This window comes from Streptomyces sedi (genome assembly GCF_006335015.1).
Classification (GTDB): domain Bacteria; phylum Actinomycetota; class Actinomycetes; order Streptomycetales; family Streptomycetaceae; genus Streptomyces; species Streptomyces sedi.
Window position 1 is genome coordinate 1 of record NZ_VDGT01000018.1, and the last position, 115,343, is coordinate 115,343.

The window sequence follows — 115,343 nt, forward strand, 5'->3', positions numbered from 1 at the left end:
AGATGCTCGAACATCCTCGCAAATAACTCAAAAATCTGGCATTGACTTTTGGCACGCTGTTGAGTTCTCAAGGAACGGACGCTTCCTTCAAACCCCTCTCAGGGCCCTCCGGGCGTTCCCTTCGCTGCTCACCGCGCCGGGCCCGGTCCGAGCAGCTGGGCTGCTCCCGGTTCCCCTTGCGGCGATGACGTAAACGTACTGGAGTGGAGCGCCCAGATGCAAATCCGGGCGCTCCACCGGGAGATGGGAGCTAGACCTCCATGACCACGGGCATGATCATCGGCCTGCGCCGGTAGGTGTCGGAGACCCACTTGCCCACCGTGCGCCGCACCAACTGCTGGATCTGGTGGGCCTCGACGACGCCGTCCTGGGCCGAACGGGCCAGGACCTCGTTGATCTTCGGGATGACCGTGGCGAAGTCCGAGTCCTCGATGCCGGAGCCGCGGGAGTGGATGCTCGGCCCGCTGACGATCTTTCCGGTAGTGGTGTCGACCACCAGGAGCACCGAGATGAAGCCCTCGTCTCCCAGGATGCGACGGTCCTTCAGGCTGGACTCCGTGACATCGCCGACGGAGAGGCCGTCCACGTAGACATAGCCGGCCTGGACCTTGCCCGCGATCCTCGCCTTGCCGTCGACCAGGTCGACCGCCACGCCGTCCTCGGCGATGACGATGCGCTCGGCGGGGACGCCCGTCATGGCACCCAACTCCGCGTTGGCACGCAGGTGTCGCCACTCGCCGTGGACCGGCATCAGGTTCCTGGGCTGGCAGATGTTGTAGAAGTACAGCAGCTCGCCGGCCGAGGCGTGTCCCGAGACGTGGACCTTCGCGTTGCCCTTGTGGACCACGTTGGCGCCCCAGCGGGTGAGGCCGTTGATCACGCGGTAGACCGCGTTCTCGTTCCCCGGGATCAGGGAGGACGCCAGGATCACCGTGTCGCCCTCGACGATGCGGATCTGGTGGTCGCGGTTGGCCATCCGGGACAGGGCGGCCATCGGCTCACCCTGCGAGCCGGTGCAGACCAACACCACCTCGTGCTCCGGCAGATCGTCCAACGCCTTGACGTCGACGACGAGGCCCGCCGGCACCCTGAGGTAGCCGAGGTCGCGGGCGATGCCCATGTTGCGGACCATCGAACGGCCGACGAAGGCGATCCGTCTGCCGTGCTCGTGCGCGGCGTCCACGATCTGCTGGATGCGGTGGACGTGGCTGGCGAAGCTGGCCACGATGATCCGCTTCTCGGCGCGCGCGAAGACCTGGCGCAGTACCCCGGAGATCTCGCGCTCGGGGGCGACGAAGCCGGGGACCTCCGCGTTGGTGGAGTCGGAGAGCAGCAGATCGATGCCCTCCTCCCCCAGCCGGGCGAACGCGCGCAGGTCGGTGAGGCGACCGTCGAGCGGCAGTTGGTCCATCTTGAAGTCGCCCGTGTGGACGACCATGCCGGCCGGGGTGCGGACGGCGACGGCCAGGGCGTCGGGGATGGAGTGGTTGACGGAGACGAACTCGCAGTCGAAGGGGCCGATGCGCTCCCGATGCCCCTCCTTCACCTGGAGGGTGTAGGGGCGGATGCGGTGTTCCTGGAGCTTGGCCTCCAGGAGGGCGAGCGTCAGCTTCGAACCGATCAGTGGGATGTCCGGCTTCTCCCGCAGGAGATAGGGGACGCCACCGATGTGGTCCTCGTGCCCGTGGGTGAGCACGATGCCTTCGATGTCGTCCAGCCGGTCCCGGATGGAGCTGAAGTCCGGCAGGATCAGATCGATGCCGGGCTGTTCCTCTTCGGGAAAGAGCACTCCGCAGTCGACGATGAGCAGTCGGCCGCCGTACTCAAGAACGGTCATGTTGCGGCCGATCTCGCCCAGGCCGCCGAGCGGGGTAACGCGGAGGCCACCCTCAGGGAGCTTCGGCGGTGGGCCGAGTTCTGGATGGGGATGACTCAAGAGACTCTCCTGACCACGCGCGCCACTGCCCGGTGACGGGGGCACGTGGCGCGCGTGACTGTGTGCATGGGTCGGTATTCAGTTATCACCAATGTGCGCGACAGTGCGCGAACGTGTGCGTCGCGTGCGTGGCACGCGGACTAGATCTGTACCCCACCGGCGGCCAGATCCCTCTTCAGCTGCTCCGTCTCGGCCTCCGTGAGACCCACGAGCGGCAGCCGCAGCGGGCCGCCGGGGAGGCCGAGGAGGGCGAGCGCGCCCTTGGAGGTGATCACTCCCTGGGTGCGGAACATGCCGGTGAAGACCGGGAGCAGGCGCTGGTGGATCTCGGTGGCCTTGGCGACGTCGCCGCCGGTGTGGGCCTCGACGAGGGCGCGCAGCTCGGCCGTGACCACATGGCCGACGACGGAGACCAGGCCGACCGCGCCGACGGACAGCAGCGGCAGGTTGAGCATGTCGTCGCCCGAGTACCAGGCGAGGCCCGTGGTGGCGATCGCCCAGCTGGCGCGGCCGAGGTCGCCCTTGGCGTCCTTGTTGGCCACGATCCTGGGGTGCTCGGCGAGCCGGACCATCGTCTCCGTGTTGATCGGGACGCCGCTGCGGCCGGGGATGTCGTAGAGCATCACCGGCAGTTCGGTGGCGTCCGCGACGGCGGTGAAGTGCTGGTACAGGCCCTCCTGCGGGGGCTTGTTGTAGTAGGGGGTCACGGTCAGCAGACCGTGGGCTCCGGCTCGTTCCGCGAAGCGGGCCAGCTCGCAGCTGTGCCGGGTGTCGTTGGTACCGACGCCGGCGACCACGTGGGCGCGGTCGCCCACGGCCTCCACCACGGCCCGCACCAGCTCGGTTTTCTCACCGTCGGTGGTGGTGGGGGACTCGCCGGTGGTCCCGTTGACGATCAGCCCGTCGTTGCCGGAGTCCACCAGGTAGGTGGCCAGCCGCTGGGCGCCCTCAAGGTCGAGCGATCCATCCCCCGAGAAGGGCGTGACCATGGCGGTCAGAATCCGCCCGAAGGGGATGTCAGGAGTGGAGGTCGGAGCCATGGTGTCCACGCTACTCGTAGCTCGGGCCGCCGTGGCCCATCGGGGCTGGCAACGTGTGGAACCCGGCGCTGCTTGCTCGGGGGTTCAAACAGCGCCGGGCCCGTTCAATCACCCTAGATGAACTTCGCGAAATGTCGCAATACGGACACCTCCAGTGGTGATCCGGCTCAGGGGGCGACCCGTCCGTTGGCGTTGAACGCGGCGTGGGTCAGCGGCATCAGGCGGGCCCACTCGGCCTCCATCAGCTCGGCGACCATCTCGATCTCCCGCTGCGGGAAGGACGGCACCCTCGCCCGCTCGTCCTTGGTCCGCAGACCCAGGAAGTGCATCAGGGAACGGGCGTTGCACGTCGCGTACATCGTCGAGTAGAGCGCGACGGGCAGCGCGGCCCTGGCGACCTCGCGGGCGACGCCGGCCTCCAGCAGCTCCTGGTACGCGGCGTAGGACTGGCGGTAGGAGTCCTCCAGGACCTTGCCGACCAGGGCGTGCTGCTCGGCCGATCCGGCGACGAACTCGTACTTGCCCGGGCGGCCCCGCTGCACCAGCGGACGGCGCTCGTCCGGCACGTAGAAGACCGGGGCCAGCTCCCGGTACCGGCCGGACTCCTCGTTGTACGACCAGCCGACGCGGTGGCGGTGGAACTCGCGGAAGACGAAGATCGGCGCGCTGACCAGGAAGGTCATCGAGTTGTGCTCGAACGGGCTGCCGTGCCGGTCGCGGAGCAGGTAGTTGATCAGCCCCTTCGAACGCTCGGGGTCCCTGCCGACTTCCTCCAGCGAACGCTCCCCCGCGGTGGAGACCCGGGCGGCGAAGAGCACGTCGGTGTCCGAGGCAGTGTGCTTGACCAGCTCCACCGTCATGTCGCTACGGAATCGGGGGGTGTCGGTCATCGGCGGTCCTTCCGGCGGGGCGGTGCGAGCGGCACCCACCCTAAGGGGGACCACTGACAGTCCCCTGAATCCGGTCTCAAAAGGGACTCATCGTTCGAGGTGTGGACTCTTCCCTTGATATTTTCAGATGCAACACCAATGGAGGAAGGGAGCGTTCCGATGGTGGACTTCCATCACTCCGAGTTCACGTGGCGGGGCGACCAGGGATGGCAGGACGGCCAGGGAACGCCCACGGCGCCGCGTCGGCGCCCCTCGGCGGCTCGGATACTGGGCGGGGCGCTGGTCGCGATGGTGCTCATATCCGGACTGGTCGGGGCGTTGCTTCTGGCCATGCCCGCGCTGGAACCGGAGGACCGGACGGCTCCCGACGCACCTGAGGCGGCCGAGAGTCGCTGAGCGCGGTAGCCTCACCGTTCGCAGGAGTTCATCCCGTCATGTGATGTGCTTGTGAGACGAACGAGGACGAGCCGTGCCCCTGACTTTTCTCTCCGCCGAGCACGACGCGCAGAGCAGCCCGACTGACGCGCCGTTGCCCCACGGGCAGCCGGACAGCTGGCGGCGGCCCTACCGCCCCGGTCCGTGGCGGGTGGGTGGGGCGGCGATCACATTGCTGCTCGCCGCCTATCTGCTGATCTCGGCCGTGATCATCGCCGCCGCCGGTCCCCCGACCGGCGCGACCGTCACCGCGCTCTGCGCGGTCGCCTCCGTGACCTTCGCGCTCCGCCTGCTGCGGATGGGCCTGTGGGTGAGCCCGCGCGGCCTGCGCCGGGTCGGGCTCTTCTGGACCCGGACGCTGCGCTGGCGCGACATCGGCGAGGTCCGCACCGTGCAGCAGCCGGTGAAGTGGCTCGGGCTGCCCAGGAGCGTGCAGGGGCAGGCCGTCGTGATAGAGCCGAGGCAGGGCGAGCCCCTCCGGCCGCTGGTGACCGACCACAGCGCCGACTTCCTCAACCGGCCCGAGCCGTTCGAACGGGCCGCCGACGTGCTGGAGGCGTGGGCCGCGGAGCATCGCGTTGAGGGGGGCGGGCGGGGGCGGTAGTGGCTTGCCGCCGGTTGGCGGGGGCGACCACGGAAGTGGTGGGTCGGGCGCCGTGGTCGTCTACCGGTGGTCGCTGGTTCTCGCGCAGTTCCCCGCGCCCCTGGGTCCGGGGGCTGGGGCCGGCAGGAAACTTTGCGTGACTGGGCGGGCGGCATCGCGGCGCCGCAGTCCGGGCAGTCCGGCCGTCTACCGGCCATCAGTGGTTCTCGCGCAGTTCCCCGCGCCCCTGGGTCCGGGGGCTGGGGCCGGCAGGAAACTTTGCATGGCTGGGCGGGCGGCATCGCGGCGCCGCAGTCCGGGCAGTCCGGCCGTCTACCGGCCATCAGTGGTTCTCGCGCAGTTCCCCGCGCCCCTGGGTCCGGGGGCTGGGGCCGGCAGGAAACTTTGCGTGACTGGGCGGGCGGCATCGCGGCGCCGCAGTCCGGGCAGTCCGGCCGTCTACCGGCCGTCAGTGGTTCTCGCGCAGTTCCCCGCGCCCCTGGGTCCGGGGGCTGGGGCCGGCAGGAAACTTTGCATGGCTGGGCGGGCGGCGTCGCGGCGCCGCAGTCCGGGCAGTCCGGCCGTCTACCGGCCGTCAGTGGTTCTCGCGCAGTTCCCCGCGCCCCTGGGTCCGGGGGCTGGGGCCGGCAGGAAACTTTGCGTGACTGGGCGGGCGGCATCGCGGCGCGGCAGTCCGGGCGGTCCGGCCGTCTACCGGTCGGCGCCAGTTCTCGCGCAGTTCCCCGCGCCCCTGGGTCCGGCGTCAGGCGGGGTCGCGTCGTTCTTCGTGTTTCCGGGTGGGGCGGTCGGCGTGGAGGGCGATGGCGTGTTCCATCGTGCGACGGGCCCTGGGGGTGTCCCTGGCGTCGTGGTAGGCGACGGCCAGGCGGTACCAGCAGCGCCAGTCCTCGGGGCGTTCCTCCACCTCGGTACGGCGCCTGGCGAACGCCTCGTCCGCCGCGTCCCTGTCGATCCGGCCGCTGGGCGTGCGCGGCAGGTCGTCCACCGCGAGGCCGCCCTCGGCGTCCAGCTCCCGGCCGAGCCGGTTGGCGTGCAGCACGAAGCGGAGGCTGCGCCACAGGAACCAGCCGCCGATCAACGGCAGGGCCATCACCGCCACGCCGAGCGTGACCGTGACCCAGGTGCCCTCGCGGATCAGTAGCACCGCCCGGTGCGCGGCCAGCGCGAGATAGCCCACCAGCAGCACGCTCACCACGGCGTAGCCGACCTTGGCGACCACGGTCAGCCGTCCAGATCCAGAAAGTGTTCGAGCCCGAAGGTCAGCCCCGGCGTGCCGACGACCCGGCGCACGCCGAGCAGCACGCCCGGCATGAACGAGGAGCGGTTCATCGAGTCGTGGGCGATGGTCAGGACCTCGCCCTCGTCGCCGAAGCGCACCTCCTGGTGGGCGACCAGGCCGCGCAGCCGCACCGCGTGGACCGGGACACCGTCCACCGACGCGCCGCGCGCGCCGTCGAGGGCGGTGGTGGTGGCGTCCGGCTGGTCGCCGAGGCCGGCCGCGCGGCGGGCTTCCGCGACCAGTTGGGCCGTCCGCACGGCGGTGCCGCTGGGCGCGTCTGCCTTCCCCGGATGGTGGGACTCGACGATCTCGACGGACTCGAAGAAACGCGCCGCCTGCCGCGCGAACCGCATGGTGAGCACCGCGCCGATGCCGAAGTTCGGAGCGATCAGCACCCCGATCCCCGGCGCCTCGGCCAGTTGCCCGCGCAGCGTGGCCAGCCGTTCGTCGGTCCAGCCGGTGGTGCCCACGACGCCGTGGACGCCGTGGGCGACGCAGAACGCCAGGTTCTCCATGACGGCGTCCGGATGGGTCAGCTCGACGGCCACCTCCGCGCCCGCCTCGGTCAGGGTCTCCAGCCGGTCGCCACGGCCGAGCGCCGCGACCAGCTCCAGGTCGTCGGCTGCCTCGACCGCGCGCACGGCCTCGGCGCCCATGCGTCCCTGGGCGCCGATCACGGCCACCCGCTGCTTGCCCATGGTCCGGTCCGTTCTCTCGTGTTCTTGTGGTTTCCCGCGCCGCCGCTCAGCCCGTGACGGCGGCGGAGAGCCGGCCCGCCTGGCGGTCGTTGAGACGGCCGATGACGGAGAGGGAGGGGCGCTGGCCGAGCACGTCGGCGGCGACCTCGCGCACCTCTTCCGGGGTGACGCTGGTGATGCGTTCCAACAGCCCGTCGACGGAGAGCTGTTCGCCCCAGCAGATCTCGCTCTTGCCCAGCCGGTGCATCACCGAGCCGGTGTCCTCCAGGCCCAGCACGGTGGAGCCGGCGAGCTGGCCGATCGCCCTGCGGGTCTCGTCCTCGTCGATGCCGTGCTGGGCGACCTCGGCGAGCTGTTCGCGGCAGATCTTGAGCACGTCGTCCACCTGCCCGGGGCGGCAGCCGGCGTAGATGCCGAAGAGGCCGCAGTCCGCGTAGCCGGAGGTGTGGCTGTAGACGCTGTAGGCGAGGCCGCGCTTCTCCCTGACCTCCTGGAAGAGCCGCGAGCTCATGCCGCCGCCCAGCGCGGTGGAGAGCACCGACAGCGCCCAGCGGCGGTCGTCGTGGCGGGAGACTCCCGGCATCCCGAGCACGAGGTGGACCTGCTCGGTCGCACGGTCGAGCAGGTCGACGCGGCCGGCCGACTCCAGGACGTGCCGGCCGCCGCGCGGCGACGCGGGGCGGGCGTCGGGGGCGCCGGGAAGCACCCCGGAGCGCTCGAACGCGGCCCGCACCCGTGCGACGACCTCGTCGTGGTCGACCCGGCCGGCCGCGGTGACCACCAGGCGGGTCGGGTCGTAGTGGGTCCGGTAGAACTCCGCGATCCGGTCCCGGTCCAGGGCGTTGACCGTCTCCTCCGTGCCGAGCACGGGACGGCCGAGCGGGGTGTCGCCGAGCAGGGTGTGGGCGAAGAGGTCGTGCACGCCGTCGCCCGGGTCGTCGTCGGTCATCGCGATCTCCTCCAGGATGACCCCGCGCTCCGCCTCCACCTCCTCGGGCGCGATCAGGGAGTCGGTGAGCATGTCGCACACCACGTCGATCGCCAGCGGCAGGTCGGCGTCGAGCACCCTGGCGTAGTAGCAGGTGAACTCCTTGGTGGTGAACGCGTTCATCTCGCCGCCCACCGCCTCGACCACCGAGGAGATCTCCAGCGCGTCGCGCCGCTGGGTGCCCTTGAAGAGCAGGTGCTCCAGGTAGTGGGTGGCGCCGTTGAGCTCGGCCGACTCGTCGCGTGAACCGACCTGCGCCCAGATCCCGAACGTGGCCGAACGGACCGCGGGCACGGACTCGGTGACCACCCGCAGTCCGCCGGGCAGGACCGTCCTGCGGACGGTGCCGGCGCCGCCGCCGGCCGCGGGCCGGGGGGTGCCGGCATGGCGCTGACGGGGCACGGCCCGCCCCACCGCGAGGGTGGGGCGGGCCGTCGTGCCACGAGGGGAACGGGTCACTTCTCGGCTGCGTCCTTCTCGTTCTTCGACTCGCCCTCGGCGTCCTCGGCCTCGTCGAGGACCGGGATCAGGGAGAGCTTGCCGCGCTGGTCGATCTCGGCGATCTCGACCTGGACCTTCTGGCCGACGCCGAGCACGTCGTCGACGTTCTCCACGCGCTTGCCGCCGGCGAGCTTGCGGATCTGCGAGATGTGCAGCAGCCCGTCCTTGCCGGGGAGGAGCGAGACGAACGCGCCGAACGTGGTCGTCTTCACCACGGTGCCCAGGTACCGCTCGCCGACCTCGGGCATCGTCGGGTTGGCGATGCCGTTGATCGTGGCGCGGGCGGCCTCGGCGGCCGGGCCGTCGGCGGCGCCGATGTAGATGGTGCCGTCGTCCTCGATGGTGATGTCGGCGCCGGTGTCCTCCTGGATCTGGTTGATCATCTTGCCCTTGGGGCCGATGACCTCGCCGATCTTGTCCACCGGGATCTTCACGGTGATGATCCGGGGGGCGTTCGGGGACATCTCGTCCGGGACGTCGATGGCCTCGCTCATCACGTCCAGGATGTGCAGCCGCGCGTCCCTGGCCTGCTTGAGCGCGGCGGCCAGCACGGAGGCGGGGATGCCGTCCAGCTTGGTGTCGAGCTGGAGGGCGGTGACGAACTGCCGGGTGCCGGCGACCTTGAAGTCCATGTCGCCGAAGGCGTCCTCGGCACCGAGGATGTCGGTCAGCGTCACGTAGTGGGTCTCGCCCTCGACCTCCTGGGAGATCAGGCCCATGGCGATGCCGGCGACGGGGGCCTTGAGCGGCACACCGGCGTTCAGCATGGACATGGTGGAGGCGCAGACCGAGCCCATCGAGGTCGAGCCGTTGGAGCCCAGCGCCTCGGAGACCTGACGGATGGCGTAGGGGAACTCCTCGCGGGTGGGCAGCACCGGCGACAGCGCCCGCTCGGCGAGCGCGCCGTGGCCGATCTCGCGGCGCTTGGGCGAGCCCACGCGGCCGGTCTCACCCGTGGAGTAGGGCGGGAAGTTGTAGTTGTGCATGTAGCGCTTGCGGGTCACCGGCGAGAGGGTGTCCAGCTGCTGCTCCATGCGCAGCATGTTGAGCGTGGTGACGCCCAGGATCTGGGTCTCGCCGCGCTCGAAGAGCGCCGAGCCGTGCACCCGCGGGATGGCCTCGACCTCGGCGGCCAGGGTGCGGATGTCGGTGACGCCGCGGCCGTCGATGCGGACCTTGTCGCGGATCACGCGCTCGCGCACGACCTGCTTGGTCAGCGAGCGGTAGGCGGCGGAGATCTCCTTCTCGCGCCCCTCGAACTGGGAGAGCAGCTTCTCGGCGGCGACCGCCTTGAGGCGGTCCAGCTCGGCCTCGCGCTCCTGCTTGCCCGCGATCGTCAGCGCGCGGGAGAGGTCCTCGCGGACCGCGCTGCTCAGCGCCTCGAAGACGTCGTCCTGGTAGTCCAGGAAGATCGGGAACTCGCCGACCGGCTTGGCGGCCTTGGCGGCGAGGTCGGACTGGGCGCGGCAGAGGACCTTGATGAACGGCTTGGCGGCCTCCAGGCCGGCGGCGACCAGCTCCTCGGTCGGCGCCTGGGCGCCGCCCTTGACCAGCTCGATCGTCTTCTCGGTCGCCTCGGCCTCGACCATCATGATGGCGACGTCGCCGTCGGCCAGGGTCCGGCCGGCGACGACCATGTCGAAAACGGCCTCCTCCAGCTCCGAGTGGGTGGGGAAGGCGACCCACTGGCCGCGGATCAGCGCCACCCGGGTGCCGCCGATGGGGCCGGAGAACGGCAGCCCGGCGAGCTGGGTGGAACAGGAGGCGGCGTTGATCGCGACCACGTCGTAGAGGTGGTCGGGGTTGAGCGCCATGATCGTCTCGACGATCTGGATCTCGTTGCGCAGGCCCTTCTTGAAGGAGGGGCGCAGCGGGCGGTCGATCAGCCGGCAGGTGAGGATCGCGTCCTCGGAGGGACGGCCCTCGCGCCGGAAGAAGGAGCCGGGGATCTTGCCGGCCGCGTACATCCGCTCTTCGACGTCGACGGTGAGCGGGAAGAAGTCCAGCTGGTCCTTCGGGTTCTTCGAAGCCGTGGTCGCCGAGAGGACCATGGTGTCGTCGTCGAGGTAGGCGACGGCGGAGCCGGCGGCCTGCTTGGCGAGCCGGCCGGTCTCGAAGCGGATGGTGCGGGTGCCGAAGGCGCCGTTGTCGATCACGGCTTCGGCGTAGTGTGTCTCGTTCTCCACCTTGGTGTTTCTCCTCTTCTCCGCGCTCGCCACGGGGGCGGCGCGTGTGGGTGGAGCACCTCCCGACGGGCCGGCCATCGATCGAAGCCTCCGGGACGCCGCCCGGAAGCCACTACCGAAGACCGGCGGCGGTGTGAAGGCGCTCCGCCTGTGTCCTAGTGGGTGTGCTGGTCACCAGCCTACAAAGGGGACGGTGACCCAGCCCGTTCTCCACCGCCCGGGGGCGATCCCCGGATACGGCGAAGGGAGCGGCCCCGCGTGGGTGACCGCTCCCTGTCGGGCGTACTACCTGGCGCCCGCCGCGCCGCGGCGGATGCCGAGCCGCTCGACCAGCGCACGGAAGCGCTGGATGTCCTTGCTGGCCAGGTACTGCAGCAGACGGCGGCGCTGGCCGACCAGCAGCAGCAGACCACGACGGGAGTGGTGGTCGTGCTTGTGCTTCTTCAGGTGCTCGGTGAGGTCGGAGATGCGGCGGCTGAGCAGCGCGACCTGGACCTCGGGGGAGCCGGTGTCGCCCTCCTTGGTGGCGAACTCGGCGATGATCTTCTGCTTCGTGGCGGCGTCGAGAGACGACACACGTACTCCTCGTGGTGGTTTGATCGTCAGCCACCGAGTGCCCCTGGTCTGAACCACAGGAGGGCTTCCGGAACTCGGGAGGCGGAGTCCGTTGAGCGCTTCCTCCGGAGACTTCCGGGGGCGCGTACGCAAACGGCCGTTACGCAGGCTACAACAGGTTGGCTCGCCGGGGCACATCGGGTCGGTCGGACCCACGCCGGGGCGGAACGATCATACCCTCGCCGGTCGACCCGTGGCGCCCCGGTCACGGACGGTCGCGTTCCGGCGTGCGCGCGCCCCGGGCGGCTCCGGCGCGCGGGGGAAGGGGTGCGCAACTTCTGCCCGGAGCCGGGAATTTGGCGGAACGGTGCCCCTTCCCGAGCCATTCGGTGCCGCATGTCGACGGCTTATGCTGCTGGGGTGACTTCGACACAGCAGGGCGCACGGCAGGGGCTCACGCCACGGCAGGCCCGCCGGTTGCGGATGGGGATCGCGGCGGGAGCCATGGTCGCGATGGCGGTGGTGCTGGTCGTGCGGCTGGGGGACGGCTCCTCGCTCCAGTCCATAGGGCTCTACGGCGCCGCCTTCGTGCTCTCCGGCGCCGTGATCGAGATGAGCCGCAGGGGCAGGACCCGGCTCGGGATGGCCGTGCTGGTGGCGGGCTTCGCCCTCGTCCTCGGCCTCGACTGGTACCTCTAGGACCGGTCGGGCCCGGGCGCCCGCGCGCGGCGCCGTGACAGTGTGCCGCGTTACGATCACCTAGGGGGTTCGGCGGAGGGCCGTTCGCCCGTTACGTCTTCGGCAAGGTCACCAGAGGAAGCAGGGGTGTTGGGCTGTGGCCACGACTGAGACTCCGGAAGAGATCGCCGCGCGCAAGGAGCGCGAGAAGAACGAGCTGTACGCGCTGGACATCTCGGGTGTCGAGTGGCTGAGCGCCCCGGGGGGGCCGGAGGACGAGAAGGTGGAGATCGCCTACCTCCCCGGCGGCGGCGTCGGCATGAGGAACTCGAAGGAGCCGGAGACCGTGCTGCGGTTCACCGCCGCCGAGTGGGAGGCGTTCGTGCTGGGCGCCAGGGACGGCGAGTTCGACATCGACTGACGCCCGGGCCGCGGCGGCCGGGGTCAGCGGCGGACGCAGGTGTAGGTGCCGAAGAGGCGCCCGTCGTAGTGCGTGTGCGTGATGTCGAAGCCCGCGGCGTCGAGCATCGGCTCCAGCAGCCAGCGGTAGGTGCTGTGTTCGGTACGGATGTGCTCGGCGTAGTCCTCGGCGGTGTAGCCGGCCCGGGGATCGACGCCGGCGCCGGCGAGCCAGGCGGTGAAGACGTCCTCGGCCTCCTCGGGGGCGAAGTCGTAGACCAGGTCGCGCATCCTGAGCACCCCTCCGGGGCGGAGCAGCGCGGCGACGCGGGCCAGCGCCTGGGTCTTCCAGAAGTCGGGCAGCTGGTGCAGCGCGTGCCGGGTGTGGACGGCGTCCACGGGCGGCCCCTCGTGCCGGTAGCCGAGGAAGCCCGCGCGGACCGTCTCCACGTTGCCGAGGCCGCCCTCGGCGACGCGGCGGGTGAGGACCTCCACCATCGCGGGCGAGACGTCCACCGCGACGACGCGGGCGAAGTGCCCGGCCGCGGCCAGCGCGAAGCGGCCGGTGCCGGCTCCGAGGTCGACGACGGTCGCCTCGTCGCCCACGCCGTTGTCGCGGAGCGCGGCGATGTCGTCCGCGGGGTCGGGGTAGCCCTGCTTGCGGTCGAAGTGGGCGACGAACACCTCGTCGAGGTGTTCGGGTCCCGCGTGGGCCAGTTCGTCGATCATCCACGGGTGCGTCATGCGCGGGACCCTGCCACACGCGGAAGGCGGAACGCCGCCCGTTTTCGCGATGGCGCGGCGCCCGTGCGGGTACAGGGGAGGACTAGGGGAGTTGGACCGGGACGATTAGGGTGAGGGTGGGCGCGGCACGAGACGCGTGGAACGTGGAACACCGCCCCGCACCGGTGCCCCGGGGAGGCGCCTGGGACATCCGGCCCGTCCGCGCGCGCAGCGGCCCCGAGAGGTGCGGAGCAGACGAGCAACACCAGCAGCGGGAGGCGTCGTGACCAGCGATCGGGACCAGGTTCGCACCACCGGGGAGGCAGACTCCGGTGCCGAACAGCCCGATGACGAGCTCCTTGAGGAGGAGTCGGAGCACACCGGGCAGTTCACCATCGACTACACCCCGCCCGCCTGGTACGCGGGGGGCGGCGCCGGTGGCCAGGCCGAGAGCCGGGAGAAGGCGGACGCCTCGGGGCCCGCCGCGCCGGCCGCTCCGACGGGCCCCGGCGGCGCACCGCCCTTCCCCGGCCCGCCTCCCACCGCACGGCCCGAGCCCGCCGAGCCCCGGCCCGCCGCCTCCGGACCCGCCGCCTCCGGACCCGCCGCTTCCGGGGCCGCCGCCTCCGGGGCCGCCGGTGAGGGCGAGGAGGAGACCACGTCCGACGACGGCGACCTCGTCAGCGGCGCCACGATGCAGATCTCCGCGGCGGCCGTCCGCAAGGCCCTGGGCGAGCAGCGGTCGGACGACCCGCGGGAGAGCGGGTCGAAGGACGGCGGGTCGAAGGACGGCGAGCCCGCCGGGGGCGTCGTGCCGCCACCGCTGCCCGAACCGCCCACCCCGCCGGCCGCCCGGTCGGCAGCTCCCCCACCGCCCGCTTCCGGGCTGCCCGGCGGACTGCCGCCGCTGCCGCCCGACTTCCAGCTGAAGCCGCCGACCCCCAGCTCGCCCCCGCCGCCCTCCCCCGTGGCGGGCGAGGCGCCCGGCGGAGCTCCCGAGCCGCCCGGGATCGAGGTGGAGTTCGCCAAGCCGCCCGAGGAGCCGCAGTTGAACGCCGGGAAGCCGCCCGAGGACTCGGGCCCCCACTCACCGCCGCCGGGGATGCCGCTGCCTCCCCCGCCGCCGGCCCGCACCTCCGAGGACCAGGGCGAAGACGCCGGGGATGAGGGGCCGGCCCGACCGGCCCCGTTCGCCGGCCCCACCGGGTTCCCCAACAACGCGGCGCCGTGGGCCGCTCCGCCGAAGCCCGCAGGCGACAGCGCCCCCGGGCGGGACGCCGACGCGCGCCCCGGCCCGGCCGACGGCTGGCCCTCCCCGCCCGACCCGACCTCAGGCGGGCTGGTGGCCCAGCCGCCCACGGCGGTCGGCAGCTGGCCCGCGCTGACGCAGGACGGCCCGCCGCCCCGCGAGGAGCAGGGCTCCGAGCCGCCGCAGCCGCCGGCCGGCCAGCCGGCGCCCTGGGGCGCACCGCCCGCCGCCGTCCAGCCGCCCGCCAACCAGCCGGCGCCGCCCGGGCCGTGGGGCGCGCAGCCCGAGGAGCGCGCGCCGGAGCCCCCGCCCGGGCCCACGCCCTGGGGCGCGCCCCCCGCGCCCCCGGCGCCCGGCGCTCCCGGCCAGCCGCACCCGTCGGCGCCCCAGCAGCAGCCCCCCGGGGCGGCCCCGGGCGCCGGGTTCCCCGGGGCCGGCCCGTACTCCGGGCCGCCCGCGCTGCCGGGGCAGCCGAGCCCGCCGAGCCAGCCGGGCCCGTCTCCGCACGAACACCGCCCCTACCCGTCCCAGTTCAGCCTCGGGCAGGACCAGTCCGCGCAGCGGCCGGGCGGCCCCGGCGGCTTCCCCGGGCAGGCGCCGCCGGAGCCGCAGCCCCAGGGCTACGGCTACCCGCAGCCGCCGGCCCAGCCCGGCCCGCCGTTCCCGCCGCAGCCGGGGCAGTCCGGCCAGCCGGGCCAACCGGGCCAACCGGGCCAACCGGGCCAACCGGGGCAGCCGTTCCCGCAGGCCCAGCCGGGGCAGCCGGAGCAGGGCCAGGCGGCGCTGCCACCGCCGCAGCAGTACCCGGCCGCTCCCGGCGGCGAGGGCCCGTACTCGAACCAGGTGCAGCCCGGTGCGCTCGGCTACACGGCTTCCGTCGAGCTCTCCTCCGACCGGCTCATCCAGAGCAAGCGCGCCAACAAGCAGCGTTCGCAGCCGGCCAGCAAGCCCGGGTCGCGCTTCCGGATCGGCGGAAAGGCCGCCGAGGAGGAGCGGCTGCGCAAGCTGAACATCATCCGCACCCCCGTGCTCTCCTGCTACCGGATCGCGGTGATCAGCCTCAAGGGCGGCGTCGGCAAGACGACGACGACCACCGCCCTCGGCGCGACCCTGGCCAGCGAGCGGCAGGACAAGGTCATCGCGATCGACGCCAACCCGGACGCCGGCACCCTCGGCCGCCGGGTGCGCCGCGAGACCGGCGCCACCATCAGGGACCTGGTGGGCGCCATCCCGCACCTGAACAACTACATGGACATCCGGCGGTTCACCTCGCAGGCCCCCTCCGGTCTGGAGATCCTCGCCAACGACGTGGACCCGGCCGTCTCCACCACGTTCAACGACGAGGACTACCGCCGCGTCATCGACGTGCTGGGCCAGCAGTACCCGGTGATCCTCACCGACTCCGGCACCGGGCTGCTCTACAGCGCGATGCGCGGGGTGCTCGACCTGGCGCACCAGCTGATCATCGTCTCCACGCCCTCGGTCGACGGCGCCAGCAGCGCCAGCACCACGCTGGACTGGCTGGCGGCCCACGGCTACGGCGACCTGGTGCGGCGCAGCATCACGGTGATCTCCGGGGTGCGGGAGACCGGCCGGATGGTCAAGGTCGAGGACATCGTGGCGCACTTCCAGACCCGCTGCCGGGGCGTGGTGGTGGCCCCGTTCGACGAACACCTGTCGGCCGGCGCCGAGTTGGACCTGGACCTGATGCGGCCCAAGACCCGGCAGGCGTACTTCGAGCTGGCCGCGCTGGTCGCGGAGGACTTCTCCCGGATGCAGCAGGAGCAGGGGCTGTGGACGCCGGACGGGGGGATGCCGCCGCAGGTGGCGCCGCCGCTGCCGGGGCATCCGACGCCGCAGGGCTACGGCTACCCGCAGCAGGCGCCCCCGCCCCCCGGCTACGGCTACCCGGGGCCGACGCCCCAGGGCTACGGCTATCCGCAGCCTCCGCAGCAGCCGGACGGCCCCGGCGGCTACCCCGGCGCGCCGCAGCAGCCGGGCGCCTGGCGCCCGCCGAGCCCCCCACAGAGCTGAGCGCGCCCGCGCCGGCGGGCCCCGGGAGGGGTCAGCCGGCGCGGGTCAGCTCGCGGACGCGCGCGATGTCGCGGTGGATCTGGTCGAGGAACGCCTGGAGCGAGTCGAAGGTCTCCTGGCCGCGCACGAACGCGCCGAACTCGACGGCCACCCAGTCCCCGTACAGCTCCAGGTCGGTGCGGTCCAGCGCGTACGCCTCGACCGTGCGGTCGGTCCCCTGGAACTGCGGGTTGGTGCCGACCGAGACGGCGGCCGGCATCCGTTCGCCCCCGGCCAGCAGCCAACCGGCGTAGACCCCGTCGGCCGGCACCGCCGAGTGCGGCACCAGGTCCAGGTTGGCGGTGGGGATGCCCAGGTCACGGCCGCGCCGCGCGCCGTGCACCACGGTGCCCTCGACACGGTGCGGGCGGCCGAGCACCTCGGCGGCGCCGGTCATGTCGCCCTCGGCGATCAGCCGCCTGGCCAGCGAGGAGGAGAACGGCTCGCCGCCGCCCGCCGCACCGCGCGCGTAGAGGTCGACGACCCGCACCTCGAAGCCGTAGGTCTCGCCCAGCTCGGTGAGGGTGTCGACGGTGCCGGCGGCGCGGTGGCCGAAGCGGAAGTTGGGCCCCTCCACGACCACCGCCGCGCGCAGCCGTTCCACCAGTACCTTCGCCGCGAACTCGGCGGGCGAGAGCCGGGAGAACTCCTTGGTGAACGGCAGCACCAGCAGCGCGTCGACGCCGAGCTCCGCCATCAGCTCGGCCCGACGGTGGTGGGGGGCGAGCAGCGGCGGGTGGGAGCCGGGGCGGGTGACCTCCTTGGGGTGCGGGTCGAAGGTGATCGCCACGGTCCGCAGCCCCAACGCGCGCGCCGCCTCGACCGCCTGCCCGATGATCAGCTGGTGCCCGCGGTGCACACCGTCGTAGGAACCGATGGTGACGACGCTGCGCCCCCAGTCCCCTGGGACATCCGCCATGTCACGCCAGCGCTGCACCGTAGTCGCTCCTCGCCACCTCGTGCTTGGGTCCTGCCGGTCCAAAAATACCCGTCGCCACCCGTACGGGGGACGTCCGCCTCGCCCCGTCCCGGCCGGCGGGGGGAACGCGCCGTCAGACGAAGACGGCCAGGCTGCGGCTACGTGCGCCGTCGGCCTCCACGAGGGCGACCAGCCGCTCGTCCGGGTCGAAGACCGCGACCGGCCCCTTCGGCAGCTCGGGCGTGGTGATCCGCGCCCCGTTGCCCAGCGCGGTGGCCTGCCCGGCGTCCACGTCCCAGCGGGGGAACGCGGCAGCCGCCGCTTCGGCCAGCGTCAACGGCGCCAGCTCGGCGCGGAGTTGGTCGAGGGTGCGGGCCTCGGTCAGGTCGTGGGGGCCGACGCGGGTGCGGCGCAGCGCGGTGAGATGGCCGCCGACGCCCAGCGCGGCGCCCAGGTCGCGGGCGAGCGCGCGGACATAGGTGCCCGAGGAGCAGACGACGCGCGCCGACAGGTCGGTGACCCGGGTGCCGTCGGGCGCCGTGGTCTCGGTCGGCTCGCCCGTCTCGAAGGTGTGCACGGTGACCGGACGGGCGGGCAGTTCGACGTCCTCGCCCTCGCGGACCCGCTGGTAGGAGCGCTTGCCGTCGATCTTGACGGCGCTGACCCTGGAGGGGATCTGCATCAGCGCGCCGGTCAGCCGGCCGACCTCGGCCGCGACGGCCTCCGGGGCGAGCCCGGCGGCGCCGGGCGCCTCGGTGACCTCGCCCTCGGCGTCGTCGGTGACGGTGGACTGGCCGAGCCTGACGGTGGCCGTGTACTCCTTCTCCGTCAGCGCGAGATGGCCGAGCAGCCGGGTGGCCTTGCCGAGTCCCAGCAGCAGCACCCCGGTGGCCATCGGGTCCAGGGTGCCGGCGTGGCCGACCCGCCGGGTGCGGGCGATGCCGCGCACCACGGCGACCACGTCGTGGGAGGTGTGACCGGCGGGCTTGTCGACGACCAGCAGGCCGTCGGGTCCGTCCGCCGTCCTGCGACGCCCCATGGTTCGGCTCAGTCCTCCCGGTCGGAACGGTCGGAGTCGCCGGAGCCGTCGGAACGGTCGCCGGCCACCTCGGGGGCGTCGTCCTCGTCGCGGCCGTTCTCCCGGTAGGGGTCGGCGCCGCCCGCGTAGTCGGCGCCCGCGGCCTCCTGGCGCAGCCGCTCGTCGCGCTCGCGCGCGGCGTCGAAGAGGCTGTCGAGGTTGCGCGCGGTCTCCGGCAGCGCGTCGGGGACGAACGTCAGGCTCGGGGTGTGCTTGACCCCGGCCGCCGCGCCCACGGCCGAACGCAGCACGCCCTTGGCGCTGCTCAGCCCGGCGGCGACCTCCTCCCGGTCGGCGTCGTCGCCGTAGACCGTGTAGAAGACGGTCGCCTCCCGCAGGTCACCCGTGACCCGGGTGTCCGTGATGGTGACCCGGGTGCCCAGGCGCGGGTCCTTGATGTCCCGGTGCAGCTTCTCGGCCACCACCTCCCGGATGAGGTCGGCCAGTCGCTTCGCCCGTGCCTTGTCCGCCACGGTCCCTCTCCTCGCTCTTTCATGTCACGGCCGCACCGGCCGTCACTCGTCGTCCTCGCCGTGGAACCGCCGCCGCACGGACAGCAACTCCACCTCGGGGCGGGCGGCGACCAGCCGCTCGCACTCGTCCAACAGGCCGGCCAGGTGCCCGGCGTCGCCGGAGACCGCGGCCAGACCGACGGTCGCCCGGCGGTGCAGGTCCTGGTCGCCGACCTCGGCGACGCTCACCCGGAACTTCTTCTGCAGTTCGGCCACGATCGGCCGTATCACCGCACGTTTCTGCTTGAGCGAGTGCACGTCGCCCAGCAACAGGTCAAAGGACAGCGTCCCGGTATACATGCGGATGATCGTAACGGGCAGAGCCGGGACGGCCCGCCAGGTTTTTCACTCCCGGCGGGCCACCCCGGCCCCGGCTGTCAGGCGCGCGGCTTCTCGCGCATCTCGTAGGTGGCGATGACGTCGTCGATCTTGATGTCGTTGAAGTTCCCGAGGTTGATACCGCCCTCGAAGCCTTCCCTGATCTCGGTCACGTCGTCCTTGAAGCGGCGCAGGCCCTCGATGGAGAGGTTCTCCGCGATGACCTTGCCGTCGCGCACCAGCCGCGCCTTGGTGTTCCGCCGGACCTCGCCGGAGCGGATGAGCACACCCGCGATGTTGCCCAGCTTGGACGAGCGGAAGACCTCGCGGATCTCGGCCGTGCCCAGCTCGACTTCCTCGTACTCCGGCTTGAGGAGACCCTTCAGGGCCGCCTCGATCTCCTCGATCGCCTGGTAGATGACCGAGTAGTACCGGACGTCCACGCCCTCGCGCTCGGCGGCCTGGGTGGCACGCCCCTCGGCGCGGACGTTGAAGCCGATCACGATCGCGTCGGAGCCGGCCGCCAGGTCGATGTCGGTCTCGGTGACCGCGCCGACGCCCCGGTGGAGCACCCGCAGGTCGACACCCTCGCCGACGTCGAGCTGGAGCAGCGAGGCCTCCAGGGCCTCGACCGAACCGGACGCGTCGCCCTTGATGATGAGGTTGAGCTGCTGGACCTCGCCGGCCGCCAGCACCTTGTCCAGGTCCTCCAGGGAGACCCTGCGGGTGCGCTTGGCGAACGCCGCGTTCCGCTCGCGGGCGGCGCGCTTCTCGGCGATCTGCCGCGCGGTGCGGTCCTCGCCGACCACCAGGAAGTTGTCCCCGGCGCCCGGCACGTTGGTCAGACCCTGCACCAGCACCGGCGTGGCGGGGCCCGCCTCCTGGACGTTGCGCCCGGCGTCGTCGAGCATCGCCCGGACGCGGCCGTGCGCGTCGCCGGCGACCATCGTGTCGCCGACCCGCAGCGTGCCGCGCTGCACCAGCACCGTGGCGACGGCGCCGCGGCCCCGGTCGAGGTGGGCCTCGATCGCGATGCCCTGGGCGGCCTGGCGGGGGTTGGCCCGCAGGTCGAGGGCGGCGTCGGCGGTGAGGACCACCGCTTCCAGCAGACCCTCGATGTTCTCGCCCTGCTTGGCGGAGATGTCGACGAACATCGTGTCGCCGCCGTACTCCTCGGCCACCAGGCCGAACTCGGTCAGCTGACCGCGCACCTTCGCCGGGTCGGCGCCCTCGACGTCGATCTTGTTGACCGCGACGACGATCGGGACCTCGGCGGCCTTGGCGTGGTTCAACGCCTCGATCGTCTGCGGCATCACGCCGTCGTTGGCCGCGACCACCAGGATCGCGATGTCGGTGGACTTGGCACCGCGGGCACGCATGGCGGTGAACGCCTCGTGGCCCGGGGTGTCGATGAAGGTGATCCGCCGCTCGTCGCCGTTGACCTCGGTGGAGACCTGGTAGGCACCGATGTGCTGGGTGATGCCGCCGGCCTCGCCCTCGATGACGTTCGTCTTGCGGATCGCGTCCAGCAGACGGGTCTTACCGTGGTCGACGTGGCCCATGACGGTGACCACCGGGGGCCTGGCGACGAGGGCCTCCTCGCCGCCCTCGTCCTCGCCGAACTCGATGTCGAAGGACTCCAGCAGCTCGCGGTCCTCCTCCTCCGGGCTGACGATCTGAACCGTGTAGTTCATCTCCTCGCCCAGCAGCTGGAGGGTCGCGTCGGAGACCGACTGCGTCGCCGTGACCATCTCGCCCAGGTTGAAGAGCACCTGGACCAGCGAGGCCGGGTTCGCGTTGATCTTCTCGGCGAAGTCCGTCAGCGACGCGCCACGGGAGAGGCGGATGGCCTCGCCCTTGCCGCGCGGCAGCATCACGCCGCCGATCGACGGGGCCTGCATGGCCTCGTACTCCTGGCGACGCTGCCGCTTCGACTTGCGCCCGCGCCGCGCCGGGCCGCCGGGGCGGCCGAAGGCGCCCTGCGTGCCGCCGCGGCCACCGGGGCCGCCGGGACGGCCGCCGAAGCCGCCGGGACGGCCGGCGAAGCCGCCGCCACCGCCCGGACGGGTGCCGGTGCCGCCGCCGGGACGGCCGGCGAAGCCGCCGCCGCCACCCGGACGGCCACCGCCGCCACCGCGGCCGGCGAAGCCGCCGCCACCGGGACGACCGCCGCCGCCACCGGGGCGGCCACCGCCGCCACCGGGGCCGCCGGGACGGCCGCCGGCCGACGGGCGCTGCGGCATCATGCCCGGGTTCGGGCGGTTACCGCCGGGACCGGGACGCGGGGCGCCGCCCTGCGGGCGAGGCATGTTGCCCGGGGTGGCGCGACCGCCGCCCGGGGCCTGGGGGCGCGGACCGCCCTGGGACGGGGCGCCGCCGCCGGGACGCGGCGCGCCGCCGCCGCCCTGCGCCGGACCCGGGCGCGGCCCGGGACGCGGTGCCTGCTGCGGGCGCGCCATGCCGGTGGAACCACCGGTGGAGAACGGGTTGTTGCCCGGCCGGGGACCGGCGGGGCGGCCACCCGGCTTGGGGCCGGCCGGCTTGCCGCCGCCCGGCTTCTGCTGGCCACCGGGCTTGGGGGCCGGACGGGCGCCGGGCTTGGGGGCCTGGCGCTCGGCGGCCGAACGCTCGGGGCGCGGCGCCGGACGGGCGGCCTCGCCCTGCGGGGCCGTGAACTCGGGGTTGGCCGGCGTGCTCGGGGCCGCCGGCGTACTCGGGGCGGCCGGCGTGCTCGGGGCGGCCGGCTGCTGCTGCGGGGCCGGCGCGGCCGGACCCGGCTTGGGGCCGGGACGGGGACCGCCCGGCTTCGGTGCGGCGCCACCCGGCTTGGGCGCGCCCGGCCTGGGGGCCGAGGCGCCCGGCTTCGGGGCGCCGGGCCTGGGGGCACCCGGCTTGGGGGCGCCCGGCTTGGCGGGCTTACGGCCGGAGCCGTTACCCGTGTTCAGCGCATCAGTCAGTTTGCGTACGACCGGCGCCTCGATCGTCGAGGACGCCGAACGGACGAACTCACCCAGCTCCTGGAGTTTGGCCATGACGACCTTGCTCTCAACTCCAAGCTCCTTGGCGAGCTCGTATACCCGGACCTTAGCCACTTCGCTCCTTATACGGTCCGGGGGTCGGTCGTCCGCCGGACCTTCGCTACTTCACGGGCGTACTCATCGCGTACTCATCGAGTGCTCATCGCAATCTCGACCTACTTCCAACTCGCGAGGTACCTACCGTGCGGACCATCCGCACGACGCTTCTTACGGTGCCGCCTGGCCGACGGCCGTGCGCAGCCGCCCTACGTCGAGCGGTCCCTGGACCCGGAAGGCCCGTGGGAACGCCCGGCGGCGAACCGCCTGCTCAAGACAGGTCGGCGTGGGGTGAAGATACGCTCCCCGACCGGGCAGCGTACCGCGAAGATCAGGGACACAGCGACCCTCGATCACCACCACACGCAGCAGCCCGTCCCGGGGATGACGCTGCCGGCACCCGACACAGGTGCGCTCAGGGCAGGCTGGTGCATGGCTCCGGCCAGACACGTTGATTCTACCTCCCCTCGCACCCGCCCCACGAACGGGCCGGGTACCAGGATCATGCGACGCCGCCGGCCCCTCGGAGCTTCCCGAGTGGCCGGCGGAACGGCTTCGCCGAGACGGCGGGTCAGTCGTCCGAGGCGCCCGGTTCGGTGTCCGGGCGGATGTCGATCCGCCAGCCGGTCAGCCGGGCGGCGAGCCGGGCGTTCTGCCCCTCCTTGCCGATGGCGAGGGAGAGTTGGTAGTCCGGCACGGTGACCCGCGCGGACCTCGCCGCCTCGTCCACCACGTCGACCTTGCTGACCCTGGCCGGGGACAGCGCGTTCGCCACCAGCTGGGCCGGGTCGTCCGACCAGTCGACGATGTCGATCTTCTCGCCGTGCAGCTCGGCCATCACCGCGCGGACCCGGCCGCCCATCGGGCCGATGCAGGCGCCCTTGGCGTTGAGCCCGGGGCGCAGCGAGCGCACCGCGATCTTGGTGCGGTGGCCCGCCTCCCTGGCGATGGCGGCGATCTCGACGGAGCCGTCGGCGATCTCCGGGACCTCCAGCTCGAAGAGCTTGCGGACCAGGTTCGGGTGGGTGCGGGAGAGCGTGACCGAGGGGCCGCGCGCGCCCTTGACGACCCGGACCACGTAGCAGCGCACCCGTGCGCCGTGCGCGTAGGTCTCCCCCGGCACCTGCTCCTGTGGCGGGAGGATCGCCTCCAGCCGGCCGATGTCCACCAGCACGCTCTTGGGGTCCCTGCCCTGCTGGACGACGCCGGCGACCACGTCGCCCTCACGCCCCGCGTACTCCCCGAAGGTCACGTCCTCCTCGGCGTCCCGCAGCCGCTGGAGGATGACCTGCTTGGCGGTGGTCGCGGCGATCCGGCCGAAGCCCTGCGGGGTGTCGTCGAACTCCTTGGGCTCCCTCGGCTCGCCGTCCGGGTCGTCCGGCCCGGTCAGGTCCTCGGGGTCCTCCCTGGCCCAGACCGTGACGTGGCCCGAGGCGCGGTCCAGCACGACACGTGCGGAACGGCGGCTGCCCTCGCTGCGGTGGTAGGCGATCAGCAGCGCCGACTCGATCGCCTCGACCAGCAGGTCGAAGGAGATCTCCTTCTCGCGGACCAGCCCTCTGAGGGCACTCATGTCGATGTCCACGGTCTACGCCTCCTTCAGGCTCTCGTCGCCGGACGTGGCCGGCTGCCGCCCCGCCGGGCGGTTGAACTCCAACTCGACGCGCGCCTTGGCGATCTCGGAGAAGGCGAACCGGCGGGGCGTGGCCTTGCGGCCCTTCTCCCCCGGCACCTCGACGTCGACGCCCTCCTCGTCGACCGCGACCAGCCGCGCGACGACGTCCGCGCCCTGGTGCGGGCGCAGCCACAGCAGCCGGCCGACGGAACGGCGGTAGTGCCGGGGCTCGGTGAGCGGGCGTTCGGCGCCGGGGGAGGTGACCTCCAGGACGTAGGTGTCGCCGCCCATCAGGTCGTCGGCGTCCAGCGCCTCGGAGATCTGGCGGCTCAGCTCGGCGCAGGCGTCCAGGCCCACGCCCTCGTCCGTGTCCACCACGACCTGGAGGACCCGGCGCCGCCCGGCCGTGGTGATCTTCACTTCCTCAAGGTCCATCGCGTGCTCGGTGGCCAGCGGCTGGACCAACTCCCGCAGCCTGTCGATCTGGGTGCTCATCCGGGTGACTCCTCGGCCGCGTCTGCTGTTGTGGGACGGCGCTCGCTCGCTGCCCCGTGCGGGAAGCCTATCGTCTGCCGCGTGGAACGCCGACCGCGCTGGCCTGGGCGCTGGCACGCCGGGAGACGGGGCGGCACCGGGTTGGGCCCGGGGCACGGGTACGCTCACGGGGCGGTGATCTTCCCGGCTCCCCGGGGGGCGCCGGTCCGCCCCAACGACGCGCTCCGACACGGAAACTGCGGGGAAGAATCATGCCTCTCGGCCTGTCAAGACGTACCCTCCTGTCCGCCGGTGTCGCCCTCCCGCTGGCCGGCCTGTCGACCAGTTGTTCGAGCGACGCGGGGTCCAGGCCGGGCGGCAGCCCGGTCTCGGCGGTGAGCGTGCAGGGTCTGCGGCGCAGGACCGCCAGGGACAGCACGACGCTGGTCGCCAGGTACGAGGCGACCGAGCGGGCGCATCCGGCGCTGGTCGAGCCGCTGGCGCCGTTCCGCGCGGTGGCGCTCGCGCATCTGCGGGCGCTGCGCGACGGCGGTCCGTCCGGCCCCTCGGGACAGGCGCCCGAGGTGCCGCCGGCGCCCGCGGACGCGGTGGGCGCGCTGATCGAGGCGGAGCGGCGGATCGCGGAGGAACGGCTGGCCGCCGTGACCGAGGCGCCGCCCGAACTGGCCAGGCTGCTGGCCTCGTTGGCGGCGGCGGGGGCGGCCCAGGCGCAGCTGCTTGAGGGGGTGCGGGCATGAGGCGCGGCCAGGACGAGCCGGCGTCGCTTGAGGCGACGCAGGCGGCGTTGGCCGCCGAGCACGCGGCGGTCTACGGCTACGGCGTGGTCGGCGCGCGGCTGGACGGGGACGAGCGCGCCACCTGGGCGCGGGAGGCGTATGACGCGCACCGCGCGCGGCGGGAGGTGCTCCAGGGCGAGGTGCGGGAGCTGGGCGCCACCCCGGTGGCCTCGGCCGCGGGGTACGCGCTGCCGTTTCGCGTGGACGACGCGGAGGGCGCCGCGCGGCTGGCCGCCGAGCTGGAGAGCGGGCTGACCGGCGCCTACGCGGATCTGGTGCGGGCCGCCGAGGGGGGCGCCAGGGCGGAGGCGGCGCGTGCGCTGCGCGACGCGGCGCTGCGGGCGGCGCGCTGGCGGGGGCGGGTGGATGCCTTCCCCGGCCTGTCGGAGTACGGGGCCGAGGCCGAAGAGGAGACCGAAGGGGGCGGCTGAGTTCATGGAGGCGGCACGGGGACTGGCGCCGGAGCGGTTGCGGGCGGCGCAGCCGCCGACGGCGGCCGGCTGGCTCGAAGGACTGCCGGGGTTGGCCGAGCGGCTGGTGGGACGTTTCGGGCTGACGGTGGAGCGGCTGGTCGAGCCGGGGGGCAGGGCCAGCGTGACGCTGCTGGTGCGGCGCGCGGACGGCTCCCGGGCGGCGCTCAAGCTGCTCGCGCCCGGGGAGGCAGGTCAACCACCGCCCGCCGCGCTGGAGTTGGCCGCGCTGCGCCGCTGGGACGGTCTGGGGGCCGTGCGGGTGCTGGACGCCGCGCCCGAGGAGGGCGCGCTGCTGCTGGAGCGGCTGCGGGGGGAGACCTCGCTGCGTTCGCTGCCGGACGCCAAGGCCACGTTGGAGGCGGTCTCCACGGTGCGCCGGCTGTGGGTCGCGCCGGGCGAGGGGCATCCGTTCCCCTCGGTGGCGGAGCGGACGGGGGCCGCCCTCGGCGCGTTGCGCGCCGCGGCGGACGGGGAGGCGGGGCCGCTGGTGGAACGGGCGCTTGAGGTCCGCGACGAGCTGCTGGCCGCGCCGCAGGACGAGGTGCTGCTGCACGGCGACTTCCGGCAGGGCGCGGTGCTGGCGTTCGACGGGGAACGGGCGCCCTGGCTGGCCGTCGGTCCTGAACCGGCCGTGGGTGAGCGGGCGTTCGACCTGGCCAGGCTGGTGCGGGACCGGCTGCACGACCTGATGGCCTCGCCCGGGGCCGCCGCTGTCGTGCGGCGGCGGGTGGGCAAGCTCGCCGGCGCCGTGGAGGCCGACCCGGACCGGGTGCGGGACTGGGCGCTCTTCCGCGGGGTGGCCTCGGGGGTGCGGCAGCTTTCGGTGGGGCGCAGGGCGGACGGCGAGGCGCTGCTGGAGTTCGCCAGCTGGCTGTGACGGGCGCGCTCAGGGCCGCGGCAGCGGCAGCGGGGCGCCCATCACGGCGTAGGGGCGGGGCGCGGCGGGGAAGACGACCCGGCGGGCCAGGTCGCGGTAGCCGAGGCGGCGGTAGAGGGCCCTGGCCGGGGACTCGGTGTCGATGGCGGAGAGGATCGACCGCGGCTGCTCGGCCCCGTCGGTCAGTTGGGTGATCAACCGCCGCCCCGTTCCCCGCTGTTGGCACTCGGGCAGCACGTGCAGCTCGGTGATGGTGAACGAGCCCTCCAGCCAGGACTCGTTGCCCTCGGCCCGCAGATACGGCTCGACCACGGTGGACCACCACTGCGCGGTGTCGTTGGGCATCCCGTAGACGAAGCCGACCAGCCGTCCGGTGGAACGCACGGTGGCGCCGAGCGCGCGGGCGCCCGGGGTGGCCAGATGGCGCAGCACGATGTGACGGCGGACGTTCACCTCGTCCTGGCCGAGCCCGAAGGCCTCCGCCTGCACGGCCAGCGCCTCGTCCACCCGGGCCGCGAGATCCAGGGGACCGATGACCACGTCCTGGGCCGCGGGGGCCGCTTCGCCGGGAGAAGGTGTCATGCGGGGAGGCTAACGCGCCGCGTCCGCGGCGTCGCGCCCGGCTCCGGGTCCGGCCGTCGGGCGGGAGGTCAGAAGAGCACGCTCATCAGCGCGCCGCTCTCGGTGAAGCCGAGGCGGCGGTAGACGGCGAGCGCCGGGGCGTTGAAGTCGTTGGCGTAGAGGCTGACCAGCGGCGCGGTCTCGTCGAGCGCGTGGCGCAGCACGGTGGCCAGCCCCCGGGTGGCCAGGCCCTCGCCCCTGCGGTCGGGCGCGGTCCACACGCCCTGGAGCTGGCAGGTCTGCGGGGTGACGGCGCCGATCTCGGCCTTGAAGACGACCCGGCCCTCCTCCACCCGGGCGAAGCAGCGGCCGGCGCCGACGATCTCGGCGACCCTGGCCTGGTAGGTGAGGCCCCCGTCGTCCGCGTCCAGCGGGGAGATGCCGACCTCCTCGGTGAACATGTCGACGGCCGCCGGCAGCACCAGCGGCATCTCGTCCCTGCGCATCCGGCGCACCAGGGGGTCGGGGGGCACCTCGGCGGGCACCGAGCGGGTGACCAGCAGCGGCTGGCGGGCGCGGACCTCCCTGGCCGGCCCCCAGTGCGGCTCCAGCAGGGCCCACAGGCGGGCGGTGGCGTCCACGGGGCCGACGATGGAGGAGCAGCGGCGGCCCTGCCGGCGGGCGCGGGCGGCGAACGCGGCGACGGAGTCGTCCTCGGCCTGGACGGGCACGAGGTTGGCTCCGGAGTAGCAGAGGGCGGCGAGCCGCTCCTCGCGGTAGTGGCCCCACATCTCGCCGCCGAGGTACGGCGGTTCGAGGTGTGAGTCGAGCACCCTGGCGGTGACGAAGGCGTTGGCCACCGGGTCCTCGTTGAGCAGGGCGAGGACCGCGCCGAGCGCCTCGGGTCCGAGGACCCGCACGGAAGGGGTGGTCAGCACGGTGACGGCCTCGGGGTCACGGACGACGTGGGGTGCCCGCACTGTACCCCGGGCGCCCGCCGTGCGGGGCCCGGGGCGGCGGCTTCAGCTGACGCTGACCTGGGGCTCACCTGAGGGCTCGCCCTCCAGCTCCATCTGCTCGGCGATCTTCATCGCCTCCTCGATGAGGGTCTCCACGATCTTCGACTCGGGGACGGTCTTGATGACCTCGCCCTTCACGAAGATCTGGCCCTTGCCGTTGCCGGAGGCGACGCCGAGGTCGGCCTCGCGCGCCTCGCCCGGGCCGTTGACGACGCAGCCCATGACGGCGACCCGCAGCGGGACCTCCATGCCGGTGAGGCCGGCGGTGACCTCCTCGGCCAGCTTGTAGACGTCGACCTGGGCCCGGCCGCAGGACGGGCAGGAGACGATCTCCAGGCCGCGCTGGCGGAGGTTGAGCGACTCCAGGATCTGGTTGCCGACCTTGACCTCCTCGACCGGCGGCGCGGAGAGCGAGACCCGGATGGTGTCGCCGATGCCCTCGCTGAGCAGGGCGCCGAAGGCGACGGCCGACTTGATGGTGCCCTGGAACGCGGGGCCGGCCTCGGTGACGCCCAGGTGCAGCGGGTAGTCGCACTGGGCGGCGAGCTGGCGGTAGGCGTTGACCATCACGACCGGGTCGTTGTGCTTGACCGAGATCTTGATGTCGCGGAAGCCGTGCTCCTCGAAGAGCGAGCACTCCCACAGCGCGGACTCGACGAGCGCCTCGGGCGTCGCCTTGCCGTGCTTGGCCAGCAGCCGCTTGTCCAACGAGCCCGCGTTGACCCCGATCCTGATGGGGGTGCCGGTCTCGCTCGCCGCCTTGGCGATCTCCCTGACCTTGTCGTCGAACTGCTTGATGTTCCCCGGGTTGACCCGGACCGCGGCGCAGCCGGCGTCGAGCGCGGCGAAGACGTACTTGGGCTGGAAGTGGATGTCGGCGATGACCGGGATCTGCGACTTGCGCGCGATCACCGAGAGCGCCTCGGCGTCGTCCTGTGTCGGCACGGCGACCCGCACGATCTGGCAGCCGGAGGCCGTCAGTTCGGCGATCTGCTGAAGGGTCGCCCCGATGTCGGAGGTGCGGGTGGTGGTCATCGACTGGACCGAGACGGGGGCGTCACCGCCGACCGGCACGGAACCGACGTGGATCTGCCGGCTGGCCCGGCGTTCGGCGAGCCGGGTCGGTACCGACGGAATTCCCAGCGAGATGGCTGTCATGGAACGTGCAACCCCAGTGGTCTCGGGTCCGGAATGTGGGCGTCCTCCGCCGCGAAAAGCCTACGGCACATCACCCGGCCAGCCGTACCGGACTGACGATATCGGCCGCCAGTACCAGAAGGGTGAAGCAGATGAAGACGCCCGCCACCACGTAGGCCAGCGGCATCAGCCTGGCGACGTCGAACGGCCCGGGGTCGGGCCTTCGGGTGAGCCTCGCGGCGTTTCTCCGCAGGGACTCCCACAGGGCGCCGGCGATGTGGCCGCCGTCGAGGGGGAGCAGCGGCAGCATGTTGAAAAGGAAGAGCGAGAGGTTGAACCCGGCGACCAGGAAGAGCGCCGTGGCGAGCTGCTGACTGGCCGGAATGTCCAGGGTGAAGATCTCGCCGCCGACCCTCGCCGCGCCCACCACGCCCATCGGGCCGTTCTGGTCGCGTTCCTCCTCGCCGGTGATGGAGTGCCAGAGGTTGGGGATCTTGGACGGCAGGTTGAGCATGGCGTCCAGGCCGGTGCTCATGATCTCGCCCATGCGGTCGACGGCCTGCGGGAAGTCCTGCTTCACGATGCCGCTGGCGGGCGAGAACCCGAGGAAGCCCGCGGTGACGAACTCGCCCCTGACCACGTTGCCGTTGCCGTCGGTCTTGCCCACCTGGTTCTCGATCAGGTCGGCCGTCAGCTCCAGGCGCTCGCCGTCGCGGACGACGGTGACGGTGGCGACGCCGACCGTGTCCCTGATGCGCTGCTGGAGGTCGCCCCACTCCTCGACGGGCTCGCCGTCGAAGGCGACGATCTCGTCGCCGGCGCGCAGCCCCGCCTCGGCCGCCGGCGCCGGGGTGTCGTCGGCGCGGCAGTCCCGCTGCTCCTCGCTCTGGGCGATGACGCACTGGGAGACGGTGGCGACGGTGGTGGTCTGGGTGTTGATCCCGAAGCCCATCAGCACGCCGAGGAAGATCACCACGGCGAGGATGAGGTTCATCGCCGGGCCGGCGAACATCACGATCACGCGCTTCCACGGCTTGCGCGTGTAGAACAGCCGCTTCTCGTCCCCGGGCTGCAACTCCTCGAAGGCCGCCGCCCGCGCGTCCTCGATCATGCCGCGGAACGGGGAGGTGGAGCGCTTGCGGATGTTCCCGTCCTCGCCGGGCGGGAACATGCCGATCATGCGGATGTAGCCGCCCAGCGGCACCGCCTTGACGCCGTACTCCGTCTCGCCGCGCCGCCTGGAGAAGATCGTCGGGCCGAAGCCCACCATGAACTGCGGCACCCGCACGCCGAACATCCGGGCGGTCGAGAAGTGGCCCAGCTCGTGCCAGGCGATGGAGAAGAGCAACCCGAAGACGAACACGAGTATGCCGAGGACGAACATCAGTGCCGTCATGGCGTCATCTCCTGCCTCGTGGCCCCGGCCGGGTGGCCGCCGACCAGCTCGCGCGCGCGTCGCCGCGCCACGCGTTCCGCTTCCAGGACGTCCGGGAGGGTCAGTGAGGTTCCCGCACCGCCCCGCGCCAGCTCGTCCACCACCCGCTCCACGGTGTCCACGATGCCGAGGAACGGCAGCCGGCCGGCGAGGAACGCGTCCACGCACTCCTCGTTGGCCGCGTTGAACACCGCGGGCGCGGTACCGCCGAGGCTACCGACCCGCCGGGCGAGGGGCACCGAGGGGAAGGCATCGGTGTCCAGCGGCAGGAACTCCCAGGTGTGCGCGGTGGTCCAGTCGCAGGACGGGGCGGCGCCCGCCACCCGGTCGGGCCAGCCGAGCGCCAGCGCGATGGGCAGCCGCATGTCGGGCGGGCTGGCCTGGAGCAGCGCCGAGCCGTCCACGAACTCCACCATGGAGTGAACGTAGGACTGAGGGTGGACGACGACCTCGATCCGGTCGAACGGGATGCCGTAGAGGAGGTGTGCCTCGATCACCTCCAGCCCCTTGTTGACCAGGGTCGCCGAGTTGACGGTGATGACCGGACCCATCTGCCAGGTGGGGTGGGCCAGCGCGTCCTCGGGGGTGACGTCGGCCAGCTGGGCGCGGCTCCGGCCGCGGAACGGGCCGCCGCTGGCCGTGACGACCAGCCGGTCGACCTCGGCGCGCGAGCCGCCGAGCAGCGCCTGGAAGAGCGCGGAGTGCTCGGAGTCGACCGGGATGATCTGTCCCGGCTTGGCCAGCTCGGTGACCAGCGGGCCGCCGACGATCAGGGACTCCTTGTTGGCCAGCGCCAGCAGATGTCCCGCGGCGATGGCGGCCAGCGTCGGGGCCAGGCCGATGGAACCGGTGATGCCGTTGAGCACGGTGTGGCAGGGGCGGGAGGCCAGTTGGGCGGCGGCGTCGGGACCGGCGAGCACCTCGGGGAGCGCGGCACCCACGCCGTACTGGGCGCGCAGCGCCTGGCGCAGGGCGTCGGCGGCCTCGGGTCTGGCGACGGCGACGGCCGAGACCCGCAGCCGGTGGGCCTGGCCGGCCAGCAGCTCCAGGCGGTCACCGCCGGCGGAGAGCCCGGTGACGCGGAAGAGACGGGGGTTGCGCAGCACCACGTCGATGGCCTGGGTGCCGATCGAGCCGGTCGAGCCGAGGATCACCACCTCGCGTGGCCCCTCGGGCGGCGGCTGGGCCGGGTACCTCAGATGCGGATCGGCGAGACAGGCGGGACTCTCGGTCATCTCCCCATTGTCCCCACGCCACCGGGTCGCCCGCTGGCGGGTCGGTGAATCCACCGCCCCTCCGGGGCGGACCGCACGGCGCGTGCGGGGTTCAGGGAGCCGGGGGAACGGGGCGGTGGAGATCGGGGTGGGGCGAGGGCCCCGGGGTGTGCGCGGCGATCCACGGTCCGGGCGTGGAGACGTCCGGCACGCCGGCCTCCAGCCAGCGGTGGCTGCCCTCGGCGACGGCGGCGGCCAGTCGGCCGTCGGCGCCGTCGGTGTTGTGCCAGAGGCGGGGGAACGTCTCCTCGATCCGCAGGTGCGCCTGGCGGCAGAACGCGTCCGCCAGCCGGTACGCCTCCAGCCCGTTCTCCCCGCCGGCGCGGATGCGTTCGGCGTGCACGCAGGCGGCGGTGACCGCGAACAGTTCGGCGCCGATGTCGACGATCCGGCCGAGGAAGCCCTGGCGGCGCTCCAGTCCGGCCTGCCAGCGGGTCATCCCGTAGAAGACGGCGCGGGCCAGCCGGCGGGCCGCGCGCTCGGCGTACCGCAGGTGGTGGGAGAGGTCGGGGTGGCCGGAGACGCGGAAGTCGCCGTAGGCGAGGGGGAGTTGGCCGCGGCCGGTGGCGAGGCTGGGGAGCCAGCGGACGTAGAAGCCGCCGGCGGCGACGGCCGCCCTGCGCTTGCGGGTGTGGTTGGCGTCCGGGTCGACGAGGGCGCCGGCGACCCTCAGATGGGCGTCCACGGCCTCCCTGGCGATCAGCAGCCGCATGATCTCGCTCGATCCCTCGAAGATCCGGTTGATCCGCAGGTCCCGCAGGAGCTGCTCGGCCGGCACGCCGCGCTCTCCCCTGGCGGCGAGCGAGGCGGCGGTCTCGTAGCCGCGGCCTCCCCTGATCTGGACCAGCTCGTCGGCGATCCGCCAGGCCATCTCGCTGCCCCAGAGCTTGGCGACGGCGGCCTCGACGCGGATGTCGTCGCGCTCCTCGTCGGCCAGCTCGCCGGAGAGCTCGACCATCGCCTCCAGCGCGAAGGTGGTGGCGGCGACGAAGGCGAGCTTGGAGGCGACCGCCTCGTGCTCGGCGAGCGGCCGGCCCCACTGGACGCGTTCGGTCGCCCACCGACGGGCCACGGACAGGCTCCACTTGGCGGCGCCCACGCACATCGCGGGCAGCGCGAGCCTGCCGGTGTTCAGCGTGGTCAGGGCGATCCGCAGCCCCTGGCCCTCCTCGCCGATCCGCCGCGCCGCCGGGACCCGGACGCGGTGCAGACGGGTGACGCCGTTCTCGATGCCGCGCAGGCCCATGAACGCGTTGCGGGCCTCGACCGTGATGCCCGGCGAGTCGGCCTCGACGACGAAGGCGGTGATCCCGCCCTGGTGGCCCGGCACGTCGGGCACCCTGGCCATCACGACCAGGAGTTCGGCGACGGGGCCGTTGGTCGTCCAGAGCTTGGTGCCCTCCAGCAGGTAGTCGTCGCCGTCGGGGGTGGCGGTGGTGGCGAGCCGCGCCGGGTCGGAGCCCACGTCGGGCTCGGTGAGCAGGAACGCCGAGAGGGCGCCGGCGGCGCAGCGCGGCAGATAGGCGCGGCGCTGCTCCTCGGTGCCGAAGAGCGCCAGCGGCTGCGGGACGCCGATCGACTGGTGGGCGGAGAGCATCGCGCCGACCGCGGGGCTCGCGGTGCCGACGACGGCGAGGGCGCGGCCGTAGGCGAGGTGGCTCAGGCCGAGCCCGCCGTACTCGGGCGCGATCCGCATCCCGAAGGCGCCCAGCTCCCGCAGGCCGTTGACCACCTCGTCCGGGACCCTGGCGTCCCGTTCGACGGCGGCGGCGTCGAGATGCTCCTCGGTGAACGCGGCGAGCCGCGCGAGGAAACGTTCCTCGTCGGCGGTGCACGCGTCGTCGGGCACGGGGCGCGGGTGGACCAGGTCCAGCCGCAGCCGTCCCAGGAACAGCTCCCCGGCGAAGCTGGGCCGGGCCCGCCCGCCGTCGCGGGCCGCCTCGGCGGTCCGTCTGGACTCGTCTTCGCTGGTCATCCTCGATCACCTCACCGAACGGGCCGGACGGCGCACGGAAGCCACGGAGGTCGTCCGGGTGGGGGCACGGGTGGGGACTACTGACTGCCTATGTACCCGTCGCACGGCGTGATCGCACCTCGGGTGTGACGCGGACGACCGCCCACCGTCTCGGTCGCGCTCCACCGTCGCCCGCGCCCGCCACCGATGCACCGCGCGGGTGGGTGACCGCCGGGACGGAGAGAGGTGAAGCGCTTCGACGTAGGCGTCTGGACACCCCCAGCGACCGGGTCTATGGTCAACGGCACCGCCTGCGGCGGGTCGCCGCCACCGTTGTCGAAGCGCTTCAGTCCCGGCCCCGGCACGCCGCCCACCGTGTACCGGGAGAGAACGGGAGAGCTTCATGGTCACCCTCGCCGAGGTCGCCCGGCACGCCGGCGTCTCCGCCAGCACGGTGAGCTATGTCCTCAGCGGCAAGCGGACCATCTCCACCCCGACCAGGGAGCGGGTCGAGCGCAGCATCAGGGAGTTGGGCTACCACCCGAACGCGGGCGCGCGGGCGTTGGCCAGCAGCAGGTCGCACATCATCGCGCTGATGATGCCACTGCGCACCGAGATGTATCTCCCGGTGATGATGGAGATCGCCATCGCGGTGGCGACCACCGCCAGGGAGCACGCGCACGACGTGCTGCTGCTGACCGGGCAGGAGGGGCCGGAGGCGGCCCGGCGGGTGGTGGGCAGCGGGCTGGCCGACGCGATGATCCTGATGGACGTGGAGCTGGAGGACCAGCGGCTGCCGCTGGTGCGGGAGACCTCGCGGCCCTCTGTGCTGATCGGGCTGCCCTCGGACACCAGCGGACTGACCTGCGTCGATCTGGACTTCGCGGCGACCGGGCGGCTGTGCGTCGATCATCTGGCACGGCTGGGGCACCGGGATCTCGCGGTGGTGGGTGAGGCCGCGGCGGTCTACGAGCGGCGGACCGGCTTCGCCGAGCGCACGGTGCGCGGGGTGCGGGAGCGCGCCGACGAGTTGGGGATGCGGGTGCTGCACCGGCCGTGCGACGGCTCGTACGAGTCGGTGGCCGGCACGTTGGCCAGGATCTTCGAGGAGCGCCCCGGCACCACGGGGCTCGTGGTGCAGAACGAGGCGGCGATCGAGCCGCTGCTGGGCCTGCTGCGGCAGCAGGGGCGCGCCGTGCCCGAGGACGTGTCGGTGGTGGCGATCTGCCCCGAGCAGGTGGCGGCCGGCACCTCGGTGGCGTTGACCTCGGTGGCGATACCGGCGCAGCGGATGGGCCGGCTGGCCGTCGAGTCGGTGATGGCGTTGGCCAGGGCCTCGGCCGCCGGCGGGGGCGCGGAACCGGTCGCGCCGCGCGTCGAGTTGCTGCCGCCCGCGCTCACGGTGCGGGCGAGCACCGGTCCCGCGCCGGGCGGGCGTCGCGCCGGGTGACGGCCCCGCCGGGGCGGCGGGGCCGCTGTCCCGGCGTCAGCCGCCGCTGACGGAGAACTCGTGGGTGGTGAAGTCGAGTCCGCCGGCGGACGAGGTGATCTCGTAGCCGAACTGCACGTCGCCGATGACCTCGCTCTGGTCCATCCAGCCCTGCTCCGTGATCCAGTCCAGGATCGGCACGATGTCGACCTCGCCGGAGGAGGTGCTGCCCTGGCGGAGGAACGAGTAGACGTTGTTGTTCCCGTTGCTGCCGTTGTAGACGTCCCAGGTGTGGCCGCCGAGTGTGGCCTCGCCGACCGGTTCGCCCAGCGGTCCCACGGGGCCGTACCAGTTCATCCAGAGCATGATCTCGTGGTCGTGGTTCTCGTCCCAGACGTCGTAGGCCGTGTTGTAGGCGCCGGCGCTGGGGACGGTCACGTCGAAGGTGGAGCTGAGCGAGCCGATGTCCTGGATCGGCTCGCCGACGATGTACTTGGCGTTGGGGTAGGACTTGATGCCGCCGGTGTCCGGGTGGTCGGCGTCGACGCTCCAGCTGGAGCCGGAGTCGGCGGCTATGCACTGCGAGCCGGCGCCGGAGCCCCAGATGTTGTTGTAGACGATGTAGCCGTCGGGGTCGGTCCAGTTGCCCCACTGCTCGCAGGACTCGAACGCGGCGGCGGCGTTGGCGGTGCCGGCGGAGACGCCGACCACGGTGGTCAGCGCGACGGCGGGGGCGAGCACCAGGGTGCGGGCCTTCGGGATGCGTCGTTTCACGGGTGGGGCTCCTTCTTCTCGTGGGGGGTCGTGCCGGTGGGGGTGAGAACGGCCGCGCCGCGCCGGGCGAGGGTGATCCCGTCCGGGTGGGCGCGGCCGTTGAGCAGGTCGGTGCGGGGGGACGGGAGGGGGACGGTGACCGGCTCGGTGGTGTGGTTCAGCAGGAAGAGCGCGGGGCCGCGGCGGATCGCCTCGACGCCGTCGGGCAGCCCGGGCAGCGTCGGCGCGACGCCGGCGGCCTCGGCGGCGCGGGCCAGCAGGGCGGCCAGCGCCTCGGGTCGGGGCAGGGTGGTGAGGTACCAGGCCGAGCCGTCGCCGCGCCGGGCGCGGGTGACGGCGGGGCCGCCGGCCAGCTCGCCTTCGGCGTAGCGGGCGAGCACCTCGGCGTCGGCGACGTCCACGTCCTCGCTCCACAGCCCGGCGCGGGTGCCGTCGTCGAGGGCGAGCGTGGCGCCGTCGGGCAGCGGCCACCACTCGTGGACCGTTTCGAGGCCGAGCAGCGCCCGGAGCGCCGGCGCGAGGCCGCCGGGCCGCACCCGGTCGTCCTCGTCGGTGACGCCGGTGAAGAAGCCGCAGACCAGGGTGCCGCCGCCGTGCACGAAGTCGACGAGGCGGGCGAGCGCCGCGTCGGACAGCAGCGGCAGGTGGGGCGCGACCACCATCCGGTAGCGGCCGAGGTCGGCCTCGGGGTGGGCGAGGTCGGTGGCGAGGTTGCGGCGCCACAGGGCGTGGTGCCAGCCGGACAGCAGCTCCCGGTAGTCGACCGGGGCCGAGGGGCGGCCGGGCTGCTGGCTCACCCACCAGGCGGGCCAGTCGTGGAGCACCGCGATGCCGGCGGGGGCGACCGGGGTTCCGACCAGGCCGGCCAGCCGTTCCAGGTCGGCGCCCAGTTCCCGGACGCGGGTGAAGCCCCGGGAGGCGGGGCCGGCGTGCGGCAGCATCGCCGAGTGGTACTTCTCGGCGCCCTGGCGGGAGGCGCGCCACTGGAAGAAGCAGACGCCGTCGGCTCCCCTGGCGACGGCCTGGAGCGACCACTGGCGCAGCACGCCGGGCGGCTTGGGCACGTTGACGGGACGGAAGTTGACGGCGGAGGCGGCCTGTTCCATCAGCAGCCAGCGGCCACCGGCCTGGGACCTGGTGAGGTCGGCGACCAGCGCGCCGTGGGCCGGCCCCGCCGGGTCGCGCCAGTCGGCGGCGGGGTCGGGGTAGACGTCGACGGAGACCACGTCCTGCTCCGCCGCCCAGCGCCAGCCGTCGAGGCCGGCGAAGAGCGGCATCTGGTTGGAGGTCACCGGGACGCCGGGGCTGTGCGCGGCGACGATGTCGCGTTCGGCCAGATAGCATTCCAGCAGCGCGTCGCTGGTGAAGCGGCGGAAGTCCAGCGCCCGCGTGGGGTTGCCGAGGTACTGGGCGCGGCGTGGGGGGATGACCTCGTCCCAGGAGTCGTGGCGCTGGCTCCAGAACGCGGTGCCCCAGGCGGCGTCGAGCGCCGCGAGGTCGCCGTACCTGGCGCGCAGCCAGCGGCGGAAGTGGGCGGCCGTCGTCTCGCACCAGCAGGGGGTGCCGTACTCGTTGTTGACGTGCCACAGCCGCAGCGCCGGGTGGTCGCCGTAGCGGCGGGCGAGGTCGGTGGTGATCCGGGCGGCGTGCTCGCGGTAGGCGGGCGAGGAGGCGCAGAAGTGGTTGCGCGAGCCGTACCAGACCACCCCGCCGTGCTCGTCGCGCGGCAGGGTGTCGGGGTGGCGGGCGCCGAGCCAGGGCGGCGGGGAGGCGGTGGGGGTGGCGAGGCAGACCCCGACGCCGGCACCGTGGAGCGCGTCCAGCACGCGGTCGAGCCAGCCGAACTCCCGTGCGCCGGGCCGGGGTTCGATGGTCGCCCAGGAGAAGACGCCGACGGTGACGAGGTTGACGCCGGCCTCCCGCATCAGCCGGATGTCCTCGTCGAGCATCGACTCGGGCCACTGCTCGGGGTTGTAGTCGCCGCCGAAGAGCAGGCGGCCTCGGAGGGCGTCGTCGAGTTCCGGCACGTCGCGTGTACCTCCCGCTGTTGTCGCACGCTGGTCAGCCCTTGACGGCGCCGATCAACATGCCCTTCTTGAAGTGGCGTTGGACGAACGGGGAGAGCACGGCGACCGGCAGCAGCGCCAGCACCATCACGGCGGTCTGCACCGCGAGGCTGGGGATCTGCCCGGTGCCGATCACCTGGGCCATGCCGGCGGGGCGTTCGCCCTCGATGACGATCTGCTGGAGCACGTTCTGGAGCGGCAGCTTCTCCTGGTCCTGGATGTAGAGGAAGCCGTTGAACCAGTTGCTCCAGTAGCCGACGGCGTAGAAGAGGGAGATCACGGCGAGCACCGCGCGGGAGAGCGGCAGCACGATGGTCCACAGGATGCGCCACTCCCCCGCCCCGTCGATGCGGGCGCTGTCCACGATCTCCTGGCCGACGTTCATGAAGAACGCGCGCAGCACCAGGATGTTGAAGACGTTGACCACCATCGGCAGGATCAGCGCGGCGTAGCTGTTCATCAGGCCGAGCGTCTGGATCAGCAGATAGGTGGGGATCAGGCCGGCGCCGCCGAAGAACATGGTGGCCAGCAGGGTCATCAGCAGCGGCCGGTGCCAGAGCGAGCCGAGCCGGGAGAGCCCGTACGCGGCGAGCACGGAGACGGCCATGCTGAAGAGGGTGCCGACCAGGGTGATGCCGACGGCGATCACCATGGACCTGGCGACCTGGCCGCCGCCGAGCAGCTCGCGGTAGGCGGCGAGGCTGAGGCTCTCGGGCCAGACGACCAGCCCGCCGGCGCGGGAGATGGCCTCGGCGTCGGAGAGGCTGGTGACGACCACGATCCACAGCGGGAAGAGCACGGCCAGCAGCGCGATCGCCAGGATGACGCCCTTGGCGGCGAGCCCGACCCGGGTGGGCGGCTCCTCCCAGGACGGCCTGCGGCGCCGCCCGGTCTCCTCGTCGTCCTCGACCAGGACGCTGGTCTCGCTCATGTCCGCCGGTACACCCCCTGCTCGCCCATCGCGTGGGCGACTCGGTTGGCGGCGAGCACCAGGGCGAGGCTGAAGACGCCCTTGACGATGCCGATGGCCGCCGCGTAGCTGAACTGGCCGTTCTCGATGCCGGTGTTCCAGACGTAGGTGTCCAGCACCTCGGCCGCCCCCGGCCCGACGGCGGTGCGTTGGATCATGAACTGCTCCATGCCGACGGTCAGCATGTTGCCGACCTGGAGCACCAGCAGCAGCGCGATCACCGGGCGCAACGCGGGCAGGGTCACGTGCCAGACCCGGCGCCATCTGCCGGCGCCGTCGACGGCGGCCGACTCGTAGAGCTCCTGGTTGACGGTGGAGAGCGCGGCGAGGAAGACGATGATGCCCCAGCCGGCGTCCTTCCAGATGACCTGGAAGGTGATGAGGAACTTGAAGAACCCGGGGTCGGTCATGAGGTCGAAGCCGTCGTCCCAACCGTTCTCCCGGAGCGTCTGGGCGACCATCCCGGCGCCGCCGAGGACCTGTTGGAAGACGGTGATCACCAGCACCCAGGAGAAGAAGTGCGGCAGGTAGAGCACGGCCTGCGCCCACGCCCTGACCTTGCTGTGCAGGATGCTGTTGATCAGGATCGCCAGAGCGATCGGAATGGGAAAGAAGAAGATCAGTTGGAGCGCGGAGAAGACCAGCGTGTTCTGGAGCGCGTCCCAGAAGTAGCTGTCGTTGACCATCCGTTCGAACTGCTCAAGGCCGGCCCAGGCGCTGTTGGCCATCGACTCGAAGAAGCCGTCGCCGGCGTAGGGGCTGAAGTACTGGAAGGCGATGACGTTGCCGGCGATCGGGAGGTAGGCGAAGACCAGCAGCAGCGCCACGCAGGGCAGCGTCATCAGGACCAGCGCGCGGTCCCGGCGCAGCCGGTGACGCAGGCGCACGCCGCCCTCGGGCAGGCGCCGGTCCGCGCGGGGGGCGCGCGGGCCGCGTCGGGCGCGGGCAGTGAGCCGGCGCGAACGGTCGGGGCCGTCGGGGTGTGGCCGCCCGGTCGCGGGGCGGGGGGCCGTGCTGCGTGCCACGGGGACTCCTCGGTGGTCTCGTCTCCCGGGCTCAGGACTGTTCGTCGCGCAGCCGCTGGTACCAGTCGCGCAGGTCGTCGCCGCCGTTGCGCCGCCACTCGGCGACCGCGCCCCGCATGTCGCCGAGCGAGCGGCGCCCGCGCACCACGTCGTCCTCCAGGTCCTCGAACTGGTCGTTGAGGTTGGTGAACCGGTCCGGCTCCTGGATCTGCCGGCCGAAGAAGATCGACTCCCGCACCAGCGGCATCTGCCGCCGCATCCAGCCGGTCCAGTCCTCGACCAGCTGGGGCACGTCGGAGGCGGCGACCACGTGCCCGGGGGAGGCGAGGAAGACGTAGGTGTCGGGGACCACCTCGGTCTCGCCCTGAGGGGTGCGGACGCGCTGCTCGCCCTCGACGGTGTGGTGGACGCCCTCCACGCCGTAGGTGCGCAGCAGGTTCTCGCGGGTGCCGTAGGGCGCGGCGCAGTAGTTGGCGATCTCCAGCGCCTCGCGGACCCGGTCCTCCGGGAGGTTCTTGTTGAGGAACGTCCACAGGCTGGAGCCGTTGCCCGCGTAGAGCACGGGGTCCTCGCCGCCGGCGCCGAAGAAGTCGAACGCGTTCATCCGGAAGTCCGGGTTGGAGGTGCGCTGTTCGGTGAGGGTGCTGTGCCAGACGCCCTGCCCCTGGTTGAACATCAGCGACTCGCCCGAGGTGAAGCGGACCAGCGCGTCGCCCTGGTTGGCGACGCCGTCGGGGTGGACCACGCCGGCGTCGAAGAGCTTCCGGGTCCAGTCCAGCGCCTCCAGATAGGCGTCCGTCTCGAAGCGGTTGACCAGCCGGCCGTCGACCTCCTCCCAGTACTGCGGCTTGTCGGGGAGCACGCCGTGGATGATGAACGCCGACCACTTCATGTCCTCGCAGGCCCAGACGCGGTTGCGGGCCGAGGTGACGTCCCGGCAGAAGGAGAGGAACTCCTCGGCGTCGGTGGGGACCTCCCAGCCGTTCTCCTCGAAGAGGTCCTGCCGGTAGAACGGGATCACGCCGCCGATCGGCGGGGCCGGCATCGGCAGGCCGCGCAGCGCGCCGCCGAAGATCGCCGGCTCCCAGGCGGCGGTGGGGATGGCGGCCAGGTTGGGGTAGTCGAGGACCTTGTCGCCGGAGAGATAGGGGCCGAGGTCGGCGAAGCGGCTGTCGATGGCCCTCGGTATCTGGCCCTGGAGCTCCCAGCCGGGCACGCACACCAGGTCGGGTATGTCGCTGCCGGCGAGCACGGCGCCCAGCTTCTCGCCGTAGGTGTTGCCGTCCTGGGTCTGCCAGTTGATCCGGACGCCGATGGCCTCGTCCATCGCGGTCCAGTAGGCGTTGCCCGCCTCGGGCGGGGTGCCCCACAGCGGGCTCATCACGCGGAACTCGCCGCCGGAGCCGCGTGGTTCGGGGACGGTCACGCCCAGCTCGTCGGTGGGGATGAACGAGGTGTAGCCGGGGCTGGCGCCGTTCTCCCCCGCGATGTCGGGCTCGACGGCGACGTCGGAGGCGCGGTAGGTCGGCAGGATGCTCCGCAGGTCGGCCTCGGCGACCGTGCCTCCCTCCCCGCCGCCACCGCCGCCGTCGGAACCGCAGGCGGTGAGCAGGGGGATGCCGCCGGCGGTGACCGCCGCTGCCGCGGCCGTCGAGGCGAGGAAACGTCTCCTACTGGGTGCAGAGGGGGAGTTCGACATGCGGAAAACCCTCCAGAGGCTCGGCGCCACGCTGACATGCACGGGTCGAAGCGCTTCGATGTTGCGAGGAGGTTAAGACCCGTCAGCGGGGCGCACAACCCCCGCTTCCGAGAAACTTGTGGGACCGCTCCCGCGGCTTCAGCACTGAGGAAAGTCACCTTCCAACCGCCGTGCGCGGCACGGGTCTTGACACGGAGTGGGCGGCAAACCGAGCATCGAAGCGCTTCGAATTCCCCGCCCGCGCCCTGCCGTCGCCACGCCGTCGCCCCGCCCCCGGCCCGCTTCCCGCCACCCGGCGGCGGGCCGTTCCCGGCGGAGCGCGCCCGTCGTCGGCCACCCCCGCCGCACCTGCCGAAGGACCAACCCTGTGACTGCCCAGCGACCGCCGTTCCGGGACCCCGCGCTCTCCGTCGAGCGGCGCGTCGCCGACCTGCTGGGCCGCCTCACGCTGCCCGAGCGGACAGCGATGCTGCACCAGTACGCGCCGGCCGTCGAACGGCTCGGGCTCGCCGCGTTCCGCACCGGGCAGGAGGCGCTGCACGGCGTCGCCTGGAGGGGCGAGGCCACGGTCTTCCCGCAGGCCGTCGGCCTCGGCGCGAGCTGGAACGCGGAGCTGGTCCGCCGGGTCGGGGAGGCCGTCGGCCGCGAGGTCAGGGCGATGCGCGCGGCCGACCCCCGGGTGGGGCTCAACGTCTGGTCCCCCACCGTCAACCTGCTGCGCCACCCGCTGTGGGGCCGCAACGAGGAGGGCTACGCCGAGGACACGCTGCTCACCGCCGAACTGGCCACCGCCTACACCCGCGGCCTGGCCGGCGACCACCCCACCTATCTGCGCACCGCCCCCGTGCTCAAGCACTGGATCGCCCACAACCACGAGGTGGACCGGGACACCGCCAGCACCTCCGTGCGGGCACGGGTGCTGCGCGAGTACGAGCTGCCCGCGTTCGCCGGGCCGCTGCGCGCGGGCGGCGCGGTGGGCCTGATGCCCGCGTACAACCTGGTCAACGGCCGCCCCAACCATCTCTCCCCGCTGCTGGACGAGGCGCGCGGCTGGAGCGCGGCGCCGGTGCTGGTCTGCTCCGACGCCGGGGCGCCCTCCCTCATCGCCGGCGCCCAGGGGTATCTCCCCGACCACGCCGCCGGGTTGGCCGCCGCGCTGCGCGCCGGCGTCGACAGCTTCACCGACCACGGCGAGGACCCGGGGCCGACCGTCGCGCGGCTGACCGAGGCACTGGAACGCGGGCTGATCGACGAGGCGGACATCGACCGCGCGGCCGGCCGGCTGCTGGCGACGCGGTTCCGGCTGGGCGAGTTCGACCCGGACCTCGACCCGTTCCCCGCCGAGGCCGCCCACGACACCGCCGAGCACCGTGAGTTGGCGCTGCGGGCCGCCGAGCAGTCCGTGGTCCTGCTGCGCAACGACGGGCTGCTGCCGCTGGCACCCGGCAGCTCGGTGGCGGTGCTCGGGCCGCTGGCCGACGAGGTGAAGCTCGACTGGTACAGCGGCGAACCGCCGCACCGGGTCAGCCCGTTGAACGGACTGCGCGACCACCCGGCGATCGGCCGGGTGACCTGGGAGGACGGCGCCTACCTGGTGCTGCTGCGCGCCGGGGACTCCTGGGTGCGCGTGCCCCGGGCGCGCACGCCGGCGCGTGCCGCCTCGGGGCCCGCCGGCGCGTTCGACCCGGCGCTGCTCCCCGGGCGCACCGATCTGCCGCCGCTCACCGTCGGGCCGCGGGAGCAGGCCACCGAGCTGCGGCTCGTCGACTGGGGCGGCGGGGCGGTGACGCTGGCCGCGCCGGACGGCCGCTATCTGTCGGTCGCCGAGGACGGCCTGCTGCGGGCCTCCGCCGAGCAGCCGGGCGGCTGGATCGTGCGCGAGGTGTTCACCTGGGTGCCCCACGGCGAGGGTCACCTCCTGGTCCATCGAGCGAGCGGCCTCCCGGTGGTGGTCGCCGCCGAGGGGCTGAAGGTTGCCGCCGCGCCCGACACCCCCGGCACGGAGTTCCGGGTGGAGACACTCTCCGACGGCGTCCGCGCGGTCGCCGAGGCCGCGGCCGGCTCCGACGTGGCGGTGCTGGTGCTGGGCAACGACCCGCACATCAACGGGCGGGAGACCGAGGACCGGACCACCCTGACCCTGCCGCCCGCGCAGGAGGCGCTGTGGCGCGCCGCGCACGCCGCCAACCCGCGCACGGTCCTCGTGCTGGTCTCCTCCTACCCGTACGCCGTCCCCGAGGCCGACGCCGCGCTGCCGGCGCTGCTGTGGACCGCGCACGGCGGGCAGGCCGCGGGCACCGCGCTCGCGCGGGTGCTGACCGGCGACGTCTCACCGGCCGGGCGGCTGCCGCAGACCTGGTACGCGCACGACGGCGACCTCCCCGAGATCCGCGACCACGACCTGATCACCGCGCGCTCCACCTATCTGTACTTCGACGGCGAGCCGCTGTACCCGTTCGGGCACGGCCTGTCCTACACCCGCTTCGAGCAGACCGGGCTGACCGTGGCCGAGGAGGACCCCGGGGCGTTCGTCGCGCGGCTTACGGTGACCAACGTGGGCGAGCGCGCCGGCGAGGAGGTGGTCCAGCTGTACGCGTCCGCCGTCAACCCCCGACTCCCGCGCCCGCACCGCTGGTTGGTGGCGTTCGCCCGGGTGGCGCTGGGGCCCGGCGAACGGCGGACCGTCACCCTGCGCGCCCCGCTGGCCCAGGCGCTCGGGCACTGGGACGTGGCGCACGCGCGGTGGACGACGGCGCCCGGCGACTACCGGTTCGAGGCCGGCGCCTCCAGCCGGGACATCCGCTGCGTGACCCGGTGGCGCGTCGCCGGCGAGCCGGCCGGGCCGCGCCCGGTCCGCCGACGCGGGCTGCGCGCCGCCGACTTCGACGAGGTGGCGGGCGCCGAGCTGGTCGACCTCACGCCGCGCGAGGGGGACGCGGTCGCACCCCGCGGCGGCGGTGGCACGGCCGAGCTCCACTACCTCGACTGCGACCTGGGCGACGGCGTCGCCGAGTTGACGGTGCACGCGGCGGCCACGGGATCGGGCGGCGCGGTGACCGTGGCGCTGGGCGGCACCGAGGCCACGGCCGAGGTGCCCGCCGGCAACGACCGCTACGCCTACCGGCCGCTGCCGCTGAGGCTGCCGCGGCCGGTGGCGGGGGTGACCGGGCTGCGCCTCACGCTGGCCGGTCCGGTGCGGGTGGGCAGGCTGGAGTTCGGCTGACCGCGCGGGGGCGGATAGAGTGCCCGGCGATGGACGCCACGCACGAGTACGCTTTTCTCCTCCTCCCCTCGCACAACCGGGTCTACGCCCAGGACTCCGGGCGGCTGACCCGCGCCGAGCTGCTGGTCCTCGACGAGGCGGTGCTCGGCGGGCGGATCGAGGAGGTCGAGGAGCGCACGCTGGGCGGCGTGCGCTACCTGACTTTCCGCGCGCCCCGCCTGGAGGGCGAGGCGCTCGCCCAACTCGCCAATCTCTCCGGGCTCTACGCCCTCTTCGAGCGGAACGGCGAGACGCTGACCCCGGTGACCGTGGAACGGCTCGACCGGTTCCCCGACGATCTGATCACCATCCAGAAGTATGTGGGCAAGACCAACGAGGACTTCACGAAGCTGCTGCTCAACGTGACCGCGTTCTCCTGCGCCCGCCCCGAACGGCTGCTCACCGGCGGGCTGCGGGTCCTCGACCCGCTCTGCGGCCGGGGCACCACGCTCAACCAGGCGCTGATGTACGGGCTGGACGCGGCCGGGGTCGAACGGGACGCGAAGAGCTTCGACGCCTACCAGAACTTCTTCCGGCAGTGGCTGAAGAACAGCCGGATCAAGCACCGCGCGGACGTGGGGCCGGTCCGGCGCCACCACCGCACGGTGGGCCGGCGGATGGCCGTCACCCTTGGCGTCGACAAGGAGCGCTACCGCGCCGGCGAGACCATCGACGTCACCGCCGTCCAGGCGGACACCACGGCGGCCGGCGACTTCTTCTCAGCGGGCTCGTTCGACCTGATCGTGACGGACGCCCCCTACGGGGTGCAGCACGGCAGCCGGGGCCGGGACGCGGGCGGGCCGGCGCTGAGCCGCAGCCCGCTGCCGCTGCTGGCCGACGCGCTGCCGGGGTGGGCGCGGCTGCTGCGGCCGGGCGGGGCGATCGGGATCTCCTGGAACACGCACGTCGCGAAACGGTCCGAACTGACGGCGCTGCTCGCCGAGTCGGGCTTCCGGGTCCTGGACTCGGAGCCGTATCTGGGCTTCGCCCACCGCGTCGACCAGGCCATCACGCGGGATCTCGTGGTGGCGGTGAAGTAGCCCCCGACGGGTTTCCCTCCTTCCCGGACGACCACCCACCCGGCCGGTGCGGCACGGTGGTCGCCCTCCCCCGCCACCCGCCCAGGGACGCGGGGAACTGCGCGAGCAACCCACCACCGGGCCGCGGACGACACCCCACACAAGCCACGCACGTGAGCAGTCGTCCTCCCCCCGCCACACAGCATTCGCGCAGTTCCCCGCGCCCCCAAGCCGCCCACCGGCGTCAAAGGGGCGCGGGGAACTGCGCGACCAGCCGACCACCGGGGCGAGGACGACACCCCGCCCAGGCCGGCAAGGCCCCCGCGGCAGCTAGAGATCGAGGCCGGTCAGGACCATCACCCGTTCGTAGGTGTAGTCCTCCATCGCGAACCGCACCCCCTCCCGCCCGACGCCCGACTGCTTGACGCCGCCGTACGGCATCTGGTCCGCGCGGTAGGACGGCACGTCGCCGACGACCACGCCACCGACCTCCAGCGCCCGGTGGGCGCGGAACGCGGCCTGGAGGTCGTGGGTGAAGACGCCGGCCTGGAGGCCGAAGGTCGAGTCGTTGGCGGCGGCGAACGCGGCGGCCTCGTCGGGGACGCTGGTCACCGACAGGACCGGCCCGAACACCTCGTCGCAGGCGATCCTCGCGTCCGCCGGCACGTCGGCCAGCACCGTCGGCGCGTAGCTCGCGCCGTCCCTGGTACCGCCCGTCAGCACCCGCGCGCCGCCGGCGACGGCCTCCCGGACCCAGTCCTCCACGCGCCGCGCCGCGTCCTCGCTGACCAGCGGGCCGACGTCGGTCGCCGGGTCCGAGGGGTCCCCGGTGACCAGCGCCTCGACGGCGGCGACCAGCCGTTCCACCAGCCGGTCGTGGACGGTGGAGTCCGCGATCACCCGCTGGACCGCGATGCAGGACTGCCCCGCCTGGTAGTTGGCGAAGGTCGCGATGCGCCCGGCCGCCCAGTCGAGGTCGGCGTCCGAGCCGTAGTCGCCGAGCACCACGGCGGCTCCGTTGCCGCCCAGTTCCAGCGTGACCCGCTTGCGCGGCACGGAGTCCCTGATGGACCAGCCGACCGGCACCGAGCCGGTGAACGAGATGATCGGCAGCCGCTCGTCCTGGACCAGCGCCGGCATCGCGTCGTTGGGCACCGGCAGCACGCTGAACGCGCCGGCCGGCAGCTCCGTCTCGGCCAGCACCTCGCCGAGCAGCAGCGCCGACAGGGGCGTGGCGGGCGCCGGCTTGAGCAGGATGGGGGCGCCGGCGGCCAGCGCGGGCGCGACCTTGTGGGCGCAGAGGTTGAGCGGGAAGTTGAACGGCGCGATGCCCAGCACCGGACCGTAGGGCACCCGGCGGGTCAGCGCCAGCCTGCCGGTGCCGCCCGCGTCGGCGTCCAGCCGCTGCGCGGTGCCGCCGTTGAACCGCCGCGCCTCGTCGGCGGCCCAGCGGAAGACGGACAGGCAGCGCGCCACCTCGACCGTGGCCCACTTCATCGGCTTGCCGTTCTCCGCCGAGATCAGCTCGGCCAACTCCTCGGCGCGCGCGGCCAGCCGCTCCCGCGCGTGGTCCAGCGCGCCGGCCCGCACATGGGCCGGGCTCGCGGCGAACTCCGGCGCGACCCGCGCCGCCGCCGCCACCGCCTCCTCGGTCTGCTCGGCGGTGGGCACCGACACCACGCCCACCGTCCGACCGTCCCAGGGGGAGGTGACCTCCAGGGTGTGCTCGCCGCGCGCCGCGCGGCCCGCCAGCCAGAACGCCTGTGGGGATGTGGCTTTCGTCATCGCGGTCCGTCCTTCCCAGCTCCGGGGACTTCCAGGCGGACGAGGGCCACGGCGGGCCACCCGCCCGCACCCACCGTAGGGGTTCGGCGCCGCGCGGAGCCTTGTCCGCTTCGTAGCGGCGCGGCGGGCGGGCACGCCATTTGGTAGCGGTGCGCGGCCCACCGCCTGGCGCCAACGGGGAGCGCCGCGCGCCCCGTTACGCGCCGGGGCGGTCGCGGGGTCCCGGCGGGGCGGCGAGGCCGCTGGCCTTGAGGGCGAGCCACAGCTCCATCCTCAGGTCGGGGTCGTCCAGCGAGCGGTCCAGGATCTCCTCCACCCGCCGCATCCGGTACCGCAGCGTGTGCCGGTGCACGCCGAGTTCGGCGGCGGCGGCGTCCCACTGGCCGTGCCGGGAGAGCCAGGCCCGCAGCGAGGCCAGCAGGTCGCCGCGCCCTGACCTGTCGTGGTCGCGCAGGGCGCGCAGCATCCCGTCCGCGAACGCCCGCACCGCCTCGTCACCCAGCAGCGGCAGCAGCGAACCGGTCGCCACGTCGTCGTGCTCCACCAGCGCCCTGCCGCGTCTTCTGGCCACCAGGAGCGCCTCCCTGGCCTGCTGGTAGGCAGCCGCCGCCTGGGCGAGCCCGGTGGGGGCCGAGAGCCCGAGCACCAGTCCCTCCGTCGCCTCGGCGTGCTCGACGCAGGCGTCCTGCGTGCCGCCGCCGTCGGCGAGCAGCAGCACGAACCCCTCGCCGTCCGGCGCTGCCAGCACCGCCTCGCCCGCCCGCGCGGCCGACGCCTCCAGCCGCTGTCCGAACGCGACCAGCCGTTCCAGCTCGTCCGCCTCGGCGACCAGCACCCGCAGGGGCGCGTCCAGCAGCCCGCCGTAGAGCTGCCCGGCGACGGCCCTGGCGTGGTCCGGCTCGCCGCTGAGCAGCATCCGCAACACCGCGCCGCCCAGCCGGGACTCGGCCTGCTGGTAGGCGCCCGAGCGCTCGGTCACCAGCGTCAGCAGCGCGACGGCGGCCTGCACCGCGTAGCGGCCCGAGTCGCCCAGCGGCGCCTCCGTGCCGATGGCCAGCACGGCGCGCCCGCGTTGGCCGGTGCCGACCAGTTGCAGCTCCACCCGGTCGCCGCCGTCCCGTTCCCCCTCGGGCGCGGCGCAGACCGTGCTGGCCGGCGCCGGCCGGTCGCCGAGCCGGCGGACCTCGTCGGCCAGCAGCCCGGCTCTTCTGGCCGCCCAGCCGGGGGCGACCGCGGTCACGGCTCCGGCCCGGTCGTAGAGCGCCGTCCACCCGTTGACCTGCGTGGACAGCCGGGTCAGCAGCGTCTCGGGCCCGTCGGGTGCCAGCGCGGCCCTGGTCAGCTCGCGCTGCGCGGCGAAGCCAGCGGTGACCGTGCGGTACTGCTCCGCGGCGATGGCGGCGGAGACCGCCTTGGAGATCGCGATGAACGGCGTCGGCCGGGGCACCTCGATCAGCGGCAGCCCGACCTTCCGCACGGCGTCCAGCAACGCGGGCGTCACCGCCGGGTGGTTGACGCCGATCCCGAAGCCCAGGCCGACCACTCCGGCCCGGGCCAGCCGTTCCACGTAGCGGCGCATCTCCCCCGCGTCGTCCACGGACAGCTTGAGGCCGATCGTCAGCAGCAGCTCGCCGCCGTCCAGATAGGGCGTCGGGTCGGGCAGCTCGCTGGTGTGCGCCCAACGCACCTCGGTGTCGAGCCGTTCCTCGCCGGCCAGCACGCGCAGGCGGAGCGCGGAGTGGTGAACAAGGGCGGCGAGAGTCGGTCGCATGTATCACCTTGGGGCAGCCGGGTGCGCGTCACTGGAACCGTATCGTGGCCGGTCAGGGCCGTTCGCGGGCGAGAGCGGCCGGGCACGTCAGCCGAGCCGCACGAGCACGGGAGGGCCGGGCTCGCCCGCGGCGGAGGTGGTGGAGAGCACCGCGTGCCGGGGCGGCACCCGGTGGGCCAGCTCGGAGGCCGACCAGCGCTGCCGCTCGACCCTGCGGACCGTCACGGAGTCGGTGGTGGTGTCCTGGCCGGTGAAGAGCCTGCGCACGCCGCGCACCGTCTTGCGCACGATGCCGCCGGTGCGGTCCGGCGTCTTGGTGACGTCCTGGTCCTCGGTCCACGCGGTGCCCCAGACGTGCGCGAAGTGCTCGGCGTCCCAGGTGGTGACGCCGGCGAACACCATCCGGCAGCCGACCGCGCCCAGCAGCCCCGCCCGCAGTTCGGAGGGCACGTCGTCCAGCGTCCGCAGCGCCAGGACCGCGCCCGCGTTGGCGGCACGCAGCTGCGCCAGCCCCCGCACGGTGCCGGCGGTGACGGCGGCGGTCGCGTCGTCGAGCACCAGCGTGGCGAAGAGGGAACGGTCCGGGCGGTTGACCACGGCCGAGGTGAACTGCGCCAGCAGCAGTCGGGTGATGATCCTCCCGGCCTCCGCGTGGCCGGTGGCCGGCAGGTCGACCCGCACCCGCAGCGGGTGCGTCAGCGTCGCCATGGAGAACGTCCGCCCGCCCGAGCCCGCCGAGAAGCCGGCCCGGTCCAGCACGGCCAGCCGGTCGGCGAGCGGCTTGCCCGGGTCGTCGAGGCGGGTCGCCGCCCGTTCCCTGGCGTCGAGTTCGCGCTGCTGGTCGTGGGCGCCGGCCAGCGCCAGGTCCTCCCGCAGCGTCGCCAGCAGCGCCGGGGCGCCGTCCAGCATGGCGCGCAGCTCGGGCACGCCGGGCAGCCGGCCGTAGGCGGCGTGGTAGGGGCCGATCAGCTGGACCAGCGCGGCTGACGCGTCCCTGGTCTCGGCAGGGGTGCCGCCCAGCAGCGCCTCGGCCAGCAGCGTCGCCGCCTCGTCGGTGTCGGTCGCCGCGCCGTAGAGCGCCAGCTGGTGGGTGCCCGCCGGGTCGCCGACCCGCACCACGATGTCGAACGCCGCGTCCGGGCCGAGGCCGCTGGCCGCGCTGCCGACGGCGACCACGGCGGCCTGGCCGGTGAGCGCCTGGAGGCAGAGCGACTCCACCACGGGCCGCACCACCCGGCCGGTCTTGCCGGAGCCGGGGGGTCCGACGGCCAGCAGCGAGGTGCCCAGCAGGGCGGGGTCGAGGGCGACGTCGACGCCCCGGTATTCGTAGGCGTTGCGCTCCTCGTCGACGGCGGTGCCGATCCGCACCTGGCGGGTGAGCAGGTCGTGCCGGGCGGCCCGCACCGGCAGGTCGCGGTCGCCCGACGGGTGGACGAAAGCGCCGGCGCCGTCCTCGGCCACCGCGTCGTTGAACGCGGGCAGCTCCGTCGGCCTGGCCACCACGGCGCGCCAGGCCCGCTGGATGCGGGCGTAGTCCAGGTCGCTCATCGTGCCGGCCGCCACCTCGGCGCGCAGCAGCTCGGCGGAGCGCTCCGCGCCGCCGGCGCGCAGCTCGGTGAACTCCGTCAGCCGCGCGACCTCGGCGCGCTCCCGCTCGCTGCCCGCCACGTCGGCTCCGGTGAACCGCGCCGGCGGGAAGCGCCGCAGCACGGCGCGCCAGCCGCCGAGCACGCCGCACAGCGCCAGCAGGACGAGGGCGTAGAGCAGGTAGTAGACGTTGTAGGCGACGGTGTAGGCGGTGCTGTCCTCCGGCTGCCACCAGCTGTCGGGCACCATCCCGTAGAACGGGTCCAGCCAGAACAGCCAGACGCCCGCGTAGCTCAGCTCCCAGACGACCCAGGCCACGGCGAGGGCCGCGACGGCGCGCAGCGTGACCTTGGGGTCCTGGCGCTCGATGTCGGGCCGGCCCGACCAGAAGCGCAGCACGGCCGGACGCCAACGGCGCCACAGCCGGGGCGCGTTGCCCATCCGGCCGAAGACGTAGAGCAGCCCGCAGAAGAGCAGCTGCTCGTAGAGGTAGGGCCCGAGGAACGTGCCGCGCGCGCCCAGCCAGTCGAGCGGCGCGAAGACCCAGGAGAACAGGCTGGTGTTGACGTAGAGCGACCACACCAGCCACGCCGTCAGCGCCGCCAGCAGCGCGCCGCCGTGCAGCTCCCGGTCGGTGAGGCGGTCCGGGTCCTCGGGCTGCCTCGGCACGTGCCCCGTGCGCCACACCCCGGGGCGGGCGGCGGGGCGCGGGAGGCGCAACCACCTTTGGAGCGGGGCGAGTTCGGCCTCGTCCGGGGAGTGTCGTGGCGCGGGTGGCGCGCCCGGCGGTGGCGGAACCACCGGCGCGGCGCCCGGCGCCTGTCCGGGCGTGGGCCGTGGTTCCCGTGTGCCGTCGCTGTTCACAGTCCCCCATGATGCCAAGCGCCGCGCCGCGCGCGTGGGTTGACGTCGTGACGGAGTGGCCGCCGCGCCAGGACGGCCGCCGCACGACCCTGCTCCGCGACCAATCTAGTGCAGCGGCCCGGCGCCCCGACCGGAAGCGGGCTCGGGTCGGCGAATATGCGGGGCGGTAACTTGCGCGAAACCGTTCCGCTGCGGCATCCGGTGCGCTACGTTCCTCCCCCACATCGAACACACGGACATCAACGGGCGGAACGGCATGACGCGCGCCATCTCCCTGCGAGACGTGACCAAGGTCTACCCGCGGGACGTCGTGGCCGTGAACCGGCTGTCGCTCGACATCGCGCCCGGCGAGTTCCTGGTCCTGCTCGGCCCCTCGGGCTGCGGCAAGTCGACGGTGCTGCGGATGATCGCCGGTCTTGAGGAGATCAGCTCCGGGGAACTGCTGCTCGACGGCGAGCAGGCCAACGCCCTGCCGCCCGGCGATCGCCGGCTGGCGATGGTCTTCCAGCACTACGCGCTCTACCCGAACATGACGGGCGCGCAGAACATCGGCTTCCCGCTGAAGATCGAGTCACCGAGGCGCGACGCCACCCACCAGGTGCAGGAGGCGGCCCGACTGCTGGGCATCGAGGACCTGTTGGACCGCTACCCCGGCCAGCTCTCCGGCGGGGAGAGGCAGCGCGTCGCCATGGGCCGCGCGATCGTGCGGCGCCCGTCGGCGTTCCTGCTGGACGAGCCGCTCTCCAACCTCGACGCGAAGCTCCGCACCCGGCTGCGGGCCGAGATCGCCACCCTGACCCGTCATCTCGGCGTCACCACCGTCTATGTGACGCACGACCAGTCGGAGGCGATGTCGCTCGGCGACCGCGTCGCGGTGATGCGGGACGGGGTGCTCCAGCAGGTCGGCGACGCGCGGGAGGTCTACCAGCATCCGGAGAACGTGTTCGTCGCCGCGTTCGTCGGCACCCCCCGGATCAACCTGCTGCGGGCCGCCGTGCACGCGCCGTTGGACGGGCGGCTCAACATCGACTTCGGCACCCAGCGCATCCAGCTGCCGCAGCCGCTCTCCCCCGACCACCAGATGCTGCGGGTGCAGATGGGGAAGGAGATCACGGTGGGGCTGCGCTCGGAGGCGGCGCGGATCGCCAGCCCCCAGGAGATGTCCCCGACGGAGGCGCTGCTCAACGGGGTGGTGCAGCACGTGGAGTTCCAGGGCCACGAGTCGCTGGTACACGTCTCCACGGGGGCGCACCCGGCGCGCGTCGACGGTCTTGAGGCGCCGCGCCCGCCGGCCAGGCGCGGCACGCGCCCCCGCCGCGGCTCGCCGCTGCGGCGGCTCGTCGGCCGCTATCTCACCCGGGGCGCGGACGCCGCGCGGACGCCCGGCCACGACGAGCCGCCGGCCGCCGAGACGCCGCCGCCCACGGCCGCCGGCCGGGTCAACGACGGGCTGGTGGTGCGCTGCGACGCCGACCTCAGACCCCGGCTGGGCGAACGCGTTCCGCTGCTGATCGACCTCGACCGGATGTATGTCTTCGACTCCGAGGGCCGGCGGATCTGCCCCGCGCGCCCGCGGGGCCCCGCCGGGCAGCAGCGGGGCTGAGGGCGTCACCGCCGCACGACGAAGTGGCCAAAACCGCGACGCGTTGACTCCGTGGTGGTGCGTGCCCACGGCGCCGGGGAGAACCTAGCCTGCCGGGGAGTGCCCGATGTAGCCCCTTCGCGACGAGGAGTCCCATCATGAGCGACCCGACCGAACTGACCGGAGGACCCGCACTCCCCCAGAAGCGCCGGCTGGTCACCGAGATCCCGGGACCGCGCTCCAGGCAGCTGATGGAGCGGAAGCGGGCGACCGTGGCCGACGGCATCGGCACCGTGATGCCGGTCTTCGTCCAGCGCGCCGGCGGCGGGATCGTCGAGGACGTCGACGGCAACGCGCTGATCGACTTCGGGTCCGGCATCGCCGTCACCTCGGTGGGCAACAGCGCGGAGGCCGTGGTGCGCCGCGCGACCGAGCAGCTGACGCGGTTCACCCACACCTGCGCGATGGTCGCCCCCTACGAGGGGTACGTGGAGGTCTGCGAGGAGCTGGCCCGGCTGACGCCCGGCGACCACGCCAAGAAGTCGGTGCTGCTCAACTCGGGCGCCGAGGCGGTGGAGAACGCGGTCAAGATCGCGCGCTACCACACCGGGCGGCAGGCGGTGGTGGTCTTCGACCACGGCTACCACGGCCGCACCAACCTCACGATGGCGCTCACCTCCAAGGACATGCCCTACAAGCACGGCTTCGGGCCGTTCGCCCCCGAGATCTACCGGGTGCCGATGGCCTACCCGTACCGCTGGCTGACGGGCCCCGAACGGTGCGCCGAGGAGGCGGCGGCGCAGGTGATCGAGCAGATCACCAAGCAGGTCGGCCCGGACAACACCGCCGCGATCGTGGTCGAGCCGATCCTCGGCGAGGGCGGCTTCATCGTGCCGGCGCGCGGATTCCTGCCGAGGATCGCGGAGTTCGCCAGGGAGCACGGGATCGTGCTGGTGGCGGACGAGATCCAGTCGGGCTTCTGTCGCACCGGCCAGTGGTTCGCCTCCGAGGACGAGGGCCTGGTGCCCGACCTGGTCACCACGGCCAAGGGCATCGCCGGCGGGCTGCCGCTTGCGGCGGTGACCGGCCGCGCCGAGATCATGGACGCGGCGCACGTCGGCGGTCTCGGCGGCACCTACGGCGGCAACCCGGTCGCCTGCGCGGCGGCGCTCGGCTCGATCGAGACGATGCGGGAGCTGGACCTGCCGGCCAGGGCGCGGCGGATCGAGGAGATCATGCTGCCGAGGCTGCGCGCGATGGCAGAGCGCTTCCCGGCCATCGGCGACGTGCGCGGCCGGGGCGCGATGCTCGCCGTCGAGCTGGTCAAGCCCGGCGGCAAGGACCCCGACCCCGCCGCCACCGCCGCCCTCGCCGCCCGCTGCCACCAGGCCGGCCTGCTGCTGCTGACCACCGGCACCTACGGCAACGTCGCCCGTTTCCTGCCCCCGCTGGTGATCGAGGAGCAGCTGCTGACCGAGGGCCTGGACATCCTGGAGGACGCCTTCGCCGCGCTGTGACCCGAACCGGCGAGCCGCTCCGGAACGCCGCGTCCCGCCCCCGGCGGGAGGACGCGGCGTTCGTCGCCGGTCCCTAGACTGGCCACGCCCGGTCTCGTCAGCTGACGGATGACGAACCGTCGTGAGGGCCCGGAAGCGGGCCGCCGTTCGGAGCCGGGCACGGAGCGAGAACGAGAGAGGTGCCCGTGGAGACTCCCCGGCTGGAGGAGGTGCGCCTGACCTCCTTCAAGAGCTTCACCGACCAGTGCCTGCCGCTGAACGACCTCACCGTGCTCGTCGGACGCAACGGCAGCGGCAAGTCCAACGCGCTGGACGGGCTGCTGGTCCTCTCCCGCCTGGCCCTCGGCGACCCGGTGCGCGACGCGCTGGACGGGCCGCGGAGCGAGGGCGACGAGCCGGTGCGGGGCGGCGCGGAGGGGTGCGCCCCGTGGGGCAGCGACGCGTTCCGGCTGGGCTGCCGGGTGCGTTCCGGCGACGAGATCTTCGACCTCGACGTGGAGATCGCCGTGCGGCCCGAGGTGCGGGTCCTCAGCGAGCGGCTGACGGCCGTCGAGGGCGTGCGCTACGGCGGTCGCCGCCTGACCGCCGGTCGTACGCTGCTCGCCAGCGCCCCGCCGGATCGCGGCAGCGGCGATCTCCAGGGGCGCTACTTCAACGGGCAGCGCGGGGCCGACCCGGGCGTCGCCTTCCCCGCCGATCGGCTGCTCACCGGCCAGGTGCCCGTGCGGCTCCCGGCGACCACGGAGGCGACCCGGCTGGTGCACCGCGCCGCGCAGCTCGTTCTCGACGTACTCCGCTCGGTCTTCCCGCTCGACCCGGTGCCCCATCTGATGAGGCGCTATGTCAACGCGCGCGACGCGGCGCTCCGCCGCAGCGCCGACAACCTGAGCGCGGCCGTCGACGCACTGCGCACCGACGATCCGGCCGCGTTCGACCGGCTCACCGCCCTGGTGGCGGGGATGCCCGAGTACCCCGTGCGCGGGATCAGCCGCGTGGGCACCTCGCTGGGCGACGTGCAGCTGGTGCTGCGCGAGGCCGGGTACCACGGCCGGGAACACGAGGTGCCGGCGCGGCTTCTCAGCGACGGGATGCTGCGCTTCCTGGCCTTCGGCACGGCGCTGCTCACCGCGCCCGTCTCCGACGCCGGCCAGGCCGGGGCCTCCCCCCAACGCCACCTGGTGATCGAGGAGATCGAGAACGGCCTCTACCCGACGCAGGCGGCGCGCGTGCTGGGCCTCATGAAGGAGGAGTCCGATCGGCGCGACGTCGACGTGCTCCTCACCACCCACAGTCCCGCGCTGCTCAACTCCCTGGACGCACAGGACCACGCCGGGGTCGTCGTCTGCGCCCGGGCCCCGGACTCCGGGGAGAGCGTGTTGCGGCGCCTGACCGAACTCCCCCGCTATGTGGAGCTGTTGGCGGCGGGCGACCTGGGCGACGCGATGTCCAGGGGACGCCTGTCCGAGGCGGTCAGCCCGCGTGACGCCGGCGTCACCAGCGTCGAGGACTTCCTGAGGAGTCTGTGACCGTGAGCAGACAGCGCCAGCCCGCACTCCCCCTTCCGGTGGTCGAGTTCCTCGACACCTCGGTGCTCGTCGAGTTCCTGGACGTGCCCCACAGGAACGCGCGGCGCGCCGAGGTCCTCGCGGAGATGGACGCCCGGTTGAAGGCCGGCGTGCGGTTCGTTCTGCCGACGGCCACGATCGTCGAGACGGGGAACCACGTCTTCCAGATCAAGGACGGCGCGGCCCGCAGGGACCGCGCCCTCCACCTCAGGTCGCTGCTGCTCAAGACCGCCCGGGGCGAGGCGCCGTGGGTACTGCACGAACGCACCTGGGACGGTGCCTTTCTCACCTCCCTGTGCCACGGCGGGACCACGGGCATGGATCTGGCGGAACACGCCGTCCGCCAGCAGCTCGGCACCGGGGATCTGAGCATCGTCGCGGAGCGGGACCTGTACGCGTCACGGGCACGGGCCGACGTCCGCATCTGGACGTTGGAGGCGACCATGGGGACGTGGGCCAGGCTGACCTGAGCGGTTCCCCGCGCGGCGCGGCTCAGTGGGCGGGGCCGCGGGTGCCGGGCGGGGGATGCTCGGGGGCGCGGTCGTGGGTCGGGTCGGGGTCGCCGGGGGCGGGGGTCGCGACGAGGGCGGCGGCCTCGTGCATGGCCAGTTCCAGGACGGCGGGGTCGTTGAGCATCCCGGAGCCGTCCGGGCGGACCAGCCAGTGGGCGGCGGGGACGGAGCGTTCCGGGTGCGGCACCACGATCCAGCTGCCGGAGCCCGCCGCCCGCACCCCGGTGCCGAGCCAGCGGGCGGCGGTGCCGGGCGGCACGAAGAAGCCGACGCGGCGCCGTTCCTGGTCGGCGAGGACCGGCCCCGGTCGGCCGGTGACGTGGACCAGCACGTCCAACGTGGTCATCCCCAGCCCGCCCGGCAGGATCAGCACGTCCCACCGCCGCCCGGCGGGGAGCAGCGCCACGCCCTGTTGGCTGTGCTCCCACTCCCACCGGCAGATCGCCGGCCTCGGTGCCGCCAGTGCCAGCCACTCCAGTGCCGACCGTGCCTCGCCGCTCATCCCGCGTCCCTTCTGCCGCCGGCCCCGGCGTCCGTCGGGGCCCTCTCGTTCCTTGGCGGTGAGAGGGGGAAACGGCGCGATCCTTACGCGACTTCGGCGAACTCGGGCGGGCGTCGGGCGTAACCTCCGTCACTTCGCGGGCGGACGGGGCGGCGGGAAGCGGTCAGACGTCCAGGCTCTCGCCCGGCGGCCCGTCCTCGGTGTCGGGACCGGTGTCGGGATCGGTCGGCTCGCGGTCGAACCCGCCGCTCCGGTCGATGTGCCAGAAGGCCCAGTCGTAGTCGTCGTCGGGCCGGTAGTCGACGGCGATTCCGCCCGTTTCCGTCCCGAGCGTCACGAGGTAGACCACCTCAACCGACTGGCCGGAGCGCACCGAGTCCGGCCCGTCGCCGGCGCGGTGGACGTCGCCCAGCCGCATGCCCTCCCCGGTGAACGCCCGCAGCGCGTCGCCGGTGAGGGATATGTCGCCGTCGGACTCGTTGATCAGCGTGACGGTCACCTGCCCCCGGAGCCCGTCGCCACCGAGCGGCGCGAGGCGGACGACCAGCCCGTCGGCGTAGACCACCTCGTCGCCCGGCACGGCGAGATAGTCCGAGCCGACGCGGCTCTCCACCTCGACGTAGCGGGACAGTTCGATCACCAGCAGCACGGAGAGCACGGCAGCCACCACCGCGGCTCCCGAGCCGATCCACATGCCGCCGAGCGCCACCCGCCGGTTGGTGGCCGCGCCGCGCTTGGCGCGGCCGGAGCCGACCAGCCCGCAGCCGACCGCGAGCAGCCCGAGCAGCAGACCGAGGGGGCTGAGGTAGAAGGTCCAGCACAGCGCGGCGGCGCCCACGCCGAGCGCCAGCGCGAAGGCGCCCGTGGCGTTCCGCGGCCCGCGGGGCGGAGCCGGGGGCCAGGGCGCGAAACCCTGCTGGGGAAAGCCCGGTTGGGCGAAGCCGGGCGGGGCGAAGCCGGGCTGGGTGTAGCCGGGCGGGCCCGGCGGCTGCTGGGGGAACGCTCCGGTGACCGGCGGTCCGGGGAACGGGGGCCCGGCGAACGGCGCGGCGGGAACGGGCGGCGGCGGGCCCTGCGGGGGCGGAGGCGGCAGCGAGCCCGGCGGCGGGGTGCCCCGGCCGCCGGCCGGCAGCGACGGCGGCGGCGGGGTCCTGGGCGCCTCATCGGCCTTCGGCCGGCTCGGATCGGGCTGCTGGTCAGCGGTCACGGCACCTCCACGTTCGCCTGCGCCCAGCCTACGGCCAGCCGGGGGCCATCGTCCCCGCCCCGCCCCCGGACCGGTCCCGGCCTACGATGTGATCACGTCCGTCTCCCAGGAGGGTGTTGTGTCACAAGCACCGGAAGCCCCCGCCGTCGGCGGTGATCTGGCCCGCTTCGTCGCCGGGTTGCCCAAGGCCGAACTGCACGTGCACCACGTGGGCTCCGCCTCGCCCAGGATCGTCGCCGAGCTGGCCGCCCGACACCCCGACTCGCCCGTGCCCAAGGACCCCGAGCTGCTGGTCGACTACTTCACCTTCCGGGACTTCGCGCACTTCATCCAGGTCTATGTCTCGGTCGTCAAGCTGATCCAGACCCAGGACGACATCCGGATGCTGACCTACGAGGTCGCCAGGGACATGGCCAGGCAGTCCATCCGCTACGCCGAACTCACCGTCACGCCCTACTCGTTCGGCCTGCGCGACATCCCGGACGAGGCGATCGTCGAGGCGATCGAGGACGCCAGGGTGAGCGCGGAGCGCGAGCTGGGCGTGGTGCTGCGCTGGTGCTTCGACATCCCGGGAGAGCTGGGGATCCCGGCGGCGGACGGAACGTTGCGGCTGGCGCTGGACCAACAGCCCGCGGGGCTGGTCTCGTTCGGGCTCGGCGGCCCCGAGCGGGGCTGGCCGCGCGCGCTGTTCAAGCCGCACTTCGACCAGGCGATCGCCGCGGGGCTGCACAGCGTGCCGCACGCCGGGGAGACGACAGGGCCGGAGACCGTCTGGGACGCGCTCGGCTCGCTGCGCGCGGAGCGGATCGGCCACGGCACCAGCGCGGCCCAGGACCCGGAGCTGCTGGCCCATCTGGCGCGCACCGGCGTGCCGTTGGAGCTCTGCCCGACCTCGAACGTGGCGACCGGCGCCGTCCCCTCGCTGGCCGCGCACCCGCTGCCGGCGATGGTGGAGGCCGGGGTGCGGGTGACGATCAACACCGACGATCCGCCGATGTTCGGCACCGACCTGAACAGCGAGTACCTGGTCGCCGCCCGGCTGTTGGGCCTGGACGCCGCCGGGGTCGCCGACCTGGCGCGGAACGCGGTCACCGCGTCGTTCCTCGACCCGGCCGGCCAGGCCACGCTGCTCGCCGAGATCGACGCCCACCTCGCCGCATGGGTGGCGTGATCGCGGTCGCCCACAGGGGCGACCCCTACCGCGTCCGGGAGAACACCCTGCCCTCGTTCACCTCGGCGGCCGAGGCCGGGGCGCGGGCCGTGGAGTTCGACGTGCGGCTGACCTCGGACGAGGTGCCGGTGGTGGTCCACGACGCCACGCTGGAGCGGCTGTGGGGCCATCCGGTGCGGGTGGCGGCGGTGAGCGCGGCGCGGGTGCGGGAGCTGACCGGCGGCGGGGTGCCGACGCTTGAGGCCGCGTTGGCGCACTGCGCCGAGCTGGGCGTGCGGGCGGTGCTCGACCTGCCGGAACGGTCCGCCGTCCACGCGCGGCTCGTCGCCGAGGCGGTGCGGGCGGCCGGGCACGGCTCGCGTGTCTGGTACTGCGGCGACCCGGGGGCGCTGCGCGCGGTGCGCGGGGTCGACCAGGACGTGGAGATCGCGCTGACCTGGAAGCGCACCGGGCCGCCCAGGCCGTCGCTGCTGGCCGAGGTCCGGCCGCGCTGGCTCAACTACCGTCTGGGGCTGGTCGATCGGGAGACGGTGGAACGCGCGGCGGACGCCGGCTACCAGGTGGCGGCGTGGACCGCCGACAGCCGGCGCGTGATGCGAAGGCTGCGCGACCTGGGCGTCACGATGGTCATGAGCAACCGGATCGGCACGCTGCGCGCCGTCCTGGACGAGGAACGGCGCGAGGACTGATCCCGCGCCACGGGCGCGCTGAGGGGGCGCGGGGCGGATCACCCCGCGCCCCCTCAGCCGGCTCCGGACGGCCGGCTCAGAGCGCGGTCATCACGTGCTTGACGCGCGTGTAGTCCTCCAGCCCGTAGGCGGAGAGGTCCTTGCCGTAGCCGGACTTCTTGAAGCCGCCGTGCGGCATCTCGCCGACCAGCGGGATGTGGGTGTTGATCCAGACGCAGCCGAAGTCCAGCGTCCTGGACATCCGCATGGCCCGCGCGTGGTCGCGGGTCCAGACGGAGGAGGCCAGGCCGTACTCCACGCCGTTGGCCAGGGCGACCGCCTCCTCCTCGTCGCCGAAGCGCTGCACGGAGATCACCGGGCCGAAGACCTCGCGCTGGACGATCTCGTCGTCCTGCTCGCAGTCCACCACCACGGTCGGCGCGTAGAAGTAGCCCTGCTCGCCGACCCGGTGGCCGCCGGTGGCGACCTTGGCGTGGGCGGGCAGCCGCTCCACGAAGCCGCTGACCTTGGCGAGGTGGTCGGCGTTGTTGAGCGGGCCGTAGAAGCAGTCGGGGTCGGCGACGTCCCCGGTGCTGACCTCGGCGGTGGCCTGGGTCAGGGCGGCGACGAACTCGTCGTAGCGCGAGGTGTGCACCAGCACGCGGCTGGCGGCGGTGCAGTCCTGGCCGGCGTTGAAGAAGCCGGCGTCCCTGATGCCCTCGACGGCCGCCGCGAGGTCCGCGTCCTCGAAGACCACACAGGGCGCCTTGCCGCCCAACTCCAGGTGCACGCGCTTGAGTTCGGCAGCCGCGCTGGTGGCGACCTCGGTGCCGGCACGGACCGATCCGGTGATGGAGACCATCGCCGGCGTCGGGTGCTCCACCATCAGCCTGCCGGTCTCGCGGTCGCCGCTGAGCACGTTGAAGACGCCCTTGGGCAGGATCTCCGAGATCAGCTCGGCGGCGTAGGAGAGGGAGGCGGGGGTGGTGTCGGACGACTTGATCACCACCGTGTTGCCGGCGGCCAGCGCCGGGGCGAACTTCCAGACCGCCATCATCAGCGGGTAGTTCCACGGCACGACCTGGGCGCAGACCCCGACGGGCTCGCGGCGCACGAAGGAGGTCAGCCCCTCCATGTACTCGCCGGCGGCCTTGCCCTCCAGCATCCGGGCGGCGCCGGCGAAGAAGCGGATCTGCTCCAGCATGGGCGGCAGCTCCTCCGCCCGGGTCAGCTCCAGCGGCTTGCCGGTGTCCCGGCACTCGACGGCCAGCAGCTCGTCGGCGTTCCGCTCGAAGGCGTCGGCGATCCGCAGCAGCGCCAGCTGCCGGGTGGCCGGGGTGGCGTCCCGCCAGGCCGGGAAGGCGGCCTCGGCCGCCGCCATCGCGGCGTCCACGTCGGCCGCGCCGGAGAGCGGCGCCGTGGTGTACGGGGCGCCCGTCGTCGGGTCGATCACCTCGCTGGTCCGCCCGTCGGCGGCCTCCCGGAACTCCCCGTCGATGTGGTTCCTGACCCGACGCGTCTCGGTGGTCACACCGGCCCTCCTGACTTCCGACTCCGTTGCCGTGGAACGTTCACCCTAGCCCCAGGTCCCCGCCGCGCGACAGCGCGCGAGCGAGAGATCCGACGCCGAACGGGCCCCGCGGCCGGAAGAACCATGCGTCCGACCCCCTTGGCGAGAAACTTCTTCCGCCCGAAGGCCGGGCCCTCCCCGCTGTCGACCGCCGGGCCCCGGGCGCGTTGTCCACCGTCCGGTGGATTACTCGCATCATCCGACGCGTCGGATGATGTTCGGAGGCGGCGCTGTGTCAGCGTGCAGGGTGTCGGACACGGCCGGCGTGCCCTCGTTCCGGCGAACGGGGCGGGCGGCGGTCGGCGAACCCAGCGGAAGGTGCCCCGAACATGGCCCCACCCGACAACGAAGAAGTCCTCTGGGCGCGCGATCTGGAGCACGCCCACCGCGGCTCCCCCGCGCTGCTCGGCGTCTCCCTCGGGGTGCGGCAGGGCGAGATCCTGGCCGTCACCGGGCCGCGCGGCGCCGGCAAGTCCACGCTGCTGGGCTGCCTCTCCGGGCAGCTGCGGCCCGACGCCGGCGAGGTGTGGTTCAACGGCGTCCCCGTCCACCAGCTCGCCCCCGCGACGGTGGACCGGCTGCGCCGGGAGCGCTTCGGCTGGGTCGGCGAGACCCCCCAGCTGGTGCCCGAGCTGACCGCCTGGGAGAACGCGGCGCTGCCGCTGCTGCTCTCCGGCGTCGGCGGGCGCGAGGCGCGCCGGACCGTCTCCGAGTGGCTGGAGCGGCTGGACATCGCCGACTGCGCCCGGCTGCGGCCCGGCGCGCTGCGCCAGGCGCAGCGCCAACGGGTCGCGATCGCACGGGCGTTGGCGCACAAGCCGGACGTGCTCTTCGCCGACGAGCCGACGGCGCCGCTGCACCGCGCCGACCGGGCGCAGGTGCTGCGCACCCTGACCACGGCGGGCCGCACCCACGCGATCACGGTGGTGCTGGCCAGCCACGACCCCGAGGTGGCGACGCTCGCCGACCGGTGCGTCGCGCTGGAGGACGGGCGGGCGACCGCCGCCGAGACCGTGGAGGAGGACGGGGTGCCATGCTCGCTCTCCGGCTAGCCCGAGGCTCAGAACCCGCGACGTTGGCCCGCCGGCTGCTGCTGGCGGGCGCGACGGCGGGCGTCGGCTTTCTGCTGCTGGGCGCCCTGGCGGGCGCCGCGGCCCATCCCGGCGACGGCCGGCTGGGCGCGCTGCGGCTGCTGTGGTGCGCGGTGCCGCTGGCCTTCACCGCCCAGCTCGCGGTGGCCGTCGCGCGGGCCGACCCGGCGGGGCTGCCCCGTTCCGGGCTGCACGCGGCCGGGCTCGGCCGCACCAGGCTGCCGCTGCTGGCGGCGCTCTCCACGGCGGTGGCGGGGCTGGTCGGCAGCGTGCTGGCGCTGCTGGTCTTCCTCCAGCTGCGGGGCGATCTGTCGCGGCTGCCGTTCGACGGGGCGGCCGTCGGGCCGTTGAACGGCGGCGGTTCGCTGCCGCTGGGCGCCGCGATGACGCTGCTGGCGGTGGCGCCGGCGACGGCGGCCGGCGCCTCGGCGCTCGCGGTGCGCGGCGCGGGGGCGCCGATGCCGGCGCCGGCCGGGCTGCCGTGGGGGACGGCGATGATCGCCGGCGGTCTCGCGCTCGGCACGCTGGCGGGCGAGCCGGCGGCGGAGCCGGGGCGCGGCTGGCTGCCGCTGCCGGAGCCGCTGGACACGGTGCCGTTCGGCGTGGTGGGCGGCTGGCTGCTGATCGGGGTCGGGGTGGTGCTGGCCGCGCCGGCGCTGAGCTATCTGTGCGGGCGGGCGCTGGCCTTCGGCCAGCCGTCGGCGCTGCGGCTGCTGGCCGGACGGGGCCTGGCCGACGAGGCGCGGCGGCTGGGCCGCCCCGTGGGCGCGCTGACGGTGGCGGTCGCCGCGGTGCTGGCGGCCGAACGGCTGGGCGCGCTCGGCGAGTTCGGGTTCTTCGGCGCGCTGGGCACGGCGGTGGTGCTGGTGGCGGCGGCGGGCAGCGTCGTGACCGTGACGGAGCAGCTGCGGGGCGAGCGGAGCGAGGCGCTGGCCGCGCTGGCGCGGGTGGGCACCCCGCGCCGCACGCTGCGCGCGGCGGCGGCGCTGCGGGGCGCCGCGCTCGCGGCTGTCTTCGCGCCGCTGAGCTGGTGCGTCGCCGAGCTGCTGCTGTTGGCGGCCGGCGCCTGAGACGCACGGACGGCGGCCCCCGAGCGTGCTCGGGGGCCGCCGCCGTGCGCGGGAGCGGTCAGGGGAGGGTGACGTCAGCTCCCGGGGCGGGTGGGCAGCGCCAGATACGGCGGGAACTCCACCTCGGCGATCCCGCCCGCGCGGACCCTGGCCGGCAGCACCGGGACGCCGACCGTGCCCTCGGGCGGGTCGACGCGCACCAGGTAGTGGCCTGGCGGCACATGGGCGAAGCCGAACCAGCCGGAGCCGTCGGCGACCGCCGAGCGTCGCTCCCCGGCGCCCAGCGGCACCAGGGTGACCTCGGCGCCGTCCAGCGGGGCGCCGTCGCGCAGCGCGAGCGCGCCGGTCAGATGGCCCTCGGCGGGCGCGTCCTTCCACTCCATCTCCGGCACCCGGGCGTCCCCGGCGAACGGCGCCTCGGGTCCCGTCGTCAACGCCTCGGCGAGCGCGGCCCGTTCCTCGGCTGCCGAGGTGTCGGGCACGTCCATCGAGGGGCTGGCGTAGGCGTATCCGCTCCAGCCGGCGACGGTGTTGCCGGCGGCCGTGGGGGCGAGGGCGAGACGGGCCTGCGCGAGGCTGTCGGCGACGGAGTTGAGATAGAGCGCGGGCCCGTTGACGGCCTGCCGGTCGCCCTGGACGTCGGCGAGGAACTCGGACCACTCGGCGAACATCGCCCGCTGGTCCGGCTGCCAGTCGCGCTTGTAGTTCATGGCCACGACCGTGTCCATGATCCCCTCGTCGAGCCAGCCGGCCCAGTCCTGGAGCACCTCGCGGTAGGTGCGGGTCTCCTCGAAGCCGCCGACGGCGCTCGGCCCGTTGCCGTAGGTGATGGCGTCCATCGACAGCCGCGCCCGGGGGTTCTCCTCCCAGACGCCCAGATAGATCCGGCGCACCAGGTTGGTCACCTGGTCCCGGCGCCAGTCGCTCCAGGCCGCGTCGTCGGGGGCCGGCACGTCGTCGCGGCCGGTGGCGGCCCGGAACCTGGCGAGTGACACCTCGTTGTAGCCCCAGTCGCTGTGGGTGGTCTCCGCGCTGCCGTCGGGGTAGCGGACGTAGTCCAGGTTGACGCCGTCCACGTCGTACTCGCGCACGATGCTGCGGATCGCGGACTCGACGTAGTCGACGGCGTCCGGGTGGCCGGGGTCGATGTAGGTGTTGGCGCCGACGAGTTCGGTGCCGTCGGCCTGCCGGTTCAGCCAGCGGTCGGCGCCCTCGGCGCTCGGGCCGTGCTGGTGGTAGACGTGGTCGGGCGAGGTGGGCGGGGTCGCCGAGTTCCACAGGGTGTTGACGTTCACCCAGGCGTGGACCTCCAGGTCGGCGGCGTGCGCCTGGCGGATCACCTCGTCCAGCGGGTCGTAGGGCGCGGGGTCGATCGCCGCGTCGGTGCGCGGGTAGAGCGCGCGGTTGCAGAAGCAGTCGTAGCGGCGCGCGGTCTGCACGATCAGCGCGTTGGCGTTGATCGCCTCGGCGTCCTCGATCAGCGTGCTGACCTGCTCGGGGGTGTAGATGCCCTCGTTGAAGGCGTCGACCCAGTAGCCGCGCCACTGCTCCGGCGCCGGCTCCTCGGCCCGGGGCTCGCCGGCCCGGGGCTCGTCGGCCGCCGCGGGGCCGGCCGCGGCGAGGCCGCCCAGCAGGACGCCGACGCAGGCGAGGGGGGTCAGCAGGGTCCGTCTCATGCGGGTTTCTCCAGGGGGAGTTGACGACTGCGCCGACAATTTACTTCGCCAGGAGCAGCCCGCATAGACGAAAACTTTCACCTTTTTATGGAAGTTGATCGGGCAGCGCCACGATCTCCTCCGGGTCGAAGCGCACCCCGACCCGTTCTCCCACCTCGGGCGCCGCGCGCAGCGGGCAGGACGCCTCCAACGGCGGTGCGCCGCCCCCGGGTTCGAGCAGCAGCAGCACATGGTCGCCCCGGAAGGTGCGGGCCGTCACCTCGCCCGTCAACGGCGCTCCCTCCGGCGGCGTCAGCCGCACCCCGGAGGGCCGCACCAGCACGGTCCGCGCCCCCGGCGCGGTGCCTGCCGGCACCGGCAGCGCGCCCCAGGGAGTGCGCGCCCCCTCCGCGTCGACGTGCGCCGGCGTCACGTTGCGGAAGCCGAGGAAACGCGCCACGAACGCGTCGGCTGGCCGCCGCCACACCTCGACCGGGGCCCCGACCTGCACCACCCGCCCGTCGCGCATCACCACCACCCGGTCGGCCAGCGCGAACGCCTCCCCTTGGTCGTGGGTGACGGCCAGCACCGTGCTGCCGAGCCGGGCGAAGAGCTGCCGCAGCTCCACCACCAGCCGCTCGCGCAGGTCCCGGTCGAGCTGCCCCAGCGGCTCGTCGAGCATCAGCAGCCTCGGATCGGGCGCCAACGCGCGTGCCAGCGCCACCCGTTGCTGCTCCCCGCCGGAGAGCGAGGCCACGGCGCGCCGCCCGGCGCCCGGCAGCCCCACGAGGTCGAGCAGCTCGGCCACCCGACCCGCCGCCTCCTCACGTGACCGCCGCCGCATCCGCAGCCCGAAGGCGATGTTGCCGGCCACGTCGCGCTGCGGAAACAGCTGGTGGTCCTGGAACATCAGCCCAAGACCCCGCCGGTGCGCGGGCACCCCGCGCTGGTCGCGACCGGCCAGCCGCACCGCGCCCTCGTCCACCGGCGTCAGCCCGGCGACCGCCCGCAGCAGCGTCGACTTGCCGCTGCCGCTCGGCCCCAGCACGCAGACCACCTCGCCCTCGGCCACCGACAGCCGCACGCCGTCCAGCGCGGCGCGCGCGCCGTAGCGCACGCGCACCCCGTCCAGTTCCAGCAGGCTCATCCCGTTCTCCGTTTCCCGCCGCGTCAGAGGGTTCCGACGCTCAGAAGGTTCCGGCGGAACGGCTCGGCGCCAACCGTTCCAGCGACAGCAGGGTCACCGCGCACACCAGCATCAGCACCACGCTCAGCGCCATCGCCTGCCCGTAGTTCTCCGCCCCCGCCCGCCCCAGCAGCCGGGCGACCGCGACCGGCAGCGTCGGCTCGTCGGGCCGCGCGAGAAAGACCGTGGCGCCGAACTCGCCCAGCGAGACGGCGAACGCGAAGCCCGCGGCCACCAGCGCCGAACGCCACACCAGCGGCAGGTCCACCGCACGCCAGGCCCGCCACGGCGAGGCGCCGAGCACCGCCGCCGCCTCCCGCAGCCGTTCGTCCACCGCCCCCAGCACCGGCACCAGCACCCGCACCACGAACGGCACGCCCACCAGCGCCTGCGCCAACGGCACCAGCACCCACGACGACCGCAGATCCAGCGGCGGCTCGTCCAGCGCGATCAGGAAGCCGAAGCCGACGGTCACCGCGGAGGTGCCGAGCGGCAGCATCAGCAGCGCGTCGAACCCCCTGGTCAGCCGCCCGGCCCGGCGGGTCAGCGCGACGGCCGCGCAGCCGCCGACCAGCAGCGCGATCGCCGTCGCCGCGGCGGCGAACCGCAGCGAGTTCCCCACCGCCTCCGCCGGCGCCACCAGAAACGTCCCGTCGGCGTGCGCCAACGCCCGGTAGTGGTGCAGCCCGTAGCCGTCCGGGCCGGCCAACGACCGTTCCACCAGCACGCCCAGCGGCAGCGCCAGCAGCAGCGCCACCGTCGCCAGCACCCCGCCCAGCGCCGTCCACTGCACCCAACCGCGCGGCGGACGCGCCGTGCCCGCGGGATCGACCAGCCGCAGCGCGCCAACCCGCCGCCGGGTCACCAGCCGGTGCGTCACCAACAGCGCGACGACCGCGGCCAGTTGGACCAACGTGAGCACGGCGGCCGTGTCCAGCCGCAGCAGCTGCGCCGTCTGCCGGTAGATCTCCACCTCCAGCGTCGCCCGGCCAGGCGAGCCCAGGATCTGGATCACCCCGAACGAGGTGAAGGTGAAGAGGAAGACCATCAGCGCCGCCGCCGCGACCGAAGGCGTCAGCGCCGGCAGCGTCACCCGCCGCCACGCGGCCAGGCGCCCGGCGCCCAGCACCCGCGCCGCCTCCTCCTGCCGCGGGTCCAGCTGCGCCCACAGCCCGCCGACGGTGCGCACCACCACCGCGTAGTTGAAGAAGACGTGCGCCAGCAGGATCGCCCACACCCCGTCGTCCAGCCGGACGCCGAACGCGTCGTCCAGCACCCCGCCCCGCCCCACCAGGGCCAGGAACGCCGCGCCCGTCACCACCGTCGGCAGCACGAACGGCACGGTCACGGCCGCGTGCAGCACCCGCCGGCCCGGGAACCGCAGCCGCGCGAAGACATAGGCGCCCGGCAGCGCGAGCGCCAGCGTCAACGCGGTGGAGGCCGCCGCCTGCCAGCAGGTGAACCACAGGACCCGGAGCGTTCCCGGGTCCCCCAGCACCTCCGTCAGCCGGCCGAACCGCCAGACGCCGTCCTCCCGCAGCCCGCGCCCGACGATCGCGGTCACCGGGTAGCCGAAGAAGACGACGAAGAACAGCAGGGGCGCCACCAGCAGCGCGCCCCTGACCAGGGCGGAACGCGTCACCTGACGACCAGGTCGGTCCACTCGTCGATCCACTCGTCGCGGTGCGCCGCGATGTCCTCGGGCGCCACCTCGTGGACCTCGTCGACGGGCTCGACGTACCGGGCGAACTCCTCGGGCAGCGCCGCGTCCTCGCGCGCCGGCAGCACGAACATGCTCAGCGGCATGTCCTCCTGGAACGGCAGCCCCAGCAGGAAGTCCAGCAGCGCCCGGCCGCCCTCCTCGTTGGCCGCGCCGTCCAGCAGCCCGGCGAACTCGACCTGCCGGAAGCAGGTCTCCGCCGCCACCCCGGTGGGCGCCCGCTCGGGCCGCTCGTCGCCGCCGTAGACCACGCCGGCCGGCGGGCTGCTGGCGTAGGAGACCACCAGCGGCCGGTCGCCACCCTGCCCGGCGCCGGAGAACCGCTCGTTGTACGCCTGTTCCCAGCCCTCGACCACCTCGACGCCGTTCTCCCGCAGCGACTCCCAGTACTCCCCCCAGCCGTCCTCGCCGAAGGCGGCGACGGTGGCCAGCAGAAAGCCGAGGCCGGGTGAGGAGGTGGCCGCGTTCTGCACCACCAGCAGGTCGGCGTAGGCGGGGTCGGCCAGGTCCTGGAGGGTGCGCGGCGGCGCGAGGTCGCGCTCGTCGAACCAGGCGCGGTCGTAGTTGACGCAGATGTCGCCGGTGTCGACCGGGGTGACCCGGTGCTCCTCGTCGTCCAACCGCAGCTCGTCCGGCACGTGTTCCAGCCCCGCCGCCTCGTGCGGGGTGAAGATCCCGGCGTCCAGGGCCCGGGAGAGCAGGGTGTTGTCCACGCCGAAGAGCACGTCGCCCTGCGGGTTGCCGGCGGAGAGCACCGCCTGGTTGACGACCACGCCCGCGTCGCCGGCGCGCAGCAGCTTCACCCGGTAGCCGGTCTCCTCGGTGAACTCCTCCAGCACGGCGTCGGAGACCAGGAACGACTCGTGGGTGACCAGCACCACCTCGTCCCCGCCCGAGCCCCCGCCCTCGTCACCGCCGCCGTCCGAGCCGCAGGCGGTGAGCGCCCCGAGTCCGAGGACGAGCAGGGCCGCCGTGGCCCGTTGGATGCTGCTGCGCTGCATGACGTCGCTTTCTACGCGCGGGCGGACGCGGGCAGCACGAGAGGAGGTCCGAACTTCCTACCCAGCATGACCTGGGCGAGGTTCGAGGGTCTGCGGCCGGTGCCGCACTCTCAGCGCTGCGAGCGCTCCCCTGTCGGATGTCCGCGCGCCGAGGCGCACGGATGATACGCAAATGTTCGAATGCCAACGATAACAGCACGGCCCGCACGCCCGATCCGGCGGACCGGCGTGCGGGCCGAGGCCCGGGGCGTTCAGCCCTCGGCGGCGAGCTGGCCGCAGGCGGCGGCGATCTCCTGGCCGCGGGTGTCGCGCACCGTGCAGGCCACGCCCCCCGCGTTGACCAGCCGCACGAACTCCCGCTCCACCGGCTTCGGCGAGGCGTCCCACTGCGAGCCGGGCGTCGGGTTCAACGGGATCACGTTGACGTGGACCAGCTGCCCCAGGTGCTTCCGCAGCCGCTTCGCCAGCAGCTCGGCCCGCCACGGCTGGTCGTTCACGTCCCTGATCAGCGCGTACTCGATCGACACCCGCCGCCCCGAGGTGTCCGCGTAGTACCGCGCCGCGTCCAGCACCTCGGACACCGACCACCGGTTGTTGACCGGCACCAGGGTGTCCCGCAGCTCGTCGTCCGGGGTGTGCAGCGAGACGGCCAGCCGCACCTGCATCCGCTCGTCCGCCAGCTTCCGGATCGCCGGCGCGAGCCCCACCGTGGAGACCGTCACCGACCGCTGCGAGATGCCGAGCCCCGCCGGCGCCGGGTCCGTGATCCGCCGCACGGCGCGTATCACCCTGGCCAGGTTCGCCAGCGGCTCGCCCATCCCCATGAAGACGATGTTGGACAGCCGCCCGGGGCTCGGCTCGCCCGCCTCGTCGACCATCAGCCCGTCCCGCATCACGGCGGCGGCCGAGCGCACCTGGTCGACGATCTCGGCCGTCGAGAGGTTGCGGTCGAGGCCCGCCTGGCCCGTCGCGCAGAACGGGCAGGCCATCCCGCAGCCCGCCTGGCTGGAGATGCACAGCGTGGCCCGGTCCGGGTAGCGCATCAGCACGCTCTCCAGCAGCGTGCCGTCGTGCGCGCGCCACAGCGTCTTGCGCGTCGCGCCGTCGTCGCACGCCAGCGCGCGGACCTCGGTGAGCAGCGGCGGCATCAGCGCGTCCACCAGCCGCTTCCGGGAGGCGGCCGGGATGTCGGTCATCTCCTCCGGATCGACGGTCAGTCGGGAGAAGTAGTGGTGCGACAGCTGCTTGGCCCGGAACGGCTTCTCCCCCAGCTCGGCGACGGCCGCGGCGCGCTCGTCCGAGGACAGGTCCGCCAGGTGGCGCGGCGGGAGGCCGCGCTTGGGGGCATCGAAGACAAGGGGAAGGGTAGACACAACACTCGATTGTGGCACGGTGCCGGACCTCCGTGCGCCACGCCCGGGAGGGGGTGCGGCACGGGCGGTGCCGCACCCCCTCGGCTACAGCTCGCAGCGCGCGCCGTCCGGCGGGGTCTCCAGTGCGACCAGGTAGTCGACGACGATCTCGTCGATGCACGCGTGGGGCTTGGTCAGCGCCGCGCCGTGCTGCGCGCCGTCGACGGTCAGCAGGCTCCCGCCCAGGGCCTCGGCCAGGTTGATCCCGCCCTGGTGCGGGGTGGCCGGGTCCCCGGTGACCGAGACGGTCAGCGTCGGCGGCAGGTCGACCTCGCCCGAGGCATAGGGGCCCGACCGCGTCGGCGGCGCCGGCCACGCCTCGCACACGTGGTGGTCCTCCCCCACCGGTCGGCCGTCGTCCAGTATCGGGGCGACCTCACGCATCCGGCGCCCCCGTTCGGCCAGCTCCTCCGGCGTGCTCCGCGGCCAGTCCATGCAGCGCACGGCCGTGAAGGCGTCCATCAGCCCGCGGTAACGCCCGTCCGGGCCCCGGTCGTTGATGAGGTCGCTCAGCGCGAGCAGCCCGTCACCCCGTCCCTCGGCCAGCTCGCCGAGCGCCTCCACGAGTTGACCCCGCAGCGACTCGCTCCGCAGCCCGGCCAGCGTGCCGGTGATCGCCAGGTCGTACCCCAGCCCCCGCCCGTCGGCGGTGGGCGCCGGCTCGTCGCGCAGCGGACGCGTCAGCGCCTGGAACTCCTCGGTGCTCCGGGCCGGGTCGCCGCCCAGCGGGCAGTCCGCCTCGGCCGCGCACTCCTCGGCCAGCCGGTCGAAGCCCTCCTGGCCCGCCGCCGCCTGGGCGACCATCAGCTCGTCCGCGCTCCGCTTCGGGTCGACCGCGCCGTCCAGCACCATCGCCCGCACCCGGTCGGGGAACGCCTCCGCGTAGGCCCCGCCCAGCTCCGTTCCGTAGCTGTAGCCGAGATAGGTCAGCTTCTCGTCGCCCAGCACCGCGCGCAGCACGTCCATGTCCCGCGCGATGTCCCGGGTGCTGACGCCGGCCAACGCCTCGTCGCCGCCCACGCTCTCCGCGCACCGCCGCGCCACCTCGGCCGCCGCCTCGGCGTCCGGAACGACATCGGTCTCCAGCGCGGCGTGGAAGCCCTCCTCGCGGTCCTCCTCCTCGTCGGTGAAGCAGTCCACCCGCGGCAGCGAGGCCCCCGCGCCTCTCGGGTCGAAGCCGACCACGTCGAACCGCTGGCCGATCGCCCCCTCCGTCCACATCGGGTTGGACGCGGCCATCGCGGCCACGAAGTTCATCCCCGAACCCCCCGGGCCGCCCGGGTTGACCAGCAGCGAACCGATCTTCTCCCCGTCCCTCTCCCCGCCGGCCCGTATCCGCAGCAGGGCCACCTCGCCGCTCGCGCCCTCCGGATCCGCGTAGTCCAACGGGACCCGCACCCGGGCGCACTCCAGGCGCTCGTCGGCGAACAGCTCCTCGTCGACGGCCGTCGTGGCGTAGGGCGCGCACGGCTCGAACGCGACCGTCTGCTCGTGGAACGCCGACAGGTCGGGCGGCGACTCGTCGGGCGGGGCGTCCTCGGTCGTGCTCGTGCAGGCGGACGCCAGAAGCAGCGTGACGGCCGCGATGACGAGCCGTCGCGCAGGCGAACGGAACACGGGTTCTCCTCGGTGATGGGTGGCTCGGGTCGTGGTGCGCGACCGACGCTAGGACCGCGCCGTGCCGGTCCGGATCGCCCGAAGGGCTCGGGTGCTCGACCGAAGTCGGAGGCGGGGCTCCGACTTCGGGGGGAGGTGGCGGCGCGCCTCCCCGGCCTAGGGTCGCGGTCGTGGACCGAGGGGAAGAGAGCACGCGCGGGGCGGCCCGCGACCGGCTGGTCGACGGCGGGCTGTTCGCCCTGGCCGTCGCGGTCGCGGTCGCGACGATGGCGCTGCGGCGGGACCTCGCCCCGACGGTGCCCCGCTGGGTGATGGACCTGGACGTCGTCGTCGGGGCGCTCGGCTGCCTCGCGCTGTGGTGGCGGCGGCGTCACCCGCTGGTCATCTGCGTCGTCCTGGTCGCGTCGACCACCGTCTTCGAGGGCGCCTCGGCCGCGGCGCTGGCCATGCTCTTCACCGTGGCGGTCCACCGCACGGCGCGGGAGGCCGTGCCGCTGGCCGCTTGCAGCGTCCTCGCGCACACCGTCTTCCAGGTGGTGCGGCCCGAACCCCTGCTGCCCGCCTGGATGTTCCTGGTCTGGATCGTCACCGTGCATGTCGCCGTCGTCGCGTGGGGCCTGCTGGTGCGCAGCCACCGCCAGCTCGTCGCCTCGCTGCGTGAGCGGGCCCGCGCCGCCGAGACCGAGGCCCGGCTGCGCACCGCACACGCCCGCCACGAGGCCCGCGAGGAGCTGGCCCGGGAGATGCACGACGTCCTCGGCCACCGGCTGTCGCTGCTCACCGTCAACGCGGGCGCGCTCGCCTACCACCGCGAGGCCACCGCCGAGGAGACCCAGCGCGCCGCCGAACTGATCCGGGAGAACGCCCACCGCGCGCTGCGTGACCTGCGCGAGGTCATCGCCGTGCTGCGCGCCCCGGACGGCGACGTGCCGCTGCCGGAGGCCGTCGACATCGCCGAACTCGTCGAGGAGGCCAACCGCGCCGGCGCCGTCGTCCGGCTGCGCGACGAGTCCGGAGTCTCCACCGGCGCCCACCCGGTGCCCACGGCGGTGGGCCGCGCCCTCTACCGCTTCGTCCAGGAGGGGTTGACCAACGCCCGCAAGCACGCGCCCACCGCGACCGTCGCCGTGACCATCACGGCGGAGCCCGGCGCCGGCCTGAGCGCGGAAGTCGTCAACGAGCCGCCGCCCGGGCGGTTCGCCGCGGCACCGACCGGCTCGGGGGCGGGGCTGCTGGGGCTGGGCGAACGGGTCGCGCTCGTCGGCGGCGACCTGCGGCACGGCCCGACGGGCGGCGGCGGATGGCGGTTGGGCGTCCGGCTACCGTGGACGGCGTGACCAGCCGGGCACCGGGCGCCGACCCGGCGGACGACGCGACCGTCGACGTGCTCATCGCCGACGACGACCCCGTCGTGCGCTTCGGACTGACGGTGATGCTGCGGGGCGCCGCCGATCTGCGGGTGGTCGCCGAGGCCGACGACGGCACCCGGGCCGTCGAGTTGGCCGTGCGGCACCGGCCGGACGTGGTCCTGATGGACATCCGGATGCCGGGCGTGGACGGCATCTCCGCCACCGAGGCCCTGCACGCCCGCGTCCCGGCGACGCGGGTCGTGGTGCTGACCACCTTCGACTCCGAGGGGCACGTGCTGCGGGCGCTGCGCGCGGGCGCCGCCGGCTTCCTGCTGAAGGACACGCCGCCGGACGAGCTGGTCGTCGCCATCCGGCAGGCCGCCGGCGGCCGGCCGGTGCTCTCCCCCGAGGTCACCCGCCGGCTCATCGACCGCGCCGTGTGCGCGCCGCCGCCGCGCGACGCCCGCGCGGACGCGGCACTCCGACGGCTCGACTCGCTCGCGCCGCGCGAACGCACCGTGGCCCTGGACGTCGGCGCCGGACGCTCCAACGCCGAGATCGCCGCCCGCCACCACGTCGGTCTGGCCACGGTCAAGACCCATGTCTCGGCGATCCTCACCAAACTCGACCTGAGGAACCGCGTGCAGATCGCCCTGCTCGTCCACGACGCCGGACTCACCCCGCAGCGGTGAACGCCCGCGGGCACGGGGCGTTGCTCGACGACGGGCGTTACTCGACGCCGACGAAGACCGCGAGCAGCAGCCAGACCACCGGGGCCGTGGGCAGCAACGAGTCCAGCCGGTCCATGATCCCGCCGTGTCCCGGCAGCAGCGACCCCATGTCCTTGATGCCCAGGTCCCGCTTGATCATCGACTCGCCGAGGTCGCCCAGCGTCGCGCTGATCGCCACCCCGAGGCCCAGCAGCACGCCCTGCCACCAGGTGCCGTCGTCGATCAGCCACATCATCGAGAGGGCGCCGGCGACCGCGGCGAAGAAGACCGCTCCGGCCAGCCCCTCCCTGGTCTTGCCCGGACTGATCCGGGGCGCGAGCTTGGAACGGCCGAACCGCCAACCGACGGCGTAGGCACCGGTGTCGCTGACCACGGTGAGCAGTATGAAGACCGCCACCCGCCACTGCCCGTCGTCGGCGGCCAGCATCAGCGCCACGAAGCTGGCGAGGAACGGCACGTAGAACGCGGCGAAGACGCCGGCGGTCACGTCCCTGAGGTAGTTCTCCGGGGAGGAGAACATCCGCCACAGACAGGTGGCGAGCACCGTGAGCGCCATCGCCGACCAGGCGCCCTCGGTGCCCCCGAGGTACCCGGCCACGACGGTGGCCACGCCGCCCAGCGCCAGCGGCACCAACGGCACCCGGACGTCCTTGCGTTCGACGAGCCGGGTGGACAGCTCCCACAGGCCGACGACGACGGCCGCCGCTATCACGACGAGGAAGGCGGGCCGGTAGACGAAGAGCGCGGCGAGGACCACGGCGCCGAGCCCGACCCCGACCCCGACGGCGGCCCGCAGGTCACGCCCGGCGCGCTTCTTCCGCGGAGGGGCCGGGGGTTCGGCCGGTGCCCGCCCGGTGGCCGGGGTCGGCCCCCAGGTTGATTCGTTCACGGATGACAGAGTCTCTCTCGGTCCTGGTGTTTCGCGGTCCGGATCGGTCACATCGCCACGCGGTGCGCGACCGCTCAGACCTCAAGCAGCTCGGACTCCTTGTGCTTGAGCAACTCGTCGACCTGCGCCACGTACTTGGAGGTGGTGTCGTCCAGCTCCTTCTCGCCGCGCCGGCCCTCGTCCTCGCCGACGTCGCCGTCCTTGATCGCCTTGTCGATCGTCTCCTTGGCCTTCCGCCGGACCCCGCGGATGGAGATCTTGGCGTCCTCGCCCTTGGTCTTGGCGACCTTGATGAACTCCTTGCGGCGCTCCTCGGTCAGATCGGGGAAGACCACGCGGATGATGTGACCGTCGTTGGTCGGGTTGACGCCGAGGTCGGAGTCCCGGATCGCCTGCTCGATGTTGCGCAGCGAGGACTTGTCGAACGGGGTCACCACCGCCATCCGCGCCTCCGGCACGGAGAACGAGGCGAGCTGGTTGATCGGGGTCAACGTCCCGTAGTACTCGGCCACGATCTTGTTGAACATCGCCGGGTGGGCACGGCCGGTGCGGATCGCGGCCAGGTCCTCCTTGGCGACCACGACCGCCTTCTCCATCTTCTCCTCGGCTTCGAGAAGGGCTTCTTCGATCACCACGTGCTCCTGGGTTCGATGTGTGCGCTGACAGGCCGTCAGGCCCGCCGGCCCTGGCTGTTGACGAGTGTGCCGATCTTCTCACCCTTTACCGCACGGGCGATATTGCCCTCCGCGAGCAGCTCGAAGACCAGGATGGGCAACTGGTTGTCCCGGCACAGGGTGATCGCGGTGGAGTCGGCGACCTTCAGGTCCCTGGTGATCACCTCGGAGTAGTCCAGGGCGTCGTACTTCACGGCGTCCGCGTTCCGCGCCGGGTCGGAGTCGTAGACCCCGTCCACGCCGTTCTTCCCCATGAGCAACGCCTCGGCGTGGATCTCCAACGCCCGCTGCGCCGCGGTGGTGTCGGTCGAGAAGTAGGGCATCCCCATGCCGGCGCCGAAGATGACCACGCGGCCCTTCTCCAGGTGGCGCACGGCGCGCAACGGGATGTACGGCTCGGCGACCTGACCCATGGTGATGGCGGTCTGCACCCGGGAGTCGATGCCCTCCTTCTCCAGGAAGTCCTGGAGCGCGAGGCAGTTCATCACCGTGCCCAACATGCCCATGTAGTCGGAGCGGGCGCGGTCCATGCCGCGCTGCTGGAGCTCGGCGCCGCGGAAGAAGTTGCCGCCGCCGATCACCACCGCGATCTGCGCGCCGTCCCGCACCACGGCCGCGATCTCCCGGGCCATCTTGTGCACGACATCGGGATCGACACCGAGCCCGCCGCCGCCCGCGAATGCCTCACCCGACAGCTTCAGCAGGAAACGGCGGGGTTTGTCGTCCTGGATCATGCCACTCTCCTCGTGCACACGCCAAGGAGGCCACTGCCGGTGGACCTTGCGGTTCCCCTGTACGGCAATGGCCTCCTCGTCACAACTGCGGTCGCCCGGCCGCCGCGACTGCTCGCACGGCCCGACGGCCTTCCGCCCGACAATAGCCGGGACTCGACCGCCCTGTGGCCGGCGGCGCGTCAGGAGACCGCCGCCGGCCGGACGGGATCAGGCGCCGACGCGGAAGCGGGCGAAGCCCTGGATCGAGGTGCCGGCCTCGGTGAGGACCTTCTGGACGGACTTCTTGTTGTCCTTGGCGAAGGGCTGGTCGACCAGGACCTTCTCCTTGAAGAAGCCGTTGACCCGGCCCTCGACGATCTTCGGGAGCGCGCCCTCGGGCTTGCCCTCCTCGCGGGCGGTGGCCTCGGCGATGCGGCGCTCGTTCTCCACGTCCTCGGCCGGGACCTCGTCGCGGTTCAGGTAGGCGGGCGAGAAGGCGGCGATGTGCTGCGCCACGTCCTTGGCGACCTCGGCGTTGGCGTCGGCGAGCTGCACCAGGACGCCCACCTGCGGCGGCAGGTCCGGGCTGGTGCGGTGCAGGTAGCTGCCCACGTAGCCGCCGGTGAGGCGGGCGAAGCGGTCCAGCACGATCTTCTCGCCGAGGCTGGCGTTGGCCTCGTCGACGAAGGCCTTGACGCTCTGGCCCGGCTCGATCTCGGAGGTGAGCAGGGACTCCAGGTCGGCGGGCGCGGTGGCGAAGACGTGGTCGGCCACCCGCTGGGCCACGGCCTGGAACTTGTCGCCCTTGGCCACGAAGTCGGTCTCGCACTTCAGCTCGACCAGCACGCCGGTGGCGTGGTCGTCGGCGATGACGGCGACGACGGCGCCGTTCTCCGCGGTGCGGCTCTCGCGCTTGGCCACGCCCTTCTGGCCCTTGACGCGCAGGATCTCCACGGCCTTGGTGACGTCGCCTTCGGCCTCGTCCAGCGCCTTCTTGCAGTCCATCATGCCGGCGCCGGACAGCTCACGGAGCTTCTTGACGTCGGCGGCGGTGAAGTTCGCCATGGTTACGTGATTCTCTTCCCGGGTCTCGTCGTTGGGGTCGCTGCGCTCGCTCGGGGCGTGGGCCGCACCGACCGGAGAACGGCGGTGCGGGAGCCGCTTCCGGCCTTCCCGCACCGCCCGTGCTCTCTCAGCTGTCTGCCGACGGGCCCGCCAGGCGGGCCCGGTCGTCGTTCGTCAGGCGCTCTCGCCGGCCGGCTGCGCCTCGGCGGCGGCGGGCTCGGCCGCCGGCTCCGGGGTGACGGCCTCGTCGGCCGGCTTCTCCTCGGCCGGCGTCTCCTCGGCCTTGGCCTCGGCGGCCTTCTCCTCGGCGCCGGTCAGCAGCTCGCGCTCCCACTCGGGCAGCGGCTCGCCGGCCGGCTTCTCGCCGTCCTTCGCCTGCGAGGCGCCGGAGCGGGCGATCAGGCCCTCGGCCACGCCGTCGGCGATCACGCGGGTCAGCAGGGTGACGGAGCGGATCGCGTCGTCGTTGCCCGGGATCTTGTAGTCGACCTCGTCCGGGTCGCAGTTGGTGTCGAGGATCGCGACCACCGGGATGTTCAGCTTGCGGGCCTCGCCGACGGCGATGTGCTCCTTCTTGGTGTCCACGATCCAGACGGCGCTGGGCACCTTCTGCATCTCGCGGATACCGCCGAGGGTCTTCTCCAGCTTGGCCTTCTCGCGGGAGAGGACCAGCAGCTCCTTCTTGGTGAGGCCGGAGGCCGCCACGTCGTCGAAGTCGATCTGCTCCAGCTCCTTGAGGCGCTGGAGCCTCTTGTGCACGGTGGAGAAGTTGGTCAGCATGCCGCCCAGCCAGCGCTGGTTGACGTAGGGCATGCCCACGCGGGTCGCCTGCTCGGCGATGGCCTGCTGGGCCTGCTTCTTCGTGCCGACGAACATGACGGTCCCGCCGTGCGCGACGGTCTCCTTGACGAACTCGTAGGCGCGGTCGATGTACGACAGCGACTGGAGCAGGTCGATGATGTAGATGCCGTTGCGCTCGGTGAAGATGAAACGCTTCATCTTCGGGTTCCAGCGGCGGGTCTGGTGCCCGAAGTGGACGCCGCTCTCCAGCAGCTCCCGCATCGTGACGACGGCCATGGCCGTTCTCCTTGTGCTTACTCGGTTGTCAGCGCCAGCCGGAAGGCCGGCGCTCCTGACGCCCCTGTCGCGCGGTGCCGGGAGGGCCGGAAAGTCACGACCGCCACGGACCGAGACACGCGGCCGTCGACACACACCGGATGGCCGGTGCGCCCCGACGGCGGGGCGTGCGAGGTCGACCCGGGTGCCGGGTCGCCACCAGAAGTGTACGGGAACCGGACGGGCCCGGGCGACAGCCACCTAAGCCCCCAACCCGCCACCGCACCCCGCACATCACGCGCGTCCCCGCCCGTACGGAGCCCGGGCGGCGCCGACGGCCCGAACGGAGCCGAGGAGACCGTCCCACACCCACGGATATTACCCACGGTGACGAATCGTCGTCGAGCGCTTCACTCGAACGAGTGGCGAGGTTATCCACAACCAGCGGGTTATCCACCAAGATCCACTCCATTCGGCTCGTTCCGTCACAGTGAGTCACGGAGGTGATGTGGCCATGAACGAGCGAGGTGCGCTGGGCCGCTACGGCGAGGAGATCGCCGCGCGGAGGCTGCGACGGTCGGGGATGACCGTCCTGGAGAGGAACTGGCGCTGTCGTGCCGGGGAGATCGACATCGTGGCGGCGGACCGGGCCGGGTCCGCGCTGGTCGTCTGCGAGGTGAAGACCCGCAGGGCGGGCGGGTTCCAGCATCCGCTGGCGGGGCTCTCGCCGGCGCAGGCGGAGCGGCTGCGGCGGTTGGCCGAGCGGTGGCTGGGCGAGCGGTGGCTCACGGTCCATCCGGAGCCGCCGCCGGGCGGCGTGCGCATCGACCTGGTCGGGGTGGTGCTGCCCCGCCGCGGTGCCGCCCGCGTCGAGCATGTGCGGGGGGTGGCGTGATGACGTTCGCGCGTACCTGCGCCGTGGCCCTGGTCGGGGTCGAGGGCGTGCCCGTGGAGGTCCAGGCGGGGCTTGAGCCGGGGGTGGCGGCGTTCTCCCTGGTCGGGCTCGCGGACAAGTCGCTCACCGAGAGCCGCGACCGGGTGCGGGCCGCGGTGGTCAACTCGGGCGCCGCCTGGCCGCAGAAGAAGCTCACGGTGGGGCTGAGCCCCGCCTCGGTGCCGAAGTTCGGCAGCGGCTTCGATCTCGCCGTGGCCTGCGCGGTGCTGGCCGCGGCCGAGCGGATCGACCCCCGCTCGATCGCGGACGTGATGATGATCGGCGAGCTGTCGTTGGACGGGCGGGTGCGGCCGGTGCGCGGTGTGCTGCCCGCGGTGCTCACGGCCGCGGAGGCCGGGTACCGCCAGGTGGTGGTGCCCGAGGGCGCGGTCGCGGAGGCGGCGCTCGTGCCGGACGTGGCGGTGCTCGGGGTGCGCAGCCTGCGGCAGTTGATCGCCCTTCTCGCGGACGAGCCGGTGCCGGAGGAGCCGGCGGACTCCGAGCCGGCGCTCCTGGACCCCGGCTTCGACGGCTGGAGCGCGTTGACGGCGGGGAGTCTCCGGGGTCCCGAGGGGGCCGAGTCGCCACCCGACCTCGGGGACGTCTCGGGGCAGTCGCTGGCCCGCAGGGCGCTGGAGGTCGCCGCCGCCGGGCGGCACCACCTGCTGTTGAAGGGGGCGCCGGGCGCGGGGAAGACGATGCTCGCCGAGCGGCTGCCGGGGCTGCTGCCGCCGCTCAGCAGGAAGGAGTCGCTTGAGGTCAGCGCGGTGCACTCGGTGAGCGGCGCGCTGTCGGCCGGCCGCCCGCTGATCGCCCGCCCGCCGTACTGCGCCCCGCACCACTCGGCCTCGATGGCGGCCCTGGTCGGGGGCGGCAGTGGGACGCCCAGACCGGGGGCGATCTCCCTCGCCCACCACGGGGTGCTCTTCATCGACGAGGCCGCCGAGATGAGCGGGCAGGCGCTGGACGCGCTGCGGCAGCCGCTGGAGTCGGGGTGCGTGGTGGTGGCCAGGGCGGCCGGCGTGGTGCGGATGCCGGCGCGGGTGCTGTTGGTCATGGCGACGAATCCGTGCCCGTGCGGGCGGTTCGGCTCCCCGCTGGGGGAATGCGACTGCCTTCCGGGGACGGTGCGGCGGTACCAGGCCCGGCTGTCGGGGCCGCTGCTGGACCGGGTGGACCTGCGGGTGGGCGTGGAGCCGGTGAGCCGCGCCGAGTTGGTCGCGCCGGGCGGCGGCGAGTCGACGGCCAGGGTGGCGGGCCGGGTGCTGGCCGCCCGTCATCGGGCGGCGGAGCGGCTGGCCGGCACGCCCTGGGGGACCAACAGCGAGGTGCCGGGGCACGCGCTGCGGACCCGTTGGGCGCCGGCGCCCGGCGCGCTGGAGCGGGCGGAGCGGGACATGGACCGGGGACTGCTCACGGCGCGCGGCCTGGACCGGGTGCTGCGGGTGGCCTGGACGATCGCCGACCTCGTCGGGCACGACCGGCCCACGGCGGGGGACGTGGACGCGGCGCTGGAGCTGCGCACCGGGGTGCGTCGCGGTGCCGGTGTCGCCGGGAGCCTGTCGTGATCGCCCCGGGCGAGCGGCTGGCGCGGGCGGCGTTGGCCGGGGTCGTCGAGCCGGGGGACGAGCGGCTGGGGCGGCTGATCGCCGCGTGGGGCCCCGAGCCCGTGTGGGTGGCCCTGCGGAAGGGCGCACCGCCGCCGGAGGGGGTGAGCGCGCGGCACTGGTCCGGGCTCTGTCTGCGCGCCGAGAAGGCCGATCCCGAGCGGGACCTGGAGCGGATCGGGGCGTTGGGCGGCCGGTTCCTGTGTCCGGGGGACCGGGAGTGGCCGGGCCAGTTGGCCGATCTCGGGGCGGCTGCGCCGATCGGGCTGTGGGTGCGCGGGCCCTGCTCGCTGCGGTTCGTCGGGCTGCGCGCGGTGGCGCTGGTCGGCGCCAGGGCCTGCACGGACTACGGGGCCCATGTGGCAGCCGAGTTGGCGACCGGCCTGGCGGAGCGGGGGTGGACGGTGGTGTCGGGCGCCGCCTTCGGGATCGACGGGGCCGCGCACCGGGGCGCACTGGCGGTCTCGGGAGTGACGGTCGCGGTCCTGGCGTGCGGGGTCGACGTCAGTTATCCGCTGGCGCACCGGGAGTTGCTGGACCGGATCGCCGGCTCGGGGCTGGTGGTCGCCGAGTTGGCGCCGGGCGACCATCCCACGCGTGGACGCTTCATCCAGCGGAACCGGGTGATCGCCGCGCTGTCCAGGGGCACCGTGGTCGTGGAGGCGGCCCGGCGCAGCGGCGCCCTGGCGACGGCCCGCCACACGACGGGGCTCGGTCGCCATCTGATGGCCGTCCCCGGACCGGTGACCTCGGGGCTCTCCGCCGGGGCCCACCGGCTGATCCGTTCCGAGGCGACGCTGGTGAGCAGCGCGGCGGAGATCATCGAGCTGGTCGGGGAGATCGGGGAGTTGGCCGATCCGGGGCCTGAGCCCCTGGTGCCGCGCGACCTGCTGGCGCCGCGGGCGGCGCGGGTGTTGGAGGCCCTACCCGCCGAGGGTTCGCTGGGGTTGACGGAGATCGCCAGGGGCGCGTGCGCCGGGGAGGAGGAGGCGCGCGCCCGGCTGGTCGAGTTGTGCGCCCTCGGCTTCGTCGAACGGGTGGGCGAGCACTGGCGGTTGCCACCGGGGTCAACCCGACACGCGCGGGTGGTGCTTGCGGGAAAGGCTCATGGCGGCACGTAAGCCCAGCGTGCGGCCAGCGGAACGTATCTGCGCACCCGCCCCCGCCCGGCGCGTGCGCGATGCGACCTCTCAGTCACGCTACGCTCACAGGGTTCTGTCGACAGAACCCCACCGGACCCCCCGCAGAACGGCTCATGACGACGTATGCCCCAGCACTCCCCCGGGCCCTGGCAGGTGGCCCAGGCTGCACCGGACGCGGCGGAGGGCGCCATGACCCCCAAGGCACCCTCCGCACCCTCCGCGCTCGACGAGCTGTGGCGTGCCTACAAGTCCACCGGTGACGAGCGGCTTCGTGAGCAGCTGATCCTCCACTACTCGCCGCTGGTCAAGTACGTGGCCGGACGGGTCAGCGTCGGGCTTCCTCCCAACGTCGAGCAGGCGGACTTCGTCTCCTCCGGCGTGTTCGGGCTGATCGACGCCATCGAGAAGTTCGACCCGACGCGCTCCATCAAGTTCGAGACCTACGCGATCACCCGCATCCGGGGCGCGATGATCGACGAGCTGCGCGCGCTGGACTGGATCCCCCGCTCGGTCCGGCAGAAGGCACGCGCCATCGAGCGCGCCTACGCCACCCTGGAGGCCTCGCTGCGGCGCACCCCCACGGAGCCCGAGGTGGCCAAGGAGATGGACGTCACCCTGGAGGAACTGCACGGGGTGTTCAGCCAGTTGTCCCTCGCCAACGTGGTGGCGCTGGAGGAGCTGCTGCACGCGGGCGAGGGCGGTGGCGACCGGCTGAGCCTGATGGACACCCTGGAGGACACCGCCGCCGACAACCCGGTCGAGGTGGCGGAGGACCGTGAGCTGCGCCGGTTGTTGGCCCGCGCGGTCAACACGCTTCCCGACCGGGAGAAGACGGTGGTGACCCTCTACTACTACGAGGGCCTGACCCTGGCGGAGATCGGCGCGGTACTGGGCGTCACCGAGAGCCGGGTGAGCCAGATCCACACCAAGTCCGTGTTGCAGCTGCGGGCCAAGCTCGCCGACGTGCGGGGCTGACCCGCGCCGGGACTCCTCCGCGCGGGCGGCCACGCCCTAGAGTGGAGGGGTGCCCAGGATCGAAGCGGCCACGGTGGCCGAGCATCGCGCGATGCGCCGCGACGCCCTGCTCGAAGCGGCCCGTGTCCTGCTGGTCGACGGCGGCGCGAAGGCGTTGACCTTCGCCGCGCTGGCCGAGCGGACGGGGCTGGCCCGCTCCTCCGTCTACGAGTACTTCCCCTCACGCGCCGCCCTGGTCGCCGAGCTGTGCGCCAACGACTTCCCGCTCTGGGCCGCCGAGGTGTCGGCCGCCATGGACGCCGCCGACACCCCGCGGGCCAAGGTCGCGGCGTATGTGCGCGCGCAGTTGGCGCTGGCGACCGACCGGAGGCACCAGGCGGTGGTGGCGGTCTCCGCCAGCGAGTTGGACGACGCGACGAGGGCCGAGATCAGGGCCGCCCACGGGGAGTTGGCCGAGCTGGTCGTCTCCGTGCTGCGGGAGTGGGGCCACCGGGAGCCGGCCACGGTCGCCGGGCTGCTCCGTGGCGTGGTGGAAGCGGCCGTCGCCGCCGGCTCCGGAGACGGGTCTCCCCCGCCGGAGCGGGTCGCCGAGCTGGCCGTGGCCCTCGTGCTCGACGGGGTCGCCGGAGTGGGCTCCGCCGCTTCCGAGGTCGTCGATGTGCGGACCGCCCGAGGGCTCGGGGACCCCGGACACCGGCAGGAGCCTGGAGGGGCCCCGGCGTAGCAGCCGCTCCGGCAGCAGCGACAGCGGGTCCAGGTAGGCGGCGTCCCTCAGCAGTCCCCAGTGCAGGCAGGGCTCCGCGCAGTGCCAGGGCCCGGCCGCCAGCACCCCCAGCGGGTCGCCCGCCCGCACCCGCTCTCCCTCGGTCACCAGCGGCTCGACCGGCTCGTGGGTCATCCGCAGCGGCGGCTGGCCGGTGCCGGACAGCTCCACCGTGACCGCTCCGCGCCCGGCGACCCGGCCGGCGAACGTCACCCGCCCCTCCGCGGCGGCGCGGACCGTGGCCCCCGGGACGGTCGCCAGGTCGACGCCCCGGTGCCCCGGCGCCCAGGGCGCTGGGGGCGGCTCGAAGCCGCGCATCACCGTCGGTCTCGCGCCTCCGCCCACCCCGGGGACCGGCCAGTCGGCCGCCACCGCACCGGAGGGCCCCCGCTCCGCCGATCGGGCCGCTTCGCCCTCGGCGCCCCCCACGAGCGGCGTCCCCGCGTACGACGCCACGGCGAACGGCACCACGGCGAACGACGGCGAGGGCCGCGGGGACGAGGCGGGCGACAGGGCCGGGCAGAGGAGAGCGAGCAGCATCAGCGGGCCCACGAGGACACCCGTCGGCACACCGACCGTGAGGGATCTCATGCACGGAAGCCTGGCAGCTTTCGCACCCCGGATGGGGCGAGAGCGCAAATCTGTGGATAACTCAGGCACTGGCCGAAAAGTGCTCACCCACCGGGGTGAAACGGAAGCGTCAGCCCCCGCGCCCGCCCCTGAAGCCGGAGTCCTCGGGGAGGTCCAGTTCGCTGCGATTCAGCTCCTCGATGTTCACGTCCTTGAACGTGAGCACCCGGACGCGCTTGACGAAACGAGCCGGCCGATACATGTCCCACACCCAGGCGTCAGCCATGCTGACCTCGAAGAACACCTCGCCCTGCACCGAGTGGACCTGCATCTCGTAGTCATTGGTGAGATAGAACCGGCGCTCGGTTTCGATCACGTAAGTGAACAGCCCGACCACGTCGCGGTACTCCCGGTAGAGCTTCAGCTCCATCTCGGTCTCGTACTTTTCGAGGTCCTCGGCGCTCATGGCGTGATCCCCTTCAGCCGTGCGTTCCCTCATTGTGCGTCACCGAGGACGAGGGCACTCCATCGCGACGGCGGCCCCGCGAGGTCAGCCGGACGAAGGGACCGTGCAGGCCGCCCAGGATGATCAGCACGGCACCGCCGCCGGTGGCCCAGACCAGGAGCCAGAACGGCCCGGTTCCCGAGATGCCGCCCGGCTGGTCGGCGAATCCTTTCGCCTCCGAGAGCGAGCCGATCCGGTCCAGCGGCCACACCGTGGCCGTCACCCGCCCGGAGACCGCGTCCCTCGGCACCGTGCCCGGCTCGCCCTCCGCCAGCAGGCTCCGGGAGTCCAGCGAGTCCGTGCGGTCATCGCCCATGAGGAACAGCTCGCCCTCGGGCACCTCGGTGTCGAAACCGGTCGGCGAGGCAGCCCGCTCGCTCTCGTCGAGATAGGGCTCCTCGATCGGCTCGCCGTTCACCAGCAGCCGGCCCGAGTCGTCGCAGCAGGCGACGGTGTCACCGCCGATACCGACGACGCGCTTGACCATCGGGAGGTCGCCCCAGTCGGAGCTGCGGAAGACGACCACGTCGCCCCGCCTCACCTCGTGCCCCTCGATGCGCTCCGCCAGCACCCGGTCACCCGAGGAGACGGAAGGCGCCATCGAGTTGGTCGGCACCGTGTACGGCTGGTACAGGAAGGCGGCCAGCACGAAGCCGCCAAGGAACAGCACGCACCCCAGGCCCACGGCCACGCTGGACAACGCACGACCGACCCGCCCGCCACGGCGCGACGTCCCGCTCATCGGTGCCCCCTCCTGATTGCTCTCAGAGGGTGACCCTACCCATCGTGAGGACCTCGATCAGCCCGCGGGGCCCCGCGTCTCGATCCGGGCAGCCGCCCCCGCCGCCAGGCGACGGCGCCAGAGCACCAGCGGCACCGCACCGACCAGCGCGACCGCACCCGGGGCACCCACCGCCGCCGGTCCGGCCAACGCGTCGAACGAACCCGGCACCGGCAGCGTCCCCCAGCGGGTCACCGGCCAGGCGATGACGATGGCGCGCCCCACCACGTCGTCCTCGGAGACCGTCCCCTGACCTGCCAGGTTCTGGTGGTAGCGGGAGTCCAGCGAGTCCTGCCGGTGGTCGCCCATGACCCACAGCCGCCCCTCCGGTACCTCGATCGGCCCGAACGGACGGTCGTCGCACGCGCTGTTCCCCGGGTAGAGGTAGTCGCTCTCGTCGACGGCCTCGCCGTTCACCAGGACCGGGCCGCCCTTGTGGCACTCCACGGTGTCGCCACCGACCGCGATCACGCGCTTGATCAGGTCCTTGTCCTCGGAGGACGGCATCAGCCCGATGCCGCTCAACGCGTCCTGCACGGCCGCGCCGAACCCGCCGGCGGAAGGGGAGTCGCCGAGCCAGCCGCCCGGGTCCTCGAAGACGACGACCTCCCCGCGCTCCGGCGTGGCACCGAACCACGGGGTGAGCTTGTCCACCAGCACCCGGTCCCCCCGCTGGAGGGTGTTCTGCATCGAGTCCGAGGGGATCGAGAACGCCTGCACCAGAAAGGACTTGATGAACAGGGCCAACACCACGGCGATGCCGATCAGGATCGGCAGCTCCTTCCAGAAGGAGCGGTGCTTACGCCGGCCCTCGTCCCCCTTCTCCTTCTCCTTCTCCTCCGGCGTCCCGGCAGCCTCCGGCACGGCGTCTTCGCCGGCGCCGGCGGCCGGTCCGGAGTCGGGGGGGCCATCGCCGGGCACGTCGCCAGTCGGGCTCACCGGACGGTCCTCCGGCTCCTCCGCGTTGGATCGCGCACCCACCGCCACATCCCCCACATCCACTCCTCACGCTCCGCGTTGACCGGTCCGAGGGCCGCAACAGACCCACCACACCCATAACGAGCGGGAGTTCCGCAGGGATCGGTGGCGTCGGGTTTTCCTTCGCCTCGGTGGGACCCCGGGCGTTGACGGTGCCCGTGTCGGGGTCGGGAACCCCGGCGAACGCCTCGGCGTCGCCCAGCCGCTGCCAGTGCCCGAAGGGCCAGGCGATCACCATGGCACGGCCCACGACGCGGTCCTCGTGTACCGTACCCTGCCCCTCGTCGTCCAGGTGGTAGCGCGAGTCGGCCGAGTTCGACCGGTGGTCGCCCATCACGAAGAGTCGCTTCTCCGGGACGGTCACCTCGAACTCGATCTGCGACGGCGGGTTCCCCGGGTAGAGGTAGGGCTCGTCCAACGCCGTGCCGTTGACCGTGATCCGGCCCGAGTCGTCGCAGCAGACGACGGTGTCGCCACCGACGGCGATCACGCGCTTGATCAGGTCCTGATCGTTCTGCGACGGAAGCAGACCGATCCAGGTCAGGAAGTCCCGCCCCTGCTCGATCCCGATCGGCAGTTCGCTCTCCGTGGTGTCGGCCTGCTCGGAGGCGAGCCAGCCGCCCGGGTCCTCGAACACCACCACGTCGCCCCGGTCGGGCTTCCAGCCGAACCACGGGGTGAGCTTGTCCACCAGCACCCGGTCGTCGATCTTGATCGTCTCCTCCATCGAACCGGAGGGGATCACGAACGCCTGCACCAGGAACGTCTTGAGCACCAGCGCTATCAGCAGCGCGGTGCCGACGAGTATGGGTATCTCGCGGGTGGCGCGCAGCCGGCGGCGGCGCTTGATGCGCTTGGCGGCGCGGCGCCGGGCCGCCCGCCCCTCGCCGGGGCCGCGCAGCGTCGGGGCCGGCTCACCCCGCGGCTCCTCCCGGGGCGCTCCCCCGGGCGCCGCGTGGCGTCTCCACCGCTCCTCGTCCGCGCCGTCCGGCGACGGCACCGCGCCGGGCGGCGGCCCCTGGGCCGCGCCGGACCCGGGCCGCTCGTGCTCCCGCCCCGCGGAGCGCTCCGGGCGACCGCCCCGGCGCCCGCGCGGCCGGCCCCGCTCACCCATGGTCCGACCGGAGGGATGTCCAGCGGCCGACGGGCCAACCGACCCAGTCCGCACGACCGATGACCTTGTCTTCGGGGACGGTGCCACCCCCCGGGGAGCCCAGATACTCCCTGGAGTCCGCCGAGTCGGAACGGTGGTCGCCCATTACCCACAACCGTCCCTCGGGCACTCGAATATCAAACCTGACATTCGAAGGTTTGTCCCCCGGATACAGATATGACTCCTCCAGGGGCTCGCCGTTGACCTCGATCCGCCCCTCGTCGTCGCAACAGCGCACCCGGTCCCCACCGATGCCGATCACCCGCTTCACGAAGTCCGTGTCGGACGAGCTGGCCAGCCCCACCGCGCCGGCCGCGGTGCGCAACAGGCCCTCCAGCGGCCCGGGGTCGGGCTCGTGCGCGACGAAGGAACCCGCGCCGTCGAAGACCACGATGTCCCCCCGTTCCACCTCGCCGCCGAAGCTGTAGGCCAGCTTGTTGACCAGTACCCGGTCCCCCACCCGCAGCGTGCCCTCCATGGATCCGCTGGGGATCACGAAGGGCTGTACCACGAACCGGCTGACCAGGGAGGTCACCACCACCGTAGCCAACGCCACCGACAGCCAGAAACGAGCCGAGCGCGGCCAGCGCCCGCGGGACTTCGGTGAGTCTGAGGGCTGGTCGCGCTCGGATGGTTCGGAGGAGGCCCCCGCGTCGGAGTCGGTCACGCGGAGATGCTAACCGTCCGCGAGGGGAGGTCAGTTCTCCCGCTTCTCCTTGATCTTGGCGGCCTTGCCGCGCAGGTTGCGCAGGTAGTAGAGCTTGGCGCGGCGGACGTCACCGCGGGTCACGACCTCGATCTTCTCCGCCACGGGGGTGTGGACCGGGAAGGTGCGCTCGACGCCGACGCCGAAGCTGATCTTGCGGACCGTGAAGGTCTCCCGCACGCCGGAGCCCTGGCGACGGATGACCACGCCCTTGAACTGCTGCACACGGGAGCGGTTGCCCTCGATGACGCGGACGTGGACGTTGACGGTGTCGCCCGGGCGGAAGGACGGGATGTCCTCGCGCAGGGAAGCGCTGTCGATGCTGTCCAGGAGGTTCATGGCCTGCTGCTTTCCTCGCCCGATGCCACAGGTCATCGGCGGAACGTCGAGAAGTGTGTGTGGTGCGGCGTCGACACCCGGCGGCGTCGGTCCCCCTGTGGCGGGGTCGCACGCCCGGCGTGAGCCAGCGGCCTATTCTTCCACGGTCTCGGGCAGGCGCCAAAATCGGCCGTCCTCGCCCTCGCGCCAGCCCAGTTCGGCCAGCGTCGCACGGTCGTGCCTGTCGAAGTCCTCCGGGCCGCGCCCCGCGATCAGGTCGGGCCGGTGCGCGCTGGTACGCCGCAACGCCTCGTCCCTGCGCCAACGGGCGATCCGCCCGTGGTGGCCGCTGCTCAGCACCTCGGGCACGGTCCGGCCGCGCCACTCGGGCGGCTTGGTGTAGACCGGCCCCTCCAGCAACTCGGCCATCGCGCCGGGCGCGAAGGAGTCGTCCCGGTGCGAGTCCGCGTTGCCCAGCACCCCCGGGAGCAGCCGTGCGATGGCCTCGACCATCACCAGCACCGGCGCCTCGCCACCGGCCAGCACGTAGTCCCCGACGGACAGCTCCCGCACGTCCAGCCGCTCGCCGTACTCCTCGATCACCCGCCGGTCGATGCCCTCGTACCGCGCCGGGGTGAAGACCAGCCAGGGCTCGGCGGCCAGCTCGACGGCCAGCTCCTGGGTGAACGGCCGCCCGCTCGGCGTGGGCACGACCACCACGGGCCGCCCCTCGCCCGAGGCCAGCACGGCGTCCAGCGCCTCGCCCCAGGGTTCGGGCTTCATCACCATGCCGGGGCCCCCGCCGTAGGGGGTGTCGTCGACGGTGTGGTGCCGGTCGTGGGTGTGGGCGCGCAGGTCGTGGACCCGGACGTCGAGCTGGCCGCGGGCGCGCGCCTTGCCCACCAGCGAGACGTTCAGCGGCTCCAGGTACTCAGGGAAGATGGTGACGACGTCCAGCCTCATGCGCCGGCACCCTCGCCCGTGGCCTCGCCCTTCTCCTCCAGGTCCAGCAGCCCGGGCGGCGGGTCGACGACCACCCGGCCGCGCTCCAGGTCGACCTCGGGGACGATCGCCTCGACGAAGGGGACGAACGCCTCGCCGCCGCCGGGCAGGGCCACCACCAGCAGGTCCTGTCCCGGCAGATGGGACACCTCGCGCACCGAGCCGACCTCGGTCCCGTCCCGCGCGGTGACCACGGTCAGCCCCACCAGCTGGTGGTCGTAGAACTCCTCGGGGTCCTCCGGGAGCTGGTCCGGGTCGACCTCGGCGACCAGCAGCGTGTTCCGCAGCGACTCCGCGGCGTCGCGGGTGCGGACGCCGGCGAACCGCAGCACCAGCCGGCCGCTCTGCACCCGGCCGCTCTCGATGGTCAACGGGCCCGCACCGGCCGGCTCGGTGGTCAGCACCTCGCCCGGGGCCAGCCGCAGTTCGGGCTCGTCGGTGCGCACCTCGACGGTGACCTCGCCCTTGATCCCGTGGGCGCGGCCCACGCGCGCGACGACCAGTTGCACTGTGCTCTTCGTTCCTCACGTGGTGGCGGGTCGGCGGGACCCGCGGATGGCGGGCGGCACGCGTGAGGGCCGGGTGCGGCGAACCGCACCCGGCCCTCACGGTGATGCCATGTGGCGCCCTCAGCGGACCTCGTCCGCGTCGACCAGGTCGACGCGGATGCCCTTGCCTCCGAGCGCGCCCACGACCGTGCGCAGCGAACGCGCGGTGCGGCCGTTGCGGCCGATCACCTTGCCGAGGTCCTCGGGATGCACCCGGACCTCCAGCACACGGCCCCGGCGCAGAGTGCGCGAGGCGACCTGGACCTCGTCGGGGTTGTCGACGATGCCCTTCACCAGGTGCTCCAGGGCCTCCTCAAGCATCTCAGCCCTCGGAGGACTCGGCCGGCGCCTCGGCCTTCTTCTCGGCCTTCTTCGCCTTGGGGGTGATGGCCTCGCCCTTCGGCTCGCCACCCGACTCCTTGGCGGCGGCCTCGAAGGCGGCGCGGCGGTCGGGGCGGGCGGCGGGCTCCTTCAGGGGCGGCGGGGCCGGCAGACCACGGAACTTCTGCCAGTCACCGGTCGCCTTGAGGATGCCGAGCACGGCCTCCGTCGGCTGGGCGCCGACGCTCAGCCAGTGCTGCACGCGGTCCGAGTCGACCTCGATACGCGAGGGGTTCTGCACCGGGTGGTACAGGCCGATCTCCTCGATGGCCCGGCCGTCCCGGCGGGTACGTGCGTCGGCGACGATGATGCGGTAGTGAGGCGAACGGATCTTGCCCAGTCGCTTCAGCTTGATCTTGACTGCCACGGGTGTGGTGTCTCCTGCGTGATTGACGTGGTGAGCTCGTCCGCGCCGCGTGGGGTTGCGGCGGGCCGGGGCCCGGTGGACTGCGACAGCCGAGGGAGAGAGGGTTCCTGGCGACTGTCGAGTTCAGCGGACCATTCTGCCACAGCCGTTCAGGAGGACGCCGCCACGGTCACCGCTTCCACGATCTGGAACGGCGTCTTGCAGGCGCCGCACATGATCGGGGCCTGGGCCAGCACCGAGGGCACCACCCGGACGTTCCGCCCGCAGTCGCAGACGGCCTTGACGCGGACGCCCCCGCCGGAGGAGCCGTGGCGGGCGGCCGGGCCGCGGAAGCTGCGCTTCGTGTCGCTGGCCGTCGCCGCCAGGTGCGCCTTGAGGGCGCGCTGGAGCCGCTCGGCGGTGAGCCGGTAGCGGCGCCTGGTCTCCGGGCTCACGGTGACCAGCGAGAAACCGCTGCTGGGGTGCGGCTCCTCGGGGTGGTCGAGCCCCAGCTCCTCGGCGATCGCGAGGAATCTGCGGTTGTGGTAGCGCCCCGCGCGCGAGGTGTCCCGCACCCCCCGGGCGGCGGCGACGCCGTGCACCGCCTCGTGCAGCAGTCGTTCGAAGGAGAGCTCGGCGCCGCAGGCCGACGAGGACTCTCCGATCAGGGATTCGGGCGCGGCCAGGTCCGGCAGCTCCGGGTGGTGCCTCTGGATGTCGGCCCACGCGTGTGCCAGCTCGGCGGCGAGAACTGGTGGTGTCGTGCTCACGTCGTGGATAACGAGCGATGCCCCCGCTGTGTTCCGATTCCGGGGCAAGTCCGCGAATTTGCACTTACCCGTCAGTTCGTAGCGCACACGCGAGAGCCCGGGGCGGCGCGTGCCGCCCCGGGCCCGTCGCTCAGTAGGAGCGGCCCACCACGGCCAGCGTGCCGGGGGCGTCGTCCGAGGCCGGCACGGAGCCGTCCTCGGCGACCAGGCAGCGCACGGTGACGGCGTCCTCGGCCAGCCGCTTCTCGCCCTCGGCGCCGACCTCGGACCAGGGCAGCCGCGCCCAGCCGCCGGACTTCGCCGCCTCGGCGGCCTCCTCCAGGGTCCGCACGTCGAAGGTGCGGCTCTCCCTGCGCTCACGCGACTGCCGCAGCAGCAGCTCCTGGTCCTCCTCCAGCGCGGTCGGGACCACGGTGGGCAGCGCGTCGATCGCGACCGGCTCCTTGCCGCCCGGGATGCGCCGCGCCAGCATGGCGGTGCCGGCCTCCAGGTCACGCGGGCCGACCTCGACGCGGATCGGCACGCCCTTCAGCTCCCAGTCCACCGCGCGGCGGCCGAACGGGACGTCGGTGCGGTCGTCGACCTCGACGCGGACGCCGGCGGCGGCCAGCTGGGCGCCGATCTCACGGACCCGCGTCACCACCGCGTCGTCGCCCTTGATCGCCAGCACGACGGCCTGGACGGCGGCGAGCCGCGGCGGCACCCGCAGCCCGTTGTCGTCGCCGTGCGACATGATCAGGCCGCCGACCATGCGGGTCGAGGCGCCCCAGGAGGTCTGCCAGACCAGGTCGCGCTCGCCGTCCTTCCCGAGGAAGCGGGTGTCGAAGGCGCGCGCGAAGTTCTGTCCCAGCTCGTGGCTGGTGCCCATCTGGAGCGCCTTGCCGTCGGCCATCATGGCCTCCAGCGTCAGGGTGTTGATCGCGCCGGCGAAGCGCTCGGAGGGCGTCTTGCGGCCCAGCACGACGTCGATGCCCAGCACGTTGACCATCACGTCGGCGTAGACGTCGGTGTGGATCAGCGAGGCGAAGTCACGGGCGTCCTCGTAGCTGGCGTGGGCGGTGTGGCCCTCCTGCCAGAGGAACTCGCTGGTGCGCAGGAAGACCCTCGGCCGCATCTCCCAACGGACCACGTTGGCCCACTGGTTGATCAGCAGCGGCAGGTCGCGGTAGCTCTGCACCCACTTCGCGAAGTACTCGTTGATGATGGTCTCGGAGGTGGGGCGGACGACCGCGGGCTCCTCCAGCTGCTTGCCGCCTCCGTGCGTGACCACGGCCAGCTCGGGGGCGAAGCCCTCGACGTGCTCGGCCTCCTTGGCCAGGTAGGACTGCGGGATCATCAGCGGGAAGTAGGCGTTGCGCGCGCCGGTCGCCTTGATCCGGGTGTCCAGCTCCGCCTGCATCCGCTCCCAGAGACCGTAGCCGTACGGTCGGATGACCATGGTGCCGCGCACCGGCCCGTTGTCGGCCAGCTCGGCCTTGCTGATCACGTCCTGGTACCAGCGGGGGAAGTCCTCCGACTGGGGGGTGAGTACGGGAGCCTTTGCCATGGCGCAGATGGTACGGGGGAACGGGCCGAGAGCGTGAATCGGTTCTCCGGCCCGCTCCCCCGACGGGTCACTTCGGCGGGAGGATGTCCCGGAACTCCTTGGGCAGTTCGAAGTTGCCCGGGTCCTGGCCGGCGCCCGGGATGCCGAAGGTGTCGCTCTCCTGGGAACGGCCGCCGGACTCCGCCTCGGCCTGACGCTTCATCGGGTTGCCCGAACGGCGCCTGCCCTTGGCCTTCTTCTGCTGCTTGCCCTTGCGCTTGCCGGCGCCGGGGCCGCCCATGCCCGGGATGCCGGGCATCCCGGGGACGCCGCCGCCCTGGGCCATCTTGGACATCATCTTGCGTGCCTCGAAGAACCGCTCCACCAGGCTCTTCACGGCGCTGACGTCGACGCCGGAGCCCTTGGCGATGCGGGCCCTGCGCGAGCCGTTGATGATCTTCGGGTCGTCGCGCTCGGCCGGGGTCATCGACTTGATGATGGCGGCGGTGCGGTCCACCTCGCGCTCGTCCAGGTTGTTGATCTGGTCGCGCATCTGCCCCATGCCCGGCATCATCCCGAGCAGCTTGGAGATGGAGCCCATCTTGCGGACCTGCTCCATCTGGGACAGGAAGTCGTCGAGCGTGAACTCCTTCGGCCCCTTGGCCAGCTTGCTGGCGAGCTTCTCCGCCTCCTGCTGGCTGAAGGTGCGCTCGGCCTGCTCGATCAGGCTGAGCACGTCGCCCATGCCCAGGATGCGCGAGGCCATCCGGTCGGGGTGGAAGGCGTCGAACTCGTCGAGCTTCTCGCCGTTGGAGGCGAACATGATCTGGCGACCGGTGACCTGCGCGATCGACAGCGCGGCGCCGCCCCGGGCGTCGCCGTCGAGCTTGGAGAGGACCACGCCGTCGAAGCCGACGCCGTCCCGGAACGCCTCGGCGGTGGAGACGGCGTCCTGACCGATCATGGCGTCGACGACGAAGAGGATCTCGTCGGGGCTGACGGCGTCCCTGATGTCGGCGGCCTGCCGCATCAGCTCCTCGTCGATGCCCAGCCGGCCGGCGGTGTCGACGACCACCACGTCGTGCTGCTTGTCCCTGGCGAACGCCACGGAGTCCTGGGCGACCTTCACCGGGTCGCCGACGCCGTTGCCCGGCTCGGGGGCGAAGACCGCGACCTCGGCGCGCTCGGCGACGACGCTCAACTGGTTGACGGCGTTGGGGCGTTGCAGGTCGCAGGCGACCAGCAGCGGGGTGTGGCCCTGCTGCTTGAGCCAGCGGCCGAGCTTGCCGGCGAGGGTCGTCTTGCCGGCGCCCTGGAGGCCGGCGAGCATGATCACCGTCGGCGGGTTCTTGGCGAAGCGCAGCCGGCGGGTCTCACCGCCCAGGATGCCGACGAGCTCCTCGTTGACGATCTTGACGACCTGCTGGGCCGGGTTGAGCGCCTTGGAGACCTCGGCGCCCAGCGCGCGCTCCTTCACCTGCTTGATGAAGGCGCGCACCACGGGGAGGGCGACGTCCGCCTCCAGCAGGGCGATGCGGATCTCGCGTGCCGTGGCGTCGATGTCCGCCTCGCTCAGACGGCCCTTGCCCCTGAGGTTCTTGAACGTGGCCGCGAGGCGGTCGGAGAGTGTGTCGAACACGGCGCTGGCGAATCCTTACACGTCGGCGGGTCTGGTCGGCGGTGCCCTCCAGCGTATCCGCCCGGCGGGCGAAGGTGTCAGCCCGTGTGCGCACCGCTCTCGAAGGCGAGGGCGCGTTCCAGGTCGCGGGCCAGCTCGACGGCCTGTTCCGAGGGCAACGGCGCGCCGTCGGCCGTGGTGACGTAGAAGGCGTCGACGGCGTTGGCGCCCAGCGTGCTGACGTGCGCGCTGCGCACCCGGACGCCGGCTGTCTCCAGGGCGCTGCCGATGCGGTGCAGCAGTCCGGGGGCGTCCTGGGCGCGCACCTCGATGACGGTCGCCAGCCGGGAGCCGGCCGCCGCGACGGTCACCCGGGGCGGCGGCGCGGGGCTGGTGCGGCGCGGGCGGCGTTGGGCCGCCTCGCGCTCGGCGAGGCGGCGGCCGACGGCGAGCGAGCCGTCCAGGGCGCGGACCAGGTCGGCGCGGAGCCGTTCGGCCGTGGGCGGGGAGCCGTAGGCGGCGGTCACCCGCCACTCGAAGAGCAGTACCCGCCCGGCGCCGGCGGGGTCGTGGGCGTGCACCCTGGCGGTGCGCACGGCGAGCCGGTGCAGCGCGAGGACGCCGGCGACGGCGGGCAGCAGCCCGGGGCGTTCGGGGAGGGCGATGTCCAGCCGGACGCCGACCGGGGCCTGCGACTCGTCGTCCTCGGCGTCCTCGGTGCTCTCGGCGTTCTCGGCGCGCAGCGCGAGCGAGGGGGCGCCGGTGCGGAGCGCCTCGACGGCCAGCCGTTCGGCGGCGGCGGAGGGGCCGGGCTCGGCGGGGGGCGGGGGGCCCTCGCCGAGGCGGGCGGCGACGCGCGCGACCAGCCCGGCGACCAGCGAGGCGCGCCAACGTGACCAGGCGGCGGGGCCGGTCGCCAGCGCGTCGGCCTCGGTGAGGGCGTGCAGCAGTTCCAGGGTGAGCGGGTCGCGCACCGCGTCGACGACGGGCGTGAGCGTCGCCGGGTCGTCGAGGTCGCGGCGGGTCGCGGTCTCGACCAGCAGCAGATGGTGGCGGACCAGGGTGGCGAGGGTCTCGGTGTCGGCCGTGTCGAAGCCGATCCTCGTCGCCATGTCCCTGGCGATGGTCTCGCCGACCACGCTGTGGTCGCCCGGCCAGCCCTTGCCCATGTCGTGCAGGAGCGCCGCCACCAGCAGCAGGTCGGGGCGGCGCACCCGGCGGGTGAGCGCGGCGGCCCGCACGGCCGTCTCGACGAGGTGGCGGTCGACGGTCCAGCGGTGCACGGGGTTGCGCTGGGGGCGGCAGCGGACGCGTTCCCAGTCGGGCAGCAGCCGGGTGACCAGCCCGCCGGACTCCAGCGCCTCCCAGACCGGGACGGTGTCGGGCCCGGCGCCGAGCAGCGTGACCAGCTGCTCGCGCGCCTCGGCCGGCCAGGGCACGGGCAGCGCGGCCGGGCGGGCGGCCAGCGCGGCGACCGCCGGCGGCGCCAGCGGCAGGCCGGCCTCGGCCGCGGCAGCCGCGGCGCGCAGCGCGAGCACCGGGTCGCGGTCGGGCCTGGCCGCACGGGCCAGGACCACCTCGCCGTCCTGCGCCACCACGCCGTCGGCGAGCGGAACGCGGCGCTCGGCGGGCGCCGCGCGCCGGCCGACGCGCCGGCGCGCGGTGCGGGCGCGCAGTACCCGGCCGACCTCGCGCCAGGTGACGTCGGAGGCGTAGGAGATGGTGCGGCCCGCCTCGTAGACGCGGCGCAGCAGGCTCTCCGCGTCCAGCGCGCCGAGCGCGGTCGCCACCTGGTCCTGGTCCTGGAGGGCGAGCCGTTCGGTGGCGCGGCCGGTGGCCAGGTGCAGGGCGTCGCGCACGTCGAGCAGGGTGGCGCGGGCCGTCTCAAGTCCCTGGCGCGGGGCGTCGGCGAGCCAGGAGGCGGCGACGGCGCGCAGCGCTGTGGTGTCCCGCAGCCCGCCTGCCGCCTCCTTGAGGTCGGGTTCCAGCAGGTGGGGCAGTTCGCCGTGGCGCGCCGCCCGTTCCAGGCCGAGCTCCCGGAGCTCGGGGAGGCGCGTGTGGGCCTCGGAGCGCCACCGGCCGAGGAGTTCGGCGCGCAGCTCGGCGGTGAGCGCGGCGTCGCCGGCGAGGTGGCGGGCGTCGAGCAGCCCCAGCTGCACCCGGAGGTCGTCGGCGGCCGTGGCACGGGCCTGCGCCGGCGTGCGCACGGAGTGGTCGAGGGCCAGGCCCAGGTCCCACACCGGGTACCAGAGGCCGTCGGCGACGGCCGCGATCTCCCGGGGGCTCGCCTTGCCGTCGTGCAGCAGGAGGAGGTCGAGGTCGCTGCGCGGGGAGAGTTCGCCTCGGCCGTAGCCGCCGACGGCGACCAGGGCGACCCGTCCGGCGTGGGGCTGGGCGCGCAGCAGCCCGGCGAGCCAGTCGTCGGTGAGGCGGGCGAGCTCCGAACGACGGGCGGGCCCGGGCCGCGCCTCCTGCTGGAGGAGGCGCAGCCGGGCCGAGGCGTAGCCGCCGTCCTGCCCCTCGTGCTCGCCCGTGGTGGGGGTGGGGGCCGTCATGCGGTGCCTGCTTCCGTGGGGTGCGGGGGGGTTCAGAGGGCGTCGGGGCCGCGTTCCCCGGTGCGGACCCGGACGGCGGTGTCGACGGGGAGGGTCCACACCTTCCCGTCGCCGATCTTGCCGGTCCTGGCGGCCTTGACCACGACGTCGACGAGCTGGTCGGCGTCGTCGTCCTCGACCAGGATCTCGACGCGCACCTTGGGCACCAGGTCGACGGTGTACTCCGCGCCCCGGTAGACCTCGGTGTGGCCGCGCTGGCGGCCGTAGCCGTTGGCCTCCGTGACGGTCAGGCCCTGGACTCCGAACGCCTGGAGGGCCTCCTTGACCTCGTCGAGCTGGTGCGGCTTGATCACCGCGACGATGAGCTTCATGCGTCCACCTTCTTCTGACCGGCCGCCCTGTCGGCGGGCGCGGTGACCGTGCTGCCGGCGACCGTTCCTGAGCCCGCCTGGCTGAAGTCGTAGCCGGTCTCCGCGTGGTACGCCAGGTCGAGGCCGGCGGTCTCGTCCTCCTCGGAGGCGCGGAACCCGACGGTGCGCTGGAGGAGTTGGGCGATCAGATAGGTGACGACGAAGGAGTAGGCCATCACCGCGACGGCGCCCAGCGCCTGCTTGCCGAACTGCTCGAACCCGGCGCCCTCGGTGGCCAGGAAGCCGACCAGCAGGGTGCCGACCACGCCGCCGACCAGGTGGACGCCGACGACGTCGAGGGAGTCGTCGAAGCCCAGCTTGAACTTCCAGCTGACGGCCCAGGCGCAGAGCGCGCCGGCCACCAGGCCGATGAGGATGGCGCCCATCGGGTTGACGTTGGCTCCGGAGGGGGTGATCGCGACCAGGCCGGCGATGGCGCCCGAGGCGGCGCCGAGCGTGGTGAACGCGCCGTGCCGCAGGCGCTCGTAGACCAGCCAGCCGACGACGGCGGCGCCGGTGGCGACCTGGGTGTTGAGCGCCATCATGGCGGCGGGCGAGCCGGAGCCGGTGGTCAGGGCGGAGCCGGCGTTGAAGCCGAACCAGCCGAACCACAGCAGTGCGGCGCCGAGCAGCACCATCGGCAGGTTGTGCGGGCGCATCGGGTCACGCTTGAAGCCGACCCGCTTGCCCACGACGAGAACGGCGGCCAGCGCGCCGGCGCCGGCGTTGATGTGCACGGCGGTACCGCCGGCGAAGTCGATCACGCCCTGGTTGAACAGCCACCCCTCGTCGGCGGCCCAGACCCAGTGGGCGACCGGGAAGTAGACCACGGTGACCCAGAGCGCGACGAACAGCGCCCAGGTGCCGAACTTCACCCGGTCCGCCAGGGCGCCGCTCATCAGCGCGGGGGTGAGCACCGCGAACATCAGCTGGAACGCGATGAACGCGACCAGCTCGCCCTGGTCGACGGAGATGTCCCGCAGCCCGATGAAGTCCAGGTTCCCGATGACCGGACTGGTGCCGCCGAAGGCGAGGCTGTAGCCGTAGAGGACCCACAGCAGGCTGACGATGCCGAGCGAGATGAACGACATCATCAGCATGTTCAGCGCGCTCTTGACCCTGACCATGCCGCCGTAGAAGAAGGCGAGGCCAGGGGTCATGAGCATCACCATCGCGGCACATATCACCACGTAGGCGACGTTTGTTGCGGACAAGGCTTCTTCAGGACTCACGGTGGACTTCTCCTCACGCGTACGACCGGTGCGGGGGGTCGGTTCGGGATACGCCACAGAGTTCCCAGGAGGGGTTTCCTTCGATGCCGCGCCGTGTTTCACGGGCGTGACGATGCCCACGCGTGGGTTACGCGCCCATGAAGCGGGCGTGCGGACCCACCGGGCGGGGGCACAGTGGTCCTCGCCGGCGGCAGCGGGACAAGAGGAAACCGGCCGTGCCCGGGGAGCCACCCGGGTGACCTGGCGGGGGAGCCGAGTCGGGCTGTCGGGGTGGCGGGCACGGCCGGTGTCGTGGGGGCAGTCGCTCAGCCCGCCCGGCTGGTCTCCCGTTCCGGCAGCTCCACCGTGAGCCGCTCGGCGAGCCCGGCGGCGGCCCGCAGCTCGCCGTGTTCCCTGCGGACGGCGGCCAGCGTCGTGCGCAACCGGTTCGAGACCCGCTCGGAACGCAGCCGACTCGCCAGCTCCAGCGCCCGCTCGGTCAGCCGCACGCACTCCTCGGGCTCACGCGCCAGCAGGTGCACGGTGGCCATGCCGATCAGCGCCAGTGCATACGATCGCTGGTGGCTGAGGTGGGGCCGGCGCTCGCTGTCCTCGGCGAAGCCGGCGACGGCCTCCTCCATCAGTGGCCGCGCGCGGCTGACGTAGGTCGGGCTGCGGCCGGCGACATAGGCCAGGTCGCGGTAGGAGTGCGCGTTCTCGGCGCACAGCTCGGCGCGGGTGAAGAAGTCCAGCCACGCCGGATCCCCGTCGTCCGGGGCGCTCTCGGCGAACGCGTCCTCGGCCAGCCGCACCGCGCGGTGGCAGCGCGGCGGCTGCCCGAGGGAGGCGTGGGCCCTGGCCTCCAGCGCGTACAGCAGCGCCTGGGTGCGCGGCGTCGCCTGCTCCCTGCTGCCGTACTGGGCCAGGTGCACCAGCTCCAACGCGTCCTCGGGGCGCCCCAGATGGATCATCTGCCGGCTCATCTGCGAGAGGACGTACGCGCCGAGCGGCCGGTCCTCCGCCTCCTTCGCGGCGTGCAGCGCCAGCACGAAGTACTTCTGCGCGGTGGGCTGGAGCCCGATGTCGTAGCTCATCCAGCCGGCCAGGTCGGCCAGTTCGGCGGTGACGCCGAAGAGGCGGCGCCGCACCGCCGGCGGGTGCGCCGACTCCTGGAGCAGCTCGGTGACCTCGTGGAGCTGCCCGACCACCGCCTTGCGGCGCAGCCCGCCACCGCACTGGGCGTCCCAGACGCGGAACTGCGCGGTGGTGGTGGCGAGTTGGTCGAGCCCGGCGCGGCTGACGCCTGCCGGGCCCGGCATCCGGGCGGCGGCCGGGGCCGCGCCGGGTGGCGGCGCGCCCTCCGGGGCGGCGGGGGTGGGCACCAGCCAACGCTGCATGGGCTCGATCAGCGAGGTGCCGGCCGCCATGGTCAACGAGGTGCCGAGGAAGCCGCGCCGCCCGAGCATCAGGTCGCTGCGGGAGAACTCGTTGATCAGCTCGATCGTCTGGCCGCCGGCCCACGGCAGGTCGACGCCGGAGGCCGCCGCGGCCTGCGGGGTCATGCGCAGCCCGAGGTCCTCCACGCTGACCACGCAGCCGAAACGTTCGGAGAACAGCTCGGAGAGGATGCGCGGTATCGGCTCACGCGGCTGTTCGCCGTCGAGCCAACGCCGCACCCGCGAGGTGTCGGTGCTGACATGGTGCGCGCCCAGCTGTCTGGCCCGCCTGTTCACCTGTCTCGCCAGCTCGCCCTTGGACCAGCCACTGCGGTGGAACCACGACGTCAGCCGTTCGTTCGGCCGCCTGACGGGATTGCCGCCGCTGCCGTTGCCGCCCACGCTTACGCTCCGATCCCGGATCTCTCTGCCCTGACGGGGTCCTGCTGACATCCCGTCTACGATGCACCGAAAGTAATCCTACGATCACGCGCGTGACGAGGCCGCCACCGCAATCGCCACCATTCGCCACCCCTCACCGGTGATCCTGCCGTCCACCTCGCACGATTCACTGGTACGCACGCCGCTCGACGAGAAGCGGAGCGAAGCATTCACGGGGCGCACGACGGGAGTTGTGCGCCCCGGGCGCCGCCGGCGAGGGCCGTAACCTCGGCAGACCAGACCCGTTGGAGTGTGCATGGGCTTCACCATCGGCGGTATGCGGGAGCGCGGAGCGCCGCCCCCACCGGCCCGCCGCGCCGTGGGACGCGGCGCCGACCGGGGCCGGATCGAGGCGGCCGTCGCCGAGTACGTGGGCCTCTGGGGCTGGGACGTGGCGCCGGGCGCCGTCCTCGACAAGGGCGCCAGGCGGCGCCCCGTCTGTTCCTGCGGCGGCGCCTCCTGCCCCGCGCCGGGGGCGCATCCGCTGCTCCACGGGCGCGTGATCACGGCGGGCACGCCGCTCGACGAGGCGCTCGCCGCCTGGTCGAAGGCGCGCCCCGCTCCCCCGGGCGCCACCGCGCTGCTGCCCATCGGCCGCGCCTTCGACGTGCTCCAGGTGCCGGAGGCGGTGGCCCGCGCCGCGCTGCCGCGGCTCGACCGGCTCGGCCTGCCGCTCGGTCCCGTGGCACTCGCCCCCGACGACCGCGCCTGGTTCTTCGTCGCGCCGGGCATCGCGGCCCGACTCCCCGAGCTGCTGGACACGTTGGGCTGGCCGGAGCCGCCGCCCCGGCTGACCGCGCTCGGCCCCGGCGACCACATCGCCGCTCCGCCGTCGCCGGTGGCCGGGCTCGGCGAGGTGGTGTGGCTGCGCCGGCCCGACGTGGACACGGCCGCCGTGCCGCCGGGGGCCAACCCGCTGCTCGGCGCGTTGGCCAGCCTCTGCCGCCGGCTGGCGCCGGCCGGCTGACCCGCCGGGCCCGCCGCTCAGTCGAGCAGCGCGTCCACGAACGCCTCGGGCTCGAACGGCGCCAGGTCGTCGGGCCCCTCCCCCAGGCCGACCAGCTTGACGGGGACGCCCAGCTCGCGCTGGACCGCGACCACGATGCCGCCCTTGGCGGTGCCGTCCAGCTTGGTCAGCGCGATGCCCGTGATCTCCACGACCTCGGCGAAGACCCGCGCCTGCACCAGACCGTTCTGCCCGGTGGTCGCGTCCAGCACCAGCAGCACCTCGCTGACCGGCCCCTGCTTCTCCACGACCCGCTTGACCTTGCCCAGCTCGTCCATGAGCCCGGTCTTGGTGTGCAGACGGCCCGCGGTGTCGACGAGCACCACGTCGGCCGTGGCCTCGATGCCCTCCCGCACCGCCTCGAAGGCGACCGACGCCGGGTCGCCGCCCTCCGGACCGCGCACCGTGCGGGCGCCGACCCGCTGGCCCCAGGTCTGGAGCTGGTCGGCGGCGGCGGCGCGGAAGGTGTCGGCCGCGCCCAGCACGACGGACCTGCCGTCGGCGACCAGGACCCGGGCCAGCTTGCCGGTGGTGGTGGTCTTCCCCGTGCCGTTGACGCCGACGACCATGATGACGGCGGGGCGCTCCTCGCCCTCCTCGGAGACGCCGCCCTCGGTGTGGACCGCCCGGTCGAGCGACGGGTCGAGCTGGTTGAGCAGCTCCTCGCGCAGCAGCGCCCGCAGCTCCTCGGGGGTGCGCGTGCCCAGCACCCGGACGCGCTCCCGCAGCCGCTCGACCAGCTCCTGGGTGGGGCCGACGCCGATGTCGGCGGTCAGCAGCGTGTCCTCGATCTCCTCCCAGGTGTCGTCGTCGAGGCGCTCCCTGGACAGCAGCGTCAACAGGCCCTTGCCCAGCGAGTTCTGCGAGCGCGCCAGCCGCGCCCGCAGCCGCACCAGCCGCCCGGCGGACGGCTCGGGCACCTCGATCTCGGGAGCCTCGGGCTCCTCGACGACCTCGGTCTCCTCCGGGGCGGGCAGCGTGACGTCCTCGACCGTCCTGCGCTCCTCGGCGGTCGGCGTCGCGGCGTCGTCCCCGACCCGCGGCTCGGCGGGCGGCGCGGTGCGGGTCGCGTCGGCGCCCCGGTCGGCCGGCGGCGCCTGCCCGCGCCGGCGGCTGACGAGCAGTCCCGCGACCGCCAGCACGGCGACCACGGCGATGATGACGACGAGGAGAATGGTGTCCATGGTTTCCCTTGGTGGTGCCCGGCTCCGGCCGGGCCGCGCGACAAGCGGTCGGGGGGTTCGGCTCCGGGTCTCGGCTGTGGTTCTCGGGTCGGGGCTCTAAGGTAGCGCCAGCGACTCCCGCCCCGTGGCGGCACCGGTGGCTTCAGGAGAGACGCTGGCTGATGACCTTCGAGACCCCGTCGCCCTGCATGGAGACGCCGTACAGCGCGTCGGCGACCTCCATGGTGCGCTTCTGGTGGGTGATCACGATGAGCTGGGAGCTGTCCTTCAGCTCCCGCATGATCCGGATCAGCCGCTGGAGGTTGGTGTCGTCGAGCGCCGCCTCCACCTCGTCCATCACGTAGAACGGGCTGGGCCGGGCCTTGAAGATCGAGACCAGCAGGGCGACGGCGGTCAGCGAACGCTCCCCGCCGGAGAGCAGCGACAGCCGCTTGACCTTCTTGCCCGGGGGCCTGGCCTCCACCTCCACGCCGGTGGTCAGCATCGAGTCGGGGTCGGTCAGCACCAGCCGCCCCTCGCCCCCGGGGAAGAGCCGGCTGAAGACGCCCTCGAACTCCCGCGCGGTGTCGTGGTAGGCGGCGGTGAAGACCTGCTCCACCCGCTCGTCCACCTCCTTCACCATCTGCAACAGATCGGCCCGGGTCTTCTTCAGGTCCTCCAACTGCTCGCTGAGGAACTGGTGCCGCTCCTCCAGCGCCGCGAACTCCTCCAGCGCCAGCGGGTTCACCTTGCCCAGCTGCTTGTAGGCACGCTCGGCCGCCCGCAGCCGCTTCTCCTGCTCGGCGCGGACAAAGGGAACGGGCTGGTTGCGCGGGTGCTCCGGGTCCTGTGGCAGCTCCTCGCCCTCGGCCGGCGGGGACGGCGGCACCGGCTGGTCCGGGCCGTACTCGACGACCAGCCCGGCCGGCTCGACGCCCAGCTCCTCCAGGGCCCTGGTCTCCAGCTGCTCGATCCGCAGCCGCTTCTCCGCGCCCAGCACCTCGCCCCGGTGCACCGAGTCGGTGAGCTTGTCCAGCTCCTCCTTCAGCTCCCTGCCCGCGGCCCGCTCCCGGTCCAGCGCGCGGTCGCGCTCCGCCCTGGCCGCCTCGGCGGCCCCGCGTTCCGTCTCCGCGCGGGCCAGCGAGGCCTCCACGTGCGCCAGCAGCTGCCGGGAGCCGTCGGCCACCGCGCCCGCCACCTCGCTCTCGTGCCGGGCCCTGGCCTTCCGCCGCTCGGCCCGCGCCCGGTTCTCGCGCTCGGCGCGCGCCGCCCGGTCCAGCCCCTCGGCCCGCCCCGACAGTCCGCGCACCCGCTCCTCGTGGGTGCGGACCTGGAGCCTGGCCTCCATCTCGGTCTGCCGGGCGTTGGCGCCGTCGGCCGCCAGCCGGTCGCGCGCCGAGGTGTCCGGGTCCTCGACCGTCTCGCTCGCCTCCTCGGCGACCGCGAGCCGTTCCGCCAGCTCCTCCGCCTGCTCGACGGCCCTGGCCCACTCCTCGCCCGCCCGCTCGACGGCCGCCTCGGCGCGCTCGGCCTCGCCGACCGCCGCCCTGGCCTGCCCGCCCAGCCGGCCGAGGTCCTGCGCCACCCGGGAGCGTTCCCTCTCGGCGGCGCTGCGGCGTCCGGCCAGCTCGTCCACGGCGGTCCTGGCCGCGCCGCGCCGCTCGGTCGCCGCGTCCCGCGCCTCGGTCAACTCGGCGGCCAGCCCGGTCAGCCGCTCCAGCTCGGCCGTCGCCTCGTCGACGGAGGCGCGCACCTCCAACAGGCTGGGCGCGCCCGCCGAACCGCCGCCGGCCAGCCGCCGGGAGAGCACGTCGCCCTCCCCGCTGACGGCGGTGATCGCGGGGCGCGACTGCACCAGCCTCAGCGCGTCGTCCAGGGTGTCGACCACCACCACGTCCCGCAGCAGCGCCCGCACCGCCGGCAGCAGCGCGTCCGGCCCCCGCACCAGGTCGACCGCCCAGCACCACGGCGCCGGCGCCGGCTCGGCGGCGCGGGCGCCGGGGCCGTCGGCCGCCGGGTCGCCGACCAGCAGCGCCGCCCGCCCGGCGTCCCGCTTGCGCAGCAGCCGCAACGCCTCGACCGCCTCGGCCGGCCCCGCCACCGCCACCGCCTCGGCCGCCGCGCCGAGCGCCGCGGCCACCTGCACCTCGTAGCCGGGGGTGACGGTCAGCAGCTCGGCGGCCGGGCCGAGCACGCCGGCCAGCTCCTCGCCCGCGCTCAGCAGCGCGCCCGTCCCGTCCTTGCGCCGCAGCCCGAGGGCCAGCGCCTCGCGCCGCGCCTCGACGGCGGCGCGCTCCCTCTCCACACCGGTCAGCCGCTCCCGCGCGGTCGACAACGCGGTCTCGGCCTCCTCCAGTTCGGCCCTGGCCCGCTCGTGCGCCTCGGCCAGCTCGCCGTCGTCGGCCTCCCTGCCCTCGACCTCCGCGCGCAGCGCCTCGTACTCCTCGCGCGCCTCGGTGGCGCGCGACAGCGCCTCGTCCCGGCTCGCGGTCAGCCGCTCGCGGTCGGCCTGCGCCGAGGCGGCGCGCCCGCGCGCGCCGTTGGCCTGCGCGTGCAGCCGCGCCAGGCCCTCGCGCCGGTCGGCGAGCGCGCGGGCCTCGTCCTTCAGCCGCCGCTCCTCGTCGGCCAGCGCACGTTCCAGCTCCGCGCGGTGCGCGACGGTGTCCTCCAGCGCGACGCCGGCCGCCTCCAGCGCGGCGGTCAGCTCGGCCTCCTGCTCCCTGATCCGTGCCGCCTCGCGCTCCAGCTCCTCCGGCTCGCGCCCCCTGCGCTCCTCGGCCGGCTGGGAACGGGCGCTGTTCACCCGGGCGTCCGCCAGGTTGACGGTGCCCCTGACGCGTTCGGCGAGCTGGGAGAGCTGGTACCAGGTCTCCTGGGCGCGGGCCACCCGCGGCACCAGGGTGCGCACCTCCTGCTCCAGCTCGCTCTCCCGGCGCAGCGCGCCCTTGAGGCGCTCCTCCGCGGCCTCCTTGCGCTCCTTCAGCGCGGCCTCGTCGGCCACCTCGGCGCGCAGCGCGCCGCGCAGGGTGACCAGGTCGTCGGCGAGCAGCCGCAGCCGGGAGTCGCGCAGGTCGGCCTGGATCACGGCGGCCTTGCGGGCGACGGCCGCCTGCCGTCCGAGGGGCTTCAGTTGACGCCGCAGCTCGTCGGTGAGGTCCTGCACGCGGGCGAGGTTGGCCCGCATCGCGTCCAGCTTGCGCAGCGCCTTCTCCTTGCGCTTGCGGTGCTTGAGAACGCCGGCCGCCTCCTCGATGAACGCCCGGCGGCCGGCCGGGTCGGCGTGCAGCACCGAGTCGAGCTGGCCCTGGCCGACGATCACGTGCATCTCGCGGCCGATGCCGGAGTCGGAGAGCAGCTCCTGAACGTCGAGCAGCCGGCAGGTGTCGCCGTTGATCTGGTACTCGCTGCCGCCGTTGCGGAACATCGTCCGGGTGATCGTCACCTCGGCGTACTCGATCGGCAGCGCGCCGTCGGCGTTGTCGATGGTGAGGGAGACCTCGGCGCGGCCCAGCGGCGGGCGGCCCGTGGTGCCGGCGAAGATGACGTCCTCCATCTTGCCGCCGCGCAGCGACTTGGCGCCCTGCTCCCCCATGACCCAGGAGAGGGCGTCGACGACGTTGGACTTGCCCGAGCCGTTGGGACCCACGACACACGTGATGCCGGGCTCGAAGCGCAGCGTCGTGGCCGAGGCGAAGGACTTGAACCCCCGCAGGGTCAGACTCTTGAGGTGCACGCCGTCGGACTTTACCGGCCGCTCTTCGGGGATTCGCCGTTTCGACGCGGAGGATGGGGGGCAGATCAGTGAGTAGCCAGCCATGGGTCAACGCCCGTACTCACTACGTCACGAAATGACGAAGGGACGCCGAAGCGTCCCTCGCATAAGGTAATCAGGCGGTACGCCTGCGCCAACCTCTTCGTCGAGGTCAGGTCAGGGCGGGCTCCGCCTTGCGCACGTCGATGCCGTCAAGCATCGGGTCGCTCTGCCGAGCGGCGGCGGCCAGCGCGTCGTTCTCCGCCTGGACCCGTACCAGCTGGGTCTCCAGGTCCTGGACGCGCTGCTGAAGCCGTCGCATCTCGGCGAGGACTCGGGGGTCGAAACCGCCGACGTGACCGAGAAGCGCCTTTGCCATGATGGATGGTCCTCCACACTGAGTGACCGACCGAAGTCGTGGTGGGTCGTGAGGGATAACTGCCGCGACAGGCGCTCTGCCTGGTGTTCCAGGGCCAGCCGACAGAACCGCGCGGGACTTTCAGCGTCTCACCAAAAAGTGGGACGGTCAACACGATCACACCGCGTATCGCCCGGCGCGCCACGGCCCGCGGGCCTCGCCGGGGAGGGGCGTCCCACCGCCTCCTCGTGGGAGAGAACGGGGGCGCCGCGAGTTTCTGATCACGAAGCCTCGCACGTCGCAGCGGGGATGGCAAGCAGTTTGGGACATATCAGCGCCCACCGCGCGAGGGGCTCCTCAGCGGATGTCAAACCCCTCGTACCCCCCGCGCGGTGTGTCCCATATCTCGGTGACACCCCCCACCCGGCCGGGCGTGTCACCGGAGCGCAGCCATGCGAGCAGCCGCTCGCAGCGCTCGGGCGCCCCCTCGGCGACGACCTGCACCCGGCCGTCCGGAAGGTTCGAGGCGAACCCGGCGAGCTCCCCGATCTCCAGCGCCCGCGCCCTGGTGAACCACCGGAACCCCACGCCCTGCACGGTCCCGCGCACCCAGACGGTCAACCGGGCGGCCCCGTCCGGCACTTCGTCGAAACGGCGGTCACCGGGGCGGAAAGGCGTGTGCGGCATGTGACGCACGCTATCCGTTCTTCTGCTTTCGCGGCCCTTCCACTTACCCCCCTATGCCGTACAGTCACGCGATGAAGCATCGCCCGTTCGAGTGAAAATCTCGTGCATAACGGGACGATGAGCCACCAGATCGCCAACTGGACGACACAAGGAGGGTCCACGCATGGGACGTCATCGTCGCAGGCGGGGGTACGCGCGTACCGGACTCGTCGGTGCCTCCGCCGCACTCGCCGTGGGCGCGGTGGCCGTGGGAAGCGGTCTGATGCCGGGCTTGACACAGCACTTCACGGGTGAGGACACCAGGACCGACGCCTCGGGCGAGGAGTCGAGGGCCCCGCTCGCCTCCGAGACGCTGGAACGCGAGGAGCCCAGGCCGAGCCGGAGCGCCGAGCGCGAGTCGGAGGAACCGACCGCCGAGGAGACCGAGTCGGCGGAGGAGACCGCGAGCGAGGAGCCGGAGCCCGAGGAGACCACCGAGGAGCCCGAGCCGACGCCGGAGGAGACCGAGCGGCCGAGCGCCGCCCCCGAACCGGAGCCGGGGGCCGGCGCCCCGCCGCCCACCGAGGACGAGCCCTCGGACGAACCGGCGTCCCCCGAGGTCAGGGAGGCTGAGGCGGTGCTGCGGCTGGTCAACGAGGCGCGCGGCCAGGCCGGTTGCCAGCCGCTGCGGCTGGACGCGGGGCTGACCAACGTCGCCCTGGCCCACAGCAGGGACATGGCGGAGCGCGGCTACTTCGACCACACCGACCCCGACGGCAGGACCCCCTGGGACCGCGCCGCCGAGGCGGGCATATCGAACATGGGTGGCGAGAACATAGCCATGGGCCAGAGGAACGCCCAGTCCGTCATGGACTCCTGGATGAACAGCGAGGGCCACCGCGCCAACATCCTCAACTGCGACTTCACCACCATGGGCCTCGGCGCCCACTTCGCCGACGGCGGCGGCCCCTGGTGGACCCAGACCTTCGGCTTCTGAGCGGACGCGGCTTCTGAGCGGAAGGCCGGGCCGGCGTTGACGTGCCGTCAGCCGCGCGACGCCACGGGCCGGCGTTGGCAGCGCGGACAGTAGTAGCTGGAGCGGTTCATCCACGGCGCGCGGCGCATCGGCGTCGCGCAGCGCCGGCACGGCAACCCCTCGCGACCGTAGGCGTCCAACGCGCGCTCGAAGTACCCCGACTGGCCGTTGACGTTGACATACAGGCTGTCGAAGCTGGTGCCGCCGGCCGCGAGCGCCTGGTGCATCACCTCGCGGACATGGCCCACCAGCCGCTCGGTGGTCGGGCGGGTGAGTGTCGCGGTGGGGCGTTCGTAGTGCAGCCGGGTGCGCCAGAGCGCCTCGTCGGCGTAGATGTTGCCGACCCCGCTGATCAGCGACTGGTCGAGCAGCGCCCGCTTGACGGTGGTGCGCTTGCGGCGCAGCGCGGAGTGGAACGCGTCCTCGTCGAAGTCGGGGTCCAGCGGGTCGCGGGCGATGTGCCCGATGACGTCGGGCAGGCCGTCGGCCAGCACCGGGTGCAGCGAGAGGCCGCCGAAGGTCCGCTGGTCGACGAAGCGCAGCTCGCCGCCGGCCGCGTCGGCGAAGGTGACGCGCACCCGCAGATGCTTCTCGTCGGGCGCGCGGTCGGGCTGCACCAGCAGCTGGCCGCTCATGCCCAGATGGGCCAGGAGCGCGAGGTCGTCCCCGACCGGAAGCCACAGGTACTTGCCCCGGCGGCGCGGCGCGGCGACCGGGACCCCGCGCAGCCGCGCGGCGAAGTCCTCGGCCCCGGCGAGATGGCGTCGGACGGCGCGCGGGTGCAGCACCTCGGTGTCGGCGACGGTGCGACCGCTGATCCAGCGGTCCAGGCCGCGGCGGACGACCTCGACCTCGGGCAGCTCAGGCAACGGACGTCCCGCCGGCGGTGGTGTCCCCGGCGTTCTCCCCGTCGGGTGCCGCGGCCCCCTCGGCCTCCTCCGCCCGAGCCGCCTCGGCGGCCTCCGCCTCGCGGGCGGCGTCGAGGGAAGTGCGGATGGCGCGCCAGGCCGTCTCGGCGGCCTGCTGCTCCGCCTCCTTCTTGCTGCGGCCGGTACCGGTGCCGTACGTCTGACCGCCGACGCGGGCGGCGGCGGTGAAGGTCTTCTCGTGGTCGGGGCCGCTCTCGCCGATCACGTACTCGGGGACGCCGAGGCCCTCGGCCGCGCTCAGCTCCTGAAGGCTGGTCTTCCAGTCCAGGCCGGCTCCGAGATTGGAGGAACGTTCGATCACCGGGTCGAAGAGCCGGTGCACCAACTCGTCGGCCGCGTCGAGCCCCTGGTCCAGATAGACCGCGCCGATCACCGCTTCCAGCGTGTCGGCGAGGATCGACGCCTTGTCGCGCCCTCCCGTGCCTTCCTCTCCGCGCCCGAGGCGCACGAAGGCGCCAAGGTCGAGCTCACGCGCCACCTCGGCCAGTGCCCTGGCCTGGACGACGGCGGCCCGCAGCTTGGCCAACTGGCCCTCGGCGAGGTCGGGATGACGACGGTAGAGCGTGTCGGTGACCACCAGCCCGAGCACCGAGTCGCCGAGGAACTCCAGGCGCTCGTTGGTGGGCAGGCCACCGTGCTCATAGGCGTAGCTGCGGTGGGTCAGGGCACGCACCAGAAGGGCGGGCTCCAGCTGATAGCCGAGCCGCCCTTCCAGCGTCGCGAGAGACGCGGCGACGTCCGCCGCCCGGGGCCGCGGTTGAGACCTCCTGGCGTGTGCCATGACGCCTGTCACCCGCCGATCAGACGTCGAGAACCTGACGACGGTTGTAGGTACCGCAGTTGGAGCACGCGATGTGCTGGAGCCTCGGCTCCTGGCAGCGCTCGCAACGCACCAGGTTCGGGGCAGTGGCCTTCCACTGCGACCGACGGTGACGGGTGTTGCTGCGCGACATCTTCCGCTTCGGAACAGCCACGGCTACTTCTCCTGTGGTTCGTCCCCGCGCGAGCGGGGAGCCTTCGCTTGTTTGTCAGACCCGGCGGACTCCTCCGAGGCACCGGCCTCGGCGAACTCCCGCAGAGCCGCCCATCGGATGTCGACGGGCTCGTCGTGCTGGTGATCGGGGTCCTCCGCGAGCCGCGCCCCACAGTCGGGGCACAGACCCGGGCAGTCCTCCCGGCAGGTCGGTCGCAACGGCAGGGCCAGCACGACCGCGTCCCGCAGCACCGGCTCCAGATCGATCAGGTCGTTCTGGAGGAACAGCCTCTCCTCGTCCGCCTCCTCGTCCTCGGTGTCCGCGAAGCGGGCCGAGAACTCCGAGTCCGGATAGGAGAACAACTCCTGGAACTCCGCCGTGCCCTCGCGGGTCAGCGGCTCCAGGCACCGCACGCACTCCCCCGCCAGCGGGAAACGGACGGTGCCGGTGACCAGCACACCCTCCATCACCGACTCCAGGCGCAGGTCGAGCTCCAACGGAGCGCCCTCGGGCACCCGGATGACCTCGACTCCGAGGCTGCCGGGGGCCGGCACCTCCCGCGACAGGCGCTTGAGCGCACCGGGTCGCCGACCCAGCTCGCGTGTGTCGAACACGAGAGGGGCTCGGTGGTCCAGCGGGGCGTTCAGGGCGTTCTGCTTTCTCGCGAGGGGTTGCGGGTGACCGCGCGTGTCGGCTCCGGAACATCGGAGCCATACGGGCAGCAGTGACCACCGAAGGTGTTCACAACCGAAGGGCCAGCATACGACACGGTCACCTCAGCTCCCAATCCCGCCCATGCGACGCCGGCCGCACGGGCGGGGTGGGGATCAGGACTGGCCGTGCTGGTAGTTGCGGAGCTGCTCGGCGTCGATCATGCCGGTGTCGAAGAGGCTGGTCTCGTCGAGCACGCCCTGCCCCTGGTAGCCGTAGCCCTGCTGGCCCGGCACCTGGTGGACGGCCTGCTGCTGACCGTAGTCGTATCCGTCCGCGCCGTAGCCGCCGGCGTAGGGCTGCTGCTGACCGTAGGTGTCCTGCCCGTAGCCCGGCTGCGGATAGCCGCCCTGGTCGTAGCCCTCGGTGGCGTACCCCTCCGCGCCGTAGCCGCCGGGCTGGTAGCCGGCGGTGGGGGCGTACGGCTGCTGCTGCGGGTGCTGGGCCTGCTGCGGAACGGGCGCCGTCTCGGGCGGCGCCGGCGGTGCCGCGGGGGTCGGCGGGGCGACCGGCTCGGGATCGGCCGGCTGGGACGGGGAGACGCCCAGGTACGCGTAGGTGTCCTGCTCGGTCTCGCCCTGCCCGAAGTAGCCGGGGCGCTGACCGCCGTCGGCGGCCTCCTGCGCGGCGACATGCTCGGCCAGCTCGTCGATGGGCCGGTGCCCGGTGAGCTTCTGCCGCCCCCGGCCGACGGCCTCCAGCGTCTTGCGCAGCACGGCCTCGATCGCGCCGAACTGGGCCTCCACATAGGAGTCGGCCTGGCTCAGCAGCTCCTCGGGGCTGCCCCGGTCGGGGCCGAGAAGCTTGGTGCGGCCCCGGTCGACGGAGCCGATGGTCTTGCCGAGGACCACCTCGAAGTTGGCGAGTTTGCTGTCCACGTAGTCGTCGGCCTCGGTCTTGATCTCCGCGGCCTCGGCGCGTGCCTCCGCGAGGATGCGGGCGGCGTCGGCCTGGGCCTGCTGGACGACCTCGGTGTGTTCGACCAGCGCGGCGCGTTCCGCCCGCGCGGCCTCCACGACCCGGGTGGCCTCCTCCCTGGCGTCGGCCACCACCTGTTCGCGGTCGCCGAGCACCTGGCTCGCCTGAGCCAGGGAACCGGGGAGCGCGTCGCGCACCTCTTCGAGGCCGGTGAGCAGATCGGACCGGTTGACGACGCACGAGGCCGACATCGGCATCCCCCGGGCGCTGCTCACCGTGTCGACGATCTCGTCGAGTTTCCGCTGTACGTCCACGGAAGCGACTGTACGGCCAACTCGGTCCCCCGGGGGAGCCGTCCACGCCCCGGGCCGGTCGCGCGGGGGGCGCAGGGACGCGCGCGGGGGGCGGCCCCGGGGCTCGGTAGGGTCGCCCGGACACCAGCAACCCTCCCTCGGAGTAACCGTGTTGTCCCAGACCACGAGCTATGTGAACGCCCGGAGCCCGCAGCCCTCCCCCGTCGCCTGGGAGGAGGGGCGGGAGCCGACGCCCGACCACTGGCGGGTGATCGCCGCCACATGGCTGCTGGCGGCGTGGGCCCCGCCCGGGGCGCCGGGCTGGACGTGCGAACCGCTGTCCGGGAGGACCCTCCCGCGCGGGGAACGGCAGTGGGCCGCGCCGCCGACGCCGGAGGAGATCGGGGAGGCCGCGGGGCTCGCGGGGATCACCGGGGTCGACCTGCTGCTCGGCCGCGTGGCCTCAGGCCCCGGCACCGGCTACCGCGCGACCCGCGCGCCCGAGGAGGTGGCGGAGGAAGTCGAGGCGCTGATACGGGAGTTCGTCGGCACAGCGGACGGGCGCGCCGGGCTGCTGGTGCGCCGGCTGGCCCGTCAGTGGGTCGGCGAGTTCACCGACGTACTCCGGCTGACGACGGGCGAGGACGACGCCCTCCACCTGCTGCGCAGAGACTTCGACGGCGCCACGTCGCGCCTCACGCTGCGCCGGGCGCCCGGGGCCGGCCAGCCGCCCCTCCTCGCGGCCGACGGCGCGGACGGGGCACCGCGCACCCGGATCGCGTGCGTGCTGACGATGCTCGACTCGCTGCTGATGGTGAACAACAACGACTCCGTCGGCATCGTCCTCCGGCAGGACCGGCTCGACGAGGGCACCGACGACCCGCTCGCCGGCGCGGCACGCTGGTACGGGCGGCTCCCGGGCGGCAACGACCACGGGGAGGGGGACTTCGACACCATCCCAGCGGCCCGGCCGCGGTCCTGGCTGCCCCGCGCGCTGCTCCTCGGCCTCGCCGAGGGGGAGAACGGGGAGGACGGCGGGTGGCCCGAGGAACTGGCGGAGGAACCGGACTTCCAGCTCGCGGTCCGCCTGCTGGAGGAGCTGACGGAACTCGTCCTGCGCCGGATGGGCGGCGCCCCGTTCGCCGCTGTCGCCGGCCTGTCGGAAGAAGACGGCCACGTCACCCTGCTGCTGGTGCACGGCGACGAGGTCGCGGCGCTGGAACTCTCCGAGCTGTACTGACTACGACGCGGGGCGTTCGAGCTTGCGGCGCAGCTCGCGCAGGACGGGCGCGGGCACCAGGTGGGCGACGTCGCCGCCCCAGGTGGCGACCTCCTTGA

100 protein-coding genes and 2 pseudogenes (1 of these 102 running past the window's edge) are annotated in these 115,343 nt (G+C 73.5%); 29 read left to right on the forward strand and 73 right to left on the reverse strand.

Annotated elements, in window-relative coordinates; genetic code table 11:
* Positions 1-250: 250 nt before the first annotated feature.
* The 3 genes from FH715_RS21070 to thyX all read right to left on the reverse strand — a co-directional run bounded on the left by FH715_RS21070 (position 251) and on the right by thyX (position 3,866).
* Positions 251-1,936, reverse strand: a complete 1,686-nt coding sequence (locus tag FH715_RS21070) for a ribonuclease J (RefSeq protein WP_139647692.1) — start codon at positions 1,934-1,936, stop codon at positions 251-253.
* 140 nt (positions 1,937-2,076) lie between these two features.
* Positions 2,077-2,976 (reverse strand): 4-hydroxy-tetrahydrodipicolinate synthase, encoded by a 900-nt coding sequence (gene dapA, locus FH715_RS21075; RefSeq protein WP_139647694.1) that lies wholly within the window; start codon positions 2,974-2,976, stop codon positions 2,077-2,079.
* Positions 2,977-3,143: 167 nt separating this feature from the next.
* A complete protein-coding gene (thyX, locus tag FH715_RS21080) occupies positions 3,144-3,866 on the reverse strand; it encodes an FAD-dependent thymidylate synthase (protein WP_139647696.1) in 723 nt (240 codons plus the stop codon).
* 159 nt (positions 3,867-4,025) lie between these two features.
* Between thyX and FH715_RS21085 the strand changes: the two genes are divergently transcribed.
* Together FH715_RS21085 and FH715_RS21090 are read left to right on the forward strand one after the other, a co-directional pair.
* Positions 4,026-4,262 carry a hypothetical protein gene (locus FH715_RS21085; protein WP_139647698.1) on the forward strand — a complete coding sequence of 79 codons (237 nt, stop codon included), beginning with the start codon at positions 4,026-4,028 and terminating at the stop codon, positions 4,260-4,262.
* 73 nt (positions 4,263-4,335) lie between these two features.
* A complete protein-coding gene (locus tag FH715_RS21090) occupies positions 4,336-4,905 on the forward strand; it encodes a Csu type fimbrial protein (RefSeq protein WP_139647700.1) in 570 nt (189 codons plus the stop codon).
* Between the two features lie 742 nt (positions 4,906-5,647).
* Here FH715_RS21090 and FH715_RS21095 read toward each other — a convergent pair.
* The 5 genes from FH715_RS21095 to rpsO all read right to left on the reverse strand — a co-directional run bounded on the left by FH715_RS21095 (position 5,648) and on the right by rpsO (position 11,133).
* On the reverse strand, positions 5,648-6,124 hold the full coding sequence (locus FH715_RS21095; RefSeq protein WP_139647702.1) for a tetratricopeptide repeat protein: 477 nt from the start codon (positions 6,122-6,124) through the stop codon (positions 5,648-5,650).
* A 2-nt stretch (positions 6,125-6,126) separates the two neighbouring features.
* A complete protein-coding gene (gene dapB, locus FH715_RS21100; RefSeq protein ID WP_139647704.1) occupies positions 6,127-6,882 on the reverse strand; it encodes a 4-hydroxy-tetrahydrodipicolinate reductase in 756 nt (251 codons plus the stop codon).
* Between the two features lie 46 nt (positions 6,883-6,928).
* Complete coding sequence (locus tag FH715_RS21105; RefSeq protein WP_139647706.1) at positions 6,929-8,329, reverse strand: M16 family metallopeptidase; 1,401 nt, start codon at positions 8,327-8,329, stop codon at positions 6,929-6,931.
* On the reverse strand, positions 8,326-10,557 hold the full coding sequence (locus FH715_RS21110; RefSeq protein WP_139647708.1) for a polyribonucleotide nucleotidyltransferase: 2,232 nt from the start codon (positions 10,555-10,557) through the stop codon (positions 8,326-8,328). The genes FH715_RS21105 and FH715_RS21110 overlap by 4 nt, the downstream gene beginning before the upstream one ends.
* Positions 10,558-10,842: 285 nt before the next feature.
* Complete coding sequence (rpsO, locus tag FH715_RS21115) at positions 10,843-11,133, reverse strand: 30S ribosomal protein S15 (RefSeq protein WP_097233090.1); 291 nt, start codon at positions 11,131-11,133, stop codon at positions 10,843-10,845.
* Between the two features lie 399 nt (positions 11,134-11,532).
* Between rpsO and FH715_RS21120 the strand changes: the two genes are divergently transcribed.
* Together FH715_RS21120 and FH715_RS21125 are read left to right on the forward strand one after the other, a co-directional pair.
* Positions 11,533-11,811 carry a hypothetical protein gene (locus tag FH715_RS21120; protein WP_245880745.1) on the forward strand — a complete coding sequence of 93 codons (279 nt, stop codon included), beginning with the start codon at positions 11,533-11,535 and terminating at the stop codon, positions 11,809-11,811.
* A 136-nt stretch (positions 11,812-11,947) separates the two neighbouring features.
* Positions 11,948-12,211: a DUF397 domain-containing protein gene (locus tag FH715_RS21125; protein ID WP_139647710.1), complete on the forward strand. Its 264-nt coding sequence runs from the start codon at positions 11,948-11,950 to the stop codon at positions 12,209-12,211.
* A gap of 23 nt (positions 12,212-12,234) precedes the next feature.
* On the opposite strand, the gene FH715_RS21130 is transcribed toward FH715_RS21125, so the two are convergent.
* A complete protein-coding gene (locus FH715_RS21130; RefSeq protein ID WP_139647712.1) occupies positions 12,235-12,933 on the reverse strand; it encodes a class I SAM-dependent methyltransferase in 699 nt (232 codons plus the stop codon).
* A 262-nt stretch (positions 12,934-13,195) separates the two neighbouring features.
* Here FH715_RS21130 and FH715_RS29375 point away from each other — a divergent pair, with 262 nt between their 5' ends.
* Positions 13,196-16,195, forward strand: a complete 3,000-nt coding sequence (locus FH715_RS29375) for an SCO5717 family growth-regulating ATPase (RefSeq protein ID WP_170184786.1) — start codon at positions 13,196-13,198, stop codon at positions 16,193-16,195.
* A gap of 31 nt (positions 16,196-16,226) precedes the next feature.
* On the opposite strand, the gene FH715_RS21140 is transcribed toward FH715_RS29375, so the two are convergent.
* The 8 genes from FH715_RS21140 to rimP form a co-directional block, all read right to left on the reverse strand.
* Positions 16,227-17,171: a bifunctional riboflavin kinase/FAD synthetase gene (locus FH715_RS21140; protein ID WP_139647714.1), complete on the reverse strand. Its 945-nt coding sequence runs from the start codon at positions 17,169-17,171 to the stop codon at positions 16,227-16,229.
* Between the two features lie 115 nt (positions 17,172-17,286).
* On the reverse strand, positions 17,287-18,192 hold the full coding sequence (truB, locus tag FH715_RS21145) for a tRNA pseudouridine(55) synthase TruB (protein ID WP_139647717.1): 906 nt from the start codon (positions 18,190-18,192) through the stop codon (positions 17,287-17,289).
* Between the two features lie 8 nt (positions 18,193-18,200).
* Entirely contained in the window at positions 18,201-18,704 is a 504-nt protein-coding gene (gene rbfA, locus FH715_RS21150; protein WP_139647719.1) for a 30S ribosome-binding factor RbfA, read from the reverse strand.
* 42 nt (positions 18,705-18,746) lie between these two features.
* Complete coding sequence (locus FH715_RS21155; RefSeq protein WP_139647721.1) at positions 18,747-19,043, reverse strand: DUF503 domain-containing protein; 297 nt, start codon at positions 19,041-19,043, stop codon at positions 18,747-18,749.
* Between the two features lie 77 nt (positions 19,044-19,120).
* Positions 19,121-22,153 (reverse strand): translation initiation factor IF-2, encoded by a 3,033-nt coding sequence (gene infB / locus FH715_RS21160; RefSeq protein WP_139647723.1) that lies wholly within the window; start codon positions 22,151-22,153, stop codon positions 19,121-19,123.
* Between the two features lie 153 nt (positions 22,154-22,306).
* On the reverse strand, positions 22,307-22,585 hold the full coding sequence (locus tag FH715_RS21165) for a YlxR family protein (RefSeq protein ID WP_139647725.1): 279 nt from the start codon (positions 22,583-22,585) through the stop codon (positions 22,307-22,309).
* A gap of 121 nt (positions 22,586-22,706) precedes the next feature.
* Positions 22,707-23,720, reverse strand: coding sequence for a transcription termination factor NusA (nusA, locus tag FH715_RS21170; protein WP_139647727.1), 1,014 nt, complete (start codon positions 23,718-23,720; stop codon positions 22,707-22,709).
* 3 nt (positions 23,721-23,723) lie between these two features.
* Positions 23,724-24,245, reverse strand: coding sequence for a ribosome maturation factor RimP (gene rimP / locus FH715_RS21175; RefSeq protein WP_139647729.1), 522 nt, complete (start codon positions 24,243-24,245; stop codon positions 23,724-23,726).
* Between the two features lie 374 nt (positions 24,246-24,619).
* Between rimP and FH715_RS21180 the strand changes: the two genes are divergently transcribed.
* Genes FH715_RS21180 through FH715_RS21190 form a run of 3 tightly spaced genes read left to right on the forward strand, consistent with a single transcriptional unit; the run spans position 24,620 to position 26,371 of the window.
* On the forward strand, positions 24,620-24,982 hold the full coding sequence (locus FH715_RS21180) for a hypothetical protein (RefSeq protein ID WP_246108874.1): 363 nt from the start codon (positions 24,620-24,622) through the stop codon (positions 24,980-24,982).
* Entirely contained in the window at positions 24,979-25,452 is a 474-nt protein-coding gene (locus tag FH715_RS21185; protein ID WP_139647732.1) for a ferritin-like domain-containing protein, read from the forward strand. Before FH715_RS21180 ends, FH715_RS21185 begins: the two co-directional genes overlap by 4 nt.
* Before the next feature lie 4 nt (positions 25,453-25,456).
* Positions 25,457-26,371 carry an aminoglycoside phosphotransferase family protein gene (locus tag FH715_RS21190; protein ID WP_139647734.1) on the forward strand — a complete coding sequence of 305 codons (915 nt, stop codon included), beginning with the start codon at positions 25,457-25,459 and terminating at the stop codon, positions 26,369-26,371.
* A 9-nt stretch (positions 26,372-26,380) separates the two neighbouring features.
* Here the strand turns inward: FH715_RS21190 and FH715_RS21195 are convergent, their stop codons facing one another.
* The 6 genes from FH715_RS21195 to FH715_RS21220 form a co-directional block, all read right to left on the reverse strand.
* Positions 26,381-26,953 (reverse strand): GNAT family N-acetyltransferase, encoded by a 573-nt coding sequence (locus tag FH715_RS21195; protein WP_139647736.1) that lies wholly within the window; start codon positions 26,951-26,953, stop codon positions 26,381-26,383.
* Between the two features lie 68 nt (positions 26,954-27,021).
* Entirely contained in the window at positions 27,022-27,870 is an 849-nt protein-coding gene (locus FH715_RS21200; RefSeq protein ID WP_139647926.1) for a GNAT family N-acetyltransferase, read from the reverse strand.
* Positions 27,871-27,954: 84 nt separating this feature from the next.
* Positions 27,955-29,109, reverse strand: a complete 1,155-nt coding sequence (ispG, locus tag FH715_RS21205) for a flavodoxin-dependent (E)-4-hydroxy-3-methylbut-2-enyl-diphosphate synthase (protein ID WP_139647739.1) — start codon at positions 29,107-29,109, stop codon at positions 27,955-27,957.
* 70 nt (positions 29,110-29,179) lie between these two features.
* Positions 29,180-30,484 carry a M50 family metallopeptidase gene (locus FH715_RS21210; RefSeq protein WP_139647741.1) on the reverse strand — a complete coding sequence of 435 codons (1,305 nt, stop codon included), beginning with the start codon at positions 30,482-30,484 and terminating at the stop codon, positions 29,180-29,182.
* Complete coding sequence (dxr, locus tag FH715_RS21215) at positions 30,481-31,758, reverse strand: 1-deoxy-D-xylulose-5-phosphate reductoisomerase (protein ID WP_139647743.1); 1,278 nt, start codon at positions 31,756-31,758, stop codon at positions 30,481-30,483. Before dxr ends, FH715_RS21210 begins: the two co-directional genes overlap by 4 nt.
* A gap of 91 nt (positions 31,759-31,849) precedes the next feature.
* Positions 31,850-33,772, reverse strand: coding sequence for an acyl-CoA dehydrogenase family protein (locus FH715_RS21220; RefSeq protein WP_139647745.1), 1,923 nt, complete (start codon positions 33,770-33,772; stop codon positions 31,850-31,852).
* A gap of 382 nt (positions 33,773-34,154) precedes the next feature.
* On the opposite strand from FH715_RS21220, the gene FH715_RS21225 reads away from it, so the two are divergent.
* The gene (locus FH715_RS21225; protein WP_139647747.1) at positions 34,155-35,201 is read left to right on the forward strand and encodes a LacI family DNA-binding transcriptional regulator; all 1,047 of its coding nucleotides are present in this window, start codon (positions 34,155-34,157) and stop codon (positions 35,199-35,201) included.
* A 36-nt stretch (positions 35,202-35,237) separates the two neighbouring features.
* Here FH715_RS21225 and FH715_RS21230 read toward each other — a convergent pair whose 3' ends face one another.
* From FH715_RS21230 to FH715_RS21250, 5 genes are read right to left on the reverse strand one after another with little or no spacing between them, the layout of a single operon-like run.
* Complete coding sequence (locus FH715_RS21230) at positions 35,238-35,954, reverse strand: GH12 family glycosyl hydrolase domain-containing protein (RefSeq protein WP_139647749.1); 717 nt, start codon at positions 35,952-35,954, stop codon at positions 35,238-35,240.
* Positions 35,951-37,981 (reverse strand): beta-galactosidase, encoded by a 2,031-nt coding sequence (locus FH715_RS21235; protein ID WP_139647751.1) that lies wholly within the window; start codon positions 37,979-37,981, stop codon positions 35,951-35,953. Before FH715_RS21235 ends, FH715_RS21230 begins: the two co-directional genes overlap by 4 nt.
* A 34-nt stretch (positions 37,982-38,015) precedes the next feature.
* The gene (locus FH715_RS21240) at positions 38,016-38,951 is read right to left on the reverse strand and encodes a carbohydrate ABC transporter permease (RefSeq protein WP_139647752.1); all 936 of its coding nucleotides are present in this window, start codon (positions 38,949-38,951) and stop codon (positions 38,016-38,018) included.
* Entirely contained in the window at positions 38,948-40,015 is a 1,068-nt protein-coding gene (locus FH715_RS21245) for an ABC transporter permease (protein ID WP_139647754.1), read from the reverse strand. Before FH715_RS21245 ends, FH715_RS21240 begins: the two co-directional genes overlap by 4 nt.
* Positions 40,016-40,046: 31 nt before the next feature.
* A complete protein-coding gene (locus FH715_RS21250) occupies positions 40,047-41,714 on the reverse strand; it encodes an extracellular solute-binding protein (RefSeq protein ID WP_139647756.1) in 1,668 nt (555 codons plus the stop codon).
* A 367-nt stretch (positions 41,715-42,081) separates the two neighbouring features.
* On the opposite strand from FH715_RS21250, the gene FH715_RS21255 reads away from it, so the two are divergent.
* Positions 42,082-44,937, forward strand: a complete 2,856-nt coding sequence (locus FH715_RS21255) for a glycoside hydrolase family 3 C-terminal domain-containing protein (RefSeq protein WP_139647758.1) — start codon at positions 42,082-42,084, stop codon at positions 44,935-44,937.
* Positions 44,938-44,966: 29 nt separating this feature from the next.
* Positions 44,967-46,016: a TRM11 family SAM-dependent methyltransferase gene (locus FH715_RS21260; protein ID WP_139647760.1), complete on the forward strand. Its 1,050-nt coding sequence runs from the start codon at positions 44,967-44,969 to the stop codon at positions 46,014-46,016.
* A gap of 309 nt (positions 46,017-46,325) precedes the next feature.
* Here FH715_RS21260 and FH715_RS21265 read toward each other — a convergent pair whose 3' ends face one another.
* From FH715_RS21265 to FH715_RS21275, 3 genes are all read right to left on the reverse strand, one after another.
* Positions 46,326-47,780: an aldehyde dehydrogenase family protein gene (locus FH715_RS21265; RefSeq protein ID WP_139647762.1), complete on the reverse strand. Its 1,455-nt coding sequence runs from the start codon at positions 47,778-47,780 to the stop codon at positions 46,326-46,328.
* Positions 47,781-47,976: 196 nt separating this feature from the next.
* The gene (locus FH715_RS21270; RefSeq protein ID WP_139647764.1) at positions 47,977-49,551 is read right to left on the reverse strand and encodes a PucR family transcriptional regulator; all 1,575 of its coding nucleotides are present in this window, start codon (positions 49,549-49,551) and stop codon (positions 47,977-47,979) included.
* A gap of 87 nt (positions 49,552-49,638) precedes the next feature.
* Complete coding sequence (locus tag FH715_RS21275) at positions 49,639-51,807, reverse strand: type IV secretory system conjugative DNA transfer family protein (protein WP_246108875.1); 2,169 nt, start codon at positions 51,805-51,807, stop codon at positions 49,639-49,641.
* Between the two features lie 451 nt (positions 51,808-52,258).
* Here FH715_RS21275 and FH715_RS21280 point away from each other — a divergent pair, with 451 nt between their 5' ends.
* From FH715_RS21280 to FH715_RS21295, 4 genes are all read left to right on the forward strand, one after another.
* On the forward strand, positions 52,259-53,605 hold the full coding sequence (locus tag FH715_RS21280; protein WP_139647768.1) for an ABC transporter ATP-binding protein: 1,347 nt from the start codon (positions 52,259-52,261) through the stop codon (positions 53,603-53,605).
* 137 nt (positions 53,606-53,742) lie between these two features.
* On the forward strand, positions 53,743-55,101 hold the full coding sequence (gene gabT, locus FH715_RS21285; protein ID WP_139647771.1) for a 4-aminobutyrate--2-oxoglutarate transaminase: 1,359 nt from the start codon (positions 53,743-53,745) through the stop codon (positions 55,099-55,101).
* 185 nt (positions 55,102-55,286) lie between these two features.
* A complete protein-coding gene (locus FH715_RS21290) occupies positions 55,287-56,627 on the forward strand; it encodes an AAA family ATPase (protein ID WP_139647928.1) in 1,341 nt (446 codons plus the stop codon).
* A gap of 2 nt (positions 56,628-56,629) precedes the next feature.
* Positions 56,630-57,136 (forward strand): hypothetical protein, encoded by a 507-nt coding sequence (locus FH715_RS21295; protein WP_139647773.1) that lies wholly within the window; start codon positions 56,630-56,632, stop codon positions 57,134-57,136.
* Positions 57,137-57,158: 22 nt separating this feature from the next.
* On the opposite strand, the gene FH715_RS21300 is transcribed toward FH715_RS21295, so the two are convergent.
* Together FH715_RS21300 and FH715_RS21305 are read right to left on the reverse strand one after the other, a co-directional pair.
* Entirely contained in the window at positions 57,159-57,680 is a 522-nt protein-coding gene (locus FH715_RS21300) for a hypothetical protein (RefSeq protein WP_246108876.1), read from the reverse strand.
* Between the two features lie 163 nt (positions 57,681-57,843).
* Complete coding sequence (locus FH715_RS21305; RefSeq protein ID WP_139647775.1) at positions 57,844-58,887, reverse strand: hypothetical protein; 1,044 nt, start codon at positions 58,885-58,887, stop codon at positions 57,844-57,846.
* Between the two features lie 118 nt (positions 58,888-59,005).
* Between FH715_RS21305 and FH715_RS21310 the strand changes: the two genes are divergently transcribed.
* Both FH715_RS21310 and FH715_RS21315 read left to right on the forward strand, forming a co-directional pair.
* Positions 59,006-60,058: an adenosine deaminase gene (locus FH715_RS21310; protein WP_139647777.1), complete on the forward strand. Its 1,053-nt coding sequence runs from the start codon at positions 59,006-59,008 to the stop codon at positions 60,056-60,058.
* Entirely contained in the window at positions 60,046-60,747 is a 702-nt protein-coding gene (locus tag FH715_RS21315) for a glycerophosphodiester phosphodiesterase (RefSeq protein ID WP_139647779.1), read from the forward strand. The genes FH715_RS21310 and FH715_RS21315 overlap by 13 nt, the downstream gene beginning before the upstream one ends.
* A gap of 76 nt (positions 60,748-60,823) precedes the next feature.
* On the opposite strand, the gene FH715_RS21320 is transcribed toward FH715_RS21315, so the two are convergent.
* Positions 60,824-62,257 carry a gamma-aminobutyraldehyde dehydrogenase gene (locus FH715_RS21320; RefSeq protein WP_139647781.1) on the reverse strand — a complete coding sequence of 478 codons (1,434 nt, stop codon included), beginning with the start codon at positions 62,255-62,257 and terminating at the stop codon, positions 60,824-60,826.
* A 368-nt stretch (positions 62,258-62,625) separates the two neighbouring features.
* Here FH715_RS21320 and FH715_RS21325 point away from each other — a divergent pair, with 368 nt between their 5' ends.
* Both FH715_RS21325 and FH715_RS21330 read left to right on the forward strand, forming a co-directional pair.
* Complete coding sequence (locus FH715_RS21325; protein ID WP_139647783.1) at positions 62,626-63,348, forward strand: ABC transporter ATP-binding protein; 723 nt, start codon at positions 62,626-62,628, stop codon at positions 63,346-63,348.
* Positions 63,330-64,457, forward strand: a complete 1,128-nt coding sequence (locus FH715_RS21330; RefSeq protein WP_139647785.1) for a hypothetical protein — start codon at positions 63,330-63,332, stop codon at positions 64,455-64,457. Before FH715_RS21325 ends, FH715_RS21330 begins: the two co-directional genes overlap by 19 nt.
* Before the next feature lie 74 nt (positions 64,458-64,531).
* Here FH715_RS21330 and FH715_RS21335 read toward each other — a convergent pair whose 3' ends face one another.
* From FH715_RS21335 to FH715_RS21360, 6 genes are all read right to left on the reverse strand, one after another.
* Positions 64,532-66,133, reverse strand: coding sequence for a family 10 glycosylhydrolase (locus FH715_RS21335; RefSeq protein ID WP_139647787.1), 1,602 nt, complete (start codon positions 66,131-66,133; stop codon positions 64,532-64,534).
* An 85-nt stretch (positions 66,134-66,218) separates the two neighbouring features.
* Positions 66,219-67,259, reverse strand: a complete 1,041-nt coding sequence (locus tag FH715_RS21340) for an ABC transporter ATP-binding protein (protein ID WP_139647789.1) — start codon at positions 67,257-67,259, stop codon at positions 66,219-66,221.
* A gap of 40 nt (positions 67,260-67,299) precedes the next feature.
* Positions 67,300-68,907, reverse strand: coding sequence for an ABC transporter permease (locus FH715_RS21345; RefSeq protein WP_139647930.1), 1,608 nt, complete (start codon positions 68,905-68,907; stop codon positions 67,300-67,302).
* 29 nt (positions 68,908-68,936) lie between these two features.
* Positions 68,937-70,019 carry a thiamine ABC transporter substrate-binding protein gene (locus FH715_RS21350; protein ID WP_139647791.1) on the reverse strand — a complete coding sequence of 361 codons (1,083 nt, stop codon included), beginning with the start codon at positions 70,017-70,019 and terminating at the stop codon, positions 68,937-68,939.
* Positions 70,020-70,270: 251 nt separating this feature from the next.
* Positions 70,271-71,392 (reverse strand): dual-specificity RNA methyltransferase RlmN, encoded by a 1,122-nt coding sequence (rlmN, locus tag FH715_RS21355; RefSeq protein ID WP_139647793.1) that lies wholly within the window; start codon positions 71,390-71,392, stop codon positions 70,271-70,273.
* An 84-nt stretch (positions 71,393-71,476) separates the two neighbouring features.
* Entirely contained in the window at positions 71,477-73,048 is a 1,572-nt protein-coding gene (locus FH715_RS21360) for an alpha/beta hydrolase (RefSeq protein ID WP_139647794.1), read from the reverse strand.
* 170 nt (positions 73,049-73,218) lie between these two features.
* Between FH715_RS21360 and FH715_RS21365 the strand changes: the two genes are divergently transcribed.
* A complete protein-coding gene (locus FH715_RS21365; RefSeq protein ID WP_211367727.1) occupies positions 73,219-74,385 on the forward strand; it encodes a sensor histidine kinase in 1,167 nt (388 codons plus the stop codon).
* Positions 74,349-75,089: a response regulator gene (locus FH715_RS21370; RefSeq protein WP_139647797.1), complete on the forward strand. Its 741-nt coding sequence runs from the start codon at positions 74,349-74,351 to the stop codon at positions 75,087-75,089. The genes FH715_RS21365 and FH715_RS21370 overlap by 37 nt, the downstream gene beginning before the upstream one ends.
* Positions 75,090-75,126: 37 nt before the next feature.
* Here FH715_RS21370 and FH715_RS21375 read toward each other — a convergent pair whose 3' ends face one another.
* The 5 genes from FH715_RS21375 to rpsB all read right to left on the reverse strand — a co-directional run bounded on the left by FH715_RS21375 (position 75,127) and on the right by rpsB (position 79,546).
* Positions 75,127-76,017 (reverse strand): phosphatidate cytidylyltransferase, encoded by an 891-nt coding sequence (locus FH715_RS21375; RefSeq protein WP_170184787.1) that lies wholly within the window; start codon positions 76,015-76,017, stop codon positions 75,127-75,129.
* Between the two features lie 74 nt (positions 76,018-76,091).
* Positions 76,092-76,649, reverse strand: coding sequence for a ribosome recycling factor (gene frr / locus FH715_RS21380; protein ID WP_139647801.1), 558 nt, complete (start codon positions 76,647-76,649; stop codon positions 76,092-76,094).
* Between the two features lie 38 nt (positions 76,650-76,687).
* Positions 76,688-77,425: a UMP kinase gene (pyrH, locus tag FH715_RS21385; RefSeq protein ID WP_139647803.1), complete on the reverse strand. Its 738-nt coding sequence runs from the start codon at positions 77,423-77,425 to the stop codon at positions 76,688-76,690.
* Between the two features lie 207 nt (positions 77,426-77,632).
* Positions 77,633-78,469 (reverse strand): translation elongation factor Ts, encoded by an 837-nt coding sequence (tsf, locus tag FH715_RS21390; protein WP_139647805.1) that lies wholly within the window; start codon positions 78,467-78,469, stop codon positions 77,633-77,635.
* Positions 78,470-78,643: 174 nt separating this feature from the next.
* Positions 78,644-79,546 (reverse strand): 30S ribosomal protein S2, encoded by a 903-nt coding sequence (rpsB, locus tag FH715_RS21395; protein WP_139647807.1) that lies wholly within the window; start codon positions 79,544-79,546, stop codon positions 78,644-78,646.
* 493 nt (positions 79,547-80,039) lie between these two features.
* Here rpsB and FH715_RS21400 point away from each other — a divergent pair, with 493 nt between their 5' ends.
* The 5 genes and pseudogenes from FH715_RS21400 to FH715_RS21420 form a co-directional block, all read left to right on the forward strand.
* Positions 80,040-80,420 (forward strand): YraN family protein, encoded by a 381-nt coding sequence (locus FH715_RS21400; protein WP_139647809.1) that lies wholly within the window; start codon positions 80,040-80,042, stop codon positions 80,418-80,420.
* Positions 80,420-82,027: a YifB family Mg chelatase-like AAA ATPase gene (locus FH715_RS21405; protein ID WP_139647811.1), complete on the forward strand. Its 1,608-nt coding sequence runs from the start codon at positions 80,420-80,422 to the stop codon at positions 82,025-82,027. Before FH715_RS21400 ends, FH715_RS21405 begins: the two co-directional genes overlap by 1 nt.
* Positions 82,027-83,187, forward strand: a complete 1,161-nt coding sequence (gene dprA, locus FH715_RS21410) for a DNA-processing protein DprA (protein WP_139647934.1) — start codon at positions 82,027-82,029, stop codon at positions 83,185-83,187. Before FH715_RS21405 ends, dprA begins: the two co-directional genes overlap by 1 nt.
* Before the next feature lie 144 nt (positions 83,188-83,331).
* Positions 83,332-84,183 (forward strand): RNA polymerase sigma factor WhiG, encoded by an 852-nt coding sequence (gene whiG, locus FH715_RS21415; RefSeq protein WP_139647836.1) that lies wholly within the window; start codon positions 83,332-83,334, stop codon positions 84,181-84,183.
* A 73-nt stretch (positions 84,184-84,256) separates the two neighbouring features.
* Positions 84,257-84,811: pseudogene (locus FH715_RS21420) on the forward strand (TetR/AcrR family transcriptional regulator); the annotation flags it as partial.
* 180 nt (positions 84,812-84,991) lie between these two features.
* Here FH715_RS21420 and FH715_RS21425 read toward each other — a convergent pair.
* The 18 genes and pseudogenes from FH715_RS21425 to nsdA form a co-directional block, all read right to left on the reverse strand.
* Positions 84,992-85,537: pseudogene (locus tag FH715_RS21425) on the reverse strand (murein hydrolase activator EnvC family protein); the annotation flags it as partial.
* Positions 85,538-85,646: 109 nt separating this feature from the next.
* Entirely contained in the window at positions 85,647-85,982 is a 336-nt protein-coding gene (locus FH715_RS21430) for a DUF2469 domain-containing protein (protein ID WP_097233036.1), read from the reverse strand.
* A 13-nt stretch (positions 85,983-85,995) separates the two neighbouring features.
* Positions 85,996-86,763, reverse strand: coding sequence for a signal peptidase I (gene lepB / locus FH715_RS21435; RefSeq protein WP_139647838.1), 768 nt, complete (start codon positions 86,761-86,763; stop codon positions 85,996-85,998).
* Positions 86,764-86,820: 57 nt separating this feature from the next.
* Positions 86,821-87,666, reverse strand: coding sequence for a signal peptidase I (gene lepB, locus FH715_RS21440; RefSeq protein WP_139647839.1), 846 nt, complete (start codon positions 87,664-87,666; stop codon positions 86,821-86,823).
* Complete coding sequence (gene lepB, locus FH715_RS21445) at positions 87,602-88,894, reverse strand: signal peptidase I (protein WP_139647841.1); 1,293 nt, start codon at positions 88,892-88,894, stop codon at positions 87,602-87,604. Before lepB (FH715_RS21445) ends, lepB (FH715_RS21440) begins: the two co-directional genes overlap by 65 nt.
* Entirely contained in the window at positions 88,887-89,600 is a 714-nt protein-coding gene (lepB, locus tag FH715_RS21450; RefSeq protein ID WP_139647843.1) for a signal peptidase I, read from the reverse strand. The genes lepB (FH715_RS21445) and lepB (FH715_RS21450) overlap by 8 nt, the downstream gene beginning before the upstream one ends.
* Positions 89,601-89,630: 30 nt before the next feature.
* Complete coding sequence (gene rplS, locus FH715_RS21455) at positions 89,631-89,978, reverse strand: 50S ribosomal protein L19 (protein WP_139647938.1); 348 nt, start codon at positions 89,976-89,978, stop codon at positions 89,631-89,633.
* A gap of 132 nt (positions 89,979-90,110) precedes the next feature.
* Positions 90,111-90,920, reverse strand: coding sequence for a tRNA (guanosine(37)-N1)-methyltransferase TrmD (trmD, locus tag FH715_RS21460; RefSeq protein WP_139647845.1), 810 nt, complete (start codon positions 90,918-90,920; stop codon positions 90,111-90,113).
* Complete coding sequence (gene rimM, locus FH715_RS21465) at positions 90,917-91,468, reverse strand: ribosome maturation factor RimM (protein WP_139647847.1); 552 nt, start codon at positions 91,466-91,468, stop codon at positions 90,917-90,919. Before rimM ends, trmD begins: the two co-directional genes overlap by 4 nt.
* A 120-nt stretch (positions 91,469-91,588) precedes the next feature.
* Entirely contained in the window at positions 91,589-91,828 is a 240-nt protein-coding gene (locus FH715_RS21470; protein ID WP_097233029.1) for an RNA-binding protein, read from the reverse strand.
* A 1-nt stretch (position 91,829) separates the two neighbouring features.
* Positions 91,830-92,255, reverse strand: coding sequence for a 30S ribosomal protein S16 (rpsP, locus tag FH715_RS21475; protein WP_139647849.1), 426 nt, complete (start codon positions 92,253-92,255; stop codon positions 91,830-91,832).
* Positions 92,256-92,404: 149 nt separating this feature from the next.
* On the reverse strand, positions 92,405-93,052 hold the full coding sequence (locus tag FH715_RS21480; RefSeq protein ID WP_211367728.1) for a hypothetical protein: 648 nt from the start codon (positions 93,050-93,052) through the stop codon (positions 92,405-92,407).
* 82 nt (positions 93,053-93,134) lie between these two features.
* Entirely contained in the window at positions 93,135-94,550 is a 1,416-nt protein-coding gene (gene proS, locus FH715_RS21485; protein WP_139647854.1) for a proline--tRNA ligase, read from the reverse strand.
* Between the two features lie 67 nt (positions 94,551-94,617).
* Positions 94,618-96,168, reverse strand: a complete 1,551-nt coding sequence (ffh, locus tag FH715_RS21490; protein WP_139647856.1) for a signal recognition particle protein — start codon at positions 96,166-96,168, stop codon at positions 94,618-94,620.
* A 77-nt stretch (positions 96,169-96,245) separates the two neighbouring features.
* Positions 96,246-98,702 (reverse strand): [protein-PII] uridylyltransferase, encoded by a 2,457-nt coding sequence (locus FH715_RS21495; protein ID WP_139647857.1) that lies wholly within the window; start codon positions 98,700-98,702, stop codon positions 96,246-96,248.
* 32 nt (positions 98,703-98,734) lie between these two features.
* Positions 98,735-99,073: a P-II family nitrogen regulator gene (locus FH715_RS21500; protein WP_139647859.1), complete on the reverse strand. Its 339-nt coding sequence runs from the start codon at positions 99,071-99,073 to the stop codon at positions 98,735-98,737.
* Positions 99,070-100,326 carry an ammonium transporter gene (locus FH715_RS21505; RefSeq protein ID WP_139647861.1) on the reverse strand — a complete coding sequence of 419 codons (1,257 nt, stop codon included), beginning with the start codon at positions 100,324-100,326 and terminating at the stop codon, positions 99,070-99,072. Before FH715_RS21505 ends, FH715_RS21500 begins: the two co-directional genes overlap by 4 nt.
* Before the next feature lie 323 nt (positions 100,327-100,649).
* Positions 100,650-102,161, reverse strand: a complete 1,512-nt coding sequence (gene nsdA, locus FH715_RS21510; protein WP_139647863.1) for a transcriptional repressor NsdA — start codon at positions 102,159-102,161, stop codon at positions 100,650-100,652.
* A gap of 295 nt (positions 102,162-102,456) precedes the next feature.
* On the opposite strand from nsdA, the gene FH715_RS21515 reads away from it, so the two are divergent.
* On the forward strand, positions 102,457-103,167 hold the full coding sequence (locus FH715_RS21515) for a bifunctional DNA primase/polymerase (protein ID WP_139647865.1): 711 nt from the start codon (positions 102,457-102,459) through the stop codon (positions 103,165-103,167).
* A 17-nt stretch (positions 103,168-103,184) separates the two neighbouring features.
* Here the strand turns inward: FH715_RS21515 and ftsY are convergent, their stop codons facing one another.
* From ftsY to FH715_RS21535, 4 genes are all read right to left on the reverse strand, one after another.
* On the reverse strand, positions 103,185-104,390 hold the full coding sequence (gene ftsY / locus FH715_RS21520) for a signal recognition particle-docking protein FtsY (RefSeq protein ID WP_139647866.1): 1,206 nt from the start codon (positions 104,388-104,390) through the stop codon (positions 103,185-103,187).
* A 142-nt stretch (positions 104,391-104,532) separates the two neighbouring features.
* Positions 104,533-108,102, reverse strand: a complete 3,570-nt coding sequence (gene smc, locus FH715_RS21525; protein ID WP_139647868.1) for a chromosome segregation protein SMC — start codon at positions 108,100-108,102, stop codon at positions 104,533-104,535.
* 190 nt (positions 108,103-108,292) lie between these two features.
* A complete protein-coding gene (locus FH715_RS21530) occupies positions 108,293-108,499 on the reverse strand; it encodes a hypothetical protein (protein WP_097233017.1) in 207 nt (68 codons plus the stop codon).
* Positions 108,500-108,835: 336 nt separating this feature from the next.
* Positions 108,836-109,165 (reverse strand): acylphosphatase, encoded by a 330-nt coding sequence (locus FH715_RS21535; RefSeq protein WP_139647870.1) that lies wholly within the window; start codon positions 109,163-109,165, stop codon positions 108,836-108,838.
* A 163-nt stretch (positions 109,166-109,328) separates the two neighbouring features.
* Here FH715_RS21535 and FH715_RS21540 point away from each other — a divergent pair, with 163 nt between their 5' ends.
* Entirely contained in the window at positions 109,329-110,141 is an 813-nt protein-coding gene (locus FH715_RS21540; RefSeq protein WP_139647872.1) for a CAP domain-containing protein, read from the forward strand.
* A 47-nt stretch (positions 110,142-110,188) separates the two neighbouring features.
* Here the strand turns inward: FH715_RS21540 and mutM are convergent, their stop codons facing one another.
* From mutM to FH715_RS21565, 5 genes are all read right to left on the reverse strand, one after another.
* Positions 110,189-111,049 (reverse strand): bifunctional DNA-formamidopyrimidine glycosylase/DNA-(apurinic or apyrimidinic site) lyase, encoded by an 861-nt coding sequence (mutM, locus tag FH715_RS21545; protein ID WP_139647874.1) that lies wholly within the window; start codon positions 111,047-111,049, stop codon positions 110,189-110,191.
* Complete coding sequence (rnc, locus tag FH715_RS21550) at positions 111,042-111,890, reverse strand: ribonuclease III (RefSeq protein ID WP_139647876.1); 849 nt, start codon at positions 111,888-111,890, stop codon at positions 111,042-111,044. The genes mutM and rnc overlap by 8 nt, the downstream gene beginning before the upstream one ends.
* Before the next feature lie 19 nt (positions 111,891-111,909).
* Positions 111,910-112,083 carry a 50S ribosomal protein L32 gene (gene rpmF / locus FH715_RS21555; RefSeq protein ID WP_097233012.1) on the reverse strand — a complete coding sequence of 58 codons (174 nt, stop codon included), beginning with the start codon at positions 112,081-112,083 and terminating at the stop codon, positions 111,910-111,912.
* 2 nt (positions 112,084-112,085) lie between these two features.
* The gene (locus tag FH715_RS21560) at positions 112,086-112,697 is read right to left on the reverse strand and encodes a YceD family protein (RefSeq protein ID WP_139647877.1); all 612 of its coding nucleotides are present in this window, start codon (positions 112,695-112,697) and stop codon (positions 112,086-112,088) included.
* Between the two features lie 213 nt (positions 112,698-112,910).
* Positions 112,911-114,026 (reverse strand): cell division initiation protein, encoded by a 1,116-nt coding sequence (locus FH715_RS21565; RefSeq protein ID WP_139647879.1) that lies wholly within the window; start codon positions 114,024-114,026, stop codon positions 112,911-112,913.
* 151 nt (positions 114,027-114,177) lie between these two features.
* Here FH715_RS21565 and FH715_RS21570 point away from each other — a divergent pair, with 151 nt between their 5' ends.
* Entirely contained in the window at positions 114,178-115,245 is a 1,068-nt protein-coding gene (locus FH715_RS21570) for a hypothetical protein (protein ID WP_139647882.1), read from the forward strand.
* Here FH715_RS21570 and coaD read toward each other — a convergent pair whose 3' ends face one another.
* Positions 115,246-115,343: the 3' portion of a pantetheine-phosphate adenylyltransferase gene (gene coaD / locus FH715_RS21575; protein ID WP_211367729.1), read on the reverse strand. It continues 388 nt past the right edge of the window; the window shows 98 of its 486 coding nt (coding positions 389-486); the start codon falls outside the window, past its right edge; it ends in the stop codon at positions 115,246-115,248.

Excerpts from the sequence above, each read along its gene's own strand:
- FH715_RS21190 (WP_139647734.1), top strand. The coding sequence starts at position 25,457 with ATGGAGGCGGCACGGGGACTGGCGCCGGAGCGGTTGCGGGCGGCGCAG.
- FH715_RS21300 (WP_246108876.1), bottom strand. The coding sequence starts at position 57,680 with ATGAGCGGCGAGGCACGGTCGGCACTGGAGTGGCTGGCACTGGCGGCA.
- rpsB (WP_139647807.1), bottom strand. The coding sequence starts at position 79,546 with ATGGCCGTCGTCACGATGCGGGAGCTGCTGGAGAGCGGCGTCCACTTC.
- pyrH (WP_139647803.1), bottom strand. The coding sequence starts at position 77,425 with ATGATCCAGGACGACAAACCCCGCCGTTTCCTGCTGAAGCTGTCGGGT.
- FH715_RS21530 (WP_097233017.1), bottom strand. The coding sequence starts at position 108,499 with ATGGCAAAGGCGCTTCTCGGTCACGTCGGCGGTTTCGACCCCCGAGTC.
- FH715_RS21195 (WP_139647736.1), bottom strand. The coding sequence starts at position 26,953 with ATGACACCTTCTCCCGGCGAAGCGGCCCCCGCGGCCCAGGACGTGGTC.
- FH715_RS21225 (WP_139647747.1), top strand. The coding sequence starts at position 34,155 with ATGGTCACCCTCGCCGAGGTCGCCCGGCACGCCGGCGTCTCCGCCAGC.
- rnc (WP_139647876.1), bottom strand. The coding sequence starts at position 111,890 with ATGGCACACGCCAGGAGGTCTCAACCGCGGCCCCGGGCGGCGGACGTC.
- FH715_RS21535 (WP_139647870.1), bottom strand. The coding sequence starts at position 109,165 with ATGCCGCACACGCCTTTCCGCCCCGGTGACCGCCGTTTCGACGAAGTG.
- FH715_RS21250 (WP_139647756.1), bottom strand. The coding sequence starts at position 41,714 with ATGTCGAACTCCCCCTCTGCACCCAGTAGGAGACGTTTCCTCGCCTCG.
- ftsY (WP_139647866.1), bottom strand. The coding sequence starts at position 104,390 with ATGGACACCATTCTCCTCGTCGTCATCATCGCCGTGGTCGCCGTGCTG.
- FH715_RS21330 (WP_139647785.1), top strand. The coding sequence starts at position 63,330 with ATGCTCGCTCTCCGGCTAGCCCGAGGCTCAGAACCCGCGACGTTGGCC.
- FH715_RS21495 (WP_139647857.1), bottom strand. The coding sequence starts at position 98,702 with ATGACGGCCCCCACCCCCACCACGGGCGAGCACGAGGGGCAGGACGGC.
- gabT (WP_139647771.1), top strand. The coding sequence starts at position 53,743 with ATGAGCGACCCGACCGAACTGACCGGAGGACCCGCACTCCCCCAGAAG.
- rplS (WP_139647938.1), bottom strand. The coding sequence starts at position 89,978 with ATGAACCTCCTGGACAGCATCGACAGCGCTTCCCTGCGCGAGGACATC.
- FH715_RS21270 (WP_139647764.1), bottom strand. The coding sequence starts at position 49,551 with ATGCGACCGACTCTCGCCGCCCTTGTTCACCACTCCGCGCTCCGCCTG.
- FH715_RS21085 (WP_139647698.1), top strand. The coding sequence starts at position 4,026 with ATGGTGGACTTCCATCACTCCGAGTTCACGTGGCGGGGCGACCAGGGA.
- FH715_RS21260 (WP_139647760.1), top strand. The coding sequence starts at position 44,967 with ATGGACGCCACGCACGAGTACGCTTTTCTCCTCCTCCCCTCGCACAAC.
- lepB (WP_139647841.1), bottom strand. The coding sequence starts at position 88,894 with ATGGGTGAGCGGGGCCGGCCGCGCGGGCGCCGGGGCGGTCGCCCGGAG.
- FH715_RS21500 (WP_139647859.1), bottom strand. The coding sequence starts at position 99,073 with ATGAAGCTCATCGTCGCGGTGATCAAGCCGCACCAGCTCGACGAGGTC.
- FH715_RS21280 (WP_139647768.1), top strand. The coding sequence starts at position 52,259 with ATGACGCGCGCCATCTCCCTGCGAGACGTGACCAAGGTCTACCCGCGG.
- FH715_RS21240 (WP_139647752.1), bottom strand. The coding sequence starts at position 38,951 with ATGAGCGAGACCAGCGTCCTGGTCGAGGACGACGAGGAGACCGGGCGG.
- dxr (WP_139647743.1), bottom strand. The coding sequence starts at position 31,758 with ATGACCGAGAGTCCCGCCTGTCTCGCCGATCCGCATCTGAGGTACCCG.
- FH715_RS21430 (WP_097233036.1), bottom strand. The coding sequence starts at position 85,982 with ATGAGCGCCGAGGACCTCGAAAAGTACGAGACCGAGATGGAGCTGAAG.
- FH715_RS21340 (WP_139647789.1), bottom strand. The coding sequence starts at position 67,259 with ATGAGCCTGCTGGAACTGGACGGGGTGCGCGTGCGCTACGGCGCGCGC.
- FH715_RS21155 (WP_139647721.1), bottom strand. The coding sequence starts at position 19,043 with ATGTATACCGGGACGCTGTCCTTTGACCTGTTGCTGGGCGACGTGCAC.
- FH715_RS21185 (WP_139647732.1), top strand. The coding sequence starts at position 24,979 with ATGAGGCGCGGCCAGGACGAGCCGGCGTCGCTTGAGGCGACGCAGGCG.
- FH715_RS21400 (WP_139647809.1), top strand. The coding sequence starts at position 80,040 with ATGAACGAGCGAGGTGCGCTGGGCCGCTACGGCGAGGAGATCGCCGCG.
- FH715_RS21350 (WP_139647791.1), bottom strand. The coding sequence starts at position 70,019 with ATGCAGCGCAGCAGCATCCAACGGGCCACGGCGGCCCTGCTCGTCCTC.
- trmD (WP_139647845.1), bottom strand. The coding sequence starts at position 90,920 with ATGAGGCTGGACGTCGTCACCATCTTCCCTGAGTACCTGGAGCCGCTG.
- dapA (WP_139647694.1), bottom strand. The coding sequence starts at position 2,976 with ATGGCTCCGACCTCCACTCCTGACATCCCCTTCGGGCGGATTCTGACC.
- lepB (WP_139647838.1), bottom strand. The coding sequence starts at position 86,763 with ATGAGCGGGACGTCGCGCCGTGGCGGGCGGGTCGGTCGTGCGTTGTCC.
- truB (WP_139647717.1), bottom strand. The coding sequence starts at position 18,192 with ATGGGGCGTCGCAGGACGGCGGACGGACCCGACGGCCTGCTGGTCGTC.
- dapB (WP_139647704.1), bottom strand. The coding sequence starts at position 6,882 with ATGGGCAAGCAGCGGGTGGCCGTGATCGGCGCCCAGGGACGCATGGGC.
- proS (WP_139647854.1), bottom strand. The coding sequence starts at position 94,550 with ATGGCAAAGGCTCCCGTACTCACCCCCCAGTCGGAGGACTTCCCCCGC.
- thyX (WP_139647696.1), bottom strand. The coding sequence starts at position 3,866 with ATGACCGACACCCCCCGATTCCGTAGCGACATGACGGTGGAGCTGGTC.
- rimP (WP_139647729.1), bottom strand. The coding sequence starts at position 24,245 with ATGAGCACCCAGATCGACAGGCTGCGGGAGTTGGTCCAGCCGCTGGCC.
- FH715_RS21210 (WP_139647741.1), bottom strand. The coding sequence starts at position 30,484 with ATGACGGCACTGATGTTCGTCCTCGGCATACTCGTGTTCGTCTTCGGG.
- ispG (WP_139647739.1), bottom strand. The coding sequence starts at position 29,109 with ATGACAGCCATCTCGCTGGGAATTCCGTCGGTACCGACCCGGCTCGCC.
- tsf (WP_139647805.1), bottom strand. The coding sequence starts at position 78,469 with ATGGCGAACTTCACCGCCGCCGACGTCAAGAAGCTCCGTGAGCTGTCC.
- FH715_RS21220 (WP_139647745.1), bottom strand. The coding sequence starts at position 33,772 with ATGACCAGCGAAGACGAGTCCAGACGGACCGCCGAGGCGGCCCGCGAC.
- FH715_RS21265 (WP_139647762.1), bottom strand. The coding sequence starts at position 47,780 with ATGACGAAAGCCACATCCCCACAGGCGTTCTGGCTGGCGGGCCGCGCG.
- FH715_RS21370 (WP_139647797.1), top strand. The coding sequence starts at position 74,349 with ATGGCGGTTGGGCGTCCGGCTACCGTGGACGGCGTGACCAGCCGGGCA.
- FH715_RS21540 (WP_139647872.1), top strand. The coding sequence starts at position 109,329 with ATGGGACGTCATCGTCGCAGGCGGGGGTACGCGCGTACCGGACTCGTC.
- FH715_RS21130 (WP_139647712.1), bottom strand. The coding sequence starts at position 12,933 with ATGACGCACCCGTGGATGATCGACGAACTGGCCCACGCGGGACCCGAA.
- FH715_RS21335 (WP_139647787.1), bottom strand. The coding sequence starts at position 66,133 with ATGAGACGGACCCTGCTGACCCCCCTCGCCTGCGTCGGCGTCCTGCTG.
- FH715_RS21470 (WP_097233029.1), bottom strand. The coding sequence starts at position 91,828 with ATGCTTGAGGAGGCCCTGGAGCACCTGGTGAAGGGCATCGTCGACAAC.
- FH715_RS21515 (WP_139647865.1), top strand. The coding sequence starts at position 102,457 with ATGGGCTTCACCATCGGCGGTATGCGGGAGCGCGGAGCGCCGCCCCCA.
- FH715_RS21405 (WP_139647811.1), top strand. The coding sequence starts at position 80,420 with ATGACGTTCGCGCGTACCTGCGCCGTGGCCCTGGTCGGGGTCGAGGGC.
- whiG (WP_139647836.1), top strand. The coding sequence starts at position 83,332 with ATGCCCCAGCACTCCCCCGGGCCCTGGCAGGTGGCCCAGGCTGCACCG.
- FH715_RS21315 (WP_139647779.1), top strand. The coding sequence starts at position 60,046 with ATGGGTGGCGTGATCGCGGTCGCCCACAGGGGCGACCCCTACCGCGTC.
- FH715_RS21325 (WP_139647783.1), top strand. The coding sequence starts at position 62,626 with ATGGCCCCACCCGACAACGAAGAAGTCCTCTGGGCGCGCGATCTGGAG.